At 59.5% G+C, this 112,594-nt stretch carries 116 protein-coding genes, 1 pseudogene and 1 riboswitch (1 of these 118 cut by a window edge); of the genes and pseudogenes, 64 read left to right on the forward strand and 53 right to left on the reverse strand.

What is annotated here, in order from left to right; translation table 11 throughout:
• A partial coding sequence (gene rluC, locus CYR52_RS09295; RefSeq protein ID WP_101828482.1) for a 23S rRNA pseudouridine(955/2504/2580) synthase RluC occupies positions 1–649 on the forward strand: 649 nt, incomplete at its 5' end.
• A 43-nt stretch (positions 650–692) separates the two neighbouring features.
• Here rluC and CYR52_RS09300 read toward each other — a convergent pair.
• Complete coding sequence (locus tag CYR52_RS09300) at positions 693–1,280, reverse strand: Maf family protein (RefSeq protein ID WP_101828483.1); 588 nt, start codon at positions 1,278–1,280, stop codon at positions 693–695.
• Between the two features lie 140 nt (positions 1,281–1,420).
• Between CYR52_RS09300 and yceD the strand changes: the two genes are divergently transcribed.
• The 22 genes from yceD (at position 1,421) to CYR52_RS09410 (ending at position 20,434) form a co-directional block, all read left to right on the forward strand.
• Positions 1,421–1,942 carry a 23S rRNA accumulation protein YceD gene (gene yceD / locus CYR52_RS09305; protein ID WP_072925435.1) on the forward strand — a complete coding sequence of 174 codons (522 nt, stop codon included), beginning with the start codon at positions 1,421–1,423 and terminating at the stop codon, positions 1,940–1,942.
• A gap of 16 nt (positions 1,943–1,958) precedes the next feature.
• On the forward strand, positions 1,959–2,123 hold the full coding sequence (rpmF, locus tag CYR52_RS09310) for a 50S ribosomal protein L32 (RefSeq protein ID WP_072925431.1): 165 nt from the start codon (positions 1,959–1,961) through the stop codon (positions 2,121–2,123).
• Between the two features lie 37 nt (positions 2,124–2,160).
• Entirely contained in the window at positions 2,161–3,195 is a 1,035-nt protein-coding gene (gene plsX / locus CYR52_RS09315) for a phosphate acyltransferase PlsX (protein WP_072925428.1), read from the forward strand.
• Between the two features lie 6 nt (positions 3,196–3,201).
• Positions 3,202–4,155, forward strand: a complete 954-nt coding sequence (locus CYR52_RS09320) for a beta-ketoacyl-ACP synthase III (protein WP_072925426.1) — start codon at positions 3,202–3,204, stop codon at positions 4,153–4,155.
• 18 nt (positions 4,156–4,173) lie between these two features.
• Positions 4,174–5,103, forward strand: coding sequence for an ACP S-malonyltransferase (gene fabD / locus CYR52_RS09325; protein WP_072925423.1), 930 nt, complete (start codon positions 4,174–4,176; stop codon positions 5,101–5,103).
• A gap of 13 nt (positions 5,104–5,116) precedes the next feature.
• Complete coding sequence (fabG, locus tag CYR52_RS09330; protein ID WP_072925420.1) at positions 5,117–5,851, forward strand: 3-oxoacyl-ACP reductase FabG; 735 nt, start codon at positions 5,117–5,119, stop codon at positions 5,849–5,851.
• A 154-nt stretch (positions 5,852–6,005) separates the two neighbouring features.
• A complete protein-coding gene (gene acpP / locus CYR52_RS09335) occupies positions 6,006–6,242 on the forward strand; it encodes an acyl carrier protein (RefSeq protein WP_072925418.1) in 237 nt (78 codons plus the stop codon).
• 85 nt (positions 6,243–6,327) lie between these two features.
• The gene (fabF, locus tag CYR52_RS09340) at positions 6,328–7,569 is read left to right on the forward strand and encodes a beta-ketoacyl-ACP synthase II (protein ID WP_072925415.1); all 1,242 of its coding nucleotides are present in this window, start codon (positions 6,328–6,330) and stop codon (positions 7,567–7,569) included.
• 170 nt (positions 7,570–7,739) lie between these two features.
• Positions 7,740–8,540: an aminodeoxychorismate lyase gene (gene pabC / locus CYR52_RS09345; protein ID WP_101828484.1), complete on the forward strand. Its 801-nt coding sequence runs from the start codon at positions 7,740–7,742 to the stop codon at positions 8,538–8,540.
• Between the two features lie 13 nt (positions 8,541–8,553).
• Positions 8,554–9,576, forward strand: coding sequence for an endolytic transglycosylase MltG (mltG, locus tag CYR52_RS09350; protein WP_101828485.1), 1,023 nt, complete (start codon positions 8,554–8,556; stop codon positions 9,574–9,576).
• Between the two features lie 6 nt (positions 9,577–9,582).
• Positions 9,583–10,218, forward strand: a complete 636-nt coding sequence (gene tmk, locus CYR52_RS09355; RefSeq protein ID WP_072925406.1) for a dTMP kinase — start codon at positions 9,583–9,585, stop codon at positions 10,216–10,218.
• Complete coding sequence (gene holB / locus CYR52_RS09360; RefSeq protein WP_101828486.1) at positions 10,218–11,213, forward strand: DNA polymerase III subunit delta'; 996 nt, start codon at positions 10,218–10,220, stop codon at positions 11,211–11,213. Before tmk ends, holB begins: the two co-directional genes overlap by 1 nt.
• 20 nt (positions 11,214–11,233) lie before the next feature.
• Positions 11,234–12,022 carry a metal-dependent hydrolase gene (locus CYR52_RS09365; protein ID WP_101828487.1) on the forward strand — a complete coding sequence of 263 codons (789 nt, stop codon included), beginning with the start codon at positions 11,234–11,236 and terminating at the stop codon, positions 12,020–12,022.
• Positions 12,023–12,372: 350 nt separating this feature from the next.
• On the forward strand, positions 12,373–13,806 hold the full coding sequence (gene ptsG / locus CYR52_RS09370; protein ID WP_072925383.1) for a PTS glucose transporter subunit IIBC: 1,434 nt from the start codon (positions 12,373–12,375) through the stop codon (positions 13,804–13,806).
• 233 nt (positions 13,807–14,039) lie between these two features.
• Positions 14,040–14,390 carry a purine nucleoside phosphoramidase gene (gene hinT, locus CYR52_RS09375; protein ID WP_072925380.1) on the forward strand — a complete coding sequence of 117 codons (351 nt, stop codon included), beginning with the start codon at positions 14,040–14,042 and terminating at the stop codon, positions 14,388–14,390.
• Between the two features lie 13 nt (positions 14,391–14,403).
• The gene (locus CYR52_RS09380; RefSeq protein ID WP_072925377.1) at positions 14,404–14,784 is read left to right on the forward strand and encodes a YcfL family putative periplasmic lipoprotein; all 381 of its coding nucleotides are present in this window, start codon (positions 14,404–14,406) and stop codon (positions 14,782–14,784) included.
• Positions 14,785–14,804: 20 nt separating this feature from the next.
• Complete coding sequence (gene lpoB / locus CYR52_RS09385; RefSeq protein WP_101828488.1) at positions 14,805–15,407, forward strand: penicillin-binding protein activator LpoB; 603 nt, start codon at positions 14,805–14,807, stop codon at positions 15,405–15,407.
• The gene (locus CYR52_RS09390) at positions 15,391–16,239 is read left to right on the forward strand and encodes a phosphotransferase (RefSeq protein WP_101828489.1); all 849 of its coding nucleotides are present in this window, start codon (positions 15,391–15,393) and stop codon (positions 16,237–16,239) included. Before lpoB ends, CYR52_RS09390 begins: the two co-directional genes overlap by 17 nt.
• Before the next feature lie 46 nt (positions 16,240–16,285).
• Positions 16,286–17,317, forward strand: coding sequence for a beta-N-acetylhexosaminidase (nagZ, locus tag CYR52_RS09395; protein ID WP_101828490.1), 1,032 nt, complete (start codon positions 16,286–16,288; stop codon positions 17,315–17,317).
• Positions 17,318–17,372: 55 nt separating this feature from the next.
• Entirely contained in the window at positions 17,373–17,915 is a 543-nt protein-coding gene (gene ycfP, locus CYR52_RS09400) for an alpha/beta hydrolase YcfP (protein ID WP_072925367.1), read from the forward strand.
• A gap of 336 nt (positions 17,916–18,251) precedes the next feature.
• Positions 18,252–19,562: an NAD(P)/FAD-dependent oxidoreductase gene (locus tag CYR52_RS09405; protein ID WP_072925364.1), complete on the forward strand. Its 1,311-nt coding sequence runs from the start codon at positions 18,252–18,254 to the stop codon at positions 19,560–19,562.
• Between the two features lie 326 nt (positions 19,563–19,888).
• Positions 19,889–20,434 (forward strand): glycine zipper 2TM domain-containing protein, encoded by a 546-nt coding sequence (locus tag CYR52_RS09410; protein WP_101828491.1) that lies wholly within the window; start codon positions 19,889–19,891, stop codon positions 20,432–20,434.
• Between the two features lie 150 nt (positions 20,435–20,584).
• On the opposite strand, the gene mfd is transcribed toward CYR52_RS09410, so the two are convergent.
• Positions 20,585–24,028 carry a transcription-repair coupling factor gene (gene mfd, locus CYR52_RS09415; RefSeq protein WP_072925360.1) on the reverse strand — a complete coding sequence of 1,148 codons (3,444 nt, stop codon included), beginning with the start codon at positions 24,026–24,028 and terminating at the stop codon, positions 20,585–20,587.
• A 280-nt stretch (positions 24,029–24,308) separates the two neighbouring features.
• Between mfd and lolC the strand changes: the two genes are divergently transcribed.
• From lolC to cobB, 5 genes are read left to right on the forward strand one after another with little or no spacing between them, the layout of a single operon-like run.
• Entirely contained in the window at positions 24,309–25,511 is a 1,203-nt protein-coding gene (gene lolC / locus CYR52_RS09420) for a lipoprotein-releasing ABC transporter permease subunit LolC (protein WP_101828492.1), read from the forward strand.
• Complete coding sequence (gene lolD / locus CYR52_RS09425) at positions 25,504–26,208, forward strand: lipoprotein-releasing ABC transporter ATP-binding protein LolD (protein WP_072925354.1); 705 nt, start codon at positions 25,504–25,506, stop codon at positions 26,206–26,208. The genes lolC and lolD overlap by 8 nt, the downstream gene beginning before the upstream one ends.
• Positions 26,208–27,455, forward strand: coding sequence for a lipoprotein-releasing ABC transporter permease subunit LolE (gene lolE / locus CYR52_RS09430; protein WP_101828493.1), 1,248 nt, complete (start codon positions 26,208–26,210; stop codon positions 27,453–27,455). The genes lolD and lolE overlap by 1 nt, the downstream gene beginning before the upstream one ends.
• 10 nt (positions 27,456–27,465) lie before the next feature.
• Positions 27,466–28,371, forward strand: coding sequence for an N-acetylglucosamine kinase (nagK, locus tag CYR52_RS09435; protein ID WP_101828494.1), 906 nt, complete (start codon positions 27,466–27,468; stop codon positions 28,369–28,371).
• Positions 28,372–28,419: 48 nt separating this feature from the next.
• Positions 28,420–29,250, forward strand: a complete 831-nt coding sequence (gene cobB, locus CYR52_RS09440) for a Sir2 family NAD+-dependent deacetylase (RefSeq protein ID WP_072925347.1) — start codon at positions 28,420–28,422, stop codon at positions 29,248–29,250.
• Positions 29,251–29,294: 44 nt separating this feature from the next.
• Here the strand turns inward: cobB and potD are convergent, their stop codons facing one another.
• The 4 genes from potD to potA all read right to left on the reverse strand — a co-directional run bounded on the left by potD (position 29,295) and on the right by potA (position 33,218).
• Positions 29,295–30,335 (reverse strand): spermidine/putrescine ABC transporter substrate-binding protein PotD, encoded by a 1,041-nt coding sequence (potD, locus tag CYR52_RS09445; RefSeq protein WP_072925343.1) that lies wholly within the window; start codon positions 30,333–30,335, stop codon positions 29,295–29,297.
• A 141-nt stretch (positions 30,336–30,476) separates the two neighbouring features.
• Positions 30,477–31,259 (reverse strand): spermidine/putrescine ABC transporter permease PotC, encoded by a 783-nt coding sequence (gene potC / locus CYR52_RS09450; protein ID WP_072925340.1) that lies wholly within the window; start codon positions 31,257–31,259, stop codon positions 30,477–30,479.
• Positions 31,256–32,116 (reverse strand): spermidine/putrescine ABC transporter permease PotB, encoded by an 861-nt coding sequence (gene potB / locus CYR52_RS09455; RefSeq protein WP_072925337.1) that lies wholly within the window; start codon positions 32,114–32,116, stop codon positions 31,256–31,258. Before potB ends, potC begins: the two co-directional genes overlap by 4 nt.
• Complete coding sequence (gene potA / locus CYR52_RS09460) at positions 32,100–33,218, reverse strand: spermidine/putrescine ABC transporter ATP-binding protein PotA (protein ID WP_072925334.1); 1,119 nt, start codon at positions 33,216–33,218, stop codon at positions 32,100–32,102. Before potA ends, potB begins: the two co-directional genes overlap by 17 nt.
• Positions 33,219–33,505: 287 nt before the next feature.
• On the opposite strand from potA, the gene pepT reads away from it, so the two are divergent.
• Positions 33,506–34,741, forward strand: coding sequence for a peptidase T (gene pepT / locus CYR52_RS09465; RefSeq protein ID WP_072925331.1), 1,236 nt, complete (start codon positions 33,506–33,508; stop codon positions 34,739–34,741).
• 72 nt (positions 34,742–34,813) lie between these two features.
• On the opposite strand, the gene CYR52_RS09470 is transcribed toward pepT, so the two are convergent.
• The 8 genes from CYR52_RS09470 to rluE all read right to left on the reverse strand — a co-directional run bounded on the left by CYR52_RS09470 (position 34,814) and on the right by rluE (position 42,832).
• Positions 34,814–35,935, reverse strand: a complete 1,122-nt coding sequence (locus tag CYR52_RS09470) for a ribosomal protein uL16 3-hydroxylase (RefSeq protein ID WP_072925329.1) — start codon at positions 35,933–35,935, stop codon at positions 34,814–34,816.
• A gap of 96 nt (positions 35,936–36,031) precedes the next feature.
• Positions 36,032–37,474 (reverse strand): two-component system sensor histidine kinase PhoQ, encoded by a 1,443-nt coding sequence (phoQ, locus tag CYR52_RS09475; RefSeq protein ID WP_072925325.1) that lies wholly within the window; start codon positions 37,472–37,474, stop codon positions 36,032–36,034.
• Positions 37,475–37,502: 28 nt separating this feature from the next.
• Positions 37,503–38,174 carry a two-component system response regulator PhoP gene (gene phoP / locus CYR52_RS09480; protein ID WP_072925322.1) on the reverse strand — a complete coding sequence of 224 codons (672 nt, stop codon included), beginning with the start codon at positions 38,172–38,174 and terminating at the stop codon, positions 37,503–37,505.
• A gap of 264 nt (positions 38,175–38,438) precedes the next feature.
• Positions 38,439–39,809 carry an adenylosuccinate lyase gene (gene purB / locus CYR52_RS09485; protein ID WP_072925320.1) on the reverse strand — a complete coding sequence of 457 codons (1,371 nt, stop codon included), beginning with the start codon at positions 39,807–39,809 and terminating at the stop codon, positions 38,439–38,441.
• Between the two features lie 26 nt (positions 39,810–39,835).
• The gene (hflD, locus tag CYR52_RS09490; protein WP_072925316.1) at positions 39,836–40,462 is read right to left on the reverse strand and encodes a high frequency lysogenization protein HflD; all 627 of its coding nucleotides are present in this window, start codon (positions 40,460–40,462) and stop codon (positions 39,836–39,838) included.
• A gap of 2 nt (positions 40,463–40,464) precedes the next feature.
• Positions 40,465–41,568 carry a tRNA 2-thiouridine(34) synthase MnmA gene (mnmA, locus tag CYR52_RS09495; protein WP_072925313.1) on the reverse strand — a complete coding sequence of 368 codons (1,104 nt, stop codon included), beginning with the start codon at positions 41,566–41,568 and terminating at the stop codon, positions 40,465–40,467.
• Positions 41,569–41,724: 156 nt separating this feature from the next.
• Entirely contained in the window at positions 41,725–42,177 is a 453-nt protein-coding gene (locus CYR52_RS09500; protein WP_072925310.1) for an NUDIX hydrolase, read from the reverse strand.
• 28 nt (positions 42,178–42,205) lie between these two features.
• The gene (gene rluE, locus CYR52_RS09505; RefSeq protein ID WP_079205139.1) at positions 42,206–42,832 is read right to left on the reverse strand and encodes a 23S rRNA pseudouridine(2457) synthase RluE; all 627 of its coding nucleotides are present in this window, start codon (positions 42,830–42,832) and stop codon (positions 42,206–42,208) included.
• A 132-nt stretch (positions 42,833–42,964) separates the two neighbouring features.
• On the opposite strand from rluE, the gene icd reads away from it, so the two are divergent.
• Entirely contained in the window at positions 42,965–44,218 is a 1,254-nt protein-coding gene (gene icd, locus CYR52_RS09510; protein ID WP_072925305.1) for an NADP-dependent isocitrate dehydrogenase, read from the forward strand.
• Between the two features lie 47 nt (positions 44,219–44,265).
• On the opposite strand, the gene opgB is transcribed toward icd, so the two are convergent.
• Positions 44,266–46,149: a phosphatidylglycerol--membrane-oligosaccharide glycerophosphotransferase gene (opgB, locus tag CYR52_RS09515; protein ID WP_165699082.1), complete on the reverse strand. Its 1,884-nt coding sequence runs from the start codon at positions 46,147–46,149 to the stop codon at positions 44,266–44,268.
• A gap of 319 nt (positions 46,150–46,468) precedes the next feature.
• On the opposite strand from opgB, the gene bsmA reads away from it, so the two are divergent.
• The 5 genes from bsmA (at position 46,469) to CYR52_RS09540 (ending at position 48,431) form a co-directional block, all read left to right on the forward strand.
• Positions 46,469–46,777, forward strand: a complete 309-nt coding sequence (gene bsmA, locus CYR52_RS09520; RefSeq protein WP_072925298.1) for a biofilm peroxide resistance protein BsmA — start codon at positions 46,469–46,471, stop codon at positions 46,775–46,777.
• Between the two features lie 103 nt (positions 46,778–46,880).
• Complete coding sequence (locus CYR52_RS09525; protein WP_079205137.1) at positions 46,881–47,183, forward strand: hypothetical protein; 303 nt, start codon at positions 46,881–46,883, stop codon at positions 47,181–47,183.
• Between the two features lie 139 nt (positions 47,184–47,322).
• Entirely contained in the window at positions 47,323–47,481 is a 159-nt protein-coding gene (locus CYR52_RS09530) for a YqaE/Pmp3 family membrane protein (RefSeq protein ID WP_072925292.1), read from the forward strand.
• Between the two features lie 119 nt (positions 47,482–47,600).
• Positions 47,601–47,900, forward strand: a complete 300-nt coding sequence (locus CYR52_RS09535; RefSeq protein ID WP_072925288.1) for a hypothetical protein — start codon at positions 47,601–47,603, stop codon at positions 47,898–47,900.
• Between the two features lie 132 nt (positions 47,901–48,032).
• Complete coding sequence (locus CYR52_RS09540; RefSeq protein ID WP_072925285.1) at positions 48,033–48,431, forward strand: hypothetical protein; 399 nt, start codon at positions 48,033–48,035, stop codon at positions 48,429–48,431.
• Between the two features lie 70 nt (positions 48,432–48,501).
• Here the strand turns inward: CYR52_RS09540 and CYR52_RS09545 are convergent, their stop codons facing one another.
• Both CYR52_RS09545 and CYR52_RS09550 read right to left on the reverse strand, forming a co-directional pair.
• Entirely contained in the window at positions 48,502–48,720 is a 219-nt protein-coding gene (locus CYR52_RS09545) for a hypothetical protein (RefSeq protein ID WP_072925283.1), read from the reverse strand.
• 102 nt (positions 48,721–48,822) lie between these two features.
• Positions 48,823–49,014, reverse strand: coding sequence for a YdfD/YebW family protein (locus CYR52_RS09550; protein ID WP_072926835.1), 192 nt, complete (start codon positions 49,012–49,014; stop codon positions 48,823–48,825).
• Between the two features lie 589 nt (positions 49,015–49,603).
• On the opposite strand from CYR52_RS09550, the gene CYR52_RS09555 reads away from it, so the two are divergent.
• Positions 49,604–49,846, forward strand: a complete 243-nt coding sequence (locus CYR52_RS09555) for a DUF2766 family protein (protein WP_072925280.1) — start codon at positions 49,604–49,606, stop codon at positions 49,844–49,846.
• 33 nt (positions 49,847–49,879) lie between these two features.
• Here the strand turns inward: CYR52_RS09555 and CYR52_RS09560 are convergent, their stop codons facing one another.
• Positions 49,880–50,107, reverse strand: coding sequence for a YobH family protein (locus tag CYR52_RS09560; protein ID WP_072925277.1), 228 nt, complete (start codon positions 50,105–50,107; stop codon positions 49,880–49,882).
• 201 nt (positions 50,108–50,308) lie between these two features.
• Between CYR52_RS09560 and mgrB the strand changes: the two genes are divergently transcribed.
• From mgrB to CYR52_RS09580, 4 genes are all read left to right on the forward strand, one after another.
• Positions 50,309–50,437, forward strand: coding sequence for a PhoP/PhoQ regulatory lipoprotein MgrB (gene mgrB / locus CYR52_RS09565; protein WP_476739105.1), 129 nt, complete (start codon positions 50,309–50,311; stop codon positions 50,435–50,437).
• A 74-nt stretch (positions 50,438–50,511) separates the two neighbouring features.
• A complete protein-coding gene (locus CYR52_RS09570) occupies positions 50,512–50,778 on the forward strand; it encodes a YebO family protein (RefSeq protein WP_101828496.1) in 267 nt (88 codons plus the stop codon).
• A gap of 134 nt (positions 50,779–50,912) precedes the next feature.
• Positions 50,913–51,227: a phage protein NinX family protein gene (locus CYR52_RS09575; RefSeq protein WP_072925271.1), complete on the forward strand. Its 315-nt coding sequence runs from the start codon at positions 50,913–50,915 to the stop codon at positions 51,225–51,227.
• Between the two features lie 96 nt (positions 51,228–51,323).
• Entirely contained in the window at positions 51,324–51,563 is a 240-nt protein-coding gene (locus tag CYR52_RS09580; RefSeq protein WP_072925267.1) for a DUF4060 family protein, read from the forward strand.
• Positions 51,564–51,682: 119 nt separating this feature from the next.
• Here CYR52_RS09580 and CYR52_RS09585 read toward each other — a convergent pair whose 3' ends face one another.
• Positions 51,683–51,955: a hypothetical protein gene (locus CYR52_RS09585; protein WP_072925264.1), complete on the reverse strand. Its 273-nt coding sequence runs from the start codon at positions 51,953–51,955 to the stop codon at positions 51,683–51,685.
• A 218-nt stretch (positions 51,956–52,173) separates the two neighbouring features.
• Between CYR52_RS09585 and CYR52_RS09590 the strand changes: the two genes are divergently transcribed.
• The 3 genes from CYR52_RS09590 (at position 52,174) to cspE (ending at position 54,816) form a co-directional block, all read left to right on the forward strand.
• A complete protein-coding gene (locus tag CYR52_RS09590; RefSeq protein WP_101828497.1) occupies positions 52,174–53,178 on the forward strand; it encodes an MBL fold metallo-hydrolase in 1,005 nt (334 codons plus the stop codon).
• A gap of 1,270 nt (positions 53,179–54,448) precedes the next feature.
• On the forward strand, positions 54,449–54,565 hold the full coding sequence (locus tag CYR52_RS09595) for a DUF2627 domain-containing protein (protein ID WP_072925258.1): 117 nt from the start codon (positions 54,449–54,451) through the stop codon (positions 54,563–54,565).
• Positions 54,566–54,606: 41 nt separating this feature from the next.
• Positions 54,607–54,816 (forward strand): transcription antiterminator/RNA stability regulator CspE, encoded by a 210-nt coding sequence (gene cspE, locus CYR52_RS09600; protein WP_002221949.1) that lies wholly within the window; start codon positions 54,607–54,609, stop codon positions 54,814–54,816.
• Between the two features lie 55 nt (positions 54,817–54,871).
• Here the strand turns inward: cspE and CYR52_RS09605 are convergent, their stop codons facing one another.
• Positions 54,872–55,585: a purine nucleoside phosphorylase YfiH/LACC1 family protein gene (locus tag CYR52_RS09605; protein WP_101828498.1), complete on the reverse strand. Its 714-nt coding sequence runs from the start codon at positions 55,583–55,585 to the stop codon at positions 54,872–54,874.
• Positions 55,586–55,732: 147 nt separating this feature from the next.
• On the opposite strand from CYR52_RS09605, the gene rlmA reads away from it, so the two are divergent.
• Positions 55,733–56,551 carry a 23S rRNA (guanine(745)-N(1))-methyltransferase gene (gene rlmA / locus CYR52_RS09610; RefSeq protein ID WP_101828499.1) on the forward strand — a complete coding sequence of 273 codons (819 nt, stop codon included), beginning with the start codon at positions 55,733–55,735 and terminating at the stop codon, positions 56,549–56,551.
• A 6-nt stretch (positions 56,552–56,557) separates the two neighbouring features.
• Here the strand turns inward: rlmA and mntP are convergent, their stop codons facing one another.
• The 5 genes from mntP to manX form a co-directional block, all read right to left on the reverse strand.
• The gene (gene mntP, locus CYR52_RS09615) at positions 56,558–57,127 is read right to left on the reverse strand and encodes a manganese efflux pump MntP (RefSeq protein ID WP_072925250.1); all 570 of its coding nucleotides are present in this window, start codon (positions 57,125–57,127) and stop codon (positions 56,558–56,560) included.
• A 12-nt stretch (positions 57,128–57,139) separates the two neighbouring features.
• A riboswitch (yybP-ykoY riboswitch) is annotated at positions 57,140–57,316 on the reverse strand.
• A gap of 198 nt (positions 57,317–57,514) precedes the next feature.
• The gene (locus tag CYR52_RS09620; RefSeq protein ID WP_072925246.1) at positions 57,515–57,997 is read right to left on the reverse strand and encodes a DUF986 family protein; all 483 of its coding nucleotides are present in this window, start codon (positions 57,995–57,997) and stop codon (positions 57,515–57,517) included.
• A gap of 69 nt (positions 57,998–58,066) precedes the next feature.
• Positions 58,067–58,930 carry a PTS mannose transporter subunit IID gene (locus CYR52_RS09625; RefSeq protein WP_072925243.1) on the reverse strand — a complete coding sequence of 288 codons (864 nt, stop codon included), beginning with the start codon at positions 58,928–58,930 and terminating at the stop codon, positions 58,067–58,069.
• 16 nt (positions 58,931–58,946) lie between these two features.
• Positions 58,947–59,747 carry a PTS mannose/fructose/sorbose transporter subunit IIC gene (locus CYR52_RS09630; protein ID WP_072925241.1) on the reverse strand — a complete coding sequence of 267 codons (801 nt, stop codon included), beginning with the start codon at positions 59,745–59,747 and terminating at the stop codon, positions 58,947–58,949.
• Between the two features lie 58 nt (positions 59,748–59,805).
• Positions 59,806–60,792, reverse strand: coding sequence for a PTS mannose transporter subunit IIAB (gene manX, locus CYR52_RS09635; RefSeq protein ID WP_101828500.1), 987 nt, complete (start codon positions 60,790–60,792; stop codon positions 59,806–59,808).
• A gap of 570 nt (positions 60,793–61,362) precedes the next feature.
• Here manX and CYR52_RS09640 point away from each other — a divergent pair.
• The gene (locus CYR52_RS09640; RefSeq protein ID WP_072933287.1) at positions 61,363–62,910 is read left to right on the forward strand and encodes a TerC family protein; all 1,548 of its coding nucleotides are present in this window, start codon (positions 61,363–61,365) and stop codon (positions 62,908–62,910) included.
• Positions 62,911–62,957: 47 nt separating this feature from the next.
• Here the strand turns inward: CYR52_RS09640 and CYR52_RS09645 are convergent, their stop codons facing one another.
• From CYR52_RS09645 to pabB, 4 genes are all read right to left on the reverse strand, one after another.
• Positions 62,958–64,553 (reverse strand): EAL domain-containing protein, encoded by a 1,596-nt coding sequence (locus CYR52_RS09645; RefSeq protein WP_101828501.1) that lies wholly within the window; start codon positions 64,551–64,553, stop codon positions 62,958–62,960.
• A 309-nt stretch (positions 64,554–64,862) separates the two neighbouring features.
• Positions 64,863–66,227, reverse strand: coding sequence for an L-serine ammonia-lyase (gene sdaA, locus CYR52_RS09650; protein WP_072933289.1), 1,365 nt, complete (start codon positions 66,225–66,227; stop codon positions 64,863–64,865).
• Positions 66,228–66,576: 349 nt separating this feature from the next.
• Complete coding sequence (locus CYR52_RS09655) at positions 66,577–67,185, reverse strand: CoA pyrophosphatase (RefSeq protein WP_101828502.1); 609 nt, start codon at positions 67,183–67,185, stop codon at positions 66,577–66,579.
• The gene (pabB, locus tag CYR52_RS09660) at positions 67,182–68,567 is read right to left on the reverse strand and encodes an aminodeoxychorismate synthase component 1 (protein ID WP_072933291.1); all 1,386 of its coding nucleotides are present in this window, start codon (positions 68,565–68,567) and stop codon (positions 67,182–67,184) included. Before pabB ends, CYR52_RS09655 begins: the two co-directional genes overlap by 4 nt.
• 167 nt (positions 68,568–68,734) lie before the next feature.
• Between pabB and CYR52_RS09665 the strand changes: the two genes are divergently transcribed.
• On the forward strand, positions 68,735–68,974 hold the full coding sequence (locus tag CYR52_RS09665; protein WP_072933292.1) for a YoaH family protein: 240 nt from the start codon (positions 68,735–68,737) through the stop codon (positions 68,972–68,974).
• 51 nt (positions 68,975–69,025) lie between these two features.
• On the opposite strand, the gene purT is transcribed toward CYR52_RS09665, so the two are convergent.
• Positions 69,026–70,204 carry a formate-dependent phosphoribosylglycinamide formyltransferase gene (purT, locus tag CYR52_RS09670; RefSeq protein WP_101828503.1) on the reverse strand — a complete coding sequence of 393 codons (1,179 nt, stop codon included), beginning with the start codon at positions 70,202–70,204 and terminating at the stop codon, positions 69,026–69,028.
• A 317-nt stretch (positions 70,205–70,521) separates the two neighbouring features.
• On the opposite strand from purT, the gene dbpA reads away from it, so the two are divergent.
• The 4 genes from dbpA to CYR52_RS09690 all read left to right on the forward strand — a co-directional run bounded on the left by dbpA (position 70,522) and on the right by CYR52_RS09690 (position 74,880).
• Positions 70,522–71,904 (forward strand): ATP-dependent RNA helicase DbpA, encoded by a 1,383-nt coding sequence (dbpA, locus tag CYR52_RS09675; RefSeq protein WP_072933298.1) that lies wholly within the window; start codon positions 70,522–70,524, stop codon positions 71,902–71,904.
• 111 nt (positions 71,905–72,015) lie between these two features.
• Positions 72,016–72,351 (forward strand): YebG family protein, encoded by a 336-nt coding sequence (locus CYR52_RS09680; protein ID WP_072933300.1) that lies wholly within the window; start codon positions 72,016–72,018, stop codon positions 72,349–72,351.
• A 25-nt stretch (positions 72,352–72,376) separates the two neighbouring features.
• Positions 72,377–72,682 (forward strand): N(4)-acetylcytidine aminohydrolase, encoded by a 306-nt coding sequence (yqfB, locus tag CYR52_RS09685; RefSeq protein ID WP_072933302.1) that lies wholly within the window; start codon positions 72,377–72,379, stop codon positions 72,680–72,682.
• A 155-nt stretch (positions 72,683–72,837) separates the two neighbouring features.
• A complete protein-coding gene (locus tag CYR52_RS09690; protein ID WP_101828504.1) occupies positions 72,838–74,880 on the forward strand; it encodes a S9 family peptidase in 2,043 nt (680 codons plus the stop codon).
• Positions 74,881–74,975: 95 nt separating this feature from the next.
• Here the strand turns inward: CYR52_RS09690 and exoX are convergent, their stop codons facing one another.
• Both exoX and CYR52_RS09700 read right to left on the reverse strand, forming a co-directional pair.
• A complete protein-coding gene (exoX, locus tag CYR52_RS09695; protein ID WP_072933306.1) occupies positions 74,976–75,638 on the reverse strand; it encodes an exodeoxyribonuclease X in 663 nt (220 codons plus the stop codon).
• A gap of 27 nt (positions 75,639–75,665) precedes the next feature.
• Positions 75,666–76,418, reverse strand: coding sequence for a carbon-nitrogen hydrolase family protein (locus CYR52_RS09700; protein ID WP_072933308.1), 753 nt, complete (start codon positions 76,416–76,418; stop codon positions 75,666–75,668).
• 441 nt (positions 76,419–76,859) lie between these two features.
• Between CYR52_RS09700 and pip the strand changes: the two genes are divergently transcribed.
• Entirely contained in the window at positions 76,860–77,816 is a 957-nt protein-coding gene (gene pip, locus CYR52_RS09705; RefSeq protein WP_072933310.1) for a prolyl aminopeptidase, read from the forward strand.
• 26 nt (positions 77,817–77,842) lie between these two features.
• Here the strand turns inward: pip and CYR52_RS09710 are convergent, their stop codons facing one another.
• A complete protein-coding gene (locus tag CYR52_RS09710) occupies positions 77,843–78,073 on the reverse strand; it encodes a DNA polymerase III subunit theta (protein WP_072933312.1) in 231 nt (76 codons plus the stop codon).
• Positions 78,074–78,432: 359 nt separating this feature from the next.
• On the opposite strand from CYR52_RS09710, the gene ftnA reads away from it, so the two are divergent.
• The 6 genes from ftnA to CYR52_RS09740 all read left to right on the forward strand — a co-directional run bounded on the left by ftnA (position 78,433) and on the right by CYR52_RS09740 (position 82,084).
• Positions 78,433–78,942, forward strand: coding sequence for a non-heme ferritin (ftnA, locus tag CYR52_RS09715; RefSeq protein ID WP_072933314.1), 510 nt, complete (start codon positions 78,433–78,435; stop codon positions 78,940–78,942).
• A 164-nt stretch (positions 78,943–79,106) separates the two neighbouring features.
• Positions 79,107–79,481 carry a copper homeostasis periplasmic binding protein CopC gene (copC, locus tag CYR52_RS09720; protein ID WP_072933316.1) on the forward strand — a complete coding sequence of 125 codons (375 nt, stop codon included), beginning with the start codon at positions 79,107–79,109 and terminating at the stop codon, positions 79,479–79,481.
• The gene (gene copD, locus CYR52_RS09725; protein WP_101828505.1) at positions 79,478–80,374 is read left to right on the forward strand and encodes a copper homeostasis membrane protein CopD; all 897 of its coding nucleotides are present in this window, start codon (positions 79,478–79,480) and stop codon (positions 80,372–80,374) included. Before copC ends, copD begins: the two co-directional genes overlap by 4 nt.
• 33 nt (positions 80,375–80,407) lie before the next feature.
• Positions 80,408–80,743, forward strand: a complete 336-nt coding sequence (locus CYR52_RS09730) for a YebY family protein (RefSeq protein ID WP_072933320.1) — start codon at positions 80,408–80,410, stop codon at positions 80,741–80,743.
• A 706-nt stretch (positions 80,744–81,449) separates the two neighbouring features.
• Positions 81,450–81,626: an mRNA interferase gene (locus CYR52_RS22890; protein ID WP_101828506.1), complete on the forward strand. Its 177-nt coding sequence runs from the start codon at positions 81,450–81,452 to the stop codon at positions 81,624–81,626.
• Between the two features lie 50 nt (positions 81,627–81,676).
• Positions 81,677–82,084: a type II toxin-antitoxin system HicB family antitoxin gene (locus CYR52_RS09740; protein ID WP_101828507.1), complete on the forward strand. Its 408-nt coding sequence runs from the start codon at positions 81,677–81,679 to the stop codon at positions 82,082–82,084.
• A gap of 46 nt (positions 82,085–82,130) precedes the next feature.
• Here CYR52_RS09740 and CYR52_RS09745 read toward each other — a convergent pair whose 3' ends face one another.
• From CYR52_RS09745 to CYR52_RS23085, 4 genes are all read right to left on the reverse strand, one after another.
• Complete coding sequence (locus CYR52_RS09745; protein WP_101828508.1) at positions 82,131–82,541, reverse strand: type II toxin-antitoxin system HicB family antitoxin; 411 nt, start codon at positions 82,539–82,541, stop codon at positions 82,131–82,133.
• A gap of 62 nt (positions 82,542–82,603) precedes the next feature.
• Positions 82,604–82,729: a type II toxin-antitoxin system HicA family toxin gene (locus CYR52_RS22895; RefSeq protein ID WP_420847732.1), complete on the reverse strand. Its 126-nt coding sequence runs from the start codon at positions 82,727–82,729 to the stop codon at positions 82,604–82,606.
• A gap of 276 nt (positions 82,730–83,005) precedes the next feature.
• The gene (locus CYR52_RS09755; RefSeq protein ID WP_101828509.1) at positions 83,006–83,191 is read right to left on the reverse strand and encodes a hypothetical protein; all 186 of its coding nucleotides are present in this window, start codon (positions 83,189–83,191) and stop codon (positions 83,006–83,008) included.
• Between the two features lie 61 nt (positions 83,192–83,252).
• On the reverse strand, positions 83,253–83,312 hold the full coding sequence (locus CYR52_RS23085) for a type I toxin-antitoxin system Ibs family toxin (protein WP_146000768.1): 60 nt from the start codon (positions 83,310–83,312) through the stop codon (positions 83,253–83,255).
• 143 nt (positions 83,313–83,455) lie between these two features.
• Here CYR52_RS23085 and CYR52_RS22900 point away from each other — a divergent pair.
• Positions 83,456–83,820, forward strand: a pseudogene (locus CYR52_RS22900) (phage minor head protein); the annotation flags it as partial.
• 330 nt (positions 83,821–84,150) lie between these two features.
• Here the strand turns inward: CYR52_RS22900 and CYR52_RS09770 are convergent.
• On the reverse strand, positions 84,151–84,993 hold the full coding sequence (locus CYR52_RS09770; protein ID WP_101828511.1) for a DUF2971 domain-containing protein: 843 nt from the start codon (positions 84,991–84,993) through the stop codon (positions 84,151–84,153).
• 109 nt (positions 84,994–85,102) lie between these two features.
• Between CYR52_RS09770 and CYR52_RS09775 the strand changes: the two genes are divergently transcribed.
• Entirely contained in the window at positions 85,103–85,414 is a 312-nt protein-coding gene (locus CYR52_RS09775) for a hypothetical protein (protein ID WP_101828512.1), read from the forward strand.
• 329 nt (positions 85,415–85,743) lie between these two features.
• Here the strand turns inward: CYR52_RS09775 and CYR52_RS09780 are convergent, their stop codons facing one another.
• The 3 genes from CYR52_RS09780 to yddG all read right to left on the reverse strand — a co-directional run bounded on the left by CYR52_RS09780 (position 85,744) and on the right by yddG (position 89,758).
• Positions 85,744–86,898, reverse strand: coding sequence for an acyltransferase family protein (locus CYR52_RS09780; protein ID WP_101828513.1), 1,155 nt, complete (start codon positions 86,896–86,898; stop codon positions 85,744–85,746).
• 174 nt (positions 86,899–87,072) lie between these two features.
• Positions 87,073–88,203 (reverse strand): acyltransferase family protein, encoded by a 1,131-nt coding sequence (locus tag CYR52_RS09785; protein ID WP_101828514.1) that lies wholly within the window; start codon positions 88,201–88,203, stop codon positions 87,073–87,075.
• Between the two features lie 652 nt (positions 88,204–88,855).
• On the reverse strand, positions 88,856–89,758 hold the full coding sequence (gene yddG / locus CYR52_RS09790; protein ID WP_101828524.1) for an aromatic amino acid DMT transporter YddG: 903 nt from the start codon (positions 89,756–89,758) through the stop codon (positions 88,856–88,858).
• Positions 89,759–89,884: 126 nt separating this feature from the next.
• Between yddG and CYR52_RS09795 the strand changes: the two genes are divergently transcribed.
• Positions 89,885–90,439 carry a sugar O-acetyltransferase gene (locus tag CYR52_RS09795; protein WP_101828515.1) on the forward strand — a complete coding sequence of 185 codons (555 nt, stop codon included), beginning with the start codon at positions 89,885–89,887 and terminating at the stop codon, positions 90,437–90,439.
• Between the two features lie 10 nt (positions 90,440–90,449).
• Here the strand turns inward: CYR52_RS09795 and CYR52_RS09800 are convergent, their stop codons facing one another.
• Complete coding sequence (locus tag CYR52_RS09800) at positions 90,450–91,325, reverse strand: NAD(P)-dependent oxidoreductase (protein ID WP_072933332.1); 876 nt, start codon at positions 91,323–91,325, stop codon at positions 90,450–90,452.
• A gap of 510 nt (positions 91,326–91,835) precedes the next feature.
• On the opposite strand from CYR52_RS09800, the gene CYR52_RS09805 reads away from it, so the two are divergent.
• The 4 genes from CYR52_RS09805 to CYR52_RS09820 are packed head-to-tail and all read left to right on the forward strand — an operon-like array spanning position 91,836 to position 98,548.
• On the forward strand, positions 91,836–94,568 hold the full coding sequence (locus tag CYR52_RS09805; RefSeq protein ID WP_101828516.1) for a WG repeat-containing protein: 2,733 nt from the start codon (positions 91,836–91,838) through the stop codon (positions 94,566–94,568).
• Positions 94,565–97,477 (forward strand): WG repeat-containing protein, encoded by a 2,913-nt coding sequence (locus tag CYR52_RS09810; RefSeq protein WP_101828517.1) that lies wholly within the window; start codon positions 94,565–94,567, stop codon positions 97,475–97,477. The genes CYR52_RS09805 and CYR52_RS09810 overlap by 4 nt, the downstream gene beginning before the upstream one ends.
• A gap of 50 nt (positions 97,478–97,527) precedes the next feature.
• A complete protein-coding gene (locus CYR52_RS09815) occupies positions 97,528–97,917 on the forward strand; it encodes an ASCH domain-containing protein (protein WP_072933338.1) in 390 nt (129 codons plus the stop codon).
• Positions 97,918–97,927: 10 nt separating this feature from the next.
• Complete coding sequence (locus tag CYR52_RS09820; protein ID WP_072933340.1) at positions 97,928–98,548, forward strand: hypothetical protein; 621 nt, start codon at positions 97,928–97,930, stop codon at positions 98,546–98,548.
• A 660-nt stretch (positions 98,549–99,208) separates the two neighbouring features.
• On the opposite strand, the gene CYR52_RS09825 is transcribed toward CYR52_RS09820, so the two are convergent.
• From CYR52_RS09825 to yebS, 11 genes are all read right to left on the reverse strand, one after another.
• Positions 99,209–99,454, reverse strand: coding sequence for a DUF1480 family protein (locus tag CYR52_RS09825; protein ID WP_072933342.1), 246 nt, complete (start codon positions 99,452–99,454; stop codon positions 99,209–99,211).
• Positions 99,455–99,564: 110 nt separating this feature from the next.
• Complete coding sequence (locus CYR52_RS09830) at positions 99,565–100,926, reverse strand: GGDEF domain-containing protein (protein WP_079205341.1); 1,362 nt, start codon at positions 100,924–100,926, stop codon at positions 99,565–99,567.
• A gap of 54 nt (positions 100,927–100,980) precedes the next feature.
• On the reverse strand, positions 100,981–101,931 hold the full coding sequence (locus tag CYR52_RS09835) for a Csu type fimbrial protein (RefSeq protein ID WP_072933350.1): 951 nt from the start codon (positions 101,929–101,931) through the stop codon (positions 100,981–100,983).
• A gap of 35 nt (positions 101,932–101,966) precedes the next feature.
• Positions 101,967–104,342 carry a fimbria/pilus outer membrane usher protein gene (locus CYR52_RS09840; RefSeq protein ID WP_101828525.1) on the reverse strand — a complete coding sequence of 792 codons (2,376 nt, stop codon included), beginning with the start codon at positions 104,340–104,342 and terminating at the stop codon, positions 101,967–101,969.
• Positions 104,343–104,895: 553 nt separating this feature from the next.
• Positions 104,896–105,660, reverse strand: coding sequence for a fimbrial biogenesis chaperone (locus CYR52_RS09845; RefSeq protein ID WP_101828526.1), 765 nt, complete (start codon positions 105,658–105,660; stop codon positions 104,896–104,898).
• Positions 105,661–105,689: 29 nt separating this feature from the next.
• Positions 105,690–106,247 carry a Csu type fimbrial protein gene (locus CYR52_RS09850; protein WP_241521442.1) on the reverse strand — a complete coding sequence of 186 codons (558 nt, stop codon included), beginning with the start codon at positions 106,245–106,247 and terminating at the stop codon, positions 105,690–105,692.
• Positions 106,248–106,263: 16 nt separating this feature from the next.
• Positions 106,264–106,815, reverse strand: coding sequence for a Csu type fimbrial protein (locus tag CYR52_RS09855; protein WP_101828518.1), 552 nt, complete (start codon positions 106,813–106,815; stop codon positions 106,264–106,266).
• 11 nt (positions 106,816–106,826) lie between these two features.
• Positions 106,827–107,357 (reverse strand): Csu type fimbrial protein, encoded by a 531-nt coding sequence (locus CYR52_RS09860; protein ID WP_072931012.1) that lies wholly within the window; start codon positions 107,355–107,357, stop codon positions 106,827–106,829.
• Between the two features lie 418 nt (positions 107,358–107,775).
• On the reverse strand, positions 107,776–109,164 hold the full coding sequence (gene rsmF / locus CYR52_RS09865; RefSeq protein ID WP_246538578.1) for a 16S rRNA (cytosine(1407)-C(5))-methyltransferase RsmF: 1,389 nt from the start codon (positions 109,162–109,164) through the stop codon (positions 107,776–107,778).
• A gap of 220 nt (positions 109,165–109,384) precedes the next feature.
• Entirely contained in the window at positions 109,385–112,018 is a 2,634-nt protein-coding gene (locus tag CYR52_RS09870) for a PqiB family protein (RefSeq protein WP_072931009.1), read from the reverse strand.
• On the reverse strand, positions 111,987–112,594 hold the 3' portion of the coding sequence (gene yebS, locus CYR52_RS09875; protein WP_079205286.1) for a membrane integrity lipid transport subunit YebS. 640 nt of this gene lie beyond the right edge of the window; the window shows 608 of its 1,248 coding nt (coding positions 641–1,248); the start codon falls outside the window, past its right edge; the stop codon is at positions 111,987–111,989. The genes CYR52_RS09870 and yebS overlap by 32 nt, the downstream gene beginning before the upstream one ends.

Below are 112,594 nucleotides of genomic sequence, written 5' to 3' on the forward strand. Positions count from 1 at the left end.
CCTGAACAACCCCGCCGGTACGGCGGTGCATGGCGGCAGCGGGCTGAGCTTCGGGGTGATTGAGGGGCTGCGCGCCCTGCGGCCGGAGGCGCGCTTCCTGGAGCTGGTGCACCGGCTTGACCGCGATACCTCCGGCGTGTTGCTGGTGGCCAAGAAACGTTCGGCATTACGATCGCTCCATGAGCAATTGCGCCTGAAAGGGATGCAGAAAGATTACCTGGCACTGGTGCGCGGGCAATGGCAATCCCATTGCAAAGTGGTGCAGGCCCCGTTGCTGAAGAATATCCTGCAGAGCGGTGAGCGGATTGTGCGGGTCAACAGTGAGGGCAAACCTTCTGAGACGCGCTTTAAAGTCGAAGAGCGCTTTACCTTCGCCACGCTGGTCAAAGCCAGCCCGGTGACCGGCCGTACCCACCAGATCCGCGTTCATACATTACATGCCGGGCATCCGATCGCCTTTGACGACCGCTACGGTGACCGTGAGTTTGACAGCCAGCTGGCGTCAACCGGGCTGAAACGGCTGTTCCTCCATGCGGCGGCGCTGCGTTTTGAGCATCCGGGCACCGGTGAGACACTGCGCATTGAGGCACCGCTGGACGCCGCGCTGCAGCGCTGCCTGCAGGTGTTGCGCAAAGAGGCGAAAGCCTGATGGACTGAAAGGCACCGTAAGGTGCCTTTTTTTACCGCCTTTTTCAGGCAAGCAACGGATTGACCCCCTCCGCCCGTAACATGGCCAACAATGTGATCAGCGGCATCCCGACCAGGGTGTTGGGATCGCGGCCGGATAACCGGTCAAACAGGCTTATCCCTAATGCCTCGCTTTTAAAGCTGCCGGCACAGTCCAGCGGCTGTTCGCGCGCCAGATACCCGTGAATCTCGTCATCAGTCAGTGCCCGGAAATGCACCTCAAAAGGCTCGCAGCAGCACTGCACGGCACCGGTTTCGCTGTTAAGGAGCGCCAGCCCGGTATAAAACGTCACGCATTGGCCGCTGGCCTGCCGCAACTGGGCAAACGCGTTTTCCAGGGTATGCGGCTTGCCGGTAAGGGTGCCGTCCAGGACGCAGACCTGATCTGAACCTATAATCAGGTGGTGCGGGTAAGCCTCTGCCAGAGAACGGGCCTTGGCTGCCGCCAGGCGCTGCACCAGTGACTCCGCCGTTTCACCGGGGCAGGGGGTTTCATCTGCCGCCGGTGCGGCGGCAGTAAATGTCAGGCCGGTTTTTTCCAGCAAAGCCCGGCGGTAGGGCGAGGTAGAGGCGAGAACCAGAGGAAGGGACATATTTTTTCCACAAACCGTAGCGTAATTGAATTCTGCATTTTAAACTATCGGCCGCTGCGGAAGCGAATATTGGTGAAAGGTGCGGTAATCCGGCCTTTTTCTTTGACTCCATGTCGTTACAAAGTTAATATGCGCGCCCTATGCAAAAGGTAAAATTACCCTTGACCATTGATGCGGTTCGTACCGCGCAAAAGCGTTTAGATTACGCAGGTATCTATTCGCCGGAGCAGGTTACACGCGTAGCCGAGTCCGTGGTCAGTGTGGACAGTGATGTAGAAAGCGCTTTATCGTTTAACATTGATAATCAGCGTCTGGCGGTGATTTCCGGGGTTTCGGACGTCACGGTTACGCTCGAGTGTCAACGTTGCGGAAAGACCTTTGAGCACCATGTACACACAACATATTGTTTCAGCCCGGTCGTCAATGATGAGCAGGCTGAGGCATTGCCGGAAGCTTACGAACCGATTAACGTCGATGATTTTGGCGAAGTTGATCTGTTGGCAATGATTGAAGATGAAATCATTCTTTCGTTGCCGGTGGTTCCGGTACATGATTCTGAACACTGTGAAGTGTCCGACGCGGACATGGTCTTCGGTAAACTGCCTGAAGAGGCGGAGAAACCTAATCCATTTGCCGTATTAGCCAGTTTAAAGAAAAAGTAATTGAGGAGTAAGGTCCATGGCCGTACAACAGAATAAACCAACCCGTTCCAAGCGTGGCATGCGTCGTTCGCACGATGCCCTGACCACCACCACTCTGTCTGTGGACAAAACGTCTGGTGAAACCCACCGTCGTCACCACATCACTGCCGACGGTTTCTACCGCGGTCGCAAGGTTATCTGAGTAGCTTTCGCTAATTTTTAGCAAAGCGACAGATGCCTTGGCTTGTCTGACCCTTGCGTTAGATGTAATGGGCGGGGACTTCGGTCCGTCCGTCACAGTGCCTGCTTCATTGCAGGCACTGGCCTCCAATCCAGAGCTCAATCTTCTTTTAGTCGGTGATCCCGACGCGATCTCGCCTTACCTGAACCGAACCGATCCGTCTGTTATGACGCGCTTGCGGGTAATCCCTGCTGAATCGGTGATTGCCAATGACGCCAAACCGGCGCAGGCGATCCGTGCCAGTCGCGGCAGCTCTATGCGTATTGCGCTGGAGCTGGTGAAACAGGGAGACGCGCAGGGGTGCATTAGTGCCGGAAACACCGGCGCATTGATGGGCCTGGCTAAAGTCGTACTGAAGCCGTTGGAAGGGATTGAACGCCCGGCGCTGATGAGCGTCTTACCGCATCAGCAACGCGGCAGGACGGTGGTGCTTGATTTGGGCGCCAATGTCGCGTGCGACAGCACAATGCTGGTGCAGTTTGCCGTCATGGGGGCCGTCATGGCGGAAGAAGTGGTGGGCATCACTCACCCCCGGGTTGCACTGCTGAATATCGGGGAAGAAGAAGCCAAAGGCCCGGATAATATCCGCGAAGCCGCCGCCGTGCTAAAAAGAACGCCAACAATAAACTATATAGGCTATCTTGAAGGCAACGACTTGCTGACCGGTAAGACGGATGTCCTGGTGTGTGACGGCTTCGTGGGTAACGTCACCCTGAAGACCATGGAAGGCGTGATAAGGCTCTTTTTGTCACTCCTCAACTCCTCTGGTGAAGGGAAGAAAAAAACCTGGTGGGTAACGCTGCTGGGTAAATGGTTACAGAAACGCGTGGCAAAGCGGTTCGGTCATTTGAACCCCGACCAGTATAATGGCGCATGTCTGTTAGGATTGCGGGGCACCGTTATTAAAAGCCACGGCGCAGCGAATCAACGCGCATTTGCTGTCGCGATCGAACAGGCTGTGCAGGCGGTGCAGCGGCAGGTCCCAGAGCGTATTGCCGCGCGCCTTGAGGCTGTATTACCCAAGAGTGACTGATCGTAAATGTATACTAAAATTCTCGGTACGGGGAGCTATTTGCCCGTACAAGTGCGTACTAACGCCGACCTCGAAAAAATGGTGGATACTTCCGACGAGTGGATTGTCACCCGCACCGGTATTCGTGAACGCCGTATCGCCGCAGCCGATGAAACCGTCTCCACGATGGGCTTCAATGCCGCGCAAAAAGCGATTGAAATGGCCGGCATCGACAAAGACGATCTGGGCCTGATCATCGTCGCCACGACCTCCTCCAGTCACGCTTTCCCCAGTTCCGCATGCCAGATCCAACAACTGTTGGGTGTAAAAGATGCGGCCTCCTTTGACCTGGCTGCTGCATGTGCCGGGTTTACCTATGCCCTGAGCGTGGCCGACCAGTACATCAAAAGCGGCGCAGTCAAACATGCGCTGGTGATTGGGTCTGATGTCCTGTCCCGCACCCTCGATCCGAACGATCGCGGCACCCTGATCCTGTTTGGGGATGGTGCCGGTGCCGTGGTGCTGGGCGCATCCGAAGAGCCGGGCATCCTCTCGACCCATCTGCACGCCGATGGCCGTTACGGCAACCTGCTGGCGCTGCCGCACCATAACCGCCAGGATCCGGACGGCACCGCGTACCTGACCATGTCAGGCAACGAAGTGTTCAAAGTGGCGGTGACAGAACTGGCGCATATCGTGGATGAAACGCTGTCGGCCAATAATCTGGACCGCAGTGAGCTGGATTGGCTGGTGCCGCATCAGGCCAACCTGCGTATCATCAGCGCCACGGCCAAAAAACTTGGCATGGGGATGGAGCATGTGGTTGTCACGCTTGACCGCCACGGCAACACCTCTGCGGCCTCTGTTCCGGCAGCACTGGACGAAGCGGTCCGGGACGGACGTATTCAGCGCGGTCAACTGGTACTGCTCGAAGCCTTTGGCGGCGGCTTTACCTGGGGCTCGGCGTTGGTTCGTTTCTAATCTGGCAGGAAAAGAATAATGACGACATTTGCAATGGTATTCCCTGGGCAGGGTTCCCAGGCGCTCGGTATGCTGGCTGATTTGGCCGCGCAGTATCCGGTTGTGGAAGAGACATTTGCCCAGGCCTCCGCGGCGCTGGGTTATGACCTGTGGCAGCTGGTGCAACAGGGGCCGGCTGAAGAGCTGAACAAAACCTGGCAGACCCAGCCGGCACTGCTGGCGGCCTCTGTGGCCATCTGGCGTGTCTGGCAGCAGCAGAACGGGGCAACCCCGGCGCTGCTGGCCGGGCACAGCCTGGGCGAATACTCGGCGCTGGTCTGCGCCGGTGTGCTGGATTTCCAGGAAGCTGTTCGCCTGGTTGAACTGCGCGGCAAACTGATGCAGGAAGCCGTACCGGAAGGTACCGGCGCCATGTCCGCCATCATCGGCCTGGACAACGACGCGATCGCCAAAGCCTGTGAAGAATCAGCCCAGGGGCAGGTCGTCTCACCGGTGAACTTCAACTCACCGGGGCAGGTCGTGATTGCCGGCAATAAAGAAGCCGTCGAGCGTGCGAATGCCGCCTGTAAAGCGGCCGGTGCCAAACGTGCCCTGCCGTTACCGGTGAGCGTGCCTTCTCACTGTGCGCTGATGAAACCGGCGGCAGAGAAACTGGCGCAGGCGCTGGAAAACGTGACATTCTCTGCACCGGCCTTGCCGGTGGTGAATAATGTGGATGTCGCCACTGAGCAGTCGCCAGAGGCGATCCGCAGTGCGTTGGTTCGCCAGCTCTACAGCCCGGTCCGCTGGACGGAGAGCGTAGAGTTCATGGCTGCCCAGGGCGTCACGCACCTGATTGAGGTTGGGCCGGGCAAAGTGTTGACCGGGCTGACCAAACGTATTGTTGACACCCTGACCGCGGCCGCCGTAAACGATACGGCCAGCCTGTCAGCGGCGCTTGAACAATAAAAAGAGGAAAACAATGAGCTTCGAAGGAAAAATTGCCCTGGTGACCGGGGCAAGCCGCGGCATCGGCCGGGCTATCGCTGAAACCCTGGTGGCAAAGGGTGCCAAAGTGATTGGTACCGCGACCAGCGAGAAGGGTGCTGAAGCAATCAGTGCTTATCTGGGCGATAACGGTAAAGGTTTGATGTTAAATGTGGTAGATTCCGCGTCGATTGATGCCGTGCTGGCAACAATCCGTGCGGAATTCGGCGAGATCGACATTTTGATCAATAACGCCGGGATTACCCGTGATAACCTGCTGATGCGTATGAAGGATGATGAGTGGCAGGATATCCTGGACACTAACCTGACTTCCGTATTCCGCCTGTCAAAAGCGGTAATGCGCGCTATGATGAAAAAGCGTTTTGGCCGTATCATTACCATCGGGTCCGTTGTCGGCACGATGGGCAATGCAGGGCAGGCGAACTACGCGGCGGCTAAAGCGGGTCTGATTGGTTTTAGCAAATCTTTGGCACGTGAAGTGGCTTCACGTGGCATTACGGTCAACGTCGTGGCGCCCGGCTTTATTGAGACGGACATGACACAGGCGTTGACAGAAGATCAACGCGCAGGCATTTTGGCCCAGGTTCCGGCTAGCCGGCTTGGGGAAGCTAAAGAAATCGCCAGCGCTGTTGCTTTTTTAGCCTCTGATGAGGCTGGCTATATCACCGGTGAAACATTACATGTCAATGGCGGCATGTATATGATTTAAAAATCACGAAAACTATTTGCGTTATTTGGGGTAAACACCGCAAAATAGCGTAAAATCGTGGTTTGACCAGCCGGGATTTAGTTGCATCTTTTTCAACATTTTATACACTACGAAAACCATCGCGAAAGCGAGTTTTGATAGGAAATTTAAGAGTATGAGCACTATCGAAGAACGCGTTAAGAAAATCATCGTTGAGCAGCTTGGTGTTAAGCAGGAAGAAGTTTTAAACAACGCTTCTTTTGTTGATGACCTGGGCGCTGATTCTCTTGACACCGTTGAGCTGGTAATGGCTCTGGAAGAAGAGTTTGATACTGAGATTCCGGACGAAGAAGCTGAGAAAATCACTACTGTTCAGGCAGCTATTGATTTTATCCAGGCTAGCCAGCAGTAAGCGAACATATCTAGGCGGTCATTCGACCGCCTAAGTTTTTTTGTCCCTGAGTATCCATATTTTTTTCCCTCCCTGGAGGACAACCGTGTCTAAGCGTCGAGTTGTTGTGACCGGACTGGGCATGTTGTCTCCTGTCGGCAATACTGTAGAGTCCACGTGGAAATCTCTCCTTGCCGGTCAGAGCGGCATCAGCCTAATCGACCATTTCGATACTACTGCCTACGCAACGCGTTTTGCCGGCTTAGTAAAGGATTTTAACTGTGAAGAATTCATCTCGCGCAAAGATGCACGCAAGATGGATGCCTTCATTCAATATGGAGTTGCGGCCGGTATTCAGGCTATGCAGGATTCCGGTATCCAGGTCACTGAAGAAAACGCAACGCGTTTTGGCGCGGCCATTGGTTCCGGCATCGGCGGACTGGGCCTGATTGAAGAAAACCATACCGCACTGGTCAATGGTGGCCCCCGCAAAATCAGCCCGTTCTTTGTGCCTTCCACTATCGTCAACATGATCGCCGGTCACCTGAGCATCATGTATGGCCTGCGTGGCCCGAGCATCTCTATCGCGACGGCCTGTACGTCCGGTGTGCATAACATCGGCCATGCTGCACGTATCATCGCTTATAACGATGCAGACGTGATGCTGGCAGGCGGCGCAGAAAAAGCCAGCACCCCGCTGGGCGTGGGCGGCTTTGGCGCCGCACGGGCACTCTCTACCCGCAATGAAGACCCGCAAGCGGCCAGCCGCCCGTGGGACAAAGATCGTGATGGTTTTGTGCTGGGTGACGGCGCAGGCATTATGGTGCTGGAAGAGTATGAGCATGCGAAAAAGCGCGGCGCGAAAATTTATGCAGAAGTCGTCGGCTTCGGCATGAGCAGCGATGCCTATCACATGACCTCACCGCCGGAAGATGGTTCAGGCGCTGCCATGGCAATGAAAAATGCCCTGCAGGATTGCGGCCTCTCGACCCATCACATCGGTTACATCAATGCCCACGGTACGTCTACCCCAGCGGGTGACAAAGCCGAAGCTCAGGCAGTGAAATCGGTGTTCGGTGAAGATGCTAAACGCGTGATGGTCAGCTCCACCAAATCCATGACCGGCCACCTGCTGGGTGCGGCAGGGGCAGTGGAGTCAATCTTTGCTGTGCTGGCATTGCGTGATCAGGCGATACCGCCCACCATCAACCTGGATAACCCGGATGAAGGGTGTGACCTGGACTTCGTGCCGCATGAGGCGCGCCAGGTGACCAATCTGGAATATACCTTGTGCAACTCGTTTGGCTTTGGCGGCACCAACGGCTCGTTGGTATTCCGCCGGGTATAAAAAACGACAACGCTCAGGCGAGAAGCATCCTAAGCCCGGCTCTGCCGGGCTTTTTTACAGGTGTGGCGTCCCCTGAGAAAGGGCACCGCCTGCCGCAGGCCGCGGCACCTTCAGCGGTTTCAGGTTGCCTGTATCAACCCCTTTGAGATGACATGCCCCGGAGGTCTCTGATGTATTGGCTCAATGGCCGTTCTGCCGCTGACATTCCCCTGGGTGACCGCGCCGTGCAGTTTGGCGACGGTTGTTTTACCACTGCCCGTATTCTTGGCGGCAGTGTGCAGTGGCTGCCCGCACATCTGACGCGGCTGCAACGCGCTGCCGCGGCCCTGATGATTGAGGGCGTGGACTGGCAGGCGCTTGAACAGGAGATGGTACAGGCGGCTGCCGTATCAGGGCAGGGCGTACTTAAAGTGATCCTTACCCGCGGCAGCGGCGGGCGGGGCTACAGCCCGGCCGGTTGCCTTCATCCCACACGAATCGTTACAACATCCTCTTACCCGGCGCACTACAATGACTGGCGTGAGCGCGGCGTTACGCTGGCGCTAAGCCCGGTAGCGCTGGCGCAAAGCCCCTGGCTTGCCGGCATCAAACACCTGAACCGGCTGGAGCAGGTGATGATCCGGCTGCATCTTGAGCAGACAACGGCGGACGAGGCGCTGGTACTTGACACCTCCGGGATGCTGGTGGAATGCTGTGCGGCCAATTTATTCTGGCGTACCGGGCAGCGGGTGATGACGCCGGACGTCTCGCTTTCCGGCGTGGATGGGATGATGCGGCAGCATATTCTGGCGCTGCTGGCTGACCACCCTGACTATCAGGCAGAGGTTGTGCGTGCACCGATGGCCGCGCTGGCCGGGGCAGAGGAAGTTTTTATCTGTAACGCCCTGATGCCGCTGCTGCCGGTCAATACCATCGGTGAATGGCGCTACCGGTCGCGGGCGCTTTGCCATACGCTGATTCCTTATTGTTAACCCAGGCTGTTGAATGAAGAAAAAACTCAAAGTGATAACATTCCTGGCAGCGGCGTTGTTGGTTGCTGCTGTGTTTATTTACCAGCGGGCTGAACATTTTGCCGGCCAGCGGCTGGCCATCAGCCAGGAAACCATTTTTACCCTGCCGGCCGGGACCGGCCGCAGCGGGCTGGAAACGTTGCTGAATGAGCAGAAGGTGCTGGCACCCAGCCCGTGGTTTGCCTGGCTGCTGCGTATTGAGCCTTCGCTGGCGAATGTCAAAGCCGGGACGTTCCGTTTTACCCCCGGCATGACAGTGCGGGAGATGCTGGCCCTGCTGGTCAGCGGTAAGGAAGCCCAGTTCAGCATCCGCCTGATTGAAGGGCTGCGGCTGCGTGACTGGTTGCAGGTTGCGCAGGCGGCACCCTATCTGAAGCATCAGCTGGCAGGCAAAGATGAGGCGGCCATCGGCGCGGCATTGGGCATGAAACCGGGGGAGCCCGTAGAAGGGCGTCTCTATCCCGATACCTACCTCTACACCGCCGGTATGAGCGATCTCTCCCTGTTCAAACGCGCCTATACGCGGATGCAGAAAACCGTGGACGAGATCTGGGCGCAGCGCGCGCCGAATCTGCCGTATAAAACGCCGAATGATCTGCTGACAATGGCGTCGATTATCGAAAAAGAGACGGCAGTCAGCGAGGAGCGGGATGAAGTGGCCTCGGTATTTATCAATCGCCTGCGTATCGGTATGCGTCTGCAAACGGATCCCACGGTGATTTATGGTATGGGCGACGCGTATAAAGGCAACATTACCCGCAAAGATCTGGAGACGCCGACCCCCTATAACACCTATGTGATTTCCGGGTTGCCGCCAACGCCGATCGCCATGCCCAGCCTGGCCTCCATGCAGGCTGCTGCCCACCCGGCAAAAACCCCCTATCTCTACTTTGTGGCGAACGGGACGGGCGGGCATACGTTCAGCACCAACCTTGAAAACCATAACAAAGCGGTGCAACGTTACCGTGAAATCCTGAAAACCAGTACGGGGCGCTGACAGACCATGAACGGCAAATTTATTGTGATTGAGGGGCTGGAAGGCGCCGGAAAAACCACCGCCCGGGACACCATCGTGGCGGCGTTGCAGGAAGCCGGCATCACCGATCTGGTGTTTACCCGTGAACCGGGCGGCACGCCGCTGGCCGAAAGCCTGCGGACACTGATCAAAGAGGGCATTGAAGGTGAAACCCTCACGGACAAGGCGGAAGTGCTGATGCTCTACGCCGCGCGGGTGCAACTGGTGGAAACCGTGATCAAACCGGCGCTGGCCCGTGGGGCGTGGGTCATCGGCGACCGTCACGATCTCTCTTCCCAGGCTTACCAGGGCGGCGGCCGCGGGATTGATCCCACGATGATGGCCGCCTTGCGGGACATCGTATTGGGGGCCTTCAGCCCGGATTTAACCCTTTATCTGGATCTGCCGCCCGCCATCGGCCTGGAGCGCGCCCGCCAGCGTGGCGCACTCGACCGGATTGAGCAGGAGTCGCTGGCCTTCTTTGAACGCACGCGCGCCCGTTATCAGGCACTGGCAGCAGCAGACCCACGCATCAAAACCATTGATGCCGCGCAACCGCTGCCGGACGTCTCTGCGCAGATTACCGCCACCCTGCGCGCCTGGTTGCAGCAGGGGCACGCCTGATGAACTGGTATCCGTGGCTGAACGCCCCTTATCGCCAGCTGATTGGCCAGTATCAGGCCGGGCGCGGCCACCACGCCCTGTTGATCCATGCCGATGAGGGTAACGGTGATGCGGCGCTGGTGTACGGCCTGAGCCGCTGGCTGCTGTGCCAGCACCCGCAGGGCGAGAAAAGTTGCGGGGAGTGCCACAGCTGCCGCCTGATGCTGGCGGGTAACCACCCTGACTGGCATGTGCTGACGCCGGAAAAAGGCAAGGCGAGCCTGGGGATTGACCGGGTGCGCCAGGTGATCGACGGCCTGTACACCCATGCGCAGCAGGGCGGGGCAAAAGTAATCTGGCTGGCGCAGGCCGAGGCCCTGACGGAGGCGGCCGCCAATGCGCTGCTGAAGACCCTGGAGGAGCCGCCGGAGAAAACCTACTTCCTGCTGGGCTGCCGCACGCCTTCCCGCCTGCTGCCGACCCTGCGCAGCCGGTGCAGCTACTGGCATCTGCAAAATCCGCCGCCCGCCCTGAGCAGCCAGTGGATCCAGCGCCAGCAGCCGGCAGACCCGCAAAGTGTAGAGACGGCGCTGAAACTCAGCCACGGTGCCCCGCTGGCCGCGGCGGCGCTGTTGCAGCCGGAGCGCTGGCAGCAGCGGCAACAGCTCTGCCGGCAACTGAGCAGCCAGTTAACAACGCATGACCTGCTGGCGCTGCTGCCGGTGCTCAATCACGAGGATGCGGCTGAGCGTCTACACTGGTTGTGCACGCTGTTACTGGATGCCATGAAATGGCAGCAGGGCGCGGCGGCTTATCTGCTGAATCAGGATCAGCAGCCGCTGGTGGCGGCACTGGCCGCAACACTGGGCCAGTCAGCCCTGCAATCGCTGATGCAGGGCTGGCTGACCTGCCGGCATCAGTTACTGACGGTCAATGCCGTCAACCGCGAGCTGTTGCTCACCGAACACCTGCTGGCGTGGGAAGCGTTGCTTGCCGCGCCGGATTCTGCTTTCTAACGGTTGTCGAGTTTAAAATTATGTTTTTAGTTGATTCACACTGCCACCTTGATGGGCTGAACTATCAGGATCTCCATACCGGCGTTGACGATGCCCTGGCAAAAGCCCACCAGCGTGATGTGAAGTTTTTCCTGGCGGTGGCCACCACGCTGCCGGGCTACAGCGCGATGCGCACATTGATTGGCGATCGCCCGGATGTGGTGTTCTCCTGCGGCGTTCACCCGCTGAATATGGAGGCCGCTTATGAGGTTGACACCCTGCACCGGCTGGCATCTGACGCGCGGGTCGTGGCGATGGGGGAAACCGGGCTGGATTATTACTACCAGAAAGAGAACCTGCATGTGCAGCAGCAATCGTTCCGGGATCATATCCGCATCGGGCGTGAGCTGAACAAACCGGTGATCGTCCATACCCGTGATGCGCGTGAAGATACGCTGGCCATCCTGCGTGAAGAGCAGGCGGATCAGTGCGGCGGTGTCCTGCATTGCTTCACTGAGGATCAGGCCACCGCCAAAGCGTTGCTGGACCTGGGGTTCTACATCTCGTTTTCCGGCATCCTGACGTTCCGCAATGCAGAGCAGATCCGTGACGCCGCCCGGTATGTCCCGCTGGATCGCCTCCTGGTCGAGACGGATTCGCCGTACCTGGCGCCAGTACCGCACCGCGGCAAAGAGAACCAGCCGGCGTACGTGCGCGACGTGGCGGAATACCTGGCGGTGCTGAAAGGGGTGTCACTGGAGCAGCTGGCGGACACCACCACGAAAAACTTTTCCCAATTATTCCATGTGTCCCCGGCCGCACTGGCCTAATCTTTAGCTGACGATTTTTCGGCGGCGCTTTATTTTCCGGTTCGTAATTAATGCCGGATAAAACGAGGTGCCGCTGTTTAATTCCGGCGATTAATCCGCCTTTTTCACCCCTTTCCCCGGTAAAACGGGGTCTAAAAATGAAAGATACATCTTTTATTTGTAGAAACGTGACTGTTATCAAACATTACAAACGGCATTTATTTTACTCTTCGTAAAAATTAAAGGGGCGCTTCAGACGCCCTGACAGCCGGGGCTTTCTCCCCCGTTCCGGCTGCACACCAGACCGCGCCATCTCTGCTGTCAGGTGCCAGTAGTACCAAAAGCACTATTACTCAGGAGCACACTCAATTATGTTCAAGAATGCATTTGCCAACCTACAGAAAGTAGGTAAATCGCTAATGCTGCCGGTGTCGGTACTGCCCATTGCAGGTATTCTGCTCGGTGTCGGTTCCGCCAACTTCAGCTGGCTGCCTGCCGTTGTCTCCCATGTGATGGCGGAAGCGGGTGGTTCGGTGTTTGCCAACATGCCGCTGATCTTCGCTATCGGCGTGGCACTTGGCTTTACCAATAACGATGGCGTGTCCGCCCTGGCGGCCGTGGTGGCTTACGGCATCATGGTGAAAACGCTGGCGGTGGTGGCACCGTTAGTTCTGCACTTGCCGGCCGAAGAGATTGCGGCCAAGCACCTGGCGGATACCGGTGTGCTTGGCGGGATCATTGCCGGTGCCATTGCGGCGTATATGTTTAACCGCTTCTACCGCATCCAGTTGCCGGAATACCTGGGCTTCTTCGCCGGGAAACGCTTCGTGCCGATTATCTCCGGCCTGGCAGCGATTATCCTGGGCGTGCTGCTCTCCTTCATCTGGCCGCCGGTCGGTACCGCGATCCAGACGTTCTCCCAGTGGGCGGCCTACCAGAACCCGGTGGTGGCGTTCGGCATCTACGGTGTGATTGAGCGTGCGCTGGTGCCGTTTGGTCTGCACCATATCTGGAACGTACCTTTCCAGATGCAGATCGGTGAATACGTGAATGCCGCAGGCCAGGTCTTCCACGGTGACATTCCGCGCTATATGGCGGGTGACCCGGAAGCCGGTAAACTCTCAGGCGGCTTCCTGTTCAAAATGTACGGCCTGCCGGCTGCGGCGATTGCCATCTGGCACTCTGCGAAACCGGAAAACCGTGCCAAAGTCGGCGGCATCATGATCTCCGCGGCGCTGACCTCGTTCCTGACCGGGATCACCGAGCCGATTGAGTTCTCCTTTATGTTCGTGGCGCCGATCCTGTACGGTATCCACGCCATCCTGGCAGGTCTGGCCTTCCCGATCTGTATTCTGCTGGGCATGCGTGACGGGACCAGCTTCTCCCACGGCCTGATTGACTTCGTGGTGCTGAGCGGCAACAGCAGCAAAATCTGGCTGTTCCCTATCATCGGTATCATTTATGGCCTGATTTACTACACGGTGTTCCGCGTATTGATCGCCAAGCTGAACCTGAAAACGCCGGGCCGTGAAGACACGAACGGTGAGCGCTCTACCCAGAGCGGCAGCGAAATGTCTGCGGCACTGGTGGCAGCGTTCGGCGGTAAAGAGAACATCACTAACCTGGATGCCTGTATCACCCGTCTGCGCGTCAGCGTGGCGGATGTCTCCAAGGTTGACCAGGCAGGTCTGAAGAAACTGGGCGCGGCCGGTGTGGTCGTGGCAGGTTCCGGTGTGCAGGCGATTTTCGGCACCAAATCAGACAACCTCAAAACTGACATGGACGATTACATCCGTAATCATTAATGTCTGCTGGGGAGCACCAGAGGGAGGCGAAAGCCTCCCTTTTTTTATGCCTGCTTTTCCAGTGCGGGCATAGCGCATGTCCCGCCGGGCCTGCTTACCGCACGGTGCCAAGCCCGGCGGCGCTGCTCTTTTCTCCGGCAGTCAGCACTGAATGTTTGGAATGAGGTTGAAAGAAATGGAAAATGTCACTCATACTGCGTACATCATTCATGCGTTACTAAAGGACAACCGTCATGGCTGAAGAAACCATTTTCAGTAAAATTATCCGCCGCGAAATCCCGGCGGATGTGGTCTATCAGGACGAGCTGGTCACGGCGTTCCGTGATATTTCGCCCCAGGCCCCCACGCATATCCTGATTGTGCCGAACTTACTGATCCCCACCGTTAACGATGTCGCCGCAGAGCATGAGCACGCATTGGGGCGGATGTTTACCGTGGCGGCAAAAATTGCTGAACAAGAGGGCATTGCGGAAGATGGCTATCGCCTGATCATGAACTGCAACCGGCATGGCGGCCAGGAGGTGTACCACATTCATATGCACCTGGTGGGCGGCCGGCCGCTCGGCCCGATGCTGGCACGCTGACAGGAAACACACTATGCAGGTTTACAGGCGCGCAGGGTGGGCACTGCTGATGGGCATCGCCCTGGCAGGGTGCAGCTCCCCGCAAAAAATTGCGCTGAATACGCAGCAAACCGTGGTGATGGAGTCGCCGGTGCTTACCGCAGGGATTATCGCAGACAAACCCACCATTGCGGATGCCTCCGGGCGCAAAAGCGCCGCGTCTGTGCTGTCAAACAGCCAGATGACCCCGGTAACCGTGCATTACCGCTTCTATTGGTATGATGCGCAGGGGCTGGATGTGCTGCCGTTCCAGCCGCCGCGCACCATTACGCTGGCTCCCGCATCAACGGCCACGATCTATTCGCTGATGGGCAACCTGGATGCCGACAGTGTACGTCTCTATCTTTATCTTTAATCAGTTACCGGAGAGGGTAAATGAAAAAGCTTTTACTTGTGGCTGCGGCCGCGTTAATTCTGTCCGGGTGTATGACCCGGCCGCCGGAAGAGCCGCAGGCACCGGTCACCACCATCCCGACCCAACCGCAGCCTGAACAGCCGCAACCGCAGCCGACCCAACCGCTGCCGCCGACGTCAGAAACCGTGCCGCAGCCGCCGAAAATGCAAAAGCCGATTGACTGGCCGGCCAGCGTGCAGCCGCTGGTGGCCCAGATGCTGAACGCCGGGGGCGTGGAGAGCGGGGGCGTACTGCTGCTGGATAATGTGAAAAACAGCACCAACGGCACACTACAGACCAGCGCCGCGACGGCCGCCCTCTATGATGCCCTGGGCGGCAGCAGCACCTTCTCGGTGGTGCCGGCCAGCCAGCTGATCCAGGCCAAGCAGGCGCTCGGCCTGTCTGCCGACGACAGCCTGGTCTCCCGCAGCAAGGCGATTGGCCTGGCGCGTTACCTCAAGGCGCAGTATGTGCTTTACAGTGACGCCAGCGGCAGTGCCAAAGCCCCGACACTGGAGATGCAATTGATGCTGGTACAGACCGGCGAAATCGTCTGGTCGGGCAGCGGTGACGTACAGCGTTGATCCCAGCCTGATTGTCAGCCTGAAACAGCTCCTGCCGGCGGTCGATACCGCCGGTTGCTGTTTTAGCCCGGTGGCCGGCTTATCCGGGGAGAGCTGGCGCATCCAGACCCCACAGGGGGAGTATCTGGCCCGCCGCCAGACCCGGGAAATGGCGGAAATGGGCGTCAGCCGCCGCCGGGAGCTGCGGATGCTGCGCCGCCAGCGCCAGGGTGCCGTGGGGCCGCCACCGCTGGGGCTGCACGGGGACTGGCTGCTGGTGGCCTGGATTGGCGGTGAGCCATTGCCGGATGCGGCGTTTGGGCCTGATGGGGCACTGGCACCGTTGCTGGTCAGGCTGCACCGGCAGCCGCGCGGCGGTTCTCCGCTGGTGCTGAAGGCGGCCCTGGTCAGGTCGGGGCAGCAGATCGATCGCACCCGCCTGACGCCGCGCTGGCTGCGTTACCATCAGGCATTGCTGCGCGCGCCGTTGCCGCCGGTGCTGAAGATAGCGCCGCTGCACATGGATATCCATGCCGGCAATATCATCGTGACCGGCGGTGGCTGGCGGCTGATTGACTGGGAGTACGCCGCCGACGGTGATATCGCCTGCGAACTGGCGGCGCTGGTGCGCGGCAACGGCTGGTCAGCACAACAGCAGACAGCCCTGGTGGCCGCCTACTGTGCGGCGGGCGGCTACGGCGATGCCGGAAGGCTGTACACAGCGGTAACCCGCTGGCTGCCGTGGATCGACTACCTGATGCTGATGTGGTACGAAGTCCGCTGGCAGCAAACACACACTATTTCATTCAGGGCGGCGGCTGATGGCCTGCACGCCCGGTTACAGAGTCGATAACAGCGGAACCGACAGGTTCCCAAGCAGGCAGTCAAGGGAGAGTACCGTGGGTCCGGTAATGTTAGATGTGGAAGGGTATGAACTGGATGCAGAAGAACGTGAAATTCTGCGCCATCCGCTGGTCGGCGGGTTGATCCTGTTCAGCCGTAATTTTCATGATGCCGCGCAGTTGCGCGAGCTGGTGCGCCAAATCCGCCAGGCCTCACATGACCGGCTGGTGGTGGCGGTGGATCAGGAAGGCGGCCGGGTGCAGCGTTTCCGTGACGGCTTCACCCGCCTGCCGGCGGCCCAATCTTTTGCGGCGCTGAATGATGCGCAAGAGGGCGGGCGGCTGGCCGAAGAGGCGGGCTGGCTGATGGCCGCCGAGATGATCAGCATGGACATCGACATCAGTTTTGCCCCGGTGCTGGACATCGGCCACCGCAGCGCGGCGATTGGCGAGCGATCCTTCCATGAGGAGCCGCAGATTGCCCTGGCGATGGCGGAGCGCTTTATCCTCGGCATGCAACAGGCCGGGATGAAAAGCACCGGCAAACACTTCCCCGGCCACGGGGCAGTGGCTGCGGACTCCCACAAAGAGACGCCGCGTGACCCGCGCCCGCTGGCGCAGATCCGCGAACATGACATGCTGATTTTCCGCGAGCTGATTGCCCGCCGCCGCCTGGATGCCATCATGCCTGCGCATGTCATCTATACTGAGGCCGATCCGCGCCCGGCCAGCGGTTCACCCTGGTGGCTGAAGCAGGTGCTCCGCCAGGAGCTGGGCTTTACCGGCATCATCTTCTCGGACGATCTCTCCATGGAAGGCGCAGCCATTATGGGCAGCTACGCGGAACGCGGCCAGGCCGCGCTGGATGCCGGATGCGACATGATCCTGGTGTGTAACCACCGCGCCGGGGCCGTCAGCGTGCTGGATAACCTGACGCCGGTCAACGCAGGGCAGGTTGCACAATTGTATCATCGCGGTAAATATACCCGGCAGGCGTTGTTAGACTCGCCGCGCTGGAAGCAGGCCAACCGGGAGCTTACCGCCCTGGATGACCGCTGGCAGGCGCATAAACAGCAGAACGCCGGGTGATTATCCGGCCCCGGCCATCCAGGCCGGGGCCGTTTCACATCATACGGGGAAAAACATGATCATTTATCTGCATGGTTTTGATTCAACCAGTCCCGGCAATCATGAAAAAGTGCTGCAACTGCAATTCATCGATCCTGATGTCAGGCTGATCAGCTACAGCACCCTGCATCCACGCCACGATATGCAATTCCTGCTGAAAGAGGTGGATAAAGCGCTCCAGCAAAACAGTGACGACCGCCCGCTGATTTGTGGAGTGGGGCTGGGCGGCTTCTGGGCAGAGCGTATCGGTTTTCTCTGCGGTATCCGCCAGGTCAGCGTCAACCCCAACCTCTGGCCGGAAGAGAACATGCCCGGCAAAATCGACCGGCCGGAAGAGTACCTCGACATCGCCACCAAATGTGTCAGTGATTTCCGCGAGCGCAACCGTGACCGCTGTCTGTTGATCCTCTCCCGTCAGGATGAGGTGCTGGACAGCCGCCGCAGTGCGGCCGCGCTGCACCCTTATTACCCCATCCTCTGGGATGAGCAGCAGGGCCATAAATTCAAAAACCTCTCCCCGCATTTGCAACGTATTAACGCGTTTAAAACCGTAAGCTGACGCCTGTTTTGTGCCAAGACCGGCCCGCTTCAGCTGGCCGGTTTTTTTGTGCGTTTTTGCTGGTTTCCTGCACGCTGCCTGCGCTTTTTTTCAGCATATAACCTGTGCCGGCAGGTGAGATTATTCTTAATAACTTAATGATTTAAATGCATTAAAATCGCCTTGTGTCTACAAAATAAACAAAAAAGTTTGATGCACATCAATTTTGGTATGACCAAATAACCCCGCATGCTATTCTGGCCCCAGATGCAGGTTTAATTTACGCGAACCCTATGTTTTCTAAGGACATTATTTTAACTTTTAGATTACAAATGGTTCACATTTGAGGGGGTCAAATTGACTACGCCAATGAAAAAGATCGTCATCGTAGGTGGTGGTGCAGGCGGGCTGGAGCTGGCAACCAGCCTGGGGAATAAATTAGGCCGCAAAAACAAGGCTGAAATTGTGTTGGTCGATCGCAATAACAGCCATTTATGGAAACCGTTGCTGCACGAAGTGGCCACCGGCTCACTGGACGCCGGGGTAGATGAACTGAGCTACCTGGCCCATGCCCGCAACCACCATTTCGTGTTCCAGCTCGGGTCAGTCACTGACATCAACCGCGAGAGCAAAACCCTGCAACTGGCAGAGATCCGCGATGCCCAGGGTGATGTGCTGGTTGCCGCGCGTGAAATCAGCTACGACTACCTGGTGATGGCGCTGGGCAGCACCTCCAATGACTTCGGTACGCCGGGCGTCAAAGAGAACTGCATCTTCCTCGATAACCCGCATCAGGCGCACCGTTTCCACAACGAGATGCTGAACCTGTTCCTGAAATTCTCCGCGAACCCGGCTGACCGTGAGCAGGTAAACATCGCCATTGTCGGCGGCGGGGCCACCGGGGTGGAGCTCTCTGCGGAACTGCACAATGCGGTGAAACAGCTGCACAGCTACGGTTTCCAGGGGCTGGATAATAAAGCGCTGAATGTGACGCTGGTGGAGGCCGGGGAACGCATTCTGCCGGCGCTGCCGCCGCGCATCTCAGCCGCCGCCCATCAGGAGCTGACCAAGCTCGGCGTGCGCGTGCTGACCAACACCATGGTCACCAGCGCCGATGCGGGCGGCCTGAACACCAAAGGCGGCGAGTACATTGAAGCCGATCTGATGGTCTGGGCTGCCGGGATCAAGGCACCGGACTTTATGAAAGAGATCGGCGGCCTGGAAACCAACCGCATCAACCAGCTGGTGGTCGAACCGACCCTGCAAACCACGCGTGACCCGTTCATCTATGCCATCGGTGACTGCGCCTCCTGCCCGCAGCCGGACGGCAAATTTGTGCCGCCGCGCGCCCAGTCTGCGCACCAGATGGCCTCCCGCTGCTATGACAACCTGCTGTTGCAGCTCAACGGCCATGACAACAAGCTGAAGCCGTATATCTATAAAGACAACGGCTCGCTGGTGTCACTCTCCCGCTTCAGTACCGTGGGCAGCCTGATGGGTAACCTGATGCGCGGCTCGATGATGATCGAAGGGCGCATCGCGCGTTTCGTTTACGTCTCGCTCTACCGTATGCACCAGGTGGCGCTGCATGGTTACCTGCGTACCGGCCTGATGGTGCTGGTGGGCAGTATTAACCGCGTCATCCGCCCGCGGCTGAAATTACATTAAGCCTGTTTAGGTGACCCAAGGCCCGCCATCCCCGGCGGGCCTTATTCTTTCCCACGTTACGTTGACCGCATAAAATTTTACTTAAGCACGCTTTACCCTTCAGACAACTCCTAAACCTGCGGTTTTCCCCGTGAAAATGCCACTTTTCGTCCACGTCTCTTATTGCCGGATGCGTAATCCAGAGGCACACTCCTTTCCATCAGAAGGGGGCAGAGCAGGTATCACTGCCCCTGTCCGGGCACCCGGCCGCGGTACGATGCGTCGTCTGACGGCCGGGGTGTACCGGGCATGTAACATGGCATAAGAATGAACCGGGAGGATGTCCTGTGAATAAATCAATGGCCGCAGGTATCGGTATTGGCATTGCCGCCGCGATGGGTATCGCCGCCGTCGCCAGCAATATGGAAGCGTTCTCCGGCCCGCAATATGCGCAGGTAGTGAATGCCACACCGATTACGGAAACCATAAAAACGCCGCGCCAGGAGTGCCGTGACGTCACCGTCACCCACCGTCGCCCGGTGCAGGATGAACACCAGATCGCCGGCTCAGTATTGGGTGCGGTGGCCGGTGGGGTGCTGGGCCACCAGTTTGGCGGCGGCCGCGGGCGCGATGTCGCCACCGTGGCCGGGGCGCTGGCTGGTGGCTATGCAGGGAACCGCGCGCAGAGCAGCCTGCAGGAGAATGACACCTACACCACCACGAAACAGCATTGCAGCACGGTGTATGAGAAAACCCAAAAAACCCTGGGGTATGACGTCACCTATAAAATCGGTGACCAGCAGGGCAAAGTGCGGATGGATCGTCAGCCGGGCAACCAGATCCCGCTGGATCGTAACGGCCAGCTGATTCTGAACGACAGCAACCGCACCTGACAGCGCAGTATCTATAGAAAAATTGCGCCCGCGCACAGTGTTAGTTCTGATCGTTTACCCGCCTGAGGCAAGGTAAGCGAGTGGCATTAACATTGGCGCGGGCTTTCTTATGGGGAAAATACCGGGCAGCGGCCGCCGCCCGGCAGGGGGTCAGAGCGTGTGCTCAGCAAAGGCCTTCAGGTGGCTGTCCAGGAATTGCAGCCGCAGGTTGCGCTCGGTTAAATCGCGGTTGAATTTCAGCTTGGTCGGGCCATCCAGCCGGTAGACCTGCGGCTCTTTCTGCAACAGGCCAATCAGGTAGGCCGGGTCGACGCGGTTCTGTTCGCCGAATTCAATAAAGCCGCCGCGCTCATTGCCTTCAATGCGCCGGATGCCCAGCGCCTGCGCTGCCAGCCGCAACGCGGCGATGTCGAGCAGGTTGCGCGCCGCATCCGGCAGCAGGCCAAAGCGGTCAATCAGCTCAACTTTGATCTCCTCCAGCTCACCGGCCTGTTTGGCGCTGGCGATGCGTTTATAGAACGAAAGCCGGGTGTTGACGTCAGGCACGTAGGTTTCCGGCAACAGCGACGGCATCCGCAGCTCTACCTCAGTCTGGTTGCTGGTGAGATCCTCCAGTGACGGCTCGCGCCCCTCTTTCAGCGCATTCACCGCGCTCTCCAGCAGCTCCATATAGAGCGTAAAGCCGACGGTGGTCATCTGCCCGCTCTGGTCTTCACCCAGCAGCTCACCGGCCCCGCGGATCTCCAGATCATGCGTGGCCAGCGCGAACCCGGCCCCCAGATCTTCCAATGAGGCGATCGCCTCCAGCCGTTTCAGTGCATCGCCGCTCATCGCCTTGGGCGGCGGGGTGAGCAGGTAGGCGTAGGCCTGGTGGTGGGAACGCCCGACCCGGCCGCGCAACTGGTGCAGCTGCGCCAGCCCGAGGTGATCGGCCCGTTCAATGATGATGGTATTGGCGCTGGGGATGTCGATGCCGGTTTCGATGATGGTGGTACACACCAGCACATTGAAACGCTGGTGGTGGAAATCATTCATCACCCGCTCCAGGTCGCGCTCGCGCATCTGGCCGTGGCCGACCGCAATCCGTGCCTCCGGCACCAGTTCGGTCAGGCGCTGAGCCGCCTTTTCAATATTTTCCACGTCGTTATAGAGGTAGTACACCTGCCCGCCGCGTAATACCTCACGCAGGATCGCCTCGCGCACCACCAGGCTGTCATATTCGCGCACGAAGGTTTTCACCGCCAGCCGCCGCGCCGGCGGGGTGGCAATGATCGACAGGTCGCGCATCCCGCTCATCGCCATGTTCAGCGTCCGCGGGATCGGGGTGGCCGTCAGGGTCAGGATGTCCACATCGGCGCGCATCGCCTTGATACGCTCTTTGTGGCGCACACCGAAACGGTGCTCCTCATCGACAATCAGCAGGCCGAGGTCTTTCCAGCGCAGATCGCTCATCAGCAATTTATGGGTGCCGATAATGATGTCGACCTTGCCCTCGACCGCCTCATCAATCACCACCTGCTGCTCTTTGGCGCTGCGGAAACGCGACATCAGCTCAATACGCACCGGCCAGTTGGCGAAGCGATCGCGGAAGTTATCATAATGCTGCTGGGCGAGCAGGGTGGTCGGCACCAGCACTGCCACCTGCTTGTGGTTTTCCACCGCCAGGAACGCGGCGCGCATCGCCACCTCGGTCTTGCCGAAGCCGACGTCGCCGCACACCAGCCGGTCCATTGCCAGCGGCCGGCACATGTCGCTCAGCACGGCATTGATCGCCTGCTCCTGATCCGGCGTGGTTTCGAACGGGAAGGACTGGCAGAACAGCTGGTATTGCTCGCGGTCATGTTTAAAGGCGTAGCCCTCTTTGGCGGCGCGCTGGGCATAGATGTCGAGCAGCTCAGCCGCCACATCCCGCACCCGCTCGGCGGCTTTCTGGCGCGCCCGGCCCCAGGCTTCACCGCCCAGTTTATGCAGCGGGGCGTTTTCATCCGCGCCCCCGGCATAACGGCTGATCAGGTGCAGCGAAGAGACCGGCACATAGAGTTTGTCCTCCCCGGCATAGGTCAGGATCAGGTATTCCGCCTTGATGCCGCCGGCTTCCAGCGTGGTCATGCCTGCATAGCGGCCGACGCCGTGCTCCAGATGCACCACCGGCTGGCCGGGGTGCAGCTCCGCCAGGTTGCGGATCAGCGTTTCGGTGTTGATGGTCCGGCGGTTGTCCTGGCGGCGGCGGCTGACGCGCTCGCCCAGCAGGTCGCTTTCGCACACCAGCGCCAGCTCACGCGGGCGGTCGAGGAACCCGCGCTCACTGGCGCCGATCATCAGGTAGTGGCCCGGCGCTTCCGCCTGCTCCAGGCGCTCAATCAGCACCGGGCGTAATTTAATCCGCGCCAGCAAATCCTGCAGGGTTTCACGGCGGCCCTCACTCTCCACCGAGAAGATCAGGCGGCCGGTAAAGGCTTCCGCAAAACGGCGCAAGGTATCAAGCGGCGATTTCTGCTGCGGCTCCACCGCCAGTGACGGCAGCGGCTCATAGCCTAAATTGGTGTTGGCGGCTTTCTCCGGCAGCTGCTCAGTTTTCAGTTGCACCCGCGGCCACTGTTTCAGCTCGGCGAACAGGGCATCAACCCGCAGCCACAGGGATTCCGGCTCCAGCAGCGGGCGCATCGGGTCAACGCGGCGGTTCTCATAGCGCTGGTTCACGTCCAGCCAGAAACGCTCAGCTGACGCCTCCAGATCGCCGGTATTCACCAGCAGGGTATTTTCCGGCAGGTAGCTGAACAGCGTGCTCAGCGGTTCATTGAAGAACAGCGGCTGCCAGTACTCAATCCCGGCCGGGAAGGTGCCTTTGCTGACCTGCTGGTAGATGTGCTCCGGCTCACGGCGCACATCAAATTTTTCCCGCCACTGGCTGCGGAACAGCTCAATCGCCGCTTTATCGGTCGGGAACTCATGCGCCGGTAACAGGTTAATGCGATCCACTTCGCTCAGGGTGCGCTGGGTATCCACATCAAACACCCGCAGGCTGTCGATCTCGTCATCAAAGAAATCGAGGCGGTACGGCTCCTCGCTGCCCATCGGGTAGAGGTCAAGCAGCGCGCCGCGGGTGGCGTACTCACCATGTTCCATCACCTGATCCACACTGCGGTAGCCCGCCTGCTCCAGCTGGGCGCGCAGTTTGTCACGCGAGAGGCGCTGCCCTTTTTGCATCACCAGCGCGTGGCCGTGCAAAAACGCATGGGGGCAGACGCGCTGCATCAGGGTGTTGACCGGCAGGATAATGACCCCGCGCGCCATCGTCGGCAGCTGGTAGAGGCTGGAGAGGCGGGCGGAAATGATCTCCTGGTGCGGGGAGAAGCTGTCATAGGGCAGGGTTTCCCAGTCCGACAGCGCCGTCACCAGGTGTGAGGTGAACTGCTGGATCTCATCACGCAGCCGCAGGGCATTTTGCATGTCAGGGGCGATCAGCATCACCGGGCCATCATGGCGCTCAATGATCTCGGCGCACTCGACGGCGCAGGCTGAGCCGGTCAGTTGACCAAGCACACGGACATCGCCGCGGCGGGCGGGCAGGGAGTAACGGTATGTGTGAGGCATAGGCAGTTTTACATTCTCTTGTTCAGCAACGGGCCATCCCGGTCAGTCGGGCATCTTGCCCGCCGTATCGTGAAGCCGCAGGTTCGCGGCAGCACACGCATCAGGCTGGCTTACCAGCGCAGAAAACGCGATGCAGTAAGTATAAGCAACCCTGAAAGCCTGGTAGTTAATAGATAAGTACCGACACAAGTACTTACTAAAGGAAGTGGTTCCCTAATGCGGTTGTAGCCTTTATTATCCTTGATCACTTTGCTTTAGCAACTGTCATAAAACGGATTTCATGTATCAACCTGTCGCGTTATTCATCGGCCTGCGTTATATGCGCGGGCGGGCCTCAGACCGCTTCGGCCGGTTTGTTTCCTGGCTTTCCACCATCGGCATTACGCTTGGCGTGATGGCGCTGGTTACCGTCCTCTCCGTGATGAACGGCTTTGAGCGCGATCTCGAGAGGAACATTCTCGGGCTGATGCCTCAGGCGCTGATCACCACCCCGCAGGGCTCCCTTAACCCACAGAAACTCCCCGCCTCCGGCCTGGCCGGTTTACAGGGCGTCGCGGGCATTGTGCCGCTGACCACCGGCGATGTGGTGCTGCAAAGCGCGCGCGGCGTGGCCGTCGGCGTGATGCTGGGCGTCAACCCGGACCAGCCGGAGCCGCTGGCGCGCTATCTGGTCGGCGCACAGCAACAGCAGCTCCAGCCGAAAAGTTACCACGTCATTCTGGGTGAACAGCTGGCCGGGCAACTGGGCGTCAAACGCGGCGACACGCTGCGGCTGATGGTCACCAGCGCCAGCGAATTCACCCCGATGGGGCGGATCCCGAGCCAGCGCCTGTTTACCGTGATCGGCACCTTTGCGGCCAACAGTGAAGTGGACGGCTACCAGCTGCTGGTGAACCAGCAGGACGCCTCCCGCCTGATGCGCTACCCGGCAGGCAACATCACCGGCTGGCGGCTGACGCTGGAACAACCGCTCGCGGTAGATACCCTGAGCCAACAGCCGCTGCCGGCCGGCACCCAGTGGAAAGACTGGCGTGTCCGCAAAGGCGAGCTGTTCCAGGCGGTGCGCATGGAGAAGAACATGATGGGGCTGCTGCTTAGCCTGATTGTGGCGGTGGCGGCCTTTAACATCATCACCTCGCTCGGCCTGCTGGTGATGGAAAAGCAGGGTGAAGTCGCGATCCTGCAAACCCAGGGGCTGACGCGCCGCCAGATTATGACGGTGTTTATGGTGCAGGGCGCCAGTGCCGGCATTATCGGCGCACTGCTCGGGGCGCTGCTCGGCACCCTGCTGGCGAGCCAGCTGGGGACGATTATGCCCGCGCTCGGCATGGCGATTGACGGCGCGTCGCTGCCGGTCGACATTGAGCCGCTCCAGGTCATCAGCATTGCGCTGGTGGCGATGGCGGTGGCTTTGCTTTCCACGCTTTACCCTTCATGGCGCGCTGCCGCCGTTCAACCCGCTGAGGCTTTACGTTATGAGTAACCATCCTTTATTGCAGTGCGACAGCCTGTGCAAAACCTATCAGGAAGGCAAGCTGCAAACCTCTGTGCTGCGCGATGTGACCTTTGCCATGCAGCCGGGCGAGATGATGGCGATCGTGGGCAGCTCCGGGTCGGGCAAAAGTACCTTGCTGCACCTGCTGGGCGGGCTGGACACCCCCACCTCCGGGGATGTGGTGTTCAAAGGCACGGCGCTCAGCGGCATGTCCTCCCGCGCCAAAGCCGCACTGCGTAACCGTGAGCTGGGCTTTATCTACCAGTTCCACCACCTGCTGCCGGATTTTACGGCGCTGGAGAATGTGGCGATGCCGTTGCTGATCGGCACCGGCAGCGCGGCGGACGCGCAGGAAAAAGCGCGTGAGATGCTGGCTGCCGTCGGGCTGGAGAAACGCAGCGGCCACCGGCCGTCTGAACTCTCCGGCGGGGAGCGCCAGCGGGTGGCGATCGCCCGTGCGCTGGTGAATAACCCGTCGCTGGTGCTGGCGGATGAGCCGACCGGCAACCTTGACCAGCGCAATGCCGACAGCATTTTTGAACTGCTGGGCGAGCTGAACGTGCGGCAGGGCACCGCGTTCCTGGTGGTGACCCACGACCTGTCGCTGGCGCGCCGCCTGAACCGCCAGCTGGAGATGCGTGACGGCCGGTTGCAGCAGGATGTTTCCCTGCTGGGGGCGCAGTAATGGGGCTGCCTCTCTCCCTGGTGATTGGCCTGCGCTTCAGCCGCGGCCGTCGCCGCAGCGGCATGGTGTCGCTGATCTCCATCATCTCGACCGTCGGCATTGCGCTGGGTGTGGCAGTGCTGATTGTCGGCCTGAGCGCGATGAACGGTTTCGAGCGTGAGCTGAATAACCGTATTCTGGCGGTGGTGCCGCACGGTGAAATTGAGCCGGTAGACCAGCCGTTTAACGGCTGGCAAGCGCTGCTGCCGAAAGTGGCGGCGGTGCCGGGCGTGGCGGCCGCCGCGCCGTACATTAATTTCACCGGCCTGCTGGAAAGCGGCGCGAAATTGCGCGCGGTGCAGGTAAAAGGCGTGGACCCGCAACAGGAAGCGCAACTCAGCGCGCTGCCGCACTTTGTGCAGGGCGACGCCTGGGCGCATTTCCGCGCCGGTGAACAGCAGGTGATCCTGGGCAAAGGCATCGCCGATGAACTGGGCGTCAAGGCCGGGTCCTCCGTCACGGTGATGATCCCAAACAGCGATCCGCAGGGCAAACTGCTGCAACCCAAGCGCATCCGCCTGCGGGTGACCGGCATCCTGCAACTCAGCGGCCAGCTCGACCACAGCTTTGCGATGGTGCCGCTGGCCGATGCGCAGGGCTATCTCGACATGGGTGACAGTGTCACGGGGATTGCCCTCAAAGCCAATGACCCGTTCAGCGCCAATACCCTGGTGCGCGACGCAGGCAAAGTCACTGAAGCTTACGTCTATATCCGCAGCTGGATCGGCACCTACGGCTACATGTACCGCGACATCGAAATGGTGCGCGCCATTATGTACCTGGCGCTGGTGCTGGTGATTGGCGTGGCCTGCTTCAATATCGTCTCCACGCTGGTGATGGCGGTCAAAGACAAGAGCAGTGACATCGCCGTGCTGCGCACCCTGGGCGCGGGTGACCGGCTGATCCGCGCTGTTTTCATCTGGTACGGGCTGCTGGCCGGGCTGGTCGGCAGCCTGAGCGGCGTGGTGGTCGGCGTGGTGGCGGCATTGCAGCTTACGCCGGTTGTGCGCGGGCTGGAAACGCTGATCGGCCATCAGTTCCTGTCGGGTGACATCTACTTCATCGATTTCCTGCCGTCAGAACTGCACTGGCTGGACGTCGGCGGCGTGCTGCTGACCGCCATCCTGCTGAGCCTGATCGCCAGCTGGTATCCGGCACGGCGCGCCAGCCGCATCGACCCGGCACGCGTGTTGAGCGGCGGCCAGTAAGGGATTGAGCATGTATTACGGCATTGATATGGGCGGCAGCAAAATTGAGCTGGCGGTGTTTGACCGGCAGCTCACCCGGCGGTGGCAGAAACGGGTGCCGACCCCGCGGGATGACTACGCGGCGTTGCTGGCGGCGCTGGCGGCGCTGGTGCAGGAGGCCGATGCCCGTGTCGGTGGCGGGCGGGTCGGCATCGGTATTCCCGGCCTGATTAAGGCTGACGGCACGCTGTTTTCTGCCAATGTCCCGGCGGCATCCGGCAAGCGGTTGCAGGCGGATCTGGCGCGCCTGCTGGGGCGTGACGTCCGCATTGACAATGATGCCAACTGTTTTGCGCTCTCAGAAGCCTGGGATGACGAATTCCGTGCCTACCCGAGCGTGCTGGGGCTGATTCTCGGCACCGGCGTCGGCGGCGGGCTGGTGTTTAACGGCAGGGTGTTTGGCGGCCGTAACGGCGTGGCCGGGGAAGTGGGCCATATGCGCCTGCCGGTGGATGCACGGGCGTTGCTGGGGCCTGATGCCGCGCCGGTGGTGTGCGGCTGCGGCCAGACCGACTGCATGGAGGGTTACCTCTCCGGCCGTGGGTTTGAGCGCTTATATGCCCTGGGCGGCGGCCAACCGCTCACCGCCCCGGCGATCATGGCGCGCTACCGGGCCGGGGACGCCATTGCCGTGGCGCACGTTGACCGCTACGCCGACCTGCTGGCGGCCTGCCTCGGCAACCTGCTGACTGTGCTGGACCCGCATCTGGTGGTGATTGGCGGCGGCCTGTCGAATGTGGATGAGCTTTACCCGGCGCTGGCCGCGCGCCTGCCGGCCCACCTGTTGCCGGGCTGTGAGCCGCCGCGCATTGAAAAAGCCCGCTATGGCGATGCAGGTGGCGCGCGCGGGGCAGCCTGCCTAAATTTGTTAGAGTAACGTTATCCCATCCGGGGTCGCGCACCGCAGTACAGAGGAGCAGGTGTCATGCACACACGCCACAGGCTGCGCCGGTTCCGCAAGCTGAAACATTTGCGGCACCAACGATTTCGCTCACGCATTTTCCATCGTGACAATATGGCGGTTACCGAGATGAAAAAACCTTTTGTGGTGGTATTGACCGGCGCGGGCATTTCCGCGGAGTCCGGCATCCGCACGTTCCGCGCGGCGGACGGGCTGTGGGAGGAGCACCGCGTGGAGGATGTCGCCACGCCGGAAGGGTTCCAGCGTGATCCGGCGCGCGTGCAGGCGTTCTACAACGCCCGGCGGCAACAGTTGCAGCAACCGGCGATTGCGCCCAACGCCGCCCATCTGGCACTGGCAGAACTGGAAGAAAACCTGGGCGACCACTTCCTGCTGGTGACGCAGAATATCGATAACCTGCACGAACGCGCCGGTAACCAGCGGGTGCTGCATATGCACGGCGAGCTGCTGAAAGTGCGCTGTACCCGTTCCAACCAGGTGATTGAGTGGCCGGGCGACCTGACAGTGGATGACCGCTGCCACTGTTGCCAGTTCCCGTCACCGCTGCGCCCGCATGTGGTGTGGTTTGGCGAAATGCCGATCGGCATGGATGAGATTTATCAGGCGCTGGCGAAAGCGGATTACTTTATCTCGATAGGCACCTCCGGCCATGTTTACCCGGCGGCGGGCTTTGTGCATGAGGCGCGGCTGAGCGGGGCGCACACGGTGGAGCTGAACCTGGAGCCGAGCCAGGTCGAAAGCCAGTTTGATGAGCGGCAGTACGGGCTGGCGAGTGAGGTGGTGCCGGCGTTTGTCCGCCAGATGATCGCCGGTGGGGAAGGGAAGTGGCAGTAGGGCACGGATAACCGGGCGCAGGGCGCGCCCGGCAGGGAAGCCGTTTACTGCCCGGCTTTGAGTTTCTGGTAAAGCGTTTCGTACAGCTCGCTGGTGGTGCCGACGTCATTCTGCCACTCACCGTTTTTCATCACCGCGTCAGACGGGTAGAGCGACGGGTCATTCGCCACCTCAGGCGGCAGCAGTTTTTTCGCTTCCAGGTTCGGCGTTGGGTAACCGATGGTTTCCGCCACTTGCGCCGCCACTTCCGGACGCAGCAGGAAATCAATCAGCTTGTGCGCGCCTTCCACGTTATGCGCGTTGGCCGGGATCGCCAGGCTGTCCATCCAGAAAATCCCGCCCTCTTTCGGCCACACCACCGTCAGCGGTGTGCCGGCCTGGCGCGCCACGTAGGCAGAGCCGTTCCACACCATGCCGAGGTTCACTTCCCCTTCCATGTACGGGTTCGCCGGGTTGTCAGAGTTGAAGGCCAGCACGTTCGGCATCAGCTTGCGCAATTCCTGGTAGGCCGCCTCAATCTCTTTCGGGTCAGTGGTGTTGCCGGAGTGGCCGAGCTTGCGCAGCGCAATCTGGAACACTTCACGCGCATCGTCGGTAAGCAGCAGACTGCCTTTGTATTCCGGCTTCCACAGGTCGGCCCAGCCGGTGATGGTTTTCGGGTCGATCTGGTCACTGTTGACCCCAATCGCCGTGGCACCCCAGATGTAAGGGATCGAGTAGTCATTGCCTGGGTCAAACGGCTTGTTCAGCAGGTTCGGGTCCAGGGCAGAGAAGTGGCTGAGCTTGCTTTTGTCGATCTTCTGCAACATGCCTTCTTTGCGCATTTTCGACACAAAATAGGTCGACGGCACCACCAGGTCGTACGCGCCCTCTTTATAGGTTTTCAGCTTGGCGTACATGGTTTCGTTGGACTCATAGGTGGAGTAAATCACCTTGATGCCGGTCTCTTTGGTGAACTGCTCCAGCAGGCCCGGCGGGACGTACTCCGTCCAGTTGTAGAAGTATAAGGTGTTGTTGTCATCCGCCTGGGCGAAGGCGCTGGCGGCCAGTAAGCCCGCTGCCAGCCACTGTGCTGTTTTTTTCATTGTTACCCCTGTTAATCACCCTCTCTCCGGTGTGCCTGCGGCACGGGAGGGGTGTTTCACCATCCGGACGTCTCGGCCGTCCATTAAAAAACCAGGCGCCCAGTATAAGGAGCGCCCGGCGTGAAAGGAAGCAACCGGTTGCTACCCCTGATGGGGTGACCGGTCACGCAACAGCCACTGGCTGGCGAGCACCAGCACCAGTGACAGTGCCAGCAGCAGGGTCGCCAGCGCATTGATCTCCGGCGATACCCCGACCTTGACCATCGAGTAGATCTTCAGCGGCAAAATCTCGTAATCCGGCCCGGTGACAAACGACGACACCACCACATCATCCATCGACAGCGTAAAACTCAGCAGCCAGCCGGCGGCCACCGCAGGCATCGCCAGCGGCAGGATGATTTTGCGCAGGATGGTCAACTCCCCGGCCCCCAGATCACGGGCCGCTTCCAGCATCCGCACATCAAACCCTTTCAGCCGCGAATAGACGGTGACCACCACAAACGGCAGGCAGAAGGTGATATGGGAAAACAGCAGCGACCAGAAGCCGAGCGACATCCCCACCAGCATAAACAGCACCAGCAGCGAAATCGCCATCACGATGTCCGGCGACATCATCACCACAAACAGCATCCCGCTGACAAACGGCTTGCCGCGGAAGCGGTAGCGGTAGAGCGCCACCGCCGTCAGCGCGCCGATCAGCGTCGCAAAGGTCGCGGAGAGCACGCCCATCGTCACGGAGTGGCGTGCCGCCTCGATCAGGCTGTCATTATTCATCAGGGTGCTGTACCAGCGGGTAGTGAACCCCTGCCAGTTAAAGCCAAAGCGTGAACTGTTAAACGAATTCACGATCAGGATGATGATGGGGATATAAAAGTAAGCGTACACCAGCGCCATAAAGCCGCCGCGCAACCCGCGTCCAATCATTCCAGCTCCCCTTTTTTGTTCAGCGCTTTCGCCACTTTGTAATAAACAAGCAGCATCAGGCCCATCAGCAGCGTCAGGCAGATGCTGGTGGCCGCGCCGAACGGCCAGTCACGGATATTCAGGAACTGGCTCTTGATCACATTGCCGATCAGCAGGTTTTTCGCACCGCCCATCAGGTCAGCAATGTAGAACAGCCCCATTGCCGGCAGCATCACCAGCAAACTGCCGGCGATAATGCCCGGCATGGTCAGCGGCAGGATGATGCGCACAAAGGTCTGCACCTTGCCTGCGCCCAGGTCGCGCGCCGCCTCCAGATAGGCTTTGTCGAGCTTTTCAATGCTGGCGTAGAGCGGCATCACCATAAACGGCAACAGGATGTAGATAAGGCCGAGGATCACCGCCTGCGGCGTGTACATAATGCGCAGCGGGGTATCGGTAAGCCCCAGCGCCATCAGCCACTCATTCAGGTAGCCGCGGGTGCTGAGGAAAATCTTCAGCCCGTAAACGCGGATCAGGGAGTTGGTCCAGAACGGCACAATCAGCAGGAACAGCAGCAACGGCCGCACGCGGGCCGGCAGCCGCGCCAGGATAAAGGCGAACGGATAGCCAATCAGCAAGCAGCAGAGGGTGGCGATCAGCGCCATATTCAGCGAGTGCAGCAGCACATCGGCGTACAGCGGGTCCAGCAGCCGCCGGTAGTTGTCCAGCGAGAACACCATCCGCACCAGGCTGTCGTTATCGCGGGTCAGGAAACTGGTGCCGATGATCATCAGGTTCGGCAGGAAGACAAACAGTGTCAGCCAGGCCACCACCAGCAGGATCACCCCGCGCTGAAAAAGCTTACGTGAGCTGTTCATCGGCGAGCACCACCTCCCAGCTTTCGATCCAGGTCACCGCCACGGTCTGGTTGAGGGAGTGATCCACATCCGGGTCATCCTCGTTGAAGAACTCACTGACCATCACCAGTTTGCCGCTGGCCAGTTCCACCGTGGACTCCAGCGTCATGCCTTTGTAGTTGCGCTCCCGCACATGGCCGATAAAGCCCTCGGCGGTGTCGCCCTCGTTAATCTCCTGCACTTTGAGATCCTCCGGGCGCAGCAGCACGTTCAGCCTTTGCCCCGGCGTCACTGCCAGCTGGTTCACCGTGATGTCACACTCACGCCCCTCGACCCAGGCGCGCACGCGCTGGTCATCCAGGCGGCGGATCACTTGTGCCTCAAAAATGTTGATTTCACCGATAAAGCTGGCGACAAACAGGTTCTCCGGCTCCTCATAAATCTGGCGCGGGGTGCCGTCCTGCTCGATCCGCCCGTCACGCATCACCACGATACGGTCTGACATGGTCAGCGCCTCTTCCTGATCGTGGGTGACGAACACAAAGGTGATGCCGAGTTTGCGTTGCAGCGCTTTGAGTTCGTTCTGCATCTGTTTGCGCAATTTGTAGTCCAGCGCGGAGAGCGACTCATCCAGCAGCAAGACCCGCGGGCGGTTGACCACCGCCCGCGCAATCGCCACCCGCTGCTGCTGGCCGCCGGAAAGCTGGTGCGGGCGGCGCTGGGCAAATTCATCCAGTTGCACCATCCGCAGCGCATCGGTCACCCGGCCGGCGATCTCCGCCTCCGGCGTCTTCTGCATCCGCAGGCCAAAGGCCACATTCTCAAACACGCTCATGTGCGGGAACAGGGCGTAGCTCTGGAAAACGGTATTGACGTGGCGGTGTTCAGCCGGCACGGCAGTCACATCCTGGCCATCCAGGATGATGGTGCCGCTGTCGGTCTCTTCCAGGCCGGCAATCAGGCGCAATACCGTGGTTTTGCCGCAGCCGGACGGGCCGAGCAGGGTCAGGAATTCGCCATGATTAATGGTCAGGTTGAGATCGCGGATAATGGTTTTGCCGTCAAAGGCTTTACTCAATCCGCTCAGGGTAACCAGGGGGGTCGGAGACAGGTTTTCAGTCATTTATCGGGGCACTCTTTTCTTGTGCTCAGGTTGCCGGTTTGGCAGCGCGCAGCAGGCTATCGTCTCATACAGTGAGTCAGATCTCGGAGGGGGTGAATTCTACGTGAAACTGCCGGTATCACCAATGCTTACGCAGCCTGAGCGGGGAAAAACCCGGCAAACAGCGCGTAAGCGGCCCAAACGGGGCAAATAAACGCTAAGGTTAACAAAGATGAAAACTGACCTGACGCAATACACTCACCCCATCAGGCTGCGCATAATGGCCCGCGGCTCTCAGAGGATAGACTATGGATAACTTACTCGATCGTTTTCTGCATTACGTCTCTATTGATACCCAGTCAAAAGTGAATGTCCGCCAGGTGCCGAGCACAGAAGGGCAGTGGAAGCTGGCCCATGCATTGCAGCAGGAGCTGGCCGCGCTGGGGCTGGAGGCGATCACCCTGAGCGAGCACTGCTGCGTGATGGCGACCCTGCCGGCCAATGTGGACTGGCCGGTGCCGGTGATCGGTTTTATTTCGCACCTGGATACCTCGCCGGATTTTACGGCCAAAAATGTGAACCCCCAGATTGTCGAGAACTACCGCGGCGGCGATGTGGCACTGGGCAGCGGTGAGGAGGTGCTGTCGCCGGTGATGTTCCCGGTGCTGCACCAGTTACTGGGGCAGACGCTGATCACCACCGACGGCAAAACGCTGCTCGGCGCGGATGACAAAGCCGGTATCGCTGAAATCATGACGGCGATGGCCCGGCTGAAACAGGGTGACATTCCGCATGGCGAGATCCGGGTGGCCTTTACGCCGGATGAGGAAGTCGGCAAGGGGCCGCACGTCTTTGATGTCGCGGCGTTTGGGGCCGAGTGGGCTTACACCGTGGACGGCGGCGGCGTGGGCGAGCTGGAGTATGAGAATTTCAACGCCGCCTCGGCCACGATTAAAATTGTCGGCAATAACGTCCACCCCGGCACCGCCAAAGGGGTGATGGTGAACGCCCTGTCACTGGCGACCCGTATCCATCAGGCGCTGCCGCCGGCGGAGACGCCGGAGCACACCGCCGGTTACGAGGGCTTCTTCCACCTGAACAGCATGAAAGGCAGCGTTGACCGTGCAGAGATGCACTACATCATCCGTGATTTTGACCGCGAGAAATTTGAGGCGCGCAAACAGCAGCTGATAAGCGTGGCGGAACAGGTAGGCGAGGGGCTGCACCCGGATTGCTACATTGAGGTGACGCTGGAGGACAGCTACTACAACATGCGCGAGGAGGTGGCGAAGCACCCGCACATCATTGAGATTGCCGCGCAGGCGATGAAAGACAATGACATCGAGCCGGTGATGAAGCCGATCCGCGGCGGGACGGACGGCGCACAGCTTTCGTTTATGGGGCTGCCGTGCCCGAACATCTTCACCGGCGGTTACAACTACCACGGCAAACATGAGTTCGCCACCCTGGAAGGGATGGAAAAATCGGTGTCGGTGATCACCCGTATTGCCGAACTCACCGCGCAGCGCGCCAAAAGCGCCTGAAACGAGGCATAAAAAAGCCGGGCAGCGCAGGCTGCCCGGCTTTTTTCATTGGCCGGCGGGTTTGCCGGTCACTCAGTCTTTGAAGTACCAGTAGCCGCTGTTCACCAGCGCGGCCAGCAGCGCCAGGAAGGACGGGTCATCCAGCGCATCGCCGAAGTGCGAGGCATCCAGCGTCATGTGCTGGCAGAGCGCGTTTGCCGCTGCCGCATGTTCTGTTTCCATGCGCTCACCGTTCACAAAGCAGCGCTCGCCAATCCGCAGTACCCGCAGGCCACCGACGCGTTGCAGCACTTCGCCGCTCTGCATCAGCTCATAAATCTCACCGGCCTGGTACGGCGGCTCCGGCGGTGCCAGATCCAGCTCGTGGCGCGACTGGGAAATAAACTCCCCAAACCAGCCCTCAAAGTGCTCCGGCTGCTGCAACAGCTCCAGCATCATGCCGCGCAGGCCGTCCAGCTCCTGCGGCAGGATGTCCGCGTGCTGCTCACGCGCCGGCAGGTCCGGGTCGCTGTAGCGCTTGCTGCCCAGCTCGCGTGACAGCACGTAGTCGGCAAAACCGCTCACCAGCTCGCGGCCGTTCGGCGCACGGAAGCCCACGGAGTAGTTCAGCGCATTTTCCAGCGAATAGCCTTCATGCGGGAAGCCCGGCGGAATGTAGAGGATGTCGCCCGGCTCCATCTCTTCATCAATGATGGCATCGAACGGCTCGACCTGAAGCAGGTCCGGGTGCGGGCAGTGCTGCTTCAGCGCCACCTTTTCCCCCACGCGCCAGCGGCGGCGGCCGGTGCCCTGGATGATAAACACATCGTACTGGTCGAGATGCGGGCCAACGCCGCCGCCCGGTACCGAGAAGGAGATCATCAGATCATCCATGCGCCAGTCCGGGATGTGGCGGAATGGGCGCATCAGTGCCGCAGACGGCTCATGCCAGTGGTCAACTGCCTGCACCAGCAGCGACCAGTTCGTCTCACCCAGATGATCAAAGCTGGTGAACGGCCCGTGGCTGACCTGCCATTTGCCTTCGTCATGGCTGACCAGCCGGCTGTCGACCTCATTTTCCATCGCCAGCCCGGCCAGTTCATCCGGGGAGATCGGGTCAATAAAGTTCTTGAAGCCGCGCTTCAGGATAACCGGGCGCTTTTGCCAGTAACGTTGCAGGAAATCAGGCCAGTCGAGGTCAAGTTGGTAATCCATTGTGTATTCCACTGTTCGGGGGAGACTAGCAGCGAGTATAACGGATGCCGGGCGCGGCGCGTGTATTTCCCTGCGCAAAAGCCATCAGGCGGGCATTTATTCCCCAGACTCACCCTGGCGGCCAAAGGTTACCTGCATCCGCGCGCCACCGAGCGGGCTGTCGCTGAGGGTAATGCTGCCCTGATAACGCATGATGATCTCACTCGCCACCGCCAGCCCGATACCCTGGCCGGGGCGTAACGTGTCCGCGCGCTGGCCGCGCTGGAAAATCAGCTCACGTTTGGCGGGCGGGATGCCGGGGCCGTCATCGTCCACCACCAGCACCAGCTGGTTTTCCGCCGGAATGGCGCTGACCTCAATAAACTCCAGCGAATATTTGCAGGCGTTGTCGAGCAGGTTCCCCATCACTTCCATAAAGTCATTTTTATCGCCGATAAAGGTCAGCTCCGGCGGGATCTCCAGCGTCAGCACCACGCCCTTGCGCTGGTAGACTTTATTGAGCGCGGAACAGAGGCTGTCGAGCAGGGCGGAGACGGAGTGGATTTCGCGGGTCAGCACGTTTTTCTCTGAATCGAGGCTGGCGCGGTGCAGGTAGTAGCCGATTTGCTGGGAGATGCGGCTGATCTGCTCCAGCATCACCGGCTCAGCCTGCTCAATGGTGAGCTGTTTGCCGCCGCGCAACGCGCGCAGGGTCGATTGCAATACCGCCAGCGGGGTTTTCAGGCTGTGGGTCAGGTCGGCGAGGGTGGTGCGGTAGCGCAGGGAGCGGCCGCGCTCATTGTTCAGCAACACATTGAGGTTACGCACCAGGCTGCGCAACTCCTGCGGCGGGTTCACCTCCAGCATCTCCCGTTCGCGCTTCTCCAGCTCGCCCACCTGTTGCGCCAGCACCTTGATCGGCCGCAGGCTCCAGTGCGCCGCCAGCCACAGCAGCGGCAGCACCAGCAACAGATTAGCCAGCAGCACATAGCTGAACCACTGCCAGACCAGGTCACTGCGCTGTAACTCCTGCGGGATGGTGTCGATCACCACGATGCTCAGCGGCGGCAGGCGGGCAGTGGCGGCGTACTTATTCACCACCACCGAGTGCGTCAGTGACGGCTCATCCTCTTCGTACCCTTTTAACTGGCGCTGGGCATGGGGATTATTGCCGACCACGGTGCTGCTGAGGTGCGGGTCGGCGTCCAGCTCGTAGAAGCCGCCCTTGCGCAGCCAGTCACGCGGGATGCGGGACTCCAGCCCCGGCACGGCGCGCTGGTGCCACAGCAGGGTGCCGTGGTCATCGTAAATCAGCACCAGCGTCGGGGAGTTGAGGTCAAGATCCGGCGGCACGGTGATGGTCAGCCGTTTATCGCGCCACTGCGCCAGGCTGAAGAACAGGTTGCTTTCGCCGCGCAGCAGGGTATAGGCGGTTTTATCAAAGCTGACAATATAGCCGACCACCGCCACCAGCCCATACGCCAGGGACAGCGCCAGCACCACTGCCGCGGTGGCCAGCAGGAAGCGGGCGCGGAGCGAAAAAGGCGTACGGCGGCTCATCGCGGGCTGGCCTCAGGCATGGTGCCGGTCAGCCCACATCAAAGCGGTAGCCCTGGCCGCGCACGGTGGTGATCACCTCATGCGGGTAACCGGCCTGGATCTTTTTGCGCAGGCGGCCCATCAGCACATCGATGGTATGGCTCTCGCGCAGTTCGGCATCCGGGTAGAGTTGCAGCATCAGCGCATCTTTGCTGACGACTTTACCGGCGTTACGAATCAGCGTTTCGATAATGGTGTACTCAAAGGCGGTGAGCTTGATCAGCTGGTCATGGATGCTGAGCTCCCGCCGCGACAAATCGACCTGGAACGGCGGCAGGCTGATAATCTGGGAAGCCAGCCCGCTGTTGCGGCGCATCAGCGCCTGCATCCGGGCAATCACCTCTTCCAGATGGAAGGGTTTGGTGACGTAGTCATCCGCCCCGGCTTCCAGCACCGCCACTTTGTCCTGCCAGCTTTCCCGCGCGGTCAGCACCAGGATCGGCAGCGTGGTCTGGTGGCTGCGCCAGCGCTGGATCAGGCTCAGCCCGTCCTCGCCCGGCAGGCCGAGATCCACAATCGCGATGTCCGGCGCATGTTCCCGCAAAAAGTAATCCGCCTCTTTGGCATCTTCGGCGGCATCCACCTGATGCCCCATCTCCCGCATCTGAACCGCCAGATGATGGCGCAGCAGGGCATTATCTTCCACGACCAAAACGCGCATAGCTGTTTCCTCTGAAATGCTGCCATGAGTGGGGAGCCGGGCGCGCGGCCCGGTCAGGCTCAGCCCGCCATTATGGCAGGAACCGCTGTGTTTGCCCGAGACTTTTGTCGCCGCCGGCTGCCCGGATGCGCCTATTATCACTGCGCCGGCTAAACCACAGGTAAACCGCCGGGATAACCGGGCAAACGGAGACGCAACAGGGGAGGCAAACCGGGAAAAACGGGCGGCGGGGTGCCGCCCGGTGAGGCAGGGGGTCAGAAACGCTTATTTCAGGTCATCCACCATCTGCACGGCGCGGCCGAGGTAGTTGCCCGGCGTCATGGCTTTCAGGCGGGTTTTTTCCTCTTCCGGCAGTGCCAGGCCATCGATAAACGCCTGCATCCCGGCGGCGTCCACGCGCTTGCCGCGGGTCAGCTCTTTCAGCTTCTCATACGGCTTTTCAATACCGTAACGGCGCATCACGGTCTGGATCGGCTCGGCCAGCACTTCCCAGTTGTGGTCCAGCTCATAGGCGAGGTTGTCTTCGTTGACTTCCAGCTTGCTGATGCCTTTCAGGCTGGCCTGATAGGCGATCACCGCGTAGCCGACGCCGACGCCGAGGTTACGCAGCACGGTGGAGTCGGTGAGGTCACGCTGCCAGCGGGAAACCGGCAGTTTGCTGGCCAGGTGGCCCAGCACGGCGTTCGCCAGGCCGAGGTTGCCTTCGGAGTTTTCGAAGTCAATCGGGTTCACCTTGTGCGGCATGGTGGAGGAGCCAATCTCCCCGGCGATGGTTTTCTGCTTGAAGTGGTTGAGGGCGATGTAACCCCACATGTCGCGGTCGAAATCGATCAGGATGGTGTTGAAACGCGCCATGGTGTCGAACAGCTCGGCGATGTAGTCATGCGGCTCAATCTGGGTGGTGTAGGGGTTCCAGGTCACGCCGAGGGAGGTGACAAACTCCTCGCTGAACTGGTGCCAGTCCACGTCCGGGTAGGCGGCCAGGTGGGCGTTGTAGTTGCCGACCGCGCCGTTGATTTTGCCGAGGATTTCCACCTGCGCCAGCTGGCGGTACTGGCGTTCCATGCGGTACGCGACGTTGGCGAACTCTTTGCCCAGCGTGGACGGGGTCGCCGGCTGGCCGTGGGTACGGGAGAGCAACGGGATGTCGCGGTACTCATGGGCCAGCGCTTTCAGGGCGTCAATCAGCTTACGCCAGTAAGGCAGCACCACTTCGTCACGTGCGGTGTTCAGCATCAGCGCGTGGGAGAGGTTGTTGATGTCCTCGGAGGTACAGGCGAAGTGGATAAACTCAGACACGGCGTTCAGCGCCGGGACGGCCGCCACTTTCTCTTTCAGGAAATACTCCACCGCCTTGACGTCATGGTTGGTGGTTTTTTCAATCTCTTTGATCCGTTGCGCGTCCTGCTCGCTGAAATTGGCGACGATTTCATCAAGGAAAGCGTTTGCGTCGGCATCAAATGCAGGAACCTCTGCAATGCCGGTGCAGGAGGCCAGTTTTTGCAGCCAACGTACTTCAACCTGCACGCGGAATTTCAGCAAACCAAATTCGCTGAAAATAGCGCGTAACGCGCTGACTTTATCACCGTAGCGTCCATCAACGGGGGAAACGGCGGTCAGTGAGGATAATTCCATCGGTAGCAACTCCTGGGGTGTGATAGTTAACATTGGGCGAGAATCTTTTTAGCGTGTTCAAACAGTCGGTTACGCGAGAACATCAGTTGCAGGCGGCCGCCGCCGACCTGCTGCCACAGCACCGCGGCACGGATGCCGCCAAGCAGGGCCGCACGCACCCGCGCCTGAATGGCCGGGTTTTGCAGAATGGCGGGGTTGCCGGTGACCTGGATACGCGGCCCAAGCGGGCTGACCACGTCCACGTAGATGGCGGCCATCGCGCTCATCAGCGTGTCGGATTCCAGATCAAAATGCACCAGCTGGCGTTCAAGCTGGCTGATGCGCTCAGAGAGGGTCGCCAGTGCGCCGTTGCTGGCACTCAGCTTGCGCTCCAGCACCATCAGGCTCAGGGTGTAGCGGGTCAGCTCGGCGCCGGGGCCCTGGCGGTTGGCGTTCAGCACGCCCATCAGCGTTTCCAGCCCCAGCATCAGGTTGCCGGGGTCATTACCGAACACCGCCAGCGTGGAGGCAGGGTTGGTTTCCAGCACGCTTTTCAGCGTGACGGCCAGCGCGTCGCGGTTGCACTGGCCGTCCTGGGCCAGTTGCTGCACCAGCCGCGCTGACTGGCAGATCCCGGCCAGCGCCAGCGTGATGTCATGGTAATTTTTCGCCACGGTTACCCCTGAATACGTTGTTCGATGATGCCGCCGCCAAGGCAGACCTCATCCAGATAGAACACGGCGGACTGGCCCGGCGTGACGGCCGCCACCGGCTCATCAAAACGCACCTCGATACGCTCGCCATCCAGCGGCGTCACCAGGCAGGGAATATCCTGCTGGCGGTAGCGGGTTTTCACCGTGCAGCGCAGTGGGGCGGTCAGCGGCTGACGGTCAACCCAGTGCAGCTGCTGGGCAATCAGGCCGGTGGACATCAGGCGCGGGTGTTCGTGGCCCTGCGCGACCACCAGGATGTTGTTTTCGACATCCTTATCCACCACGTACCACGGGTCTTCGCCGCCGTCTTTGACGCCGCCGATACCCAGGCCTTTGCGCTGGCCGAGGGTGTGGTACATCAGCCCCTGGTGCTGCCCCATGTCGGCGCCGTCAACACTGAGGATGCGGCCCGGCTGGGCAGGCAGGTAGCGGCCGAGGAAATCACGGAATTTGCGCTCACCGATAAAGCAGATGCCGGTGGAATCTTTTTTCTTCGCGGTGATGAGATCCAGTTCTTCCGCAATGCGGCGCACTTCCGGCTTCTCCAGCTCACCCACCGGGAACAGGCTCTGGGCAATCTGTTCGTGGCTCAGGGTGTAGAGGAAGTAGCTCTGGTCTTTGTTGCCGTCGATGCCGCGCAGCAAACGGCTGACGCCGTCCACATCCTGGCGGCGCACATAGTGGCCGGTGGCGATGTAGTCTGCGCCCAGATCCTCTGCGGCGAACTCCAGGAAGGCTTTGAATTTGATCTCTTTGTTGCAGAGGATATCGGGGTTCGGCGTGCGCCCGGCTTTGTACTCTTCCAGGAACAGCTCGAACACGTTATCCCAGTATTCGGCGGCAAAGTTGACGGTGTGCAGCTCAATGCCGAGCTTGTCGCACACGGCTTGCGCGTCCGCCAGATCGGTGGCGGCGGTGCAATACTCTTCGTCGTCGTCCTCTTCCCAGTTCTTCATAAACAGTCCGGCCACCTGATAGCCCTGTTGCTGCAACAGGTAAGCGGAAACCGAGGAATCAACGCCGCCGGACATGCCGACGATTACTTTTTTCTGACTGTTATCTGACATGGGAATCTCACGAGCCTGTATACCAGGCGGCAGGCGCAGCGCGCGTGCCGCACGGCATGGCGGGGCAGGCCGGCCATGCCTGTTAAAAATGAGCGCCGGATTTTAACACGTTGCCGGGGCTGCTGCACCGCCGAATGCGACAATCACACAAATTGCCTAGGCCGGGAACGGCCAGTTAAATGCCGCCAGCAGGGAGAGCGGGTAGCGTGCCGGTTGCTGCCAGCAGCGCAGGCTCTCGGCCACCAGCGGCGAGCGCAGGTTGGTGGCCTGCAGGATCTCATCAGCCGGCAGCCAGAGGCAGCGGTCGATGTCGCTGTCCTGCGGCGCGGTGGGCAGCGGGGCAGGCAGGTCAAGCGCAAAGCAGAAGCGCAGGAACGGCGTGTTGTCCGGCGCGATCCACTGGTGCAGCCGCAGGAAATGCTGCACCTGCGCGCGCAGGCCGGTCTCCTCATAGAGTTCGCGCTCTGCCGCCTGCACCAGCGTTTCGTCCGCTTCCAGATGCCCGGCCGGCTGGTTCCACAACGGTTTGCCGCGGATGGTTTCCTCCACCACCAGGAACTGGCCCTGGGCGTGCACCACACAGGCCACGGTAACATGGGGTTTGAACATAGGCTCTCCTTGAACAGCTGAAACGGAACTAAAGGTGCGGCACTTCCCGCCATTCGCCGGGGGCCAGCGTGCCGAGGGTGGCGCTGCCCATCGCATAACGGATAAGCCGCAGGGTCGGGAACCCGATGTGGGCAGTCATCCGGCGCACTTGCCGGTTGCGCCCCTCGTAGAGCGTCACTTTCAGCCAGGCGGTGGGGATCGCCTTGCGCTCGCGGATGGGCGGGTTACGCGGCCAGAGCCACGCCGGTTCGGTCACGCGTTCCACCCCGGCCGGCAGGGTCGGGCCGTCTTTCAGCGTCACGCCGTGGCGCAGTGCCGCCAGCGCCGCCTCATCCGGCTCGCCCTCTACCTGAACATAGTAGATTTTCCCGGTGCGTTTGCCCGGTTGTGTGAGCTGAGCCTGCAATTTGCCGTCATTGGTCAGCACCATCAGCCCCTCGCTGTCGCGGTCCAGCCGCCCGGCGGCATACACCCCGGACAACGGAATGAAATCTTTCAGGGTGGCGCGCCCGGCTTCATCGGTAAATTGCGGCAGCACATCGAAGGGTTTGTTAAACAGCACAATGCGCCGCGGGCCGGCAGGTTTTTCACTGCGCGCGGCCGCAGGCGCGCTGAATCGTTTAACGTGGTGATTTTTAACAGGGATTTTTTTCATGTTCTTTAACGTTGGCCACAATAGGCGCATTATAGCCGATAACGGTTTCAGATTGGCGCGGGCTGAATATTCAAGTAGTATTGACACGCATCTTACAAATCATTAACAAAGTGCGCTTTGAAGGAGAGGTTAATGGAAAGCAAAGTAGTTGTTCCGGCGGAAGGTAATAAAATTACGGTTGATGCTCAGGGTAAACTGGTTGTTCCGCATAACCCGATCATCCCGTTCATCGAAGGTGACGGCATCGGCGTCGATGTTACCCCCGCCATGATCAAGGTTGTGGATGCAGCGGTTGAGAAAGCTTACAAGGGTGAGCGTAAAATTTCCTGGATGGAAATTTACACCGGCGAGAAATCTACTGAACTGTACGGCAAAGATGTCTGGTTGCCGGAAGAGACCCTTGACCTGATCCGTGAATACCGTGTGGCCATCAAAGGCCCGCTGACCACCCCGGTCGGTGGCGGTATCCGCTCCCTGAACGTTGCCCTGCGCCAACAGCTTGATCTCTACATCTGCTTGCGTCCGGTGCGTTACTATCAGGGCACCCCAAGCCCGGTGAAACGCCCGGAAGACACCGACATGGTGATTTTCCGTGAGAACTCCGAAGACATCTATGCGGGTATCGAGTGGAAAGCCGGTTCTGCAGAAGCGGATAAAGTGATCAACTTCCTGCAAAACGAAATGGGCGTGAAGAAGATCCGTTTCCCAGAGCAGTGCGGCATCGGCATTAAGCCGTGTTCTGAAGAGGGCACCAAGCGCCTGGTCCGTGCGGCCATTGAGTATGCGATAACCAACGACCGCGACTCCGTGACCCTGGTGCACAAAGGCAACATCATGAAATTCACCGAAGGTGCCTTCAAGGACTGGGGCTACCAACTGGCCCGTGAAGAGTTCGGCGGTGAACTGATTGACGGCGGCCCGTGGGTGAAAATCAAGAACCCGAACAGCGGCAAAGAGATCGTCATCAAAGACGTGATCGCTGACGCCTTCCTGCAACAGATCCTGCTGCGCCCGGCTGAGTATGACGTGATCGCCTGTATGAACCTGAACGGTGACTACATCTCTGATGCGCTGGCCGCACAGGTCGGCGGGATCGGCATCGCGCCGGGCGCCAACATCGGTGACGAGTGCGCGCTGTTTGAAGCCACCCACGGTACCGCACCGAAGTATGCCGGCCAGGACAAAGTGAACCCAGGTTCAGTTATCCTCTCTGCTGAGATGATGCTGCGCCACATGCAGTGGTTCGAAGCCGCAGACCTGATTGTGAAAGGCATGGAAGGCGCGATTGCCGCCAAAACCGTGACCTACGATTTCGAACGCCTGATGGAAGGCGCCACCCTGCGTAAATGCAGCGAGTTCGGCGACGACATCATCAGCAACATGTAATCGTCATCACGCCTGCGAAACGGGAGCCTTTGCGGCTCCCGTTTTTTTTACCCTTTTTCCGCCGGAACCGGCGCCTGTTGCAGCTGCGCCACCGTCTGCTGGTAGAGGGTATCGCTGTGCTTATCCAGCGGGAAACGCACGGTGCCCTGGAAAACCGGCCCGGTGATCGGCTGGATGTCCGGGTGTGACCCCAGCTTGCCGGAGGCGAGGCAGAGGCCGGAAGGCGGCGACGCCGGCCAGATATGGCCGATGCGGTCGCAGGCGTCTACCCAGACAAACAGCTCGCCCGGCCGGAAGCCTGCCAGTTGCTGGTTCAGCGGGGCCAGCAGGTAAGTTTCAAACTTCGGCTCAATTTTCTGATTACCGATCTTCAGCACCAGCGGGTAGGTAAAGGTGCTGCCGGAGAAGGAGAAACGGTGCGCATTGAGATCAACCTGATAGTGGCTGATGCGTTTCGGTACGCCCCACAGCTCAATCAGCGCCGGTACCCAGGAGGTGATTTTCGCGGCCAGATCCTGCGTGGTGGTGGTCAGGGAGGCGTTAGAGAGCGTGCTGCGGCCAAGACCAATGAAATTGTCACCGCCCAGCAGATCGAGCACCGTGGCGCCGTTATCCAGCGTGCTGCGCGGCTGGTGGTTCATGCCCTGTAGCGTGCCGCTGCCGTCGAGGATAAAGAACAGGTCTTTACGGTCATGACGCGTCAGCTGGCTCCATGCGGTGTTGTTCATCGCCAGGTGATCGGAAGAGACCACAATCACCGTGTCTTTGTAGTAAGGCGACTGCTGGATGCGGCGGATAAAGTTCGCCACCGTCTCCTGATTGCACAGGATGGCGCTCAGGGATTTGTTCTCTTTACCGTTTATCGGGTAACGGTTTTTCCGGCAACTGCGTGATACGTAGCCGTCCGGGTGGTGGGTATCCACCGTCAGCGCAAACAAGGCAAATGGCTTTCCCTGTTCCGACAGCGTTTCAAACTGCGCATAGGCCTGATCCAGCAGGGTGTCGTCATACAGCCCCCAGTCATTGACGTAGGCCGGGTCCTGAAGCTGCGGTTGCAGCTCTTTGCGGCCATAGATCTGATCAAACCCGTGCGACTTCAAAAACTGCCCTTTGCCGGCAAACGCCAGATCCGCCCCCTGATAGAAGGAGAGGGCGTAGCCGGAGGCTTTCAGAATATCGCCGAGGCAGATTTTGCCGGGGTAGAAGCCGTCCACTGAACCGGCGGCGTTGCCGTCAAACGGCGCAAACAGCGGAATGCCGCATTGCGAGGCCACCATCCCGGCGATGGTATATTCCGTGCCCGGTAACTGGCGGGTCTGGCTGAAGTCCAGCGCCTGCTGTTTCACCGCCGCCAGATCCGGCGTCAGGCCGGGGAACGCCTGCTCATCAAAATAGGTGCGCTCAAAACTCTCGGCGTAGAGGTAGACCAGGTTGCGCTTTTTGCCGCTGATCAGCCGGGACGGGATTTTGTAATAGGTGTAAAACTCTTCGCCTTTGTCCGCACGCCGCGATTTGATCATGGTGTAAATCTCCCCGGTGGCCGGGGTGATGACCAGGGAGGCGCTGATCAGCGCAAATGCCGTCAGGCTATAGACCGGGCGGTTTTTCAGGCGCCACGCCCGCAGCAGCACCCACACCACCCCACAAAACAGCAGCACCAGCCCACCGAGCAGCGCCAGCCCCGGCAGCAGGTATTTGGTCATCCCCGCGCCTTCCAGGTTGCTGGTCAGGGTGTACAGCACCGAATCATTGATGCCGTTGCCGGTAAAGTAGTTGCTGGCGTAGTAGAGCAGGTTCAGCAGGATAAAGATCAGCGAACTGGCCAGCAGGCAGATCAACCAGAACAGGTTGGTAATCCCCTTGCGCAGGCAAAGGGTGATCGACACGGCAAATAACAACAGGGAAAACAACGCAGGGAAGCTGGTTGCCACAGGGCATATCCTCACATTCACCGGGGCCGACAGGGCCGCAAAAGAAGAAAAAGCAGAAAAGGGGAGTTTGTTGCTGTTAAAAACGATATTACACGGCGTTAAGAGTGTAGAACCAGACCGGTCAGCATTTTATGAGGGGTGTCTCAATTATTATGACATTTTTGTTTAGCTTTTATTTAGGTTGCACCACCGGGGCAGCGGCAAAAGGGACGTAAATAAAAGCGGCCGGGCATAAGAAGTTGATAACGAAAGAGAGTGGCGGGCAGTGTCCCTGGGGCGGTATGCTGGGCGGCAATCCCCCTTTTTATGGAATAACATCATGACACTTATGAAGATTGGTTTGCCTGCCCTGTTGGCGCTTTGCCTGAGCGCCTGTAGCCTGACCGAAAGCGCGCCGCTGGGTACCCTGTCACCGGGCGCACATGCGCAGGAGATCCGCCGCGACCAAACCGCCAACCTGACGCAGGTCGGCACGGCGTCGGTCACGGTATACGGCAACCCAATGAATGCCGCCGAACTCATTCAGAAAAAAGCGGATGCGATGGGTGCGCATTACTATTTTGTGACCAACGTAGAGCCGACCCAGGTACCCAACCAGTGGATCTCGCAAGCGATTCTCTACCGCTGAGGGAAGCACGGCCGGTTTCTGCCTGCTGAGCAGGGGGGCAGATTGGCGGCAAAGCGGAAAAATATCATCTATCCTTATGAAGTTACCTATAAAAAGGAGAAAGATGATGAGAACGGATGTGCAGTTTTCTACCCAACACCCGGCGGGCGCCCACAGGGTCATTGTGGGTGATATCGTGCGGCTGGAAACCCACGGATTGGATCACGTCTACCTGCTGGACGTGATGCTGGCCCGCCGTGAAGGCGAGACGCTGATCGGCAATGTGGTGGTGGTCTCCCCGGCGGCAGACATCCCTTTCGACCACTGGGAGCTGAAACAGGGTGAGGAAGTGGCCTTCCACCAGCGCAATATTATTCCCGCCGATCAGGATGCGGATGAGGTCGATTCACGGGATGAACAACGTTGACCGGGCAGGGCAGGCACAGGCGTTGCCCGCCGTGCCTGCCCGCCGTACCGGATGATGGTTTGTAAAATTTTGTATAGCCTTGAATAATCAGCATAATCGTCTAGAGTTAATAGAACAGACGACAATAAGGAGAGACTATATGGATCTGATACGTATCATTATTGCCATCATTTTACCGCCGCTGGGTGTGTTTATGCAGGTCGGTTTTGGTGGGGCATTCTGGCTCAACATCCTGCTGACGCTGCTGGGTTACATCCCTGGTATCATTCACGCCATCTGGATCATTGCCCGCCGTTAAGCCGCCCCGCTGCGGTTCCTCTGCTAAACTTACGTAAGTCATCGCGCTTCATGGCCTGCGGGTGTTCTGCCCGCAGGCGACGTCTTCGCGGCGATGGCACCTTTCAGAGGGAGAGTGTCATGGAAAATCATGCTTCGCTTGAAGAACTGACAGCCCGTATTGAGGTCCTGGAACAGCGCGAAAAAAACCTGACCTACGCCTCACATGCCTATCAGGCCATTATTACCACCCTGCTCGGCGCCGTTGACAAACCCACCCGTGACAAAGTGATTGCCCTGGTTGAACAGGCGCATGAGCTGGCGTTTAACCGGGCGGTGAATCAGGGAAACATCCGGCAGACCACGATGATCAAAGGGGCGGATGAGGTAGCCCAGCGGATGTTTATTTTCGCCCAGCGCGACCGGCACGACAGCGACTGAGCGGCCGGTATAAACAGGGATTGCCGCCGCCCCGGCTGGATGTTACAAAGCGGGTGCCAGAATAATGGCGTGTTTGTGTGTCCGGAAAGCCCGCCACGGTGGCGCGGCTCACAGAGGGGCGTCTGATTATCAATGAATACCTTTATCCTGTTGTACCAGGTTATCCGCCAGGCCACGCTGGCTGCCTTACCACAAGCCCACGATCTTAACCCCCAACAGACGCTTAACCGCGCGCTGGCAGAAGGGCTGTTGGGCGAGGCGCGCCGTGACTGGCATATTGAGCGGTTGAGCAATAAAGAGGATGAACCCAGCAGCATTTTCGTGACGGAGCCGGTCTATGAGTATTATTTCTGCCACGGGGCGGAAAACCGGCGCATCCCGCAGGAAGAAGCGGATGCCAGGGCATTGATGGATGATTTTGACGCGATGGTGCGCTGGATGATCATCAACGACTATCTCTTTCTGGATGGGCAGCATTATGTGGTGCTGGAGAAGTGCCTGAAAACCGCAGAACTGACGATTGCTGACTAAGTGGGTACTGATTAAGTGGGTGCTGACCAGGCGGGCAGCCGGGCCGGCGGCACCGCACGGTTAACCGGCGTCAATTGACCCGGTTTTTGTCTTTGAGCATATTGATGGCCGCCCCGAGCATGATACGCCGTTGGGTATCCGGGGTGGCCCGCAACTGATGCCCCAGCAGCTCAATCAGCGCATCCGTGCTCAGCGGGCGCGCCTGATGGCGCAACGTAATGACCCCCTCGCCGATAATACGTGCCACCTCATCCCATAACGGTTGAATCTCTTGTTCCGAGAACTTCATACTTCACCCCGGTATGTGCAAATTATCATCAATCTAGCATCTGAGGATCGTCAGGCAACCTTTATCGCCCTTCAGCCGGAAATTTCCCAGGGCGTTTCCCGCTCAGAAATCCGCACGCTCCTCTGCCGGCACGCCATAGCCGTCAATAAAATCCTCTATCGGGTAGCAGGCGGCATGGCGCAGCCGCTGCTCATCCATTGATGCCAGGCACTGTTGTTCCGTATTGAACGCATCAATCACCAGGTCATCACATCCACCGCCCAGGTAGCAAATCGACAAAATCAGGGCATACATCGTCAGCATATCCTTTTGGTCAACACCGGCTTACCGGAAGCGGCCGGCAACACCTTCCCCTCAGTCAAGCATAGCCGCTCAACGCCATCCCGGCGCGGTGCAGCCTGTGCGCTGCCACGGCGCATTGCCCTGAAACAGGACAGGGCTGTTACACCGGCGACAGTGCGGCAGGTAAACATGCACAGTAAAATGCCGGGATTGTGACACAGCCAACATTTCGGAAAATAGCCAGCGGCTATCACAACAATTATCCGATAAATCATCAGCAGACTTAAGATTATGGTGTAAGATTAATCTTAATCTCCCAGGAGATACTTTCATAACACAGTTGTCGATGCGAGGTCGTTATGCACTATATGATTCAATCACCTTTGTCGTATGTTTTGGCCGGTTGTGTTGCTTTTTGGTGCACGGTGGCGTGGCTGGTTCTTTCTGTAGCAAACTAATCCTCACATGAAACTGATGGTTCCTGGAAACCCGCTGCGGCGGGTTTTCTGTTTTCTGCCCGGCGTAAACGCATGGTATGCTTGCCGCCGCCACGCACATTGCGGGTGGTAAACAGAGCAACTGATTAAAACAGAGGTAACCCATGTCAGACCTATTGACGCAGGATCAGGAGCTGGTCTCTGACCTGGTCGCCTGCCAGCTGGTGATTAAACAGATTCTGGATGTGATTGATGTGATCGCCCCGGCTGAGGTGCGCGATAAGATGTCACACCAGCTGAAAAGCATCGATTTTGACCGCCACCCGGCGGGCGCGGATGCGGTCACCAAGCGGGCAGTGCAGAAAGCCATCGCGCTGATTGACCTGAAGTTCACCGCTGCTGAATAAGAAAAACCCGCCGCGGCGGGTTTTTTTACGCGCTTACTCCACCACGTCCACCGCTTTTTTCAGCAAGGGACACTGGCTCACCCCGACGATGCCGCTGTCAGAATGCAGGAACTGCGCGCTGACTACGCCCCGCGCCGTGAGATAGCGGCAATGCAGGCCCAGCCCGGCCGCGTTTTTCTCACTGCCGGCCAGCACCCCGTAGCCGGAAAACAGAAACACCACGTAAAGTACCGCGATGGCTGCCAATCCCTTAAACCGCATATTATCTCCCCCGGTAAAACGGCCCACTGCGGGCACCGGGCTCGACTCTACCGGCTGCCCCGGCGGCAAAAAAGGGCAACATTCTGAAAAAAAATCCCCGGCCAATGCGGGTTCAGTTACACCCCGGTTTAAGGTAGGGTGCGTAGCATACGCCATTATCTCAGTGGTCTTGAGGCAGACATCACGGTGAAATGTAAAGTAGTGGCCACCGCAGCCGGCATCGGTGTGGTGTGCGTCGCGCTGTATCTGCTGGCCCTGAACAGTTACTGCGACCAGGGGGGGAACTTCACCCTCGGCATGTGTGCTGTCACCGCCTTTATCCCCTGGTAGGGCAGTGCTGCTGTTCAGTGCTGCCCGCCGGATGGTAGGATAAGAGCCTGGTTATTTTGCTGGCAGGACAGGCAATGTTTGATTTTTTATTAGGTTCGTCGGGCGTGGTATCGCTGGCGGTATCACTGTTAAGCGCCTTATTGCTGCTGGTGGTCTGGTTTAAGGTAAACCGTGCCAGCGTCAGGGCCAATGAGCAGATCCGGCTGTTAACGGAGATTGCTGAACAGCAACGCCGTCAGACGGAGCTGCTGGCGCGGCTGGCCGACGGCGATGCAGCGCATGATACGCCCGCCCAGGAAGAAGAAATACTTCAGTTCAAAGGTTTTGTGCCGGAACGTTAACCCGTCTGCGGAGCAGGGATCCCTTTGCCTGTTCCGCTGATTACCCGCCCGTTTCCCCCCGCCATGCGCTGTCATAAAAGTGACGTAATGCCGCCGTAAGCTGAAGCCACTCTTTAACAGGGCGAGGCTTCCCAATGATTGACTGGTCTGAAGAACATGATAGCGATATTAATCGCACCATCGCTGAGTTAACCGGCGAAAATCCGGATAAGTGGTACCCGTACGGCGGCATGAAAGGCAAGGATTACTGCAATAACCCGGCCGATGCCTGGCCGATCATCTGCCATTACCGCATCAACCTGCGTTTCCCCGCCGATAACCCCGGCCAGCAATGGATCGCGTGCATCACCAATCCCGCCGGCGAATGGCTGGCCTACAATACCTGCCCGTTGCGGGCCGCAATGGAGTGTTTTTTACTCAGTCAGATGCCGATGCTGCAAGGCGCCTGAAATTAAGCTATATAAATAGGGTGAGCTAAAAAGTCAGACCTTTCAACTGATTAATGTTTCTTCATTGTGACAGTATTGTCTAAGGCGGAGTCCATTATGAAGCGCATCATTAAAGGCGATAAAAATCTCTCCCATCTGGTCGTGGCGCATGCCGCCATCGACAGTCATGAAAAAGCCTACGGCCGGCGCCGACAGGGCTGGCCTTCTACTTACCTGGTGAATTACAAAGGGGCCCGTGTGGCCGTTGAAGTGGTGACGCGGCGGCAGTCCTATGTGGCTACCGTGATGGCGGGTGCGCGCAATCTCAGCAAGTTGTGCGGCATGGCCGCTGCCTGAGACGCCCGCACCCTGATAATGATAAAGCCAGCCTTAAGGCTGGCTTTTTACTGCGTGGTGGTGACGCACCCTTTTCTTAAGACGTCATGCTGTGAAAACGTGGTATTGACTGCCCTGCATCATGGGGCATGGTGGCCGACGTCACGCATACTGCGCCCGCCGAACAACCGGCAGAGCGCGTGCATCAGCGTGGCAACCACATCAATGACCACCACGCTCACCATAATCAGCGTTAAGACCAGGGCGTTGGCAATCTTTTTCAGGGCATTAACACCGCGGGCGGGCAGGGTGCTGCGCTGCCAGCCGCTTTTCACCGCTTTGCTCAACCGCGCCAGCGGTGAACGGTGCCGTTTGGCCCGTGGGTGAGGGGAGGACTTTTCTTGCGCGTTCATCTTTACTCCTTACAAACATTCGGTATGAGACAGGGCGACGGCCCTGTTTTACCCGGCGTGATAAGGGGAATGTGCCGGGCCATTAACAAATCCATAATATTTACCGGATGCCTTCGCGGCATCCTTGTGTTACCCATTCCGTCATCAGGCATCGGCTGCACAGCCATGCTGCCTGCCGGCGTCCCGCCGGTCGGGCGTATTTGCCAGGGAGCGCCGCTATGGCCCATAAAAACCGCTATTACGATGCCAGCAAAGCCCACCACACACCTGACGGATTCCGTAACCCGCAGCAAACCCAAACGCGTGGTGAAGGGGATTTCCGCCGCTGGCAAGAAGAACGCAAGCAACAGGGGCTGCCACGGCCACCGGCACAGGGCTACGCGCGTTTTATTGCCGACTGGTGGCAGCAGCCCGATTTCAGCGGCAATAACGACGCCGCCTGGTGGCTGGGCCACGCCTGCGTGCTGTTCCGTGTGCAGGGCCGTTATATCCTGACGGATCCGGCATTGTCAGAACGGGCTTCCCCGCTCTCCTTCTACGGCCCGCGGCGAAAAACCCCGGTTGCGGCAGAGATTGATCACCTGCCGCCCATTGATGTGGTGCTGCTTTCGCATAATCACTATGATCATCTTGACAAGCAAACGGTCAAAAAGTTGCTTAAACGTTTCCCGGATGTGACCTTTCTCGTGCCGTTGGGCCTGAAAAGCTGGCTGACGCGGCGCGGCGCCCGCCAGGTAGAGGAGCTGGACTGGTGGGACATGAAACAGCTTAACGGGCTGGATTTCCACTGTGTGCCTGCCCAGCACTGGAGTATGCGCACGCCGTGGGACCGCAACCGCAGTTTATGGTGCGGCTGGGTCATCACCCACCCCACCGTGCGCCTCTATTTCTCCGGTGACAGCGGGTATACGCCGTTGTTGCATCAGATTGGCGAACGGCTTGGGCCCTTTGATCTGGCCGCCTTGCCGATCGGTGCCTATGCACCACGATGGTTCATGGGGCCGCAGCATATGGACCCGCAACAGTCTGCCCAATTGTTTAAGCAGCTCAATTGCCAACGTGCGATCCCGATTCATTGGGGAGTGTTTGAATTAGCGGATGAATCCCTGGATGAGCCGCCCGGCATTTTACAACAGGCTATTTTGGCAGAAAATATATCGGCACACGCGTTTAGCGCACTCAAAATTGGTGGCCGCATTAATTTGTCCTCACCGGCCACTTAGCCGGCCCTGCAAAAATAATCCGGGGCGTTTGAAATTGCGGTAGGGCGGCAGCCAAACAGCAATGAAAAATAACGCAGAGGGGTGTGCACCCTAAAATGTTATCAATTTGTTTAAGTTACCGGGTTTAATGAGAATAAGTGTCATTTTTTAGGGAGAGAAAGGGCAAACTCGCTGGAAGGCTTGCTAACCGTATGGTTATCAGGCTCCTGCCGGCAGGTTGCTCGCGGTAAGTTGCTTTCGCGGGCATTAAGCTGCTGGGCAGGAAGACCCCGGCCGACACCGGGTGAGCCACCCAACCTGGGATAAGTGTTCCACATTCTGCAACTTTTCTTATCAATGATTTTTTATCATTATTGAGTGATAAAAGTGGGATATAAAAATCCTTTTATCCGCTTCTGCTATTTCCCTTTTAAAGGGTGCTTTAATTCCACCCTGTCATAACAGGGATAAGGGGAGTATTTTTGTAGTGTAATAGCGCAGCGGCAACGCGTTATTCCATGACAGACGGTATCGCTATTTTATTTCTGACAATCCCGATAACCGCAAATAGCCTGAAGGTCAGTTTTTGGCCTGGTGCAATAATGTTCTGATGGAAAAGTAACCAAAAAAACCTGCACTGTCATGGTGAACCGGTGCACCGCGAAAGACGGGTCAATGCCGGTGCCGGGGGCCGGTGGTAGTAAAGGGTAAACTCCTGTGTTTTCATCAGACTGTCACAATAAAAAGGTAAAGAGAAAAGGACAACCGCCTGTGGCCGGCAGAAGAAAAGCGCAGTCGCCGGAAGTCCTGCGGCGGTGCGGGCTGCCGGCGTTGCCCCGCAGCCGGGGGTGCAGAAGGGGCGCAGGCGCGCTTATGCTGACTTTCTCTTGAAAAACAGTGTGTTAAAAACGTAAACTTGTGACTTAAGTCAAATATCTGTTTTTCATAAGATAAAAAACAGCATTGCTATGCCGTTATAACGCGATAAAATCGCATAATAATTATCATTTATCAGGCTCCGGCGCTTACAGCCACCGGATAAATGATCAATAATCAAGATCGGTTGTTATTGCTTGGCCGCAATGTACGGGGATACACCCACATTGTAGAGGGCGTAAAATACAGAGCAGAAAATAGCGTGGCTATCAACTTATTTTCACCGTAGGGGATGGCCAACGCGTTTAACCGTTTCAAATATGTGCGACATGTCCATCAGTGATTAAAAATGGCTTGCCATTGATTACAGAGTATGTGATAACGCATCTGGGTAAAACGAGGTACAGTTCTGTATATGTGTGGCATTTTCAGTAAAGAAGTTCTGAGTAAAGACGTTCACGTTGAATACCGCTTCTCTGCCGATTTTTATCTTAGTGCCTCAAGCAGTAACGACTCTAGTTTGTCTATGTAACGCCTCCGGGCGGTTTAAACAATCCAAAGGAAATACTCAAGATGGCAAAGATCAAAGGTCAAGTTAAGTGGTTCAACGAATCCAAAGGTTTCGGTTTCATCACCCCAGCTGACGGCAGCAAAGACGTGTTCGTACACTTCTCTGCTATCCAGGGTAACGGCTTCAAAACCCTGGCTGAAGGCCAGAACGTTGAGTTCGAAATCCAGGACGGCCAGAAAGGCCCGTCTGCAGTTAACGTAACTGCAATCTAAGCAGCGTCAGCTGTGAAAAAAACCCGCCATGTGCGGGTTTTTTTATGGGCGCGATTCAGGGCAGGATCACCAGCCCGGAATGCTGGTTACGGCCGCGGATGCCGGGGTGTGCCGGGTCCACCGCCCGCCGGTGGCTGTTACGGCGATAACTGGTAAAGGCATAGCGCGGGCCGTCTGCCTGCTGGCTGAGGCTGCAAATGGTGCAGGGTGCCAGATTCTCTACCGCCCCAAACCCCAGCGACTGCAATTTGGCGGCCGCTATCCCCGGCAGATCCAGATAGCGCGGCCGCGGCATCACCCGTGACGCCGGTAAATCCGGCAGGCGTTGCAAAAAGGTCTCCGTAAGTTCATCACTCACCTGGTAACAACAGGGGTGCGCCGCCGGGCCAATCGTGGCGACCCAGTCAGAGAGCGCCTCTTCGCGGGCGATCCGTTCGGCCATTTTCTCAATAATGCCGTCTGCCAGCCCGCGCCACCCGGCGTGCACCACCCCAATGGCCGCGCCGTCACGGCGGCTGAACAGCACCGGCAGGCAATCCGCCGTCAGCACCGTCAGCAAAATGCCCGGCTGGCGGGTGAAAAAGCCATCGGCCTCGCCGCAGCATTCGGCGGGCTGGGTGACGTCGGCGATGCGGGTGCCGTGCACCTGTTTTTTCTCCGGGGAGGAGGCGCGCCAGGGCGCGAGGGCAACCGGCATCAGGGCGCGCTTGTCGCCGAAACCGTAGGCGAGGGCAGGGATCGCACTGAGCAGGGGGGAATCGTGTTTCATGGGCCATCCGGGCTGAAGGGAAAAGAATCGCCAGTGTAGCCAGAGTGGCCCGCACTTGACCAGCCTGACGGTTGCACGGGCCTGCCGGGTTGATTAGACTGGCGCTCCTCAATGACTGCGGCCCGCGCCGCGCTTACGGAATTTCTCATGGCTTACCAGTGTCCCCTCTGTCACCTGCCGTTGCAGCCCCATGCCCAGCAATGGCGTTGCGAACAAAACCACCAGTTTGACCGCGCCAAAGAGGGGTATGTCAACCTGCTGCCGGTGCAGCATAAACGCTCGAAACAGCCCGGAGACAGCCCGGAGATGATGCAGGCGCGCCGCGATTTTCTGGACGCAGGGCATTACCAGCCGTTGCAGCAGCAGGTCTGCACGTTACTGGATGAGGTACTGCCGGCGTCGGCGCAGGCCGTGCTGGATATCGGCTGTGGTGAGGGCTATTACACGGCGGCGCTGGCAGGGCAGCTGAAACAGACGCGGGCAATCACGGTCTATGGGCTGGACGTCGCCAAAGTAGCGGTGCGTTATGCGGCCAAACGCTACCGGCAGGTGAATTTCTGCGTCGCCTCCAGCCACCGTTTGCCGTTCGAGGATAACAGCCTGGATGCCGTGGTGCGCATTTATGCGCCCTGTAATGCGCAGGAGCTGGCCCGTACGGTAAAACCGGGTGGCTATGTGCTGACAGTGGCACCGGGGCCACGGCACCTGTATCAACTCAAGGCAGCGGTGTATGAGGATGTCCAGTTGCATCCGGAGCAGGATGAGCAGTTCCCCGGTTTTACCCGCCTGCGCCAGCAGACGCTGGCTTACCCAATGGCGCTGACGGGCGGGGCGGCATTGCAACTCTTACAGATGACGCCATTTGCCTGGCGTGCCGGTGAAGAGGCGCGGCGGCTGTTGGGTGAGGGACTGGCGTGTGAAACCGATTTTGTTATCCGGCTGCATCAACGGCAGCCGGCGGCCTGACAGGGGTCAGGCCAGCAGGCCGAGATGCTGCAACAGGATGTTGCAGCCGATACCGATCAGCACCACCCCGCCAATAATTTCGGCCCGTTTGCCGAGCATCGGCCCAATAAAGCGGCCAATCAGCATCCCTAACGTGGCCATCAGCATGGTGGTCATGCCAATCGCCAGTGCGGTGTGAATAATATTGACCTGCAAAAAGGCCAGCCCGACGCCGATGGCCAGCGCATCCAGGCTGGTGGCGACAGCCGTGGCGGCCAGCACCCAGAAGCTGTGGCAATCTTTGCAGGGTTCATCCGCGGCCGGGGCTTTCAGCCCTTCCATAATCATGCGTGAGCCGAGAATAAACAGCAGGGCAAAAGCCACCCAGTGATCCCAGGCCATAATATAGCGGCTGGCCATCAGGCCCAGGCCCCAGCCGATCAGCGGGGTAATGGCCTCAATGGCACCAAAGATTAAACCGGTACGGAAAGCTTCGCGGAAACGCGGGCGGTGCAAAGTGGCACCCTTGCCGATGGAGGCGGCAAAAGCGTCCATTGACATGCCAAAGGCAAGAATAAGCGTTGCGGAAAGGTTCATTGAAAAAAAGCCTCGGCCGGGTCTCTCCATATGCACGTAACCCACCCCCAGCCAACGCGGGGTTACATGCCTATGGTCTCGCCAACCTGACCTGGTTGCCCGCACCACGTTTCTGTATGAAACGAGTATGTTGATACGGGCGCTTCTGAAAATGTATTCAGAAACCGGCTACTCCCCAATGACGGCGCAACCTTAACATAATATTTTATCGCCAGACAACATATAATGTGCAGGGGAATAACGGTATTAAGCAATATGATGAAATAACCATCATCTTGTACGGGGAATAACCCTCTCTCTTTTTATTGGGAAATGTCAGCGTATTGTTAAACATTGCTCGAAATAGAGCCAGATATAGCCTTTGCTATAATCTGAATATAGCCAATGCTATAAAATAGCTTTAATTCCATCTTCTTGATTTTTAAATAAAATGTTTTTTATGTTATCAAGATCGCCTATATATTGTACGTGAATAGGTAATTTTCGTTGTTCAAGATGGATGAACAACACACCCTCTTCACTTAAATGCAGACGGCGAATACGGGTATAAGCAATGAACAGATTGCCATAGTAAAACCCTTCAGGTTTAAACAGTAATACCGGCCGCCGGATAAAAGAAATATAGCAGACGCTAATCAGCAGGAAGGTGAGTAAATAAAGCGTGAGGGGGGCACCCCGGCCGGTATAATGCTGGTAGATAACAATCCCCAGCAGGGCGATAAAAATCAGGCTGTCTGCCCGGCCTTTGCGTAATAAGTTTACCCGCAACAAGGTCTTGCCGTTGCGCCGCGGCAGGATCCACTCAAGGTAGATGGCGTAGGCCAGCACCACCACAATACAACCCAGCAGTAACCCCTCTGTCAGTGTCATGTACCCTCCCGGTACGGTGCAGACAAAATAAAGCCGGGGGCAGGCCCCCGGCAGTGTGCAGTAAAGCCGTTACAGCCCCAGCAGGCCGATGGCGTAGCCGACAATACCGATAACAAAGAACCCGACGATAATCCACAGCGCATTGACCTTGCGCCGCAGCAGCCACATACAACCGAAGGTCAGCAGCAGCGGCACCAGGCCCGGCATCAGTTGGTCAAGGATGGTCTGCACCGTGGTGACGGTGGTATTGCCGGTCTGGTCGGTAATGCGTGACACCACCAGCGGGATATTAACGTGCGTCCACTTATTGACCAGCGCCCCCATCACAAACAGGCCGAGAATAGACGCCCCTTCCGTCAGTTTTTGCAGGAAGCCGCCGCCCATGTCGCTGACAATGTCCGCCCCTTTGCGGTAGCCATAGGCTACGCCATAGTAACGGCTGATCAACCGCACCAGGTTGAACAGTACAAAGAACAGCAGCGGGCCGAGCAGGCTGCCGTTCATCGCGATGCCCGCCCCGAGCGCGGCAAACACCGGCCGTACCGTCCCCCAGAAAATCGGGTCGCCCACCCCGGCCAGCGGCCCCATCAGCCCGACTTTCAGGCCGTTTATCGCCCCGTCGTCGATGGCGGCCCCATTTGCCCGCTGCTCCTCCATCGCCATGGTCACGCCCAGTACCGGCGCGGCCACGTAAGGGTGGGTGTTAAAGAACTCCAGATGGCGTTTGATCGCCTGCTTACGCTCGTCATTGTTCTCCGGGTAGAGGCGGCGGATCACCGGCACCATGGAGAAGCAGAACCCAAGCGCCTGCATACGTTCAAAGTTCCATGAACCCTGGAACAGGTTAGAGCGCAAAAAGACGCCGCGCACATCGCTGGAGGTCAGTTTTTTCTGGCCGGTGACGGCCTGGTTTTCGTTATGACTATCACTCATCTGCGTGCCCCTGTGCTTAATCGAGTTCGTTATCTAAATCGTTATTTGCCGGTGCGGCTGCCCCACCGCCTGCTGCCCGGTTATATTTCGGGCTGAGCTGGATGTAGAGCACCGCCATCACCACGCCGATGACGCCCAGGGCCACCAGGTTAAAGTCGGTGAACGCCGCGGTCACAAAGCCGAGATAGAAGAACGGCATCAGATAACCGGCACGCATCATGTTGATCACCATCGCGTAGCCCACCACCACAATCATGCCGCCGGCGATGTTCAGGCCGTTGGTCACGACCGCCGGGATCGAGTTAAGCATCTCCTGTACCACGCTGGTGCCGACAGAGACCGCCACAATCGCCGCAGGCACCGCAATGCGCATCGCCTGCAGGATCAACGCGGAAATGTGCAGCCAGGTAATGCCGGACAAACTGCCGCGTTCGGCGGCCTTATCCGCCGCGTGCTGGAATGCCACCGTCAGGGTACGCACAATAATGGTCAGGACCTGCCCGGCCGCCGCCAGCGGGATCGCCAGGGCGATGCCGGCACCAATTGACTGCCCGCCGGCGATCACCAGAATGGTGGAGATGATCGAGGCCAGTGCCGCATCCGGTGCCACCGCAGCACCGATATTCATCCAGCCCAGGGCGATCATCTCCAGCGTCCCGCCAATTTTGATGCCGGTTTCGATATCCCCGAGCACCATGCCGATTAAGGTACAGGCCACCAGTGGCCGGTGAAACTGAAACTCATCCAGGACAGACTCCACCCCGGCAATACAGGCGATAATGAATATCAGCACAATCTGAAGCGTTGTAATCTCCATTGCACTTTTCTCCTCCAGGCACCCGGCCTGATTAAGTAAAGGGCCGCGCAGGCGCGGGTCAGGCGTTGAGTTTGTTGATCAGATCCATCATCTTCAGGCGGTTGTCACTGGAGACTTTCCTGACCTCCAGTTCAATGCCGCGGGAATCCAGCTCCCTGAAGGCGGCAATGTCTTTTTCATCCACTGAGACGGCGTTATTCACCTGGGTTTTCCCCTGCCTGAACGCCATGCCGCCGATGTTCACCGAGGTGATGTTGACGCCCTCGCGCACCACCCGCAGCACATCGGTGGGGTTGGTAAACAGCAGCATGACGCGGTCATTGGCGTATTTGGGGTTATTCCAGACCCGCACCGCCTTGGCGACATCCACCACGTGGGCGGTGACCCCCGGCGGGGCGACCTGGGTCAGCAGGGTTTTGCGCACATGGTCAGCCGCGACTTCATCACTGACCACAATAATGCGCGAGACTTTGGTCTCTTTGGTCCAGCGGGTCGCAACCTGGCCGTGGATCAGGCGATCATCAATACGCGCCAGGCCGATTTTCATATGCGCCTCCGGCCCGGAGGGGGTGGCCGGTGCGGCCGGGGAAGACGAAGGGGAAGGGGGAGGGGACTGCGCCTCAACGGGGGCGGCTTGCGGCGCCGGTTCCGGCGCTTTCAGGGCTTTCACCCCGGCGCGCCCGCTCTCAATCGCCAGCGCAGTGAGGTCCGCCAGGGTCGGGTCATCATCCCTGGCCATAAACGTTTCTGCCAGCATCGGAATATTGACGCCGGTGACCACCTCATAATTCTCCTCATCGTGGGCGATCCGGCTGGCCGCATTAAAGGGGCTGCCGCCCCAGGTATCCACCAGAAACAGCACCCCTTCTGAGGTGTCCAGGTCTTTTATTTTCTCGCGGTATTTATCGATTAATGTCTCTGCGTTTTCACCGGGAACGAAATCGATAAAGGTCACATTTTCCTGGGTGCCCAAAATCATTTCCGCCGTTTTCAGTAGCTGTTCTGCTGCCCAGCCGTGTGTGCCAATGACAATCGCAATGCTCACCCGCTACCTCCTGTTAATCACTGCATCGCGTCGGCGCACGACGGGCGCGGCGACAGATGCTGTATAAAAGATGCACTACACCTGTCCGAAAAACCCTGGTTTTCCAGAAATAAATGAGTAAATTCATCAGGCTGTAATACGCGCTGCACAAGACCCATTTATTTTAGTCAGCGAAGAAATAATTTATGTGATGGTGCTCTGTTATTTCGTGATGCCTAATACATCGCCGGAAAGACGGCGATAAAAACCGCACTTGTGTTACAAATTAATTCAAATGGTAAGATCAGATGGTAGTCGTCTTTTAAAAATCCTGTTACAGTGCCGGTTCTTATTTTAATGAGGAGTGTAGGGGCCAACCCCACTTTATGGACCGTCACCGAAGTCGCTTTATCCCTGATGATCGTTATTCCCAGCCCCGCTGCGGCACACACGCGATCTCCCGCTTGATGTTGTTACCCCGTACTGCCCCCGTTGATAACCGATCTGGTGCCCCTGTATGTGCGCTGCCGTACGCGGCTGCCCGGCATCCGGTTGTTGCTCATTTAACCTGTTCTCATTCTGGAGTCTGACATGGAATTTCTGCTGGATCCCTCAATCTGGGCCGGTTTACTGACGCTGGTGGTGTTGGAAATTGTCCTGGGTATCGACAACCTGGTGTTTATCGCCATCCTGGCGGACAAGCTGCCGCCGCACCAGCGTGACAAGGCGCGGCTTATCGGCCTGTCGCTGGCGCTGATCATGCGCCTCGGTTTGCTGTCGCTGATCTCCTGGCTGGTACGGCTCACCGCGCCGCTGTTCTCCGTTGGCAGCCTGACCTTTTCGGGGCGTGACCTGATCCTGCTGCTGGGCGGGTTGTTCCTGCTGTTTAAAGCCACTACCGAACTGCATGAACGGCTGGAGGGGCATGACGCCAGCACAGGGAATAACCGCGGCTATGCCGGGTTCTGGCTGGTGGTGTTCCAGATTGTGGTGCTGGATGCGGTCTTCTCGCTGGACGCGGTGATCACCGCTGTGGGGATGGTAGACAACCTGGCGATCATGATGACGGCGGTTGTGATTGCGATGGGGGTGATGCTGCTGGCGTCGAAAGCCCTGACGCGCTTTGTTAACGCCCACCCGACCGTGGTGGTGCTCTGCCTCAGCTTCCTGCTGATGATTGGTTTGAGCCTGGTGGCGGAAGGGTTTGGTTTCCACATTCCTAAAGGTTACCTCTACGCGGCGATCGGCTTCTCCATTCTTATTGAGCTGTTCAACCAGGTGGCGCGCCGTAACTTCATCAAGCATGAATCACGCCGCCCGCGCCGTGAACGCACAGCCGAGGCGATCATGCGCCTGATGGGCGGCCGCCGCCAGGACGCCGATCCGCAACAGCCGCAGAATGAGATCCCGGCCGGGGCGTTTGCCGAAGAGGAGCGCTACATGATAAGCGGCGTGCTGACGCTCGCCTCGCGCTCGCTGCGCAGCATCATGACCCCGCGCACTGACATCTCCTGGGTTGATTGTGACCGCCAGCCGGAAGCGATCCGCCTGCAACTGCTGGATACGCCGCACAGCCTGTTCCCGATTTGCCGCGGCTCACTGGATGAGATGATAGGCGTGGTACGCGCCAAAGATCTGCTGGTGGCGCTGGAGCAGGGGGAGGACATCGTGGCCTTTGCGGCCCGTACGCCGCCGATCATCGTGCCGGAGACGCTGGACGTCATCAACCTGCTGGCCGTGCTGCGCCGCGCCAAAGGGCGGCTGGTGGTGGTCAGCAACGAATTCGGGGTGATTCAGGGGCTGGTCACGCCGCTGGATGTGCTGGAGGCGATCGCCGGGGAATTCCCGGACGAAGACGAAACCCCGGACATCGTGCCGGAAGGGCGCGGCTGGCTGGTCAAAGGCGGGGCGGATGTCCACTCGCTGGAACAGGCGCTGGATTGCTCAGAGCTGGTCAGCCCCTCTGAGGATTACGCGTCCCTGGCGGGTTTGCTGCTCTCCCACATCGGGCAGATGCCGCAGGCCGGTGAGGTGCTGGAGCTGCACCGCTTCCGGTTTGAAATCCGCGCGGTGTCAGACTACCGCATCGATCTGGTCTACGTGGAGGCCTTGCCGGAAGAAGAACCGGTACAGGCGTAACCCTTCACCCTCTTCCTGTGCCGGCACCCTGCCGGCGCAGGATCCCCTCAGCGTTTCCCTTCCTGTTGGGCAGGCTGTGCGCCGTCGGGCGTGGCGCCATGAAACCGCGCCAGCCAGGCGGGGAATTCCTGCACCGGTAACGGGCGGGCATAGTAATAGCCCTGCACTGCATCCACCTGCCGCTCCCGTAAGTAGGCGATCTGTTCCGGCGTCTCCACCCCTTCGACCACCAGCTTCAGCTTCAGGCGCTGCGCCAGCGTGATAATCATGTCCGTGACCGTGGCATTGACCGCATCGGTGCCGATGGCGGCGGTAAAAGACTGGTCAATCTTCAGCACATCCGGGTTCAGCCCTTTCAGGTAACTCAACGAATTGTGCCCGGTGCCGAAATCGTCAATCGCCAGCAGCACGCCCAGCGCTTTCAGCTGGTGGATCTGCTTGCTGTCAATGTCGCTCAACCGGCTGCGCTCGGTCAGCTCGATCATCAACGTCACCGGGGGCTGCTTCGCGAGCCAGATCTGCTGCACATCCTGCAAAATCTGCCGCTGGTGGAAGTGGCGCGCATCGACATTGATGCTGATGTAAAACGCCGGGTCCTGCGGGAACAGCGCAAAATTATCGGCGATCTGCGCCATCAGGTAACGGGTCAGCGGCACAATCAGCGCATGTTGCTCCGCCAGCGGGATAAACACATCCGGCGGCACCGGCCCATAGCGCGGGCTGTTCCAGCGTAGCAGCGTCTCAATACCCACACAGCGCGCACTCTGGCAATGGATAATCGGCTGGCAATAGATCGCAAACTCCCTGCGGTCCAGCGCGTGGTTCAACGGGTAGGCCAGGCTCATGCGGGTGCCGGCCACCAGGTACGCCGCCGCCATCACCAGCAGGCTTATCAGCAGCGCCAACGGCAAATGGTGGTAGAGCTGCGCAAACGCCAGATGGTAGGCAGAGCGGGCGTACAGCGAGATCGAGAACGGGTAATGCGGCGAACTGTGGGTATATTGCGGCAGGCCACTCAGGTTTACCTGCGGGGTCAGGCTGTTTTTGTGGTACTCCAGGCTGTTGCCGGAAACATTCAGCACCAGCCGGTCAGCGTAGGGGGGCTGCGGCTCCAGCAGGAATTGCGCCAGCAGGCGGATATTGAACGTGTAGATCTGGCCGCTGTTATCGTCCGGGCCAAAGGGTTTCCACATCAGCATCAGTGGCTCGCCGCGGTTAAGGCCAACGGAGGCGCGCAGTGCCAGCAGCTTCTGGTGGGCGGGCAATTCCGGCAACACGCTGCTGAAAGGCAGGTCCAGCGTGCCCACCAGGCTGGAACAGATCAATACCCCGTCGCGCACCAGCACAATCGAGCGCAGGGTCTGGAGGTCAGCCGCCTGCTTTAACAGCTTCAGCTGGATTTGCGGGCATTCCATACCGTAAAAGGCGTCATAGCCGAGCGGCGCCCGATCCACCGGCCAGATAAGCATGTCCAGTTGTTGCGCCGTATGGGCGACCAGCGCCTGCTGGGTGGCGGCGATGCGCCGGCTCTCCTCATAAACGCGCAGCCCGAGGATAAGCAGCAATGTCAGCAGGCCGATACCGGCGGACAGGCCCCAGCGGTAAAGGCGGTATCTGGCACTGGCATGATCAGGTGTCAGCATAGGGTTCCTTGATGAAAAACGGCAGGCAATCCGCTGCCGGCGCAGGCGTGCTGCACACGGGGCGGATCGGTGGCCACTCCCTGATAACACCTGGCCTCACACCGAGGACAGAAAAAAGCGCCGCTGACAGGCCGGACGCAAAGAACAGGCGGAGAATAAAGGGCTTATTTTTGGATTGCCTGCCTGAAGCATGAATAATAGTGATACAAATTCCGCAGACCAGCCAGAAAATCACAGAAAGAATTGGGCAAAATGGGGAGGGGGCGGGGAAGGTGTCCGGGCAGCCTCAGCGGCTGCCCGGTGGAAAGATTAGTCGCACTGCACTTTGATGGCCAGGCCACCGCGGGAAGTTTCCCGGTATTTGGCGTTCATGTCTTTACCGGTTTCGTACATGGTTTCGATCACTTTATCCAGTGACACGCGCGGCGCACTGGTACGGCGCAGCGCCATCCGGGCGGCGTTGATCGCTTTCACCGAGGCGATGGCATTGCGCTCAATGCACGGCACCTGCACCTGGCCGCCGACCGGGTCACAGGTCAGCCCCAGATTGTGTTCCATACCGATTTCCGCCGCGACGCATACCTGCTCCGGGCTGCCGCCCAGCAGCTCCGCCAGCCCGGCTGCGGCCATAGAACAGGCCACACCGACTTCACCCTGGCAGCCGACTTCCGCACCGGAAATGGAGGCGTTCATTTTATACAGCGCGCCAATCACGCCGGAGGCCATGAAGTAGCGGATGTAAATCTCCGGCGTCACCGGCTCAATAAAGTGATCGTAGTAGGCCAGCACCGCAGGCACGATACCGCAGGCACCGTTGGTCGGGGCGGTCACCACCCGGCCACCGGCGGCGTTCTCTTCATTCACCGCCAGCGCGAACATATTCACCCAGTCAATCACGTTCATCGGGTCACTGGAGAGTTTGTCCGATGAGACCAGCATCCGGCGCAGCGCCGACGCCCGGCGCGGCACCCGCAGCGGGCCGGGCAGCACGCCTTCGGTATTCAGCCCGCGGTCGATACAGGCGCGCATGGTCTGCCAGATCTGGCTGAAGTAGCGCTCAATCTCCTCTTTGCCGTGCAGCGCCAGTTCGTTCTGCATCACCAGGCCGGAGAGCGACAGCCCGGTCTGATGGCAGTGGGCCAGCAGATCGCTGGCATGGCTGAACGGGTAGGGCACGGCCACCGCCTGCTGATCCACCTGGCCAAAATGTTCTGCATCAACAATAAACCCGCCGCCGATCGAGTAGTAGGTTTTGCTGTAGATCGGCGTATCCCCGGCGAAAGCGTGGATCTGCATCCCGTTTTCATGCAGCGGCAGATTGTCCTGACGGAACACCATGCCGGTGTCACGCGGGAAATCAACCTCGTGGCGGCCGTTGGCCAGCAGCAGACGCTGGCGCGCCTCCACATCACGGATAAAGGCCGGGATGCCGTCGATATCCACGCTGTCCGGCAGGTTACCGGCCAGGCCGAGAATAATGGCGATGTCCGTATGGTGGCCTTTCCCGGTCAGGGAGAGGGAGCCGTAAACATCCACGGCAATACGGGTCACGGCAGGCAGAAGATCGCGGCTGACGAGGTCGTCAACAAACTGTTTGCCCGCTTTCATCGGCCCCACGGTATGGGAACTCGACGGGCCAATGCCGATCTTAAACATGTCGAAAACGCTGATCACGCTGAAACTCCTTCAGGGGAAACGGGGCGGTTGCCTTAAAAACAACCAGGGACCTGCTTATTAAGTGTAGTGAGGCTGCCTGGCCTGCGGCCCCTTTTCGCATGAGATTACCTAATGGCAAGGCTTACCGGGTGGAGAAACCTCCTGCCCCGACACGCTGCATAAAACCGGGCAGCGATGGCCGTTATTAGTTTGTCATACAAAAAACAGGGGCTTTTTCAGTAGCAAATCATGGCAGGGGGCTAATATACAGAATATTACCATAAATAAGGTGATAAAGATCGCCTTCCTGACAGTGGCTCAGTAAAAGTGCGCACAAAAAAGGCGGATCAAAAGGACGATATGGCGGTTAACCGGCATTCAGGGAGGGATTCATGCTGGCGCTCTCTTCCGGGCGGGCCACATGGCGTGACAGCTCACGGATAATCCCGGCGGTCATGCCCCAGACAAACTGATGCTGATACCAGCTCAGGTAGATGCGGTGGCGGATGCCGCGGCGCTCAATCTCCAGCGGCGTATAGCGCGACAGCCGCAGCGCCTCCTGCAACGGCATCTCAAAGATGTCCGCCACCTCCTCTGCATTCGGCACCAGCAGGGTATCCGGCGGGATAAGCCCCACCACCGGCGTGACCTGAAAACCGGTGGAACTCTCCACCGGCCCCAGCATGCCCAGCACCCGTACCGAGGCGGGGGGAATACCGACCTCTTCATGCGCCTCGCGCAGCGCGGTGGCAATCAGGGAGGCATCATCCGGGTCGGCGGAGCCGCCGGGAAACGCCACCTGGCCGGCATGTTTGCGCAGGGTATCGGCGCGCCGGGTCAGCAGCAGCGTCGGCTCCGGGTGGCAGACCACCGGCAGCAGCACCGCGGCCTGCCGCACATCGCGCAGCGGCTTGGGCGGGGCGGGCTGTTGCAGCGTAAAGCGGGTAATAAACTCGTCCAGCGTATAGTCGCTCATCCGGCGGTAACCTCCTGCGGTTCAGCGGCCGGGCGCAACTGCGGCAGAATGCGCGCCACTTTGTCAAACGTCTCCTGGTATTCCGCCTGCTCATCGCTGTCGGCCACAATGCCGCCGCCTGCCCAGCAGTGCAGGCGGCCCGCCTCAGCCAGCAGGGTGCGGATGGTGATATTGGTGTCCATCGTGCCGCACAGGCTGAGGTAACCGATGCTGCCGCAATAGACGTTGCGCCGTTGCGGTTCCAGCTCCTCAATAATCTGCATAGCCCGTATTTTGGGCGCGCCGGTGATGGACCCGCCGGGGAAACAGGCGCGCAGCAGGTCAGCGGCGTGGCAGCCTGCCGGCAGCCGGGCGGTGATGGTGCTCACCAGATGGTGCACCGCCGGGAACGGCTCAACCGCAAACAGTTGCGGCACCCGCACGCTGCCCGGTTCCGCCACCCGGCCGATGTCATTGCGCAGCAGATCAACAATCATCAGGTTCTCAGCCCGGTCTTTCTCTGAGGCAGCCAGCCGCGCCGCCTGGGCGGCATCGGCGGCCGGATCGGCGAGCCGCGGCAGGGTTCCTTTGATCGGCCGGGTCTGGATCTGGTTGTCCGCCAGCCACAGGAAGCGCTCCGGCGACACACTCAGCACCGCCTGGCCAGGCAGCCGCAAAAAGGCAGAGAACGGGGCGCGGTTACTGGCATTGAGGCGGGTAAATGCCTGCCACTCACTGCCCTGATAGGGGGCGGTAAAGCGCTGGGTCAGGTTAATCTGGTAGCAGTCGCCGCTGCGCAGGTAATCCTGCACCTGCCGGAAGCGTTCACCATACGCCTCGCGGCTCAGGTTCGCCTGCCACTCCCCGGTCAGCCGGAAATCATCGGCCGGGGCCGGGCGCGCCTGCTGAACGTCCAGCCAGGCCAGCCGGGCCGCCGCATCCCCGTGGCAGACCAGCGTCAGCCGCTGCTGGTGGTGGTCAGCGATCAAGGCCCAGTCATAAATGCCGACTGCCATGTCTGGCGCGGCGATATCCTGCGCGGCCAGGCTGGGCAGCGATTCCACCCGGCGGCCGAGATCGTAGCCGAACAGCCCCAGCGCACCCCCCAGAAACGGCAGATCCGCCTCCGGCGCGGCCGTCAGCCCCAGCGAGTCCATCGCCTCCGCCACCAGTTGGAAAGGATCGTCTGTGCGGCGCTGTTCGCCCCCGGCCCCGGCAATCGTCGTCTCTTCGCCGTGGGTCACCAGCGTGATGCGCGGGTCAGCCACCAGAATATCGAACCGGTTATGCAGGTGATCCGCCCGGCCGGAGTGCAGCAGCATTGCCCACGGGGAACCGGAAAGCGGGGCAAAGCGCGTCAGCAGCGCATCGGGGGTGTAAGTCAGGGTATGGGTTGCGTACATGGTGTCGGGCCGGCCGGGCAGTCAAAAACAGTCGCCCAGCCTACCACAGAACCGCACCGGGTGAAAAAGGGCGGCATCGTCCCGGCGCGGCGGGCAGCGCACGGCATGAGAGTAGGCCATTGGGCCATCGGCGCGTATACTGTGCCGGTCAACAGAGGAGACGAACCATGCAAGCGGGTATGCCGGCACTTTCACATCAGGAGCAGCAACAGGCTGCGGAACGCATCCATCAGCTGATGGAAGAGGGGATGAGCAGCGGCCAGGCCATTGCTGTGGTCGCGCAGGAGATCCGGGAATCCCATCAGGGCGGGCAGGTCGCGGTACGTTTTGATGACGAAGAGGATGACGCGGAACAGGACGCGCAAGACGACCAGGACGAAGATGAAGAGGATGACCACGGTTATTGACCGGTGGGCATTCTGGGGAAACGGGCGCCGCGGCGCCCGTTTTTTTTGGCCTCAGCCGCTGACCTTGACCGCTGCCGCCGCCCCGACGGCCCGTGCGACGGCCTGCTCCACGGTGTCACCGGTAGCCAGCGCCACACCCAGCCGGCGCGACCCGGCGATCTCCGGCTTGCCGAACAGGCGCAACTGGTTGTGGCCGGTCAGTGCCTGGCCGACACCGCTGAAACGCACATCACTGCTGGTGAGCGACGGCAGGATCACGGCGGAAGCCGACGGCCCGAACTGGCGGATTTCCCCTACCGGCAGGCCGAGGAAGGCGCGCACATGCAGCGCAAACTCTGACAGGTCCTGCGAGATCAGTGTCACCATGCCGGTATCGTGCGGGCGCGGCGACACTTCGCTGAAGATCACCTCATCCCCACAGACAAACAGCTCCACGCCAAACAGGCCGTGGCCGCCCAGTGCCGTCACCACTTTTTTGGCAATCTCCTGCGCGCGTTGCAGCGCCAGGGCGCTCATCTGCTGCGGCTGCCAGGATTCCCGGTAATCCCCGTCCTCCTGACGGTGACCAATCGGGTCACAGAAATGGATACCGTCCACCGCGCTGATGGTCAGCAGCGTAATCTCAAAATCAAAGCGGACCAGCCCCTCCACAATCACCCGTCCGCCCCCGGCGCGCCCGCCCTGTTGGGCATAGTCCCAGGCTGCCTGGCGCTCATCCTCATGGCGGATCAGGCTCTGGCCTTTGCCGGAGGAGCTCATCACCGGCTTGATGATGCAGGGCAGGCCGATGTCGCTCACCGCCTGGCGGAAAGCGCTCTCGCTGTCAGCAAACTGGTAGGTTGACGTCGGCAACCCCAGGGTTTCGGCGGCCAGGCGGCGGATGCCTTCACGGTTCATGGTGAGGCGGGTCGCCTCGGCACACGGCACCACATTGTGGCCCTGCTGCTCCAGCTCAACCAACATGCTGGTGGCGATGGCCTCAATTTCCGGCACGATAAAATCGGGGCGCTCCTGCTCAATCACGGCCCGCAGGGCGTTGCCGTCCAGCATGTTAATCACATGGCTGCGGTGGGCAACATGCATTGCCGGGGCATCGGCATAGCGATCAACGGCAATCACTTCCAGGCCGAGACGCTGGCATTCGATGGCCACTTCTTTACCGAGTTCACCGGAACCCAGCAGCATGACACGGGTGGCGGAAGGACGCAGGGCAGTTCCAAGGATCAACATAACTTACCTTCATTTACAGGGTTAACTGACAAGACCGGAGAAAATCGCGCGCAGTATAAACGAAAACGTTTGCGTGGTCACGGCTGTGCCGGTTATTGCCCGGAAGAGGGGGGCTGCCGCGTGCGGCCCGGCTGCGCAGGCAGGCCACAGAACAGGCAGGTTATGGATAAAAAACCGCCCGGATGCGGCTTTTTCCGCCCGGTTAAGCCACTATTAACACGCAGGGCGCCGGCTCTGTTATGATGGGCGTTTGCTGGAACTGACTGTATAGCAGCACACTCCCGCCTCCTTTTCTGATCACCATAAGAGTTACTGTCTTGAGCACACTTTCATTTTCTTCCCTGCCGCTGCCGGCGGAGCAACTCGCCAATCTGGCGGAACTCGGTTACGCCACCATGACCCCGGTGCAGGCGGCGTCACTGCCGGCGATCCTCAGCGGCCGCGACGTGCGCGCCAAAGCCCAGACCGGCAGCGGCAAAACCGCCGCATTCGGCATTGGCCTGCTGGACAAAATTGTGCCGGGGCAGTATGTCACGCAGGCGCTGGTGTTGTGCCCGACGCGTGAGCTGGCGGATCAGGTCAGTAAAGAGCTGCGCCGGCTGGCACGTTTTACCCAGAACATCAAAATCCTGACCTTATGCGGCGGCCAGCCTATCGGCCCGCAGCTCGACTCCCTGGTGCACCCGCCGCATATCGTGGTCGGCACGCCGGGGCGCATCCAGGAGCACCTGCGCAAACAGACGCTGTCACTGGACGCCCTGCGCATCCTGGTGCTGGATGAAGCCGACCGTATGCTGGACATGGGCTTCAGCGACGACATCGATGAAGTGATCCGTTACACCCCGCCGCGCCGCCAGACACTGTTGTTCTCCGCCACGTACCCGGAAGGCATCGCCCGCATCAGCGCCCGCGTGCAACAGGACCCGCTGGATGTGGAGATCGCGGCAGAAGCGGAACAGACCACCATTGAGCAGATCTTTGTGGAAACCACCCGTGAAAAACGGCTGCGCCTGCTGACCGGCACCCTGCGCCACTACCAGCCGACCTCCTGCGTGGTGTTCTGCAACACCAAACGCGACTGCCAGGAAGTCTACGAGGCGCTGGCTGACGAGAACATCAGCGCGCTGGCGCTGCATGGCGACCTGGAGCAGCGTGACCGCGATCAGGTGCTGGTGCGCTTCGCCAACCGCAGTTGCCGGGTGCTGGTGGCGACAGATGTCGCCGCACGCGGGCTGGACATCAAAGACCTCGAACTGGTCGTCAACTATGAGCTCTCCTTTGACCCGGAAGTGCATGTTCACCGCATCGGCCGTACCGGCCGCGCCGGGATGAGCGGCCTGGCCGTGAGCTTCTGTACGCCGCAGGAGATGGTGCGCGTGCACGCGCTGGAGGATTACCTCGGCATCCGTACCACCTGGCAACCGGCTGAAAAACTGCTTGCCACCCCGCCGGTCGCGCTTGAGCCGGAGATGGCTACCCTCTGCATCGACGGCGGCCGCAAGGCGAAAATCCGCCCCGGTGACATCCTGGGTGCGCTGACCGGCGATGCCGGGCTGACGGCGGCCGAGGTGGGCAAAATTGACATGTTCCCGGTCCATGCCTATGTCGCCATCCGCCGTGCCAGCGCCCGCCGGGCGTTGTCGCAGTTGCAGCAAGGTAAAATCAAAGGCAAAAGCTGTAAAGCCCGATTATTGAAGTAGTTTTTCTTTTGCGAGGCAGGTTCCGGAATGTGTAAAAGGGCTTGCCTCCGCGCCCCGATTTACTTAAACTGTATATTCATACAGTAGTGTGCCATAAGAGGATTATCACTCATGACGGTAGAAGTAAAATATGTCGTGGTGCGACAAGGCGAGGAAAAGATGACGTTTGCGACCAAGAAAGAAGCTGACGCTTACGACAAGATGCTGGATCTGGCCGATACCCTGTCTGAATGGCTGGCCCATTCTGCGCTGGAAATGGAAGAGAGCGAGCGTGAGCGCCTGAGCTTCTTCCTGGCGGAACATAAAGATCCGCTGACGCAAATCCTGCGGGGCAGCTCGCTGGAAAGCGTGCTGGCATCAGCACCAGGCAACGACGCCGCAGAACCGGCGCGCCTGAAACCCAAAAGCCGCGGCAAGGCCGAAGGCAGCGACGAGCAGGCCGCCTGAGCCTGCGCCATCAGGGAGTGATGCCGTGATACCTTTCACCTTTTACCGCCGTTTTGAGGCGGACATCCTGGCAGGCCGTAAAACCATCACCCTGCGCAGCGGCAGTGACGCTGACGTTGCGCCGGGTGATATTTTGCAGGTCTCACGCCTGGAGGATGGGGTTTCCTTCTGCCGCCTGCGCGTGCTTTCCGTCACGCCTGTGGCTTTCTCTGCGCTGGATGCGTCCCATGCCCGGCAGGAGAACATGACCCTGCCTGAACTGAAGCAGGTCATCGGGTCCATCTACCCCGGCATACAGCACCTCACCTGCATTGAGTTCACCCTCTGTTAGGGTCTATCATTATTTTTGTTATTAATGTGTTGTGACGGGACGCCCGCGTCGCCGCCGCAGCATGACGTATGATGACCGTACAGACTCCGGAGCGCCTGTCGCCCGCGTCCCGCATTTTTCAGTCGGTTCATAATGGCAGTGCCAGGGATCAGTTCATGACCACACCACCAAAAGCAGAGAAACGCCCGCATCCGATTACCGCCCACGGTGATACCCGGATCGATAATTATTACTGGCTGCGTGACGATGACCGCACACACCCCGAGGTGCTGGATTACCTGGCGGCAGAGAACGCCTATACCGCGCAGGCCATGCAACCCTATCAATCCCTGCGGGAAGCCCTCTATCAGGAGATGGTAGACCGCATCCCGCAAGAAGACGCGTCGGTGCCCTATGTGCGCCACGGTTTCCGTTACCAGACCCGCTACCAGCCCGGCAATGAATACCCGATTTACCTGCGCCAGCCGGCAGACGCCGCGGCGGAGTGGGATGTCCTGCTTGATGCCAACGTGCGCGCAGAAGGGCACGAGTTCTATACGCTGGGCGCGATGGAAGTCAGCCCGGATAACCGCCAACTGGCCCTGGCAGAGGATTTCCTCTCCCGCCGCCAGTACGACATCCGCATCAAACAAATCGGCACCGATGAATGGGCCGACGAGGTGATCACCAACACCTCCGCCAGTTTTGAATGGGCCAATGATGCCCGCACGCTCTACTATGTGCGCAAACATGACAAAACCCTGCTGCCTTATCAGGTTTACCGCCACGTCGTCGGCAGCGATCCGGCTGAAGATACCCTGATCTACCAGGAGCAGGATGACACCTTCTATGTGGGGCTGGAGAAAACCACCTCCGAGCGCTTTATCCTGATCCACCTCAGCAGCACCACCACCTCAGAGATCCTGTTACTGGATGCTGACCAGCCTGATGCCGCGCCGCAGGTCTTTGTGCCGCGCCGCCGTGACCATGAATACGCGCTGGATCACTACCAGAACCATTTCTATATCCGTTCCAATAAAGACGGTAAAAACTTCGGCCTTTACCGGGCTGACCAGCCGGACGAGGCACAGTGGCAGGCGGTGATCCCGCCGCGCGATACTGTGATGCTGGAGGGCTTCAGCCTGTTCCGTGACTGGCTGGTAGTGGAAGAGCGCAGCGAAGGGCTGACCCATTTGCGCCAGATCCACTGGCAGAGCGGCGAGCAGAAAGAGATCCGCTTTGATGACCCGACCTATGTCACCTGGCTGGCCTATAACCCAGACCCGGAGACGTCTCTGCTGCGCTATGGCTACTCCTCAATGACCACCCCGGCCTCAATGTTTGAAGTCAACATGGACACCGGCGAGCGCACCTTGCTGAAACAGCAGGAGGTCAAAGATTTTGACAGCAGCGACTATACCAGTGAGCGCCTGTGGGTGACGGCGCGCGACGGCGTAAAAGTGCCGGTGTCGCTGGTGTACCGGCGTGACCGGTTCAGCGCCGGCAATAACCCGCTGATGGTTTACGGCTACGGCTCCTACGGCAGCAGCATGGACCCGTCATTCAGCGCCAGCCGCCTCAGCCTGCTCGATCGTGGGTTTGTCTTTGCACTCGCCCATATCCGCGGCGGCGGCGAACTGGGCCAGCAGTGGTACGAAGACGGCAAGCTGTTCAACAAGATGAACACCTTCCATGATTTCATTGATGTCACCCGCGCGCTGGTGGAACAGCAGTACGGCCATGCGGACAAGGTCTATGCGATGGGCGGCAGCGCCGGTGGGTTGCTGATGGGCGCGGTGATCAACCAGGCCGGGGAGCTGTATCACGGGATTGTGGCGCAGGTGCCGTTTGTGGATGTGGTGACAACGATGCTCGATGAGAGCATTCCGCTGACCACCGGTGAGTATGACGAGTGGGGCAACCCCAATCAGGAAGCCTATTACCGCTGTATGCTGGAATACAGCCCCTATGACCAGATCACCGCCAAAGCCTATCCGCATATGCTGGTTACCACCGGTTTGCATGACTCGCAGGTGCAGTACTGGGAACCCGCCAAATGGGTGGCGAAACTGCGCGAACTGAAAACGGACACCAACCAATTGCTGATGTACACGGACATGGATGCCGGGCATGGCGGGAAGTCGGGCCGCTTCAAAGCCTATGAGGATATCGCGATGGAGTATGCGTTTGTGCTGGCGCTGAACGAGGCGCAGGCCTGACGCCGGGCAGTGCCGCCGCGGCATTCAGTGCGCGGCGGAGGCCGGAAAAGGGGCCGGCTGATCGGTAAAAGGATCAGCCGGCAGTCTGGTAGAGGTCAGGGCGCCAGATAGTGGTTCAGCGTATAGCGCATATCGGGGCTGAGATCGTCGATGGATTTCAGCATCCAGCGCAAATAGGCCGGGTCTTCCTGCGCCACGGTTTCAATCGGGCGGCCGCGGTATTTGCCGAATTTCAGGGTGCGCAGCAGCACCGGCTGTTCGGTAATGTCCGCCATCTCTTCAGCGCTCCAGCCCGTCTCCTGCATAATGCGCTGCAACAGCGCCGCCGTGACGTAGCTGTCATACAGCGCGCGGTGCGGGTAAAGCCCCTCCGGCACATCCACTTTCAGCCGCAAGGCGTAACGTAAATGCTGGTTGCTGTATTTCAGGCCGGGAAACGCCTGCCGGGCCAGTTTTACGGTACAGATCCAGCGGCCATGCATTTCCGGCAACATGGCGCGGTCAAACGCGGCATTGTGCGCCACATAATAGGGGCTGCCGTGGTAGCGGCCGATCACTTTTGCAATCCGCGGCTTGCCTTCGACCATCTCTTCGGTGATGTGGTGGATCGCCATCGCCTCAATACTGATGGGGCGATCGGGGGAAACCAGATCGCTCATCGGGTTCACAATCTCTCCCCCGACCAGATCCACTGACGCGATCTCAACCACGCCACCGTCCAGGCCGCAGGTTTCGGTATCAATAACTCGCAGCATCATTGGCACTCCTTTGGGTAGGGGTCACGGTTACCCTAATGATAATACATGGCCCTGCCATTGGTTTTGATGGCGGGTGCCCACCACCAGCGCATTGCCGTGACTCGGTGCGCGGGCGATGCAATGGCCGCCTTCGGCCCAGATGGCACTTTTGCCGGCCGGCTGCCACCCGCCGGTATGGCCGCCGTGGTTGGCCATTAACACTGCCATCTGATGTTGCCGGGCGTACGTCTCCAGGGTTTGGGTGTCTTCCAGGTAACCCTCTTCGGAAAAGAGCACGCTGGCGGTATAAATCTGCGCGCCGGAAAGCGCGGCCTGGGCCGGATGCGACGGTACGCGCACATCCGCACAGATGGCCAGCCCCACCGGGTAACCCTGCACATTCACCAGCGGGCCGCCTTCGCCCTGGGAGAAATAGTGGGGCTCATTGCCGGCAAGGTGCTGTTTGGTATAGGCGTAGAGGGTACCGTCGGCCTCACAGGTCACGGCACCGATGCAGCAGGTGCCCTGGTCGTCAGTAATAATCGGCGCACCAAAAACAACGGTCATCTTATGGCGGCGCGCATCATCGCGCAGCGGCGTGAGGCGGGGGTCGCCAAGCATCAGGGCCAGCTCCGGCGCCTGGGCAATTTCATAACCAGTAATCGACAACTCGGGAAAAATCAGCAGGTTGACCTGATGCTCCGCTGCCTGGGCAATAAACTCGCGATGTAACGAGACATTTTTCTCGATATCACATGGCACGCTGCAATATTGTGCCGCTGCAATAACAATCCGACTCATGCACTCAATCCTTTAGATATCAGAGACAATAAAAAAACCCGCCAGAGCGGGTTTAAGTACGCGGTTCAGCCGGACTCATTCTTGCGGATGCGCCTTTTTTGAACGTTTATCCGCCCGCTTTTCAGCTGGGGTCTTCAACGGCTTCTTCTTCGCATTTTTTTTGCTATCCATTCCCTTACTCATGGTGGCCTCTCTGTACCGGTGGCTGGGTTGGTATGCACCCTTATTAACGGCTGATTGGGAAAATTTTTCAAGCGCTATTAACCAAAATTTTTAAACGCACTGTTTTTTTTAAGATCTCTTTTTGGACAAAATGTAGCGTAACAGTGGTGGGAAAATCGCCAAAAAAACCGGAATCTCTACACAATAGAGCTAATTCATTGACGCAAATGTAACAATCGGTTTTAGTAAACCTCAGGATCAGGCAGATCGGAACAGCAGATGACGGTATTAAAGGGCTTATATCCGCCCATCAGAGCATACGCCAGCGGGTGGCTGAACACCGGCGACGGGCACCAGATCTACTGGGAGCGCAGCGGGAACCCGCAAGGCAAACCGGCGGTGTTTATTCATGGCGGGCCGGGCGGCGGCTGTTCACCCCTCCATCGCCAGCTGTTTGATCCGGCACACTACAACGTCACGCTGTTTGACCAGCGCGGCTGCGGCCGCTCCCGGCCCCATGCCAGCCTGGACAACAACACCACCTGGCACCTGATCGACGACATGGAAAAGCTGCGTGAGATGGCCGGGGCAGAGCAGTGGCTGGTCTTTGGCGGCTCCTGGGGGTCCACGCTGGGGCTGGCGTATGCCCAGACGCACCCTGAACGCGTCAGTGAGCTGGTGCTGCGCGGCATTTTCACCCTGCGCCAACAGGAACTGGATTGGTACTATCAGGATGGTGCCTCGCGCTTCTTCCCGGACAAATGGCAGCGCGTGCTCTCTATTCTGTCAGAGGAGGAACGGCAGGATGTGATTGGTGCCTACCGCCGTCGCCTCACCGGCAATGACCCGGTCGTGCAGCTGGAAGCGGCACGCCTCTGGAGCCTGTGGGAAGGGGAGACCGTCACGCTGATGCCGGCGGTGAATGCCGCCTCCTTTGGTGAGGATGATTTTGCGCTGGCGTTTGCCCGCATTGAAAACCACTATTTCAGCCACGGCGGCTTCCTGGAGCGGGACGATCAGCTGCTGGAGAATGTTACCCGCATCCGCCATATTCCCGGCGTGATTGTGCATGGGCGCTATGATATGGCCTGCCAGGTGCAGAACGCCTGGGATCTGGCGGCCCGCTGGCCGGAAGCAGAGCTGCATATTATCGAAGGGGCGGGGCACTCGTTTGACGAGCCGGGCATTCTGGATCGCCTAATCCGCGCGACTGACCAGTTCGCCGGCAAGGCATAGCGGCCCGCCCCGGCCTGGGGCGGCGCTTACTTCATTTTGGGTTCATAGGGCAGGCGTGAGTAGTTGTGCGATGCGCTGCGGTAGAACGCCACACGTTCGCGGAAGTAATCACGCAGCGCTTCCGGTTGCTCGCGCTCAACCAGTTCAGGCACCACCGGCATATTGTAACGCTCTTTAAAAGCGACGCCGGACGCGGCCAAATCCACATTGATCCGGTTCATCTCATCGGGTGTCAGTTCAGCCAGGTTATATCCCATCATTCTCTCCTGCCGGGCGTTGGTTATGCTGCGGCAAAAATAAAGCAAGCCTGTGAAAATGGCAAGGCGGTGTGTGTCTTCCGGGCAGGTGGGGCAACAGGAAGAAAGGGGCAGGCGGGATAAAATATAAATAAGAATGATTCGTCTTTATTTATTTTAAGGGATGTAAACAATTATCATTAAATAAAGAGAGTTGCTGGGTGGTGTCGTGCCGTAATAAAAAAATAATGACTATTTTCAAGAGGATGATTTACTTTCTCTGCGATTGTTAAAATTGCTGTTTGTAATTTAAAAGGATGTCGGCATAATGCGAAAAATTATTAAATATCGCTTCGCCTGTCGTTTATAAGGATATGTCTATGTTAAAGCCAGAAATGGTCAGCCAGCTTAACGAGCAACTGAACCTGGAGTTCTATTCCGCTAACCTCTACCTGCAAATGAGCGCCTGGTGCAGTGACAAAGGCTTTGAAGGGGCGGCGGCGTTCCTGAAGTCACACTCGCGTGAAGAGATGGAACATATGCAGCGCCTGTTTGACTATGTCAGCGACACCGGTGCGCTGCCGCTGCTCGGCACCATTGCCGCGCCGCCGGTAGAGTTTGCATCCCTGGCGGATGTGTTCACCCTGACCTATGAGCACGAGCAGTTGATTACCCGTAAGATCAACGAACTGGCCCACCTGGCAATGACGTTGCAGGATTATTCTACCTTCCACTTCCTGCAATGGTATGTGGCTGAGCAGCATGAAGAAGAGAAACTGTTCAAATCCGTGCTCGACAAGCTGGGCATGGTGAGCAACACCGGTAACGGCCTGTTTATTATCGATAAAGAATTAAAAAACATGACGGCGGGCAGCGACCCGGCGGCATAAAAACATTGCGCGCACGTATTGGCCTGCACCCTGGTGCAGGCCTTTTTTATTGCCCTTTCTTTTCACCTCCGCGCGATAACCCAATGCATTTTTTGCAACATCTCACCGGCTGAATCGGGTAAAGTAGGCGCAAATTTTGCCCCGCAGCCAGAGAGACGTCTGTTATGCCAAAAACATTCCTTTGTCTTCGTGTGTTATGCGCGTTCCTGTTCACCGCGGCCGTCGCCCCTGCGGCATTGGCCCACGCCCACCTGGCTTCTTCGGCACCTGCCGCCAACGCCCTGGTGCAGGGCGGCCCGCAACAGCTGGTCCTGACCTTCACCGAGGGCGTAGAACCCCGCTTCAGCCGTATCACCCTGAGCGGCCCGGTGCAGATGACGATACCTTCCGCCGCGCTGAGCAGTGACAACGGCGATAACACCCGCTTGCAGGTGCCGCTGGATAAGGCGCTTCCCGCCGGTGAGTATCAGGTCGCGTGGAAGGTTGTCTCTGTCGATGGGCACCGCACCCAGGGAACCTACCGCTTCACGGTAAAATGAGTACGCTTTCCCTGCTGTGGGTGGCATGCCGCTTTGTGCATTTTCTGGCGGTGATGCAACTGTTCGGCATCAGTGTGTTTACCCGGCTTCTGGCCCCGGCCGCATTTGGTGCGGTCCTGCTGCAGCGCCTGCGTTACTGGCAGGGATACGCGGCGCTGGTGGCCCTGTTGACGGCCTGCCTGATGGTGGCCGTGCAGGGCGGGCTGATGGGGGAGGGCTGGCCGGATGTCACGGCATTCCCGATCTGGCTGGCGGTACTGAACACCGCGTTTGGCCAGGTCTGGCGCTGGCATCTGTTGTTTGCCGCCTTGCTGCTGCTGAGTGTGTTGCTGCCGGCTGACCGCTGGCGTGACAGGCTTATTCTGCTGCTGACGTTCGCCCTGCTGGTGGGGCTGGGCAGCGTCGGCCATGCGGCCATGCGCGAAGGGATGGCCGGGCTGGCGCAACGTGCCAACCATACCCTGCATCTGCTCTCTGCGGCTTACTGGTTCGGCAGTTTGCTGCCGTTACTGAGATGCCTGCGTTTCAGCCGGGGCGGGCCGTGGCGTCAGGAGGCGATCCTCGCCTTGCTGCGCTTCTCCACTTTTGGCCATCTGGCTGTGGCGCTGGTGATTGCCACCGGCGCCGTTGATACCTGGCTGATTGTGCAGGGCTGGCCGTTTGAAAGCCGTTCGCCGTACCAGATGCTACTGCTGGTGAAAGCGGCGCTGGTGGCGGTGATGGTGGCGGTGGCGCTCTATAACCGCTACCGCATTGTGCCGCGTTTTACCGCCTCGCCGGTGCAGGCGCAACGCGGCGTGGTACGTGCCACCTCACTGCTGCTCGGGCTTTCGATACTGGTTTTGCTGCTGGTCAGCCTGTTTGCGACCCTGGAGCCGGTAGCGGTAAACTAAGTTTTTGTTTTGGATAGAGTAAAGGACTCCCCAATGAAAAAAGTAATCCTCTCCCTGGTGCTGGCCGGTGTGTGCAGCAGTGCGTTCGCCGCGGATATCATCACCGTAAGCCGCTTCCAGTTCGGCAAGGCATGGCCATTCACCCGTGAGGAAGTGATGTTGCAGTGCCGCGCGGGCCATGCGCTTTACGCCATCAATGACAGCACCCTGGTGCAGTACCCGCTGAACGACATCGCTGAAGCAGAAGTGAAAGCCGGCAAAACCCAGGCGAAGCCGATTGCCATTATTCAGCTCGACGACCCACAGCAACCGGGGCAGAAAATGAGCCTGGCCGCGGTGCAGCAGAAGGCGCTGACCCTGTGCGAGTAAGCCAGACGGCACAATGAAAAGTCAGGGAAATGGCAGAGCGCCAGTGTTAAGGGCTTGTTTTGGGACTGTTATCACAAAAGTGAATTCCTTCCCGGTTGTCACTATCACTGCCCGGTGAGGGTGCTGGAAAAATCACCTGCGTCGTCTACGCTTTAAAGGGCAAGGCATAACAGCCTGCATTAATGCCAACTTTTAGCGCACGGCTCTCTCCCAAGAGCCATTTCCCTAGACCGAATATAGGAATCGTATTCGGTCTTTTTTTATGCTTTTGGTTTTAAAGGTGTTTTTTGAGGTTATCCGAAAAGTGCCCGAAATTCCATATCCGGTTTTTATAGCAAAGTAAGCTCTGAACTGTGCACATCCAGATACTTTAGAGCATCTTTTGCGACTCATGTCCCGCCTGGTGTTGCGCATATTCTTGCCCAGCTAAACAGCAGTAAATCCTCATAGCGCTGGGTAGTTAAAGTCCTTATCCCTGAAGTAGATCCGCGCTATAGCGCCATTATGATCCCGGGGGCTTCGCAATTACGTTGCATCTCTGCGCAACAGGCAAGCTGCCTGACGTGGTATCGCTTAGCAATATACTCGTGTTATGAAACAGGTGAGCTTTCGTTGTAGCCAATTTTATAAACAAAAATGTTCATCTTCCTGTTGGCGGAATAAACAAAAATGTTTATAGTTATCTTCACTTAAACCGACAGGGAAAGTGAAGCAAAGTGGGTTCAGACATTGGCTTGCTGGTCGGGGGGCGGAATTTAAAGAGGGAACAAATCCTCTAAAAATCTTCCTTAACGGCAGGCAAACAATCATGCCGGGGCCTCCGGCAAAAGAGATACCGGAGCCGCTGAGAAAAATGATTCTCAAGCAACTCGGAATGAAATAAAAACCAACTCCCCTTGGGGTTGGTTTTCGCGGAGTTTCAATTAATCATTTATGCGATATCCAGTAACGTTCGACTGTGATGAAACAGGGTGTGCGGTGCTGTTCCCCGACATCCCGGAAGCAATAACCGGTGGTGATACCAGAGAAGGAGCGCTATCAATGGCGCAAGACGCTCTGGTAACGGCGTTTGATTTCTACTTTGAAGACCGTCGTGAGATTCCAGCTCCATCAGCAGAGGGTGAAGCATTTGTGGAGGTGCCGGCCAGCGTTGCTGCGAAGGTGCTTCTGTTGAATACATTGGTTCAACAGGGTGTGTCTAATGCGGAGTTAGCCAGGCTGATTGATACGCGCCCGCAGGAAGTTCAGCGCATCGTATCGCTGAGTCATAGCACTAAAATCGACACAATACAGAAAGCGCTCCTGGCGCTGGGTAAGCGGCTGGAAATAACCGCTTCCTGATTCCATTCCCTGCTTCAAAGGCCAGCCTATTCGGTGGCCAGGAGCACTATCCCCGCGCAATCTCTTTTCTAGCTAAGTCAGAGAGAAACGCTGACCTGTTTTTATAATGTCCGTTCTGCTCAATATAACGGTCTATTGCCGTTAACAGATTGCCAGGCATGGTCAGATTGAACTTAACAGCCTTCGTCTCGTATTTGGTCGGATCAATCTCTACCAATGCGAGAAAGCCGCTATCCTGGGTAAGACGTTCGTCACCAAGATAATCAGCCGGATCGCGGGGGGCGGGTACGTGGCCGCCTTGCGCAATTAACACTTCCATGTGTGCAGCAAACGCTTTTTCCGCACCATGAATGGCTTCCTCTAAAGAGTTTCCTGCAAAGAAACATCCTTCAACATCAGGAAAGTAGCCATCGTATGCGCCGCTGTCAGTTTTAAAAATAAAAAGCGGATAAATCATAAACACCTCATCAGTTGCGAATGATGGCCTTTGCAGAGAGGGGCGGCTTTCGGCGCACCCTGTTATAACAATTTGAAATCTGAAATCACTTGAGTCTGTCGGGCAATCCCCTTTGAAGCATCTTTCCGGGGATGGGGTATGGTAATTATCTTCCTTCCCCCTGGTTTACTCAGCGTTACATGACTCACGCTGCTTAATCTATCTATCAGCTATTAATTGTTTAATTAACTCTGCACTGCTCATAATATGCCATCTCGTTATCACGCCAGGGGGTATAATACCCACAAAGTAAAATAGAAGCTATTCAACAGTGGGTTCTATACCTACCTATTATGTCGGTTTAGCAGGGTTCCTTTTCTGCGCAACAGGTAAAGGGATTGGCGGAAGCAATCCGCTGGCGGCCACGTTGATAAGTAATGCTCTTCCTGCTGCTTATAAAAAAGCCTCCCGAAGGAGGCTTCCCGTTATAGCTTTAGTTCATTGGCCAGCATCTGAAGCGCCTTGGTTACAACGGCCGATTGAGGCTCACCAGTATGGGCTGCAAGGCGCTCCAGTAACGCGATGGTTTCGACGTTAAGCTTCATGCTCTTTACCTTCAGGCCGCGCCGTTCGTCGCTGCGTTTTTGGATGTCAGTTATTGTCCGGGCCATGATAAAATCCTAAATTATGGAGTGTGGGTTGGAGGGCGTTTCTCTCCTCCGCCTGACTGTCTTAGTACGCTGGCGAGCTAATCACTAAGAGAACAATCAGGATGATGATTAACGTCATCATAACCCTTCCTCATGTTGGCCTCTGCTTCGGTAGGGGCCTTCCTATTTCAGCGTCTGGCTGAGGGGACAGTTATAGGTACACCTATATTGTAGGTCAACCTGTATTTTGCATTCATACATATAAAAATAAGGCTGCCTATGGGCAGCCTTAGCGATTGGCGTGGCCTGAGTGACGCAGCCCGTGCTGAGCTGGTTAGCGTGATATCAGATTTCATCGGGCGCGGTGTTAACCCGCGGGTATCATTAGCAAACGCCTTAATGTGTCTATGGACAGAGCCAAAAACATAGCTCAAACAGAGCAGGTCGGCGCGCTGCGTTAAGCCCAATGGCTTGAGACTGAGTGGGCCAGGGAAAGGCTGGGGCTGAATGCCAGCCTGCTCTGGCTCCCTGCATTGAAACCTGCGATACGCAGATGGCATGCCGCCAGGCATGGCAACATGTACTCTACTGAAGAGGTTGACGTTTTTTATGCAGTTAACGGCAACCGCTATTGCTGCTATTACACAGAAAGAAAATGATGTGGCCGAACCTGAAACAGGCAAATGAGCTTACTGAGCAACGCCCTGTGCCGGATGACATAATCGAAAAGATACAAGCGATAGCCGATAAGACATCCGAACCAGTGGAAAAGGTGCTGGTAGAAAACGTTAAGCTTATGTACGTCATGTACCATAAAAATCACGGTAGCTTTGAAGGCTATTAGGTAAACACGCTCTAATCCAGGTCTGGCTCGAGACACACATCACCACGTTCCGGGGGTTCAACTGCCGAAGGGCACAGGCATTTTTCAGGTATAAAACCCTGAGAGTGGTGTGTGAGTTGACTGGATAACTTCCCCCTCACCAGTTCCTGAACGGGATCTGGCTGGCGTGCAGGGCAACGTGCAGCCCCATTTTCTGCATCAGGGTCTGGGTGGCGGCGATGGCGAGTTCGCTGTTGGGCGTATGGCCGACAATCACTTCGCGTACGCAGCCGTTTTGCCGGTTGTCGAACGGCAATTTGTGGTAAGGCGTCAGGGTCGAGTGGCCGGGGCGGAAAGCGAGTTCTGCCGGGCTGAGAGAGCGGCGGGAGATGGCGCGCCATTCGGCTTCTTCGCTGAAACTGCTGTCTTTCAGCACGGCCGCCACGCAGGAGAGATGCTCCTGGAACAGGCGCGAGGCGGCGGACGGCTTCTCAATCTCCGCGTGATCCGGCTCCGGCTGGCCTTCAAACATCATCAGAATGGTGTCGATGACGTTGTTAATAAAATCTTCATGCTCTTGCGGCTGGTAACGGCATTTCATCAGCACGTAGTCATGCCGGCTGAACCCCGCTTTCAGCCTGTCATAGTCAAACCCAATCGAATATCCCCCCAGGCCGGACGCATACCCGCGCCATTGGCTTAGCAGATCGCCGTTCTCCGACAGGGAACAGACACAGACATTGACGTCATTCATCCGCGGCAGCGCTTCCCGGAAACGAATCAGGCGGATCACCACGTCCCGGTTAATCTCCGTGCGCAACCGCTCTTTCAGGATCTCGTCTGCGATGGACAGCGCCAGGAAAAATTCTTTGTTGTCATTGAGGTACTGGATTTTAGTCGCCCACAGGGTGCCGCTCTCCATAATGCCGAGAAAGCCCGCCTGATTGGTGTAGTGGTAAAGCAGCATATCCATCTCCCCCTGGTTAGGTGTTGACAGCATAGGAGGTCAGCGGCGGTTTTCAATCCTTTTTAGGGTGATAACGGTTGATTTTGCAGGAGTTATCACATAATAGTTATGTGTTTTATTTGAATAATTATTCGGAGGGATCATGATTTGCCGGACCTGGCACGGGTGTGTGCCGCTACACCATGCGGAAGGGTTTGCCCGCCATCTGCAATTGACGGGCGTCAGCCATGCCCAGGGCATTGCAGGCTGTTGTGGGGCATTTGTCCGCCGGGAAGCCCAGGGCGACTACATGCACTTTTTCCTGGCGACGTATTGGCGCGATATGGCCGCCATCCGCGCCTTTGCCGGCGAGGCGTATCAGGTCGCCGTCACTTACCCGGACGATGAGCAGTTCGCGCTGATCTCTGATCCCTACGTTTTTCACCATCAGGTGCCGGCAGTGCAGCCGTTATAGGACGGCCTGGCAGAACGCCGCCCAATAAAAAGCCCGGCGGGTTAAGCCGGGCTCAGGGGGGCGGATCTGCCGGGATGAAACATCGGGCCGCCGCATGCATCAGTTACGCACTTTCATCGATGCAAGCACTAATGCGATATTGCACAATACGAAGATAAACAGAGCCATATCGTTCACCTCTCTCAGATTACTCTGAGATAAGTGTAATCGTTCCGTGGCGCAACAGTTAAGCAATCCGTGGCGTTTATTAAGATAAATCTTAGGTCGATCCCGGTTAACCGCCCACCTGAATTGCTATACCGCCGCCGGTTGCCCGGCCGCGGCCAGCCTTATGCCATGGGTTCGATCCGCGGTTCTGCTTTGTTCTGCCGCAGCACATATTTCCCCAGCTTAATGCCCGGTTTTTCCACCCCTTTATAGAGCAGCATGGCCAGCAGGTAGGTCACCGGCAGGCAGAGAGCGGCCACCTCCAGGAAACGCAGCACTGCGCCCTGTTGCGCCAGCGCGGTGTGGCTCAGCAACAGGCCACAGACCGGGATCACAATCAACAGGTGCAGCATGTAGACCGAATAGGAGACATCACCCAGGAAGGTGCTGAAACGCAGCGTCAGGAGGCGTTTCGGCAGCGACATCACGGTGGCCATCATACTGCCGGCACGGAATTTCCACAGGATTGCCGCCATCAGCAGGATCATCAGCGCTTCCATACCAATACGCACTTTATGCCAGCCGATGGTCAGGAAGATGCTGATGACCGGTGCCAGCAGTGCCAGCAGCAGGTAACGCACCTGCATACGCCGCACCGCCTCGGCGATGAGCATCCCGGCCACAAACATATGCAGCTTGAGGAAGATCAGCGACGGCATCTTAAACGCATCCACATAAGCCGGCAGGGCAAATTTCAGGGCGATACCGGCCAGCATCAGCACCACGCAGGTGGCGGGGTAACCGAAACGCATGATCGCCAGCATGATGAACGGGAACAGCGCGTAGTACTGCATCTCCAGCCCGATGCTCCAGTCCGGCAGCACGGTGTTGAACGCGTAGTGCGGCAGGAACCCGAACAGGAACAGCACGTGGGTCGCGAGGTTACCGAATGACTGGTCCGCATAGCGTGACACCTCGGTAGCCGTGGATGGGTAGAACGACGATATCACGTCGCGCATCTCCCCGAAGTACGGCCCAAAGCCAATGGCGACCACCAGCAGCACATAGTAGAGCGGGGCGATGCGGAAGTAGCGGCGTAGCCAGAATTTTTTAAAGGTGGCGGGATCGGTCCAGGGTTCCACCTCCCGACGCTCCTGATAGTTTTTCGCCATCAGGAACCCGGAAAGCAGGATAAACAGATCAACTCCCATACTGGGGTCAGAGAGCAGAGGGAAAGAGTAGTTAATCAAAATGCAGATGTGGCCCAGTAAAACCCACAGAGAGGCCAGCCCCCGCAGACCTTCCAGTTCCGGGGACCAATTCTTTGGTGCTTTCATACTGCGTTCCTTTACATTGGCGGACAAAATGAGGCAAACGCACGAGTGTAAACAGACCAAGATTACAAATACTTAAGAATTATCATAAAAAGAGGAGGAATCAGAAAAGCCTCAGAGACGCATCAGCCAAAAAAAAAGGCCCCCGAAGGGGCCAGACATAGAGGGATATTATGGTTATTTTTCAGCACGTCGGAGGGCGTAACTTTGGGTGAGCGACCGGCCAATCTGTTGCCAGTGTTTCTCAATACGTCGGTTGGTGATACCTGCAATAACGATAACCAATGCCAGGATCGCCAGCAGCGCCAGATTGTTCATTACCGGGCCGCCGAAATCGAGATAGCGTTTGTCACCCACCATCGGCGCAATGTGCCAGCCGGTGACTTTTTGCAGCACGATCATCAGCGAGATCAGGCAGAACAAAATCGCCGCATGGGTCATATAGATGGAATAGGAGAGCACCCCCATCCGCAGGAAAAACGGCCGTTTCATCAACTGCGACACCGCGCCCTGCTCAAGGGAGAAGGTAAAGACACACACGCAGAACAGCAGGATACAGGTCAGGGTTTTTTCCGGCACCGGCAGGGCGACCACGGTAATCGCCGCCACCAGAACGATGATCTCCACCAGGGAAGCCAGGGTATAGCTCAGGTCAATGCTATCGGCGACCCGGCGATACAGGGCATAGGTCAGCGACCCGCCAAAGAAGCAGCTCAGCCCGCGCAGCACCTCTTCAGTCAGCCAGGCGTGGTGGTGCAGCAACAAATACAGCGAGGAGAAGGAGAGCGCCGCCCAGGCCAGGTATTTGCCCACCCCGCGCAGCATCGTCAGCGCAAAGAAGATCATATACATGTAATACTCAACGCTGATGCTCCAGGCCGGGAAGTTATAGCTGAGCGGGTTGGTCAGCGGCGTCCAGGACTGCACCAGCACCAGGTTAGGCAGGATCTCATGCGGGTCAGTCACACCGGTAAACGGTATGCTGTTAAACACAAACCCTTTTTTGTAGGCAAGCCATTTCCCCACTTCCAGCAGGATGAACACGCCCAGCATAAAAATATGCAGCGGGAAAATCCTGAAGGTGCGGGATATAAAAAAGTCCTTGAAGCGAAGGCCGCTTTTAAATCCATACCCGTGAGCCAGCACAAACCCGCTCAGCACAAAGAAAAAATCCACCAACAGGTGGCTGGCGCGGAAGAAAGAGAGTTGCGTCGGGGTGCCCGCCATATTCACGTGATAGATAACCACTGACATGGCACACAGGCCACGAAAGCTGTCCAGCGCATCGAAGCGCTTATTTACTGCCATGATAAATTCCTCGCCAGAGTTAACATGTAAAAGTGTAAAGATTTCTCTTTGCGGTGCAACTGCCGCATTATTTAATTAAGAGAATAAAAATAAACACGATATTAAATAAGAATCATCTTAAATGACAATTAAAGTAAATAACCATTAAAATCAATAGTTTGATTAATATTCTTTGGCGAATAATTGGCAGATATACTCATTTTGTCTGAAAAAGCAGAGTATATTTTTAGGATAATTACTTAGGCTGTTTTTTGCCTGTCGCTAATTGAATGATGCGCGTTTTTTAGCAGGGGAGCACCGTGAAATAAGATGAAATACTTATGTGACTCAGGCGAAGGAGATAAATATATATCATTTATAGTAATGATGTCGGATAAATCTATTTTAATAAATAATCAGATAGCGCCTTATTGCCCTCATACGTTGAGCATAAGCCCGGCAATGAATGTTTTATATTTCTTATCAATAGTGGTTAACCGGGATACCTTAAACCCGCGTCTCTCTTCAATGCGTGAGGAACAGCCTGGTCAGGGACGTCAGGATTATTGATATAAGGCCTGCCGGGCCACACCAGGAAAGGGGCGGCCGCGATGCGGGCCGCCGATACACGCCGCTAATCAATCATGAAAACAAGCAGTAAGCAGCGTTAACCTCAGGCGGTGGCACGCCAGCAGATCAGTGATCCGGCGGTCACCATCACCACCCCTTGCCAGAACCCGGCCCCAGGCACCAGCCCCAGCCAGGCACAGGAAACCAGCGCCGACAGCACCGGCGTAAAGTAGGAGGCGGTGGCCAGCAGCGTCAGGTTGCCGTGCTGGATGCCGGTATTCCAGCAGCTGTACGCAGTGGCTGTTGCTGCCCCTAACAGCAGCAGTTGCCAGGTGCCGCTGAAGGTCATCTGCCAGTCAGGCTGCGGGGTCACGGCATACTTCAGCCACAGCACCAGCGCAGTGCCGAGGAAAAACAGCGTCACGCCGTTTTTGCCGCCGCCGTCACGGCGCGCCACGGTGCAATACGTCGCCCATAACAGGGCCGCCAGCAGTGCCAGCCCATACGCCACCGGGTTATCCATGATATTCGCCAGCATCTGTTGCGGTGAGCCTTGGCCGTCACCTTTCATCACCCAGACAACCCCGGCAAAAGAGAGCAGTGCGCCGGGCCACAGCCAGACCCGGGCGCGCTGGCCGTTGAACAGCACGGCAAACACCAGCGTCAGGCAGGGCCAGAGGTAGTTGATCATGCCGATTTCCAGTGACTGGCTGCGGCTGTGGGCCATGCCGATGGCCAGCGCCAGCAGTGCCTCATAGGCAATAAACAGGGCGCCGCCAAGCCAGAGGTAGCGGCGCGGCAGTTCGCCGGGGCGCGGCCAGCCTTTCACTGCCACCAGCAGCAGCGCACTGACGCTGTAAATCAGCGCCGCGCCGGAGGTGGTGCCGAGTTGCTCAGTGACGCTGCGGATAAGCCCCACCGTCATGCTCCAGAGCAGGATCGCGGTCAGGCCAATCAGGGTCGCGCGCGGCGGCGTCAGTACAGCGGGGGAGGGCAGGGTTTTCATCAGCGGCATCCTTGTCATGGGCAGGCCACTGTAGCCTGCGTTTTTCCAGTGGGCAAGAAGTGACCATGACAGCCGCCGGTTTACCGGTTATAACAGCCACTTCTTTTATCAAATGGAGTGACAAGGATGAAAACGGAAAAAGAGAAAATGCTGGCCGGTGAGTTATATCAGGCTTATGACCCGGAGCTGACGCAGGATCGCAAATGGGCGAAAAAGACCTGCCAGCGGATTAACCAGCACGACACGGACGATTTGGCCGGGCGCGAGACGCTGCTGGCTGAGTTGATGCATTTTGAAGGGAAATTCTGGGTCGAGCCGCCGCTGTATGTGGATTATGGTTACAACATCCATATAGGCGATAACTTTTACGCCAACCACGGGCTGACCATCCTTGATGGCGCGCGCGTGGTCATCGGGAAAAATGTCTTTATCGCGCCCAATGTGGTGATCGCCACGGCCGGGCACCCGCTGGATAAAACCCAGCGCGCCGCCGGCGAGGAGTTCGTCAAACCGATTACCATTGGGGATGATGTCTGGCTGGGTGCCCACGTCACGCTCTGCCCCGGCGTCACCCTCGGCAATAACGTGGTGGTCGGGGCAGGCAGTGTGGTGGTGCATGACCTGCCGGACAACAGTGTCTGTGTCGGGACACCTGCCCGGCCGGTGAAGTCTCTGGCGTAAACGCCGCGCGTTATTTCAGCCCGGCGCGGCGGGTGGCGACCGTCGCCAGCCCTGACCAGTCGAGATGGCCGTCGCCCTGGGCGACGGCATCAAGGAAGTTATCTTTCAGCACCCCGGCAAACGGCAGCGGCGTATGGCTCTGGTTGCCCGCCTCCAGCGCCAGGTTGACATCTTTCAACCCCAGCGTCAGTTTGAAACCGGCGGGCGAGTACCGCTCTTCTGCAATCATCCCGCCGTAATTCTGGTAGGCCGGGCAGTTAAACAGGGTGCCGGAGAGCATACCCAGAAACGCCGGGGCCTCCACACCGTGGTTACGCACCAGGGCGGCCCCTTCAGCCATGCTTTCAATCGCGCTGGCCAGGGCAAAGTTGGCGGCAATTTTCACCACGTTGGCCTGTTCCGGCTGGTTGCCGAAATGCCAGGTTTTCTGGCCCATGACCTCAAACAGCGGCTGTACCCGCGCCAGGGCGGCTTCCTCGCCCGCCGCCAGGATGTTCAGCTTGCCGGCTGCCGCAACGTCAATCCGCCCCAGAACCGGGGCCGCCACATAGCTGATACCGCGCGTCTGGTGCAGCGCCGCCAGCTCACGCGCCAGGGCCACGGAGATGGTCGCCATATTGACATGCACTGCGCCCGGTACCAACTGGCCCAGCAGGCCGCTCTCCACCACCACCGACCACGTGGCCGCGTCATCCGCCAGCATGGTGATCAGCACATCCACATGCGCCAGCCCGGTCGGGTCGTCAGCCCCGGTCGCCCCTTGCGCAACCAATGCCTCTGTTGCCTGCGGGCTGCGGTTCCACACTACCAGCCCATGCCCCGCCTTCAGAATGTTTTCTGCCATGGCGCTGCCCATCGCGCCCAGCCCTGCGAATCCGACTTTCATACTTTTCTCCTTGCCCATTCATTTGCTGAGGTAACGGTTCGGGTGCCCGGTTTCCTTAAAGATAGCAGGTGGAACAACAGCATCCGGGCTGCCTGAACGCAGGAAATCGAAAAAAAGATGCAGGAATGTAAAAGTGTAGAGCGGGTTGCGGCAGACAGTGGGTAAATAATCCGAAAGGCGTAGAGAGCAGGGAAACCATAACCATCTGATGGGGTAGCCGGTTTTTAAAAATTCCGCGCCTATGTTATAAACGCTGCGGTTATCACAGGCTTAAAAAGCACGTTCGTGCGGCACGACGGTACGGCTTCGGTAGCCTGTTACATTTTGTTGCTTATTTGTCCGTGACACAGGGGCGGAACCGGCAAAAACGGTCACCCCAGACGGACACCAGAACCGCAACGGCGTATGCGTGCAGACTCCGCCGACCGTTGCTGCGCAATGATGTGCCGGGCGTAAGGCCGGTGCGGAATACGCTACACTTTTACCTACTTTTGCCATAAAGGGAATCGGATGCATCACGCCGAACATTTTACCCGCGCAGGGGCACTCAGCGCGTTGGCACTGGCGATTAACGCCATTTTTCTGTTTCCGGCCAGCGCCGATCAAAGCTGGCTGCAAGGCTGCAAGGCCGTGCAGGGTGAAAACGCCTGCCAGCAGCCTTTCCAGCAGGGGTTGTCACCGGTACAACTCGGCAGCGGCAAGGAAAAGCAGGGCAGCTGGGGGTTCATGGACACCACCGGCCATATGGTGATTGCGCCGGCCTTCAGCGACGCCCAGGGCTTTGTGAACGGGCTGGCGGCGGTCGCGCAGGACGGCAAGTATGGCTACATTGACCAGCGCGGTAATGGGGTGATCCCGGCACGTTTCAGCCGGGCGACGCCGTTTAATACCGAAGGCACGGCGCTGGTGGAAGTGAATGACCGCCTGGCGTTAATCGACAAACAGGGCGCGGTGATTCATACGCTGCCGTTTGCGGCCAGCCTCGGCACCCCCGGTTTCGTGGACGGCCAGCCACTGGCCAGCGTGCAGATGCAGATTGCCCCGGCATTATGGCAGGCCAACACCGGCCGGGCGCTGGCGCTGCCGGATGACGTGATGGCGCTGGAGGCCCCACAATCCGGGCTGACGCCGGCCCAGAAACGCGATTCCCGTACCAGCGGTTACTGGGGTTACCTGGATGAAACCGGCAACTGGGCCATCGACCCGATGAGCATCAAGAGCCGCACGCTGCCGCTGCTCAACGGCGCGACGCTTGCGGTGCAGGGTAAAAATGGCTGGGTGTTTATTGACCGCCAGGGCGTTGCCCGCAGCAAACAAACGTATAAAGCGGTCACCGCCTTGCCGGACGGCAACTGGCTGGTGACCACCCCGGAGGGCGCGCGCCAGCTGCTGAACCCGGCACTGGAGAAACAGCAGGATCTGCCGGCCGGGCTGGAAGAGACACTGCGCCCCTGGCACCAGTGGTGGGTCGGCACCAGCAATGAGGGGGTGGTGCTGATTGGGCCGCACAACAGCGTGCAGGTGATCAAGGCGGAGAAAGCCCGCCTCGACATCCAGCCGCAGGCGCTGTGGATAACCCAGGGCAAAGAGAACCCGCGCATCGTGCAGATCGTCGATACCCGCGGTGTCAGCCTGCTTTCTGAGGCCACCCTCAAGGCCCTGGAAAACTATCAGGTGAAACTGCTCGGCGGCCAGCCGTCCATGGACGATACCCAGGTGGAACAGCGCCTGCCGCTGGCCGTGCTGACGCCCACTGACAAGAAACAGCCGCCGGCGCTGCTGACTGCGCACGGCGATATCTTCTCCGATCCGCAATGGGCAGGCGTGGAGAACGACACCGCCGCACCCCTGCGCATCCGTACCCAGAACCAGCGCATGGGCGCCGTGGATGCCAACGGTCAGTGGGTTGTCCCGCCGCAGTTTGAGCAGATCCAGCCCTTCACCGGCCCTTACAGCTGGGCCACCGTTACCGACGGCAAAACCAGCAGCCAGCGCATCATCGATCGCCGCGGCACGGTGATGGATGTCCCGACCCGTACTCTGCAGATGGCGAAAGGGCTGTCCGGCGGCCTGTTGCAGACGGTCGCAGGCGAGGGCGCCCAGCAGCGCTGGGGCCTGTGGGACATCGCGGCCAAACGTGAGGTGATCGCCCCGGTCTATGACCAGATCGAGGCGTTCAACGAGGGCTATGCCCTGGCCCGCAGCGGCACGGCCTGGGGTGTGATTAATGCCACCGGCAACTGGGCGGTTACCCCTGACGCGCAGCAGAGCGAAAAACCGCTGGCGATGGGCAACGGCCTCTACCTGCAAACCTTCGGCACTGACAGTGCGCGCCGTTACCGCCTGGTAAGTACGGATACCGGCCGCCCGCTGGCAGAAGATCTGCTGGAAAAACCGCGCGCCGTGGGCCGTGAACACTGGCTGGTGAAACCGGCCGGGGGCGGGGTGGCGCTTCTGGATGGCGAAGGCCGCGCGGTGATGGAAAAAGCCGTCCCGGTGGAGAACGCCACCATTGACGGTGACCGCGTGCTGCTTAATTTCGGCCAGCGCTATGGGGCGATCAATGCCCAGGGCGAATGGCAGGTGCCGCCAATCTATACCGCGCCGCTGGCCTTCACCGGCCCGCGCCAGTGGGCAGTGGCGCAGCGCGACCAGCACACCACGCTGATTGACAGCCACGGCGGCCAGCCGATCCCGGATGCCCCTACCGCAGTGCCGCTGGTCGGCATGGTGCGCGTGGCAGACACCGACCCGGCTGCCCAGCAAAGCGTGCTGCGTGATTTCAGCGGCCGTGAGATTCAGCGCTTCGCCGGGGTGGACAGCCTGGTCACGTCCGCGGCGGGCGGCGGGCTGGTGCCGCTGCGCGGGGCGGATAACCGCTACGGCTTCGTCAATGCCGAGGGCAAAACCGTGGTCGCACCCTATTTTGACCAGCTGGGGCCGATGAAAGATGGCCGCGCCAGGGCTGTGAAGCGTGCCACCTTTGGCTCGCTGAACGGCTACATTGATAAAACCGGCCGCTTTGTGGTGAAGCCGGCCTACAGCGACGCGGGTGATTTCAGCGATCACCGCGCCTGGGTGGTGCACAAGGGTGTGACCAAACTGATTGATACCAACGGCAAAGTGCAGGCACAGCTGATCGTGCGCTGCAACCAGCGTATCGTCACCGATGCCAAAGGCCATCCGGTGTGGCCGGCCAAGGCAGTAACCTGTGCGGGCAGCCCGCAGGGAGCCGGAAAATGAAACCCACCTTCGGCCGGGCCTGGCGGCAAGGCGGTGTACTGACCCTGCTGGCCTTGTGCCAGCAGGCGTACGCCGCGGCGGAAACGCCATGCAGCCGCCCGGTGCAGGAGCGTTCTGAGGCGGAGGCCAGGGCGCGCGCCGCTCTGCCGCAGGCCATCACGTTGTGCATCCGTGATGTGCATCAGGGGCGGGCCGCAGTCTTGCTGCCCGCCGCCGATCTGCCGGTGGATGATGCCGCGCTGGCACCCGGCCTGAGCGGCCACCGCTGGGGCTTTCTGGACAACACCGGGCAACTGGTGATCCGCCCGGTGTTTGACCAGGTCGGCGACTATCATCACGATCTGGCCGCCGCCAGCCAGCAGGGCAAATGGGGTTATATTGACCTCAGCGGCAAATGGGCGATTGCGCCGCAGTTCGACAGCGCAGCAGATTTCACCCAGCCCGGCGTGGCCGTAGTGAGCCGGGACGGCCGCCCGCAGCTGATTAACCGCAGCGGTGCGCCGGTCGGCCAACCCTTTGACGATCTGGTGGAGAGCGTCACCCTGCAGGACGGCGATCCTGTCCGGATCCGTCTCACCTATCGCACGGTGTTCCTGTCGCCGGACGGCCGGCGACATTATGCCCGCGAGCAGATGGAGATTGTGCAGCCCTTCGGCCACGACGGGCTGTTCATTGCGCGTAACCGTGAGAACCGTTACGGCATCGCCGCGCCTGACCTGACCTGGCGCATTGCGCCGCAGTTCAGCGCGATTACCGTGCCGCCGCAGGGGCACGGGCTGGCGCGGGCAGAAAGCGCGGACGGCATGACCTTTATCCGCGCGGATGGGACGCTGGTGGGGAAAACCTACCGTGCGGCCGAACCGCTGACCCGCGACATCTGGCAGGCAACGCAGGCCGACGGCCAGGTTGATTTGCTCGACAGCCGCGGCACGGTGATGCGCACCCTGCCGGCAGAGGCGGTCTCCGCCCTGAGCCTGCACCACCATGCGGTGCTGGAGCGCGGCAAAGGGCCGGTGAGCCTCTATCTGGATGGCCACCCGGCACCGGTTTCCCTGCCGCCGGGCAGCACGCTTGATGAGCGGGATACCCTGCCTTATCTGGTGACGCTGGCCGGGCCGGAGGGGAAAATCAGCGGGGTGATCGCGCCGGACGGCACCTTTGCCAACGCCGCCTGGCTGGCGCAGGCCGCCTCTGCCGAGGTGATCAATGGCCGCCTCTGGCTGCGTGATGCGCGCGGCAAAGTACTGAACGTTGTCGACCCGCAGGGCAAGGCGCTGCTGAGCCCCCGCACGCTGAACGCGCTGGACGGCCACCCGTTGCAGCCGTTTTACGGCCGTGACCGCACCCAGCGCACGGTACAGCCGGAGCTGCCGCTGGCGCGGCTTGATCCGGCGGCTGACGGTGAGGGCAACGCCGGGTTGCTGCGTGCTGATGGCTCCCTGCTGCAACAGGCGTCATGGCGCGCGGTGAGCCTGGCGGACGGTGCCGGTGCCGGGGTGGATCAGGGCGCGCCGTTGCAATTTATTGTCACCACCCAGGACGGCATGGGGCTGGTGGACAGCCAGGGGCAACAGCGGTTGCCGTTTGGTGAAGAGAATATTTCCACCTTCGTGCAGGGCTACGCGTTTGTTTACCGCGACGGCACGCTGAGCGCGCTCGATCATCAGGGCACGCGTTACGCGCTGCCGGATGTCGTGCAGATCGACTCTCTCGGCGGCGGCTGGTTCCGTTTCCGTGATGCCGCCGCGCAGGATGCCCCGTGGGGGATTTTTGACGCGCTGGCGCAGCGGGTCGTGGTCGCACCGGCTTATCGTCAGGTGGGGCAGTACGCCAACGGGCAGGCGGAGGTGCAGCAGCCGGATGGCCGCTGGGGCGTAATCAATGCCCAGAACAGTTGGGTGATTGCCCCGGACTATGCGGCCCTGACGCGGGTTAACCCGGCGCTGTGGTTTGCCACTTTGCCCGCCGCCGCAGGCAGCGAGGCCACCACCACCCACACCCTGATCGGCGCTGACGGCCAGCCGCGGGTGCCGCCCACCGCCGGGCTGACACAAGAGCAGTTCAGTGACGGCCGTATTCTGGCCAGTGCGCCCGACGGGCAGTCCTGGTTATTGTCGGCGGACGGGAAGCCTGAGCTGAATGAGCAGGGCACCACCATCCGGGCGCTGGGCGACTGGGTGAAGCTTTCCCGCCTGCCGCAGGAGGGTTACCTGACTGCGCAGGGCGGCCGGCAGATTGCCGCCGACGGGCGCGGCGCGGGCAGTGCCTTTGTCAACGGCCGCGCACTCAGGGCGCAGGGCCAGCAGACGCAGGTCGTGGATGCGCAGGGCACCGTGCTCGGCACGTTGCCGGCCGGGCAGTGGTACTGGCCTCCCGCCAGCGAGATGAGTTTCAGTGTGTCCGGGGATGGCGACCAGGCCATGACCCGCTATGCTGACACTAACGGCCGCCTTGCACTGACGGTTGCCGGGCAGGGCAGCCGGATGACCGGCGGGCGCGCCGTGCTGGCAGTCAGGCCCGGTGACATGGGCTGGATCGATACCAAAGGGCAGCCGACAGGCACGCTGCATTATCAGGATCTCGGCCTGCCGACAGACGGGCCGGCCTTCGCCAAAACCAACGGCCGTTACGGGTTTGTGGATGCGCAGGGCAATTTTGTGATCCCGCCGGTGTTTGACGCCGTTTCACCGTTTGAGGGCGGGGCGGCGATCGTGTCCGATGACACGACGTCGATGATGATTGACCGCACCGGCAGGCCGCTGGCGCGGGTAGACAATGTGTGCGGGGTCCGGGTGTTGTATGGCCGCGGCAGTGAGCGCCAGTGGCCATTGACGCTGCCGGTGCGCTGCGGCGATAACCCGCTGGCTGAGGCGCCGGCTCCGGTCACGCCGGAACCGGCGAAACCCTAATTTTATAACAGGCGCGGCCAGGTGCCGCGCCGGTAAAAGTGAGCGAAACAATGAAGACATTGCCGGAAAAGTATCAGGATCTTGAGCGTTGGGCTTTCGCGGATAATGAAGCGCAAGCAGACCTGCTGGCGCAGCGGGTGGTCGACGGCACAAAAACCGCCACCTGTGCTGCGCTGGACGACGAGGGTGTGCCGCAGGTCGGCGATCAGTTTTTGATCGTGGACGGGCGCAATCAGCCGGTATGTGCTGTTGAGCTGACGGCGACCGATCTGGTGCCGTTTGATCAGGTGCCGGAATCCCATGCCAAAGCGGAAAACGAAGGGGACGGCACGCTGGCCAACTGGCGTCAGCAGCAGCAGGCCTTTTTCGAAGAGTATGAGATGTTTTCCCCGCAGATGACGCTGGTATTAATGAATTTCCGCGTTATCGAGACATTCTGAGGCTGACGGTTTGCCCGGTTCCGTCCCGTATTTCAGCCAGTGGGAATCCCCCACCGAGGCCGCCGCCCTGCTTGACGGGCGGCAGTCTCTGGCAGGCATTACGCACTGGGCGGCCTCCGGGGCCAGGACGCAGGCGGAATTTATTGAGTGGGCGAACCACCTCTGTGGGATGTGTTGCCTGAAGATGGCGCTGGCCGCCAGCGGTTATCCGCCGCCGCCGCTGTTGCACCTGGCGCGCGCGAGCCTGCCCTACGGCACGTACGTGCGTGAAGGCAACAGCCTTCGCGGCCTGATTTATGCGCCCTTTGTCGCTTACGTAAAGGAAGCCTGGGCAATGGATGCGGCAGTCACCACCGGGATCACCGCCGGTGAGATAGCACCGCTGCTTACCCGGTATTCATGGTTTATCGCCTCTGTTCACCCCTCGATCCGCCAGCCGGCGTGCTGCCCGCCCCATACCGGCGGCCACCTGGTGCTGGTGTCAGCGGCTGACGATCGCCACATTACTTTCCATAATCCTTCCGGCGACCGCCCGGAAACGCAGTCTTACGTCACGCTCCCGCTGGCCACCTTTGCCCGCTTCTTCGCCGGCCGCGGCATCGCACTCTCCGCTCCCGAGTCAGACAAGTAACAGGTCTCTAGCCCCGCATTTTCATCGTGCTAATCATTGTCGATTAGAGCCGCAGGGCTGAGCAAGCACACAGAACGCGCAGAAACCCTCACCTATTCTTTCCTTACAGACTTAAAAATTTGCAGAAAGGGTGGGGGCGTAAAAATCATTGCCGAATAGAGTCGCAGGGCCGGGCGAGCGAGCAGGACAAATTGGCCGGGAGCCAATTTGAACAACGCGAAGCGTTGGCCCCAAAGGGGTGAGCCCCAGAGATGGGGCGAATAATCCCGCGAGAGCTACAGTCACGCTGGGAGGCGTGTCTGTACCGGCCCGGAAAGCCCGGAGGCGGAATAAGGGCCACCCGCGGTAGCGGGCAATGATTCAGCCGGGGCACCGAAAGTGCGCGGGTGCAGGGCGGGCGCACCGGCACGCCCTGCTCGGTTGAGGCAATGTGGGCCGGGTAGATAACCGCACATGAGCAACCGAAACCTTCCACCCTTAGTTTCATTACAACATACTAGAAATTTAAACACCTTATCCTCAGCAAATCAGCCTACTTCATTACAACATACTAAATGCCCACACCTTTAACACCCGGCCTTTCGGCCCCTGAGCCAACACCGTAAACCAACAGGCCACGCTCGCCCACCGGGCAGGACGAGCGTCCCGGCGCGTCCCGCGCTAACTCCCGAACCTCATCACCCACACATCCTCCGCCTTATCGTAATGCTGTTTATACAGTATCGACTGCTGCCCATTGAGCGTTGCCGGGATGCTGGTGTTTTCGTCCCAACCATCAAGCTGCATACACAATTCCGGGTCAGATTTGCAGGGAATACGCAGTGTAGGCCCACCGCGCTCATCCGACGCTGAATGCTCCGCGTCATCGATCTCATAACTTCCGATTTTTACCGTGGTTTTGCCCATGATGCGATCCTCTCTGGCTGGCGGGTGAGGTATGACCAGTCTGGTCCCTCTGTTGAGCGTAGCCGAGCGGGACAAAATTGCCAGCATCGGCCTGCGCAGGAAGCGGGGAATCAGAAGCGCGATAAGCGGGGTGTGACCGCCATCATCGCTGCCTGATTACGGCCCTGGTTTTTAGCGAGGTAAAGTGCCTCGTCCGCAGCGGTCAGAATATCCGCCTGTTCAATCTCATCTTCCCGATCTGCCGGGCAGTACGTGGCCGTACCCAGGCTGATGGTGACATAGCCAATATCGCTGCCCTGATGGCGGATGCCCAGCCCGCGCACCGCCTCCATCAGCTGCCGTGCCACCACCTGCGCGCCGTCCGGGTCAGTGTCCGGCAGGATGGCCGCAAACTCCTCACCGCCAAAGCGGGTGACCACATCGGTGCTGCGCTTCAGCGCGCGGCGCAGGGTGCGCGCGATCAGCCGCAAACAGGCATCCCCCGACAGGTGGCCATACTGGTCGTTGAAGGCTTTAAAGTAGTCGACATCGATCATCACCAGTGACAGCGGGGAGAGCGCGCGCCGGGCGCGCATAAACTCATACCCCAGCACTTTTTTGAACTCGCGCCGGTTGGGCAGCCGGGTCAGGGCGTCGGTGTGCGCCTGAATCTCCAGACGGCGGTTGGCTTTCACCAGTTTCAGTTCCAGCAGTTTGCGCTCGTGGATGTCCTCGGCGGTGCCGTACCAGCGCATGATCTGCCCCTCCGGCGCAAAGCGGGCCGCCGCGCGCAGGCGCATCCAGTTCCAGCCGCGCTCCACGTGGCAAAAGCGTACCTCCATGTCGAGCGGCATCCCGCTTTTCAGGCTCCGTTCCCAGCTCTCCAGGGCGCGGCGGCGATCATCGTTGTGGATCGCCTGCACCCAGCGGTCGCCTAAAATATCCTGTTGCGGCAACCCGGTAATGCGCTGGAAACGGCTGCTGACATCGGTCAGCAGGCCGTTCGGGTCAGCGGTCCACGGGAGTTGCGGGTTCAGCTCCACCATATTGCGGTAGTGCTCCTGGCTTTCACGCAGCGCCCGCTCCATCTGCTTCATGCTGGTGAGGTCGATCAGGGCCAGCGACAGGCCACTTACCTGCCCGCGGGCATCGGCCGCCGGGTTAATCCGGATAAAATAGTCCCGGTTACCCAGGCTGAACTCCCGATCCTGCATCGCCTGCCCGGCGGCGGCATGGGCCAGCGCCTCACTGACCAGCGTGCGGAAGGCCGGGTTAAATGACCCGACCTCATGGCCGGTCATTTGCGCCGGGTGCAGCCCAAGGATCGCCGCCATCGCATCGTTGACCGTGACATAACGGAAAGCCAGGTCAATAAAACAGAGCCCGACCGGGGCATGGGCATAAATCGATTCCAGCTGGAACAGGCGCGGGTTGTCCGGTTCACACAGGAGGGCGGTACTGGCCTGGCTCTCTTTATGGTCATCATGTCGCATGATGCGCTCTCCAAAACGGGAAGTCGGCGGCGCATGGCCTGTGCCGCCATACACTCAATATTCCAGCACCAGGCTGACGGTGTCGCTGTAGTTACCGGCCGGTTGTGCCAGCTGAGCGGTGTTGACACGCACCACGTAAGAGAGGCTTTGGCTCAGGCCGGTGCCGATGCCGGTCAGCTTGCTGTTACTGTCCCAGATGGTGGTGCCGTTGGCCTGGTAAATCTGGTACTGAATGTAGTTGCTGGTGGTGCCGTTGCGCATCCGCCGCCACGGGGTGCCGTAGTTATTGCCGTTGGTAAAGTAGGTTTTATACCCCTCGGTTTTGGTGCAGGTCAGGGTCACGCTCTGGGTGACAGCGCTGAACTGGCTGACCAGCGCCATGCTACCGAGGTTGACATTCGGGGTGCTGTTGATGGCGCAATCTTTGGTGATGATGGCGGTCACCGTCACCGCCGCCACCCCGGTGCCGGTCCAGGCGCTCAGGCAGGCACCCACCACCCCCAGGGTGCAGACGGAGTACGTCCAGCTGATGTTAATCACATCAGTATAGGTGCCGGAACGTACATTGGCCCCGGTGGTGGTGCGGATGTAGACCGGCACGACGACGTTGCTGGACTGGAACAGCGCCGGCAGCAGGCCCAGGCTGCCGTAGTCCATGGTCTGGCCGGTGCTGAAGGCGTACTGATAGTTGGGGTCCGGGTAGATCAGGTAGGGAATGGCGTCCCCGGAGCCGTCAGTATTCGCCAGCCGCATGGCGTTGGTGGTGGACTGGATGGTGCCGCGCACGGTGTTGTTGGTCAGCAGGTTGACCGTGGCACCGGTACAGCTCAGCCCGCCGGTGCCTTGCGCGCGGAACTGCGTGGTGTAGGCGGTAAATGAACTCTGGGTGCCGAGGTTCACCGTGCCGTTGCCGATGGCGCAATCCGCCCAGGCACCGGCGGACAGCAGCATCAGAGGGAGCAGCCACCCGGCAGCGCGTAGGGGAAAACGGATTGCGGTGTTCATCTCAGGCTCCTGTGAATAATCGGCAGTCAACAGCATCAGGGGCGGCACACCAGCGGCCCCAGGTTATGGATGCCCTGTGGGCGCGGCACCCGCACGGTGACCCGGCAGACGGATCCGTCATCTGCGCGGGTAATGGTCAGCAGGTTCTCCTGCGTGATCTCCTCCAGCCAGACCAGGCCGTCCCAGCCGACGTAACTTTTCTTTGCCGACCCGGCGAGGGTGACCGGGCTGCCGTTGGGCAGCGGCCGGCCATCGGGGCCGACCAGCGTCAGGTTGGCGGAGGAGAGGGTGTTTACCGGGAAGGTGATCAGCAGCCCGCTGTCACGGCGCAGGGATCGCGTCTGTTCCACCGTGGGCACACTGACCTCCGCCGGCAGGTTGAGCGGGTCAATCTGGAAGCGGGCGTGGTAGAACGAGGTGACCGAAGGCACCAGCAGGTAGCCGCGCTCATCGGTTTCACCGATGCGCTGGTTCTCATAAGAGACCGGGATGCCGCCATGGCCGCTGGTGGAGATCAGCGCAAAGGCGTCGTTCACCTGGTTGGCGGCGTAGACCCGGCCGTCCATCGCCACCAGTGAGCCGCTGACCTGCCCCCAGCGGGTAAAGCGGCCGCTGTTGCCGTAAATGCCGCCGCGCGTTTCAAGGTGGTCGCCGCGCCAGCTCAAATCAGCCTGCTGGTATTGGCTGTTGCTGACCTGCCCATCCGCGTAGGCGATGTTCCAGCCAAACCCACCGTCGGACGGGATGGCGCGGCTGTAGGTGGCGCGCCCGCTCCACTGGTTATCGGTGTCACGGGTGGCGCTGAAGCTGGCGGTGCCTGCGTCCCCGAACGGAATGCTTAACATCAGCTGGGCATTGAACCCCTCACCGCCGATGGCGCGGTTCACGGTGGCGTAAAAGGAGCTGTTGCCCCACAGGCTTTTGCTGTAGCTGAGGTTGACCAGCCGCGTGCGGCCGCCCTGGGCATCCCGTACGTCAAAATAGCCGCTGCCGAGGGTGCCGAACCGGCCGAGGCTGAGGCTGCCGGTAAGCTGGTCACTGCGGCGGCTCAGGCGGGAGCGGGTGTTGTAGTTGGAGAGATCGGCATAGTGTTCACTGCGCAGGATGCGCTGGGCATTCAGGCTGAAGCGTTGATTGCTGAAGGTGTAACCGAGCGACACCTGGGATCCGCGTCCGCCTTCCGGCGGCAACAGGGTGCCGGTGCTGAAGTCGCTGATGGGGCCGCTCACGTCGCTGTCGCCAATGCCCGCGCCGGTGCGGTTGTCCAGCGCCTGTGCGGCCTGTTCCGACTGGTCAAACGCATCGGCACGGCTGCTGCTGCCGCTCCAGGCGAGGTTCAGCACGCCAAAGCGGCCAACGCGCACCCCGGCCCCGGCCCCGCCTACCGCCATACCGGGCGCGCCTTCGGCCTGCGCCTCCAGCGTCAGCCAGTCTGTGAGGCCGTGGCGCACCAGCCCGCTGGCCGCCGGGTCGCCGTAGTCGGCAGAGCGGATGCCATAATTCTGGCGTATCGCCCCGGCACTGACGCTGTAATCCGTCAGGCCCGCCTGCAACAGCTCACTGGCGACATAGAAAGGCACCACCGTGGACACCTGCCGCCCGAGCGCGTCGGTGGTCACCACCGTGGCCTCGCCCGCGCCGCTGACAAAGGGCACGCTGTCGATGGTGAAGGGGCCGGGGTTCACTTGGCTGCTGTTGGTTTTATAGCTGTTGATATAGAGATCCACGGTGCTCGGCACCGCGGCCTGCCCGGCAAAGGCCGGCAGCGGATAGGTGACCAGATCCGGGCGGGTAGAGAAATTGCGCGACACCTGAAGCCCGCCCAGCCGGACGGCGCTGCTCCACGGCAGGGCGCCGGTGATCACATCCCCGGCGCTGTAGCTCATCATGTTGACGTCGTCGTTATATTGCCACTGGGTGTCGTAGCGGATGTAACGGTTCTCGCTCTCCACGCCTTCGGCAGAACCCAGATCACGCCGGTAGATGCCGTTGTTGGTCACCGCGCCAAACCCCCCGAACAACCGCTGCTCAGTCCAGGCGGAGACAAACCCGTGGGTCTGGGAATCCGGCGTCTGGCTGGCGTACACCTCGTAATTAAACAGCAGGCCGGGGCTGCTCTCTGCCGGCAGGTAATTCTCCGACGGGCCTTCGCCGATGCGTTGCGACGGCAGCCAGTCCCCCGGCACGGTAATCAGCAGTTGCTGGGTTTCCCCGCTGTACCTCACCTGCAGGCGGCTGTCGATCTGGTCAATCGCCACCGGCTGCGCGCCGGTTTGTTGCAGCGGCACCCCGGCGTTGCGCAGCTGGTCGGGCGTTAAATAGTAGTGGCCGCCGCGGTACTCGACCGGCAACACCTGGCCGCCCGGCTGCCCGTTCACCACAATTTCCAGGTAGAGCAGGGTGTCCGGCATGGCCGGCACCGCCGCCGGCGGCGGGGGCAAACCAGAGGCTGCGGCAGGTGGCGGCGGCAGTGTGGATGCGGCGGCAGCCGGGGCTGGGGAGGGCGTGGATGCCGCGACCGCCGCCGGCGGCGGGGGCAAACCGGAGGCCGCGGCAGGTAGCGGCGGCAGTGTGGATGCGGCGGCGTCCGGGCCTGGGGAGGGCGTGGATGCCGCGACAGCCACCGGCGGCGGAGGCAAACCGGAGGCCGCGGCAGGCTCCGTCGGTGAAGGCGCAGAGTCAGCCGCCATGGCGGCGGGCGGGGGAACGTCATATGTCGCGGCAATCTCCGCAGGCGAGGGCGAAGCAGGCTCCGCCGGCAGCGAGGGCGCAGAGTCAGCCCCCGCCAACGGTGGCGAAGGCAAACCGGGCGCAGCGGCAGGCTCCGGGGAAAGCGCCCCGGCCCCGGCCTGGGCGCTGAGCAGTGCCAGCACCATCAGCAGCGGCGGCAGCAACCCGGTGTGCCGGCAGCGCATCAGCGCCTCCTGCCGGGCGCAGTGCATAGGATCACCCTGGGATCGCCGGTCAGTAAGCGGAGATCGTGACAGGCTGCGGGTTGTCATTGACCGTCGCCTCCAGCCGGGTAGCCCCGCCCACGGTCTGTTTCAGCGGGAAACGCATCTCTTGCCCCGGCAGCACATACCCCAGCAGCCCCTCGCTCAGGCTGATGCGGCGTGTCCCGGAGAGCCAGGAGACGCGGGAGATGCGGGCATGAACCGCCCCCTGGTTCCGCACCATCAGCCAGGCTTTGCCCTGGGCAGAGACGGCGCGAAAATGGAGCACCGGCTGGGCCGCTTCGGCGTAATCCCGCGGGTGTTCGTAATCCTGTTTGGTCCAGACCCCCGGCCCGCTGACAAACAGCGGCACCGAATAGCGCATCTGGAATTTTAACCCCAGGCTGTTGGTTTCCGGGGCGGCATCGCCCTGCGGTACCTCATCCACCAGAATGCGGTAAGCCCGCTCCTGGCCGGGCGGCACCTGGCTGTTCCTCACCAGCCGCACCAACTGGCGCTTGCCGGGGGCGATAGAGGCCACCGGCGGGCTGGGGATCACCTCGGTCTGGCCGGCGTAGCGATCTTCGCCGTTACCCTGCTGCCAGCTCAGGATGCGCACCTGAAGGTAGACCGGCTTGCTGTCGCGGTTCTCCAGCCAGAGCGCCGAAGCCTGCTGGTGAGATTCAATCACCGGATCAATCGGCCAGATGAGGATCGCGGCAGCGGCCTGCGCCGTCGCGCTGAGGAAGGGGGAGATCAGGGCACACCACAAGGAGACCCATACCGTTAACTTCATGCCAAACATCCTTTTCATTTCAATCAAGATCAATAGGTCACGGTGACCAGCACGCTGTCGCTGTAGTTGCCCGCGCTGGGCATGGTCGCGGCCGGCAGCACCCTGGCATAAATTTTGTACTCCTGTACCGCGCCGTTGGCGCTGAGCACCAGGGTAGTGCCGCCGTTGCTGCCGTTGCCCCACACGGTGGTGCGGGCGGCATTCTGGTAAAGCTGATAGGCCAGGGTTTCATTGGTCGCGGTGTTGAGCATCCGGCGGCCGGCCGCAATCGAACCCGTGACGTTATTGCCGTTGCCCAGCGCCAGTGTCACCGGCGCGCCGGGGGTGCACTTCAGCACAATCGACCCGCTGCCCTGGCTGGTGACCGCATCCACCGGCACTGCCAACGACGAAATCGTGCCGAAGCTCAGCGACCCGAAGGTGCTGACGTCAGCACTGCCGCTGCCCAGCACGCAGCCGTTCACCAGGGTGGCGCTCAGGGTAAACGCCTGGCTTTTGCTCAGGTCATCCACCCCGGTATCCGCCCCGGCACCGGACGCCAGCAGCAGGGCCATCACCGGCAGCCAGGCCGGGAATCTGCATCGCATCACGGCGGCTCTCCTGTTACCAGCTGACGGTGACCTGAACCGTGTCACTGTAATTTCCCACAGAGGGCGTGGCCTGCGCCGGTATCCGCCCATACACCGGCAGGTAGATAATCTGGCCGTTACCGGTGCCGGAAACGCCGGTGACGTTGTCCCAGACGGTGGTGTAGGCCGCGTTGGTATAGAGGTTGTAGGTGACCCGCTGGGCCGTGGGGCCACCCACCAGATAGCGGCTTGCCGTGCTGCCGCTGTTCCCGCCGTTCAGCAGCACCCGCCACGCCGTGCCGTTATTGCATTGGAGTCGGATCGCCCCGGCGTTTTGCTGGCCGGTGACGTTGATGGGGCGGGAGAGAAAAGAGGTGGTGCCGAAATCGAGCGTGCCGAAACTCACCACGCCGTTGCTGGTGGTGCCGGCTGAGCAGGCAGCCACCAGTGTGGCGTTAAAGCCGACCGAGGCGGTCTTGGTGACGGCCGTGACCGGCCATGCCGGCAGCATCAGTACCGGCATGATCAACGCGGCTGCCCGCCGTAACCCGGCCCGCCCGGCGTCCTTTCCGTGGCTGCTGTTCATCGCGCGGGGCGTTACCAGGTGACGGTCATGGTCACGGTATCCGTGTAGGTACCGGCCGCCGGGGTGGTCTGCGCCGGCACCTGACCATAGACGATCAGGTTAACCGGGGTGCCGGTACCGGTGCCCGCCAGCGGGGTGCCCGGCCCCCAGAGGGTGGTCCGCGCCGGTTCCTGGTAAAGGTTGTAGTTAATAAACGCGCCACCGGTGCCTGCCATCCGCCGTTGCCCCCCGGCGGCGTTCACGCCGTTATCCAGTGCCACGGTAAACGGGGTGCCGGTGGTGCAGAGCAACTGAAGGCTGCCGGTACCGGCGGCATCCGTTGACTGGGAATTAATGATGTTAGCCAGGGAAGAGTACTCGCCAAAGCTCAGGGTACCGAATTGGTTTACCGCGCCGGTGGAGTTCCCGCCGACCACTTCGCACCCGGCCCCCACCGTCAGGGTGACCCCCATGTTCCCGGTGACCGTACCGGCAAACAGCGGGGCAGTCGGGGTCAGCATCATCAACGCGGCGGTCGCCAGCGTGAGTTGTGTTTTCTTCATAACCTGTTCCTTTCAGTAAAAAACAAAAGCTGAATCAGTAAGACACATCAGAAGCCGGCCTGGGGCGTCCTCCACGCAGATCAATGGTTAATCTTGTTAATAAGATTAATTATTAGAATACATTTGGTCATATTTCCTCTTAAAAATAAAAAAAAGCCACTGAGGGGTAATGACGCCACTTTTTCCGTTGCAAGCGGTGAAAAGGGTGCATAAAAAGATGTGATGTAAATTAGGTGTTAATCGAAGGTAATTTCTTGATAACGCATGTAACAAACTAAAAATGAAGTATTAATTAGTTTTATTAATGTTTTGCAGGGTTTTTTTAAAGAATTGATTATTTTTTGAGCAGGAAAACCGGGTTATCTGAGCCGGAATAATAAGAAAAGCGGGCCTTAGCCCGCCTATGAAGTGAAGAGGATCACACCGGGGGCAGCATCACAAAGGCGGCACCGTCGCGCACCAGTTCACGCGGCAGAGCATTTTTGATGCGGCTGCCGATGCGCTTGGCCAGGCCAAGCGGCTGGCCAAGCCAGGTCAGGATAAATTCATCCCCGGCGGGCAGCGTTTCCGGGTAGAGGTCACGCCCCATAAACCAGCTCTGCGCCTGTTCTGCGTCCAGTTCCAGCGTGGTATGGCCGGCGGTGTCGGCCAGCGCCACCACGGCCTCATGTTGCCAGCGATAGCCTTTCGGGAAACGTTCCGCCAGCTTCAGGCCAATGCGCGAGAAACGCACCTTGCCGAACAGCGGGGTCAGCGCCTGCGGGAACAGCCAAATCTCTTTGTCACGCAGCCACAGGGTATGGGTGTCGGGCAGCGGCAGCCCGGCCGCCCGTGCCGCCTGGGTGACGGCGTCGCGCTCTTTGCCCGGCAGCGGTGAGAAGGGGAACGCGCCCACTTTATAGGTGGGCGCCGGCAACGGGGTGACCGCCGCGGTTTTACGCAGCCGCGCCACAAAGAAGCCTTCGCTGTCAAAAATCTGCGGGAAAACATGCAGGAACCCTTCCGGCGTCGCAGCCCGTGCGGCACCGGGGAAGAGGTCGTCCAGCGGCTCTGTGGTCACGGCGTCCGGGTAGCGTGCCAGCAGCCAGCGGCAGACGTCCTGGTTCTCCTGGGCGTTCAGGGTACAGGTGGAGTAAACCAGCGTGCCGCCCGGTTTCAGCGCATGGAACGCGCTGTCGATAAGTTCCCGCTGGGTGGCAGCAATGGAGACGATGCTCTCCGGCGACCAGTTGCTCATGGCATCCGGATCTTTGCGTACCACGCCTTCGCCGGAGCAGGGCGCATCGAGCAAAATCGCATCAAAGGTCTCCGGCAGCGCGGCCCCAAATACCCGGCCGTCAAAGTGGGTCAGCGCGCTGTTGCTGACGCCGCAGCGGCTGATGTTGGCGTGCAGCACCTTGACCCGGCTGGCGGAATATTCATTGGCGACAATGCCGCCGAGGTTGCCCATGCGGGCCGCAATCTGGGTGGTTTTCGAGCCGGGGGCGGCGGCCACGTCCAGTACCCGTTCCGGCAGGGCATTGCCGCTGAACAGCGCGCTGACCGGCAACATCGAGCTGGCTTCCTGCAGGTAAAACAGCCCGGCCAGGTGTTCCAGCATGTTGCCGAGCCGCTGGCTTTCGTCATCACTGCGTTCAATCCAGAACCCTTCCGCGCACCACGGCACGGGCGAAAGCTGCCAGCCATAGGCGGCGGCGCGGGCGGTGAAGTCCGCCACACTTATCTTCAGGGTGTTGACGCGCAGGCTGCTGCGCAACGGGCGCTGGCAGGCGGCGATAAAATCGTCCATCGACAGGTCGGCGGGCATGATGGCACGGGTGGCCGCGAGGAATTCAGGCGGCAGGAAAGCAGAGAGGTGTTTAGCCACAGGGAGGAGTCCGCAAGCGCAATAAAAGTGGCGCGCAGTCTAGCACACCTGCGGTGCGGCGGTGAAATGGCGGCCCGGCCGGGAAAAGCCGCCTGCGGGCGGCGCCAAAAAAGAAAAAGCAGCCCGCAGGCTGCTTTAAAGGAGAGACGTTCCCGCCGGATCAATTCTGCGGGATGGCGGTGCCCCAGCTCTGCCAGCCTTTCGGCTCCTCGCTGTTGAGCAGGAAATGCTTGCCGGGCAGGGCCTTCGGTGCCAGCGGAATGCTTGGCGGGGTCATAAAGGCGATGCCGCCGCGGATAAACTGCTGGAAGGTGCCGCTTTTGATCACGCCGCCGGTCAGGCCGAATTGCAGGTTATAGCCGGAAGCCAGCCAGAACACCGAATTGTTGCGCACCAGGTGCTGGTACTTTTTGCTGATGCGCAGCGTGACATGCACCCGGTCGCCCATCGAGCCGAGGTAGAACCCGGTGACGGTGCCGACCTCAATGCCGCGGTAGAGGATCGGCGTGCCCACTGACAGCGAGCCGGTTTCTGCCGCATCCAGCACAATCCCCAGCCCGTCGGTGTAACGTGAGTCGGTGATGGTGGCTTCCTGCAATTCAAAGGTGCGCGCCATATGGCCGCCTGCGCCCGGTTCCACATTGATGTAGGGCTGGATCAGCGTGTCGAGGTTACTGACCCCGGCGGCGGAGATCTCCGGCGACACAATCGAGAACCGGGTACCGGTGCGGGCAAAGTTCTGCACATATTCCGGGTAGAGCACTGCTTTGGCATCCACCTGGTTGCGTTCCGGCGTCAGCTTCAGCGACTCCACCTGGCCGATGTCGATGCCCAGGTAGCGGATCGGCATACCCGGTGAGAGTTTGCTGGCGTCAAAGGTGGTCAGGGTGATCTGGCTGCCCACCGCCCGTGCGGCGGTTTCGTTGGCGTAGAGCACCCGTTTCACCCCTTTGGTAAAGGTGACGCCTTCCAGGTTATCGAAGCTGATTGCCCCTTTCAGCGCCCGGTTGAGCGGGGAGGCCTGCACAGAGAAACCGGCCCCGTTCAGCTGCACTTTCGCGCCGCCTTCGGCCCAGAAGATGCTTTTGTCCGTGAGCAGCTTGCGGTACTCCGGCTGGATATAGACGTCCACATCGAAGGCGTTGGCGCGCGGGCGGATATCCGTGATTTCACCCACCTGGAATTTACGGTAGAGCACGACCGAACCGGCCTGCACATCCGGCAGGCTGTCGGCGGTCAGCGTCAGGGTGGGTTTCGGGGTGTCGCTCTGGGTGCCTTCTTCTGCTTTCTGCTCATCACTGTAGAGCGGGTAGCGGCCCGCCGGGTCGCCTTTCTCGCCCGGCAGGATCTTGATGCCGCCGTCAATCCACTCTGCGGCGCTGGCCCCGCTGACCTGTAGCCCGTCCAGCCCCAGCTTCACATTGACCCGGCTGTTGACCACAAATTTGCTGTCCTGATGGATAAGGTGGCGGTATTCCGGTTTGACCGCGACTTTGAACAGGATACCGGCGTCCGTGAGGTCGCGTGACAGCACCTGGCCGACATTGATGCCGTACAGGATCAGCGGCTGGCCGGGGTTAATGCCGTAGGTCTGCGGCGCGAGCAGTTCCAGCGTCAGCACATTGGGCTGCTGCAACAGTTTCAGGCTGCTGTCGAACACCGTGAAGCGATCCTGCCGCTCACCCTCGCCGGGGATAAGCTCCAGAGTGCTGCCGGTGAGCAGCGCGCTGAGGCGGGTATCGCTCAGGCTGAGTTTCGGGCTGTTCAGCTCAATGCGCGTGCCGCTGCGCATCAGTTCCACCACCGACGGGTCTACCGTCAGCTCACCGCTGACCTTGCCGCCTTTTTCCAGCGTGACTGCCGTCAGGGTACCGACCTGTAACCCCTGGTACATCAGCGGGGTATGGTTGGCGTTCAGGCCGTCGCCCGAGGGCAGGTCGAGGTGGATCAGCACGCCGCGCTGGCTGTGCGCCAGGTCGGGGTAGAGCTGGTAGGTCTGTTCCGCGGAGGCCGGGGTGCCGCCGGTGGGGGAGTCAAAGGCAATTGCCCCGTTGACCAGCGCCGCCAGGCTCTCCATTTTGACCGACGCCCCTTGCAGGCTGAAATCGCCCTGGAAGCCGGAGACATTCCAGAAGCGGCTGTCGCGCTTCACCAGATTGGCGAAGCGGCGGTCGATCAGCACATCAATGGTCACACCCTCTTTGCCGGGCGCGATGTCGTAGTCGTAGACCTTGCCGACCGGGATTTTGCGGTAATAGACCAGCGAGCCGGTGTTCAGGGAGCCGAGGTCCGCCGCCCGCAGGTGCACCATCAGCTCGCCGGTGTTCAGGCGGAATTTCGGCTGGGTGTCGAGGGCGGTGAACTGGGTTTTCGGTTCGCCGGGGCCGGGCATCATGCCGATGTAGTTGCCGCCCACCAGCGCATCCAGCCCGGACACCCCGGCCAGCGAGGCCTTGGGCGTCACCAGCCAGAACTGGGTGCCGTCGCGCAGCGCATCTTCCAGTTCACTGCGGATGCTGACCTTAACCAGGATGTTGCGCAGATCCTTGCTCAGGCTGATGGTCTGGACGGTGCCCACCTCCACCCCCTGATAGCGCACCGGCGTGCGCCCGGCGACAATGCCCGCCGCAGACTGGAAGGAGATGGTCACCGTGCTGCCGCGCTCCTGATAGTTGCTCCAGATAAGCCAGCCGGCAATCATCAGGGCAATAAACGGCAGTAACCAGAACGGGGAAATCCGGCGCTTCTTTTTTATCCGCGCCTTAGTCGGTGTAGTCGGCGTTTCGTGTTGCATGTGCATCCCAAATCAAACGGCTATCCAGCCAGTGTACGGCCAGGATAGTTAAGAACACCGCACTGCCGAAATAAAAGGCAGCCGGCCCCATGGTAAACGAGAGCAACTGATCGCGGTTGATCAGTGACATCATCAGCGCTATCACAAACAGGTCGAGCATTGACCAGCGGCCAATCCAGGTCACCAGCCGCAGCAGGCGGATACGGGTTTTCAGGCTGTGCTGGGTACGGAAATGGATGCTGAGCAGCAGCACCAGCAGCACGATGACCTTGGTAAAAGGCACCAGCACACTGGCGATGAAGACGATCCCGGCAATCGGGATATTGCCGGAGGTGGCGAGCGACACCACCCCGGAGAAAATGGTGTCTTCCATGCGTTCGCCGTTGGCGTAGATGATGGAGATCGGCAGCAGGTTGGCCGGCAGTAGAAACACCATCGCCGCCAGCAGCGCAGCCCAGCTCTTTTGCAGGCTGTGGCGGCGGCGCAGGCGCATCGGCACATGGCAGCGCGGGCAGCGGCCGCGGGCATCCGGGTGGCCGGTAAATTTGCACGGCAGGCAGAGCCGGAACGTGGCGG

Source organism: Chimaeribacter arupi (assembly GCF_002858805.1).
In the GTDB taxonomy this organism is placed as follows: Bacteria; Pseudomonadota; Gammaproteobacteria; order Enterobacterales; family Enterobacteriaceae; genus Chimaeribacter; species Chimaeribacter arupi.

Bases quoted from the DNA above. Each gene is read 5' to 3' on its own strand.
- mntP (WP_072925250.1), bottom strand. From the start codon at position 57,127: ATGAACCTTTCCGCAACGCTTATTCTTGCCTTTGGCATGTCAATGGAC.
- hinT (WP_072925380.1), top strand. From the start codon at position 14,040: ATGGCTGAAGAAACCATTTTCAGTAAAATTATCCGCCGCGAAATCCCG.
- phoP (WP_072925322.1), bottom strand. From the start codon at position 38,174: ATGCGCGTTTTGGTCGTGGAAGATAATGCCCTGCTGCGCCATCATCTG.
- yceD (WP_072925435.1), top strand. From the start codon at position 1,421: ATGCAAAAGGTAAAATTACCCTTGACCATTGATGCGGTTCGTACCGCG.
- CYR52_RS09855 (WP_101828518.1), bottom strand. From the start codon at position 106,815: ATGAACAGCAGCCACGGAAAGGACGCCGGGCGGGCCGGGTTACGGCGG.
- CYR52_RS09795 (WP_101828515.1), top strand. From the start codon at position 89,885: ATGAAAACGGAAAAAGAGAAAATGCTGGCCGGTGAGTTATATCAGGCT.
- CYR52_RS09840 (WP_101828525.1), bottom strand. From the start codon at position 104,342: ATGCCGGACACCCTGCTCTACCTGGAAATTGTGGTGAACGGGCAGCCG.
- CYR52_RS09525 (WP_079205137.1), top strand. From the start codon at position 46,881: ATGATGAGAACGGATGTGCAGTTTTCTACCCAACACCCGGCGGGCGCC.
- CYR52_RS09780 (WP_101828513.1), bottom strand. From the start codon at position 86,898: ATGAAAGCACCAAAGAATTGGTCCCCGGAACTGGAAGGTCTGCGGGGG.
- CYR52_RS09815 (WP_072933338.1), top strand. From the start codon at position 97,528: ATGAAGACATTGCCGGAAAAGTATCAGGATCTTGAGCGTTGGGCTTTC.
- copC (WP_072933316.1), top strand. From the start codon at position 79,107: ATGCCAAAAACATTCCTTTGTCTTCGTGTGTTATGCGCGTTCCTGTTC.
- CYR52_RS09640 (WP_072933287.1), top strand. From the start codon at position 61,363: ATGGAATTTCTGCTGGATCCCTCAATCTGGGCCGGTTTACTGACGCTG.
- CYR52_RS09585 (WP_072925264.1), bottom strand. From the start codon at position 51,955: ATGAACGCGCAAGAAAAGTCCTCCCCTCACCCACGGGCCAAACGGCAC.
- pabB (WP_072933291.1), bottom strand. From the start codon at position 68,567: ATGTACGCAACCCATACCCTGACTTACACCCCCGATGCGCTGCTGACG.
- CYR52_RS09300 (WP_101828483.1), bottom strand. From the start codon at position 1,280: ATGTCCCTTCCTCTGGTTCTCGCCTCTACCTCGCCCTACCGCCGGGCT.
- ptsG (WP_072925383.1), top strand. From the start codon at position 12,373: ATGTTCAAGAATGCATTTGCCAACCTACAGAAAGTAGGTAAATCGCTA.
- CYR52_RS09770 (WP_101828511.1), bottom strand. From the start codon at position 84,993: ATGCTGTCAACACCTAACCAGGGGGAGATGGATATGCTGCTTTACCAC.
- CYR52_RS09730 (WP_072933320.1), top strand. From the start codon at position 80,408: ATGAAAAAAGTAATCCTCTCCCTGGTGCTGGCCGGTGTGTGCAGCAGT.
- CYR52_RS09810 (WP_101828517.1), top strand. From the start codon at position 94,565: ATGAAACCCACCTTCGGCCGGGCCTGGCGGCAAGGCGGTGTACTGACC.
- CYR52_RS09365 (WP_101828487.1), top strand. From the start codon at position 11,234: ATGTTTTTAGTTGATTCACACTGCCACCTTGATGGGCTGAACTATCAG.
- CYR52_RS09595 (WP_072925258.1), top strand. From the start codon at position 54,449: ATGTGTGGCATTTTCAGTAAAGAAGTTCTGAGTAAAGACGTTCACGTT.
- CYR52_RS09700 (WP_072933308.1), bottom strand. From the start codon at position 76,418: ATGAGTCGGATTGTTATTGCAGCGGCACAATATTGCAGCGTGCCATGT.
- CYR52_RS09605 (WP_101828498.1), bottom strand. From the start codon at position 55,585: ATGAAACACGATTCCCCCCTGCTCAGTGCGATCCCTGCCCTCGCCTAC.
- rluE (WP_079205139.1), bottom strand. From the start codon at position 42,832: ATGAAAAAAATCCCTGTTAAAAATCACCACGTTAAACGATTCAGCGCG.
- rlmA (WP_101828499.1), top strand. From the start codon at position 55,733: ATGGCTTACCAGTGTCCCCTCTGTCACCTGCCGTTGCAGCCCCATGCC.
- icd (WP_072925305.1), top strand. From the start codon at position 42,965: ATGGAAAGCAAAGTAGTTGTTCCGGCGGAAGGTAATAAAATTACGGTT.
- CYR52_RS09830 (WP_079205341.1), bottom strand. From the start codon at position 100,926: ATGCGACATGATGACCATAAAGAGAGCCAGGCCAGTACCGCCCTCCTG.
- copD (WP_101828505.1), top strand. From the start codon at position 79,478: ATGAGTACGCTTTCCCTGCTGTGGGTGGCATGCCGCTTTGTGCATTTT.
- CYR52_RS09805 (WP_101828516.1), top strand. From the start codon at position 91,836: ATGCATCACGCCGAACATTTTACCCGCGCAGGGGCACTCAGCGCGTTG.
- CYR52_RS09630 (WP_072925241.1), bottom strand. From the start codon at position 59,747: ATGGAGATTACAACGCTTCAGATTGTGCTGATATTCATTATCGCCTGT.
- mfd (WP_072925360.1), bottom strand. From the start codon at position 24,028: ATGCCTCACACATACCGTTACTCCCTGCCCGCCCGCCGCGGCGATGTC.
- CYR52_RS09665 (WP_072933292.1), top strand. From the start codon at position 68,735: ATGCAAGCGGGTATGCCGGCACTTTCACATCAGGAGCAGCAACAGGCT.
- purB (WP_072925320.1), bottom strand. From the start codon at position 39,809: ATGGAATTATCCTCACTGACCGCCGTTTCCCCCGTTGATGGACGCTAC.
- cspE (WP_002221949.1), top strand. From the start codon at position 54,607: ATGGCAAAGATCAAAGGTCAAGTTAAGTGGTTCAACGAATCCAAAGGT.
- potD (WP_072925343.1), bottom strand. From the start codon at position 30,335: ATGAAAAAAACAGCACAGTGGCTGGCAGCGGGCTTACTGGCCGCCAGC.
- CYR52_RS09850 (WP_241521442.1), bottom strand. From the start codon at position 106,247: ATGCGATGCAGATTCCCGGCCTGGCTGCCGGTGATGGCCCTGCTGCTG.
- CYR52_RS09550 (WP_072926835.1), bottom strand. From the start codon at position 49,014: ATGTATGCCCTGATTTTGTCGATTTGCTACCTGGGCGGTGGATGTGAT.
- pip (WP_072933310.1), top strand. From the start codon at position 76,860: ATGACGGTATTAAAGGGCTTATATCCGCCCATCAGAGCATACGCCAGC.
- CYR52_RS09470 (WP_072925329.1), bottom strand. From the start codon at position 35,935: ATGGATTACCAACTTGACCTCGACTGGCCTGATTTCCTGCAACGTTAC.
- CYR52_RS09570 (WP_101828496.1), top strand. From the start codon at position 50,512: ATGTTTGATTTTTTATTAGGTTCGTCGGGCGTGGTATCGCTGGCGGTA.
- rpmF (WP_072925431.1), top strand. From the start codon at position 1,959: ATGGCCGTACAACAGAATAAACCAACCCGTTCCAAGCGTGGCATGCGT.
- CYR52_RS09620 (WP_072925246.1), bottom strand. From the start codon at position 57,997: ATGACACTGACAGAGGGGTTACTGCTGGGTTGTATTGTGGTGGTGCTG.
- yddG (WP_101828524.1), bottom strand. From the start codon at position 89,758: ATGAAAACCCTGCCCTCCCCCGCTGTACTGACGCCGCCGCGCGCGACC.
- potA (WP_072925334.1), bottom strand. From the start codon at position 33,218: ATGACTGAAAACCTGTCTCCGACCCCCCTGGTTACCCTGAGCGGATTG.
- pabC (WP_101828484.1), top strand. From the start codon at position 7,740: ATGTATTGGCTCAATGGCCGTTCTGCCGCTGACATTCCCCTGGGTGAC.
- potC (WP_072925340.1), bottom strand. From the start codon at position 31,259: ATGATTGGACGCGGGTTGCGCGGCGGCTTTATGGCGCTGGTGTACGCT.
- phoQ (WP_072925325.1), bottom strand. From the start codon at position 37,474: ATGAGCCGCCGTACGCCTTTTTCGCTCCGCGCCCGCTTCCTGCTGGCC.
- exoX (WP_072933306.1), bottom strand. From the start codon at position 75,638: ATGATGCTGCGAGTTATTGATACCGAAACCTGCGGCCTGGACGGTGGC.
- CYR52_RS09535 (WP_072925288.1), top strand. From the start codon at position 47,601: ATGGAAAATCATGCTTCGCTTGAAGAACTGACAGCCCGTATTGAGGTC.
- CYR52_RS09500 (WP_072925310.1), bottom strand. From the start codon at position 42,177: ATGTTCAAACCCCATGTTACCGTGGCCTGTGTGGTGCACGCCCAGGGC.
- CYR52_RS09575 (WP_072925271.1), top strand. From the start codon at position 50,913: ATGATTGACTGGTCTGAAGAACATGATAGCGATATTAATCGCACCATC.
- CYR52_RS09380 (WP_072925377.1), top strand. From the start codon at position 14,404: ATGCAGGTTTACAGGCGCGCAGGGTGGGCACTGCTGATGGGCATCGCC.
- CYR52_RS09755 (WP_101828509.1), bottom strand. From the start codon at position 83,191: ATGGCCCGGACAATAACTGACATCCAAAAACGCAGCGACGAACGGCGC.
- CYR52_RS09800 (WP_072933332.1), bottom strand. From the start codon at position 91,325: ATGAAAGTCGGATTCGCAGGGCTGGGCGCGATGGGCAGCGCCATGGCA.
- purT (WP_101828503.1), bottom strand. From the start codon at position 70,204: ATGTTGATCCTTGGAACTGCCCTGCGTCCTTCCGCCACCCGTGTCATG.
- tmk (WP_072925406.1), top strand. From the start codon at position 9,583: ATGAACGGCAAATTTATTGTGATTGAGGGGCTGGAAGGCGCCGGAAAA.
- bsmA (WP_072925298.1), top strand. From the start codon at position 46,469: ATGACACTTATGAAGATTGGTTTGCCTGCCCTGTTGGCGCTTTGCCTG.
- CYR52_RS09775 (WP_101828512.1), top strand. From the start codon at position 85,103: ATGATTTGCCGGACCTGGCACGGGTGTGTGCCGCTACACCATGCGGAA.
- CYR52_RS09680 (WP_072933300.1), top strand. From the start codon at position 72,016: ATGACGGTAGAAGTAAAATATGTCGTGGTGCGACAAGGCGAGGAAAAG.
- mnmA (WP_072925313.1), bottom strand. From the start codon at position 41,568: ATGTCAGATAACAGTCAGAAAAAAGTAATCGTCGGCATGTCCGGCGGC.
- CYR52_RS09785 (WP_101828514.1), bottom strand. From the start codon at position 88,203: ATGGCAGTAAATAAGCGCTTCGATGCGCTGGACAGCTTTCGTGGCCTG.
- CYR52_RS09825 (WP_072933342.1), bottom strand. From the start codon at position 99,454: ATGGGCAAAACCACGGTAAAAATCGGAAGTTATGAGATCGATGACGCG.
- CYR52_RS09645 (WP_101828501.1), bottom strand. From the start codon at position 64,553: ATGCTGACACCTGATCATGCCAGTGCCAGATACCGCCTTTACCGCTGG.
- ycfP (WP_072925367.1), top strand. From the start codon at position 17,373: ATGATCATTTATCTGCATGGTTTTGATTCAACCAGTCCCGGCAATCAT.
- holB (WP_101828486.1), top strand. From the start codon at position 10,218: ATGAACTGGTATCCGTGGCTGAACGCCCCTTATCGCCAGCTGATTGGC.
- cobB (WP_072925347.1), top strand. From the start codon at position 28,420: ATGCACACACGCCACAGGCTGCGCCGGTTCCGCAAGCTGAAACATTTG.
- CYR52_RS09860 (WP_072931012.1), bottom strand. From the start codon at position 107,357: ATGAAGAAAACACAACTCACGCTGGCGACCGCCGCGTTGATGATGCTG.
- CYR52_RS09690 (WP_101828504.1), top strand. From the start codon at position 72,838: ATGACCACACCACCAAAAGCAGAGAAACGCCCGCATCCGATTACCGCC.
- acpP (WP_072925418.1), top strand. From the start codon at position 6,006: ATGAGCACTATCGAAGAACGCGTTAAGAAAATCATCGTTGAGCAGCTT.
- CYR52_RS09835 (WP_072933350.1), bottom strand. From the start codon at position 101,931: ATGAACACCGCAATCCGTTTTCCCCTACGCGCTGCCGGGTGGCTGCTC.
- fabG (WP_072925420.1), top strand. From the start codon at position 5,117: ATGAGCTTCGAAGGAAAAATTGCCCTGGTGACCGGGGCAAGCCGCGGC.
- CYR52_RS09560 (WP_072925277.1), bottom strand. From the start codon at position 50,107: ATGCGGTTTAAGGGATTGGCAGCCATCGCGGTACTTTACGTGGTGTTT.
- pepT (WP_072925331.1), top strand. From the start codon at position 33,506: ATGGATAACTTACTCGATCGTTTTCTGCATTACGTCTCTATTGATACC.
- CYR52_RS09845 (WP_101828526.1), bottom strand. From the start codon at position 105,660: ATGAAGTTAACGGTATGGGTCTCCTTGTGGTGTGCCCTGATCTCCCCC.
- nagK (WP_101828494.1), top strand. From the start codon at position 27,466: ATGTATTACGGCATTGATATGGGCGGCAGCAAAATTGAGCTGGCGGTG.
- CYR52_RS09745 (WP_101828508.1), bottom strand. From the start codon at position 82,541: ATGATTTATCCGCTTTTTATTTTTAAAACTGACAGCGGCGCATACGAT.
- lolE (WP_101828493.1), top strand. From the start codon at position 26,208: ATGGGGCTGCCTCTCTCCCTGGTGATTGGCCTGCGCTTCAGCCGCGGC.
- mltG (WP_101828485.1), top strand. From the start codon at position 8,554: ATGAAGAAAAAACTCAAAGTGATAACATTCCTGGCAGCGGCGTTGTTG.
- CYR52_RS09740 (WP_101828507.1), top strand. From the start codon at position 81,677: ATGCGATATCCAGTAACGTTCGACTGTGATGAAACAGGGTGTGCGGTG.
- CYR52_RS09870 (WP_072931009.1), bottom strand. From the start codon at position 112,018: ATGCAACACGAAACGCCGACTACACCGACTAAGGCGCGGATAAAAAAG.
- ftnA (WP_072933314.1), top strand. From the start codon at position 78,433: ATGTTAAAGCCAGAAATGGTCAGCCAGCTTAACGAGCAACTGAACCTG.
- CYR52_RS09625 (WP_072925243.1), bottom strand. From the start codon at position 58,930: ATGAGTGATAGTCATAACGAAAACCAGGCCGTCACCGGCCAGAAAAAA.
- CYR52_RS09320 (WP_072925426.1), top strand. From the start codon at position 3,202: ATGTATACTAAAATTCTCGGTACGGGGAGCTATTTGCCCGTACAAGTG.
- fabD (WP_072925423.1), top strand. From the start codon at position 4,174: ATGACGACATTTGCAATGGTATTCCCTGGGCAGGGTTCCCAGGCGCTC.
- lpoB (WP_101828488.1), top strand. From the start codon at position 14,805: ATGAAAAAGCTTTTACTTGTGGCTGCGGCCGCGTTAATTCTGTCCGGG.
- lolD (WP_072925354.1), top strand. From the start codon at position 25,504: ATGAGTAACCATCCTTTATTGCAGTGCGACAGCCTGTGCAAAACCTAT.
- CYR52_RS09580 (WP_072925267.1), top strand. From the start codon at position 51,324: ATGAAGCGCATCATTAAAGGCGATAAAAATCTCTCCCATCTGGTCGTG.
- CYR52_RS09540 (WP_072925285.1), top strand. From the start codon at position 48,033: ATGAATACCTTTATCCTGTTGTACCAGGTTATCCGCCAGGCCACGCTG.
- rsmF (WP_246538578.1), bottom strand. From the start codon at position 109,164: ATGCCCGCCGACCTGTCGATGGACGATTTTATCGCCGCCTGCCAGCGC.
- lolC (WP_101828492.1), top strand. From the start codon at position 24,309: ATGTATCAACCTGTCGCGTTATTCATCGGCCTGCGTTATATGCGCGGG.
- CYR52_RS09590 (WP_101828497.1), top strand. From the start codon at position 52,174: ATGGCCCATAAAAACCGCTATTACGATGCCAGCAAAGCCCACCACACA.
- CYR52_RS09555 (WP_072925280.1), top strand. From the start codon at position 49,604: ATGTCAGACCTATTGACGCAGGATCAGGAGCTGGTCTCTGACCTGGTC.
- CYR52_RS09655 (WP_101828502.1), bottom strand. From the start codon at position 67,185: ATGAGCGACTATACGCTGGACGAGTTTATTACCCGCTTTACGCTGCAA.
- CYR52_RS09530 (WP_072925292.1), top strand. From the start codon at position 47,323: ATGGATCTGATACGTATCATTATTGCCATCATTTTACCGCCGCTGGGT.
- CYR52_RS09545 (WP_072925283.1), bottom strand. From the start codon at position 48,720: ATGAAGTTCTCGGAACAAGAGATTCAACCGTTATGGGATGAGGTGGCA.
- CYR52_RS09710 (WP_072933312.1), bottom strand. From the start codon at position 78,073: ATGGGATATAACCTGGCTGAACTGACACCCGATGAGATGAACCGGATC.
- potB (WP_072925337.1), bottom strand. From the start codon at position 32,116: ATGAACAGCTCACGTAAGCTTTTTCAGCGCGGGGTGATCCTGCTGGTG.